79 protein-coding genes, 5 pseudogenes, 1 riboswitch and 1 other annotated feature are annotated in these 97,270 nt (G+C 41.7%); of the genes and pseudogenes, 70 read left to right on the top strand and 14 right to left on the bottom strand.

Translation table 11 applies throughout. The features are described 5' to 3' along the window. Nucleotides 1–341 precede the first annotated feature (341 nt). Genes DWY31_RS09620 through DWY31_RS09610 form a run of 3 tightly spaced genes read left to right on the top strand, consistent with a single transcriptional unit; the run spans nucleotide 342 to nucleotide 5,012 of the window. Nucleotides 342–824 (top strand): MarR family winged helix-turn-helix transcriptional regulator, encoded by a 483-nt coding sequence (locus DWY31_RS09620; protein WP_021859876.1) that lies wholly within the window; start codon nucleotides 342–344, stop codon nucleotides 822–824. Further along, complete coding sequence (locus DWY31_RS09615; RefSeq protein WP_118520275.1) at nucleotides 821–3,193, top strand: ABC transporter ATP-binding protein; 2,373 nt, start codon at nucleotides 821–823, stop codon at nucleotides 3,191–3,193. Before DWY31_RS09620 ends, DWY31_RS09615 begins: the two co-directional genes overlap by 4 nt. A 1-nt stretch (nucleotide 3,194) precedes the next feature. Next, nucleotides 3,195–5,012 (top strand): ABC transporter ATP-binding protein, encoded by a 1,818-nt coding sequence (locus DWY31_RS09610; RefSeq protein ID WP_118520273.1) that lies wholly within the window; start codon nucleotides 3,195–3,197, stop codon nucleotides 5,010–5,012. Here DWY31_RS09610 and DWY31_RS09605 read toward each other — a convergent pair. Together DWY31_RS09605 and DWY31_RS09600 are read right to left on the bottom strand one after the other, a co-directional pair. Next, entirely contained in the window at nucleotides 4,989–5,744 is a 756-nt protein-coding gene (locus DWY31_RS09605; RefSeq protein ID WP_118520271.1) for a gamma-glutamyl-gamma-aminobutyrate hydrolase family protein, read from the bottom strand. The two genes, DWY31_RS09610 and DWY31_RS09605, sit on opposite strands and share 24 nt — an antisense overlap. A 179-nt stretch (nucleotides 5,745–5,923) precedes the next feature. Further along, nucleotides 5,924–6,862 carry a D-2-hydroxyacid dehydrogenase gene (locus DWY31_RS09600; RefSeq protein ID WP_118520269.1) on the bottom strand — a complete coding sequence of 313 codons (939 nt, stop codon included), beginning with the start codon at nucleotides 6,860–6,862 and terminating at the stop codon, nucleotides 5,924–5,926. A gap of 178 nt (nucleotides 6,863–7,040) precedes the next feature. Here DWY31_RS09600 and DWY31_RS09595 point away from each other — a divergent pair, with 178 nt between their 5' ends. From DWY31_RS09595 to rsmH, 9 genes are all read left to right on the top strand, one after another. Continuing rightward, entirely contained in the window at nucleotides 7,041–7,910 is an 870-nt protein-coding gene (locus DWY31_RS09595; protein WP_118520267.1) for a C39 family peptidase, read from the top strand. 71 nt (nucleotides 7,911–7,981) lie between these two features. Next, a complete protein-coding gene (thrH, locus tag DWY31_RS09590) occupies nucleotides 7,982–8,584 on the top strand; it encodes a bifunctional phosphoserine phosphatase/homoserine phosphotransferase ThrH (RefSeq protein WP_021859882.1) in 603 nt (200 codons plus the stop codon). A gap of 117 nt (nucleotides 8,585–8,701) precedes the next feature. After that, nucleotides 8,702–8,939: a binding site (T-box leader), on the top strand. Nucleotides 8,940–9,111: 172 nt separating this feature from the next. Continuing rightward, nucleotides 9,112–10,137, top strand: a complete 1,026-nt coding sequence (locus DWY31_RS09585) for a bile acid:sodium symporter family protein (protein ID WP_118520281.1) — start codon at nucleotides 9,112–9,114, stop codon at nucleotides 10,135–10,137. A gap of 224 nt (nucleotides 10,138–10,361) precedes the next feature. Next, nucleotides 10,362–11,192: an energy-coupling factor ABC transporter permease gene (locus DWY31_RS09580; RefSeq protein ID WP_118520265.1), complete on the top strand. Its 831-nt coding sequence runs from the start codon at nucleotides 10,362–10,364 to the stop codon at nucleotides 11,190–11,192. Then, on the top strand, nucleotides 11,189–11,938 hold the full coding sequence (gene larE / locus DWY31_RS09575; protein WP_118288757.1) for an ATP-dependent sacrificial sulfur transferase LarE: 750 nt from the start codon (nucleotides 11,189–11,191) through the stop codon (nucleotides 11,936–11,938). Before DWY31_RS09580 ends, larE begins: the two co-directional genes overlap by 4 nt. Further along, nucleotides 11,938–12,696, top strand: a complete 759-nt coding sequence (larB, locus tag DWY31_RS09570) for a nickel pincer cofactor biosynthesis protein LarB (RefSeq protein ID WP_117538199.1) — start codon at nucleotides 11,938–11,940, stop codon at nucleotides 12,694–12,696. Before larE ends, larB begins: the two co-directional genes overlap by 1 nt. Next, nucleotides 12,693–13,913, top strand: a complete 1,221-nt coding sequence (gene larC / locus DWY31_RS09565; RefSeq protein ID WP_118520263.1) for a nickel pincer cofactor biosynthesis protein LarC — start codon at nucleotides 12,693–12,695, stop codon at nucleotides 13,911–13,913. Before larB ends, larC begins: the two co-directional genes overlap by 4 nt. A gap of 21 nt (nucleotides 13,914–13,934) precedes the next feature. After that, nucleotides 13,935–14,129 carry an aldo/keto reductase gene (locus DWY31_RS14195; protein ID WP_279220075.1) on the top strand — a complete coding sequence of 65 codons (195 nt, stop codon included), beginning with the start codon at nucleotides 13,935–13,937 and terminating at the stop codon, nucleotides 14,127–14,129. A gap of 62 nt (nucleotides 14,130–14,191) precedes the next feature. After that, a complete protein-coding gene (gene rsmH, locus DWY31_RS09555; RefSeq protein WP_118520261.1) occupies nucleotides 14,192–15,247 on the top strand; it encodes a 16S rRNA (cytosine(1402)-N(4))-methyltransferase RsmH in 1,056 nt (351 codons plus the stop codon). Between the two features lie 14 nt (nucleotides 15,248–15,261). Here rsmH and DWY31_RS09550 read toward each other — a convergent pair whose 3' ends face one another. Continuing rightward, nucleotides 15,262–15,849: an HD domain-containing protein gene (locus DWY31_RS09550; protein ID WP_118520259.1), complete on the bottom strand. Its 588-nt coding sequence runs from the start codon at nucleotides 15,847–15,849 to the stop codon at nucleotides 15,262–15,264. A 196-nt stretch (nucleotides 15,850–16,045) separates the two neighbouring features. Here DWY31_RS09550 and DWY31_RS09545 point away from each other — a divergent pair, with 196 nt between their 5' ends. After that, the gene (locus tag DWY31_RS09545) at nucleotides 16,046–17,413 is read left to right on the top strand and encodes an MATE family efflux transporter (protein WP_118520257.1); all 1,368 of its coding nucleotides are present in this window, start codon (nucleotides 16,046–16,048) and stop codon (nucleotides 17,411–17,413) included. A 78-nt stretch (nucleotides 17,414–17,491) separates the two neighbouring features. Here DWY31_RS09545 and malQ (DWY31_RS09540) read toward each other — a convergent pair. Both malQ (DWY31_RS09540) and DWY31_RS09535 read right to left on the bottom strand, forming a co-directional pair. Further along, nucleotides 17,492–18,837, bottom strand: a pseudogene (malQ, locus tag DWY31_RS09540) (4-alpha-glucanotransferase). Between the two features lie 12 nt (nucleotides 18,838–18,849). Next, nucleotides 18,850–21,102, bottom strand: coding sequence for a glycogen/starch/alpha-glucan phosphorylase (locus DWY31_RS09535; RefSeq protein WP_199671972.1), 2,253 nt, complete (start codon nucleotides 21,100–21,102; stop codon nucleotides 18,850–18,852). Between the two features lie 183 nt (nucleotides 21,103–21,285). Here DWY31_RS09535 and DWY31_RS09530 point away from each other — a divergent pair, with 183 nt between their 5' ends. Together DWY31_RS09530 and DWY31_RS09525 are read left to right on the top strand one after the other, a co-directional pair. Further along, a complete protein-coding gene (locus DWY31_RS09530) occupies nucleotides 21,286–22,161 on the top strand; it encodes an AraC family transcriptional regulator (RefSeq protein ID WP_021859894.1) in 876 nt (291 codons plus the stop codon). 335 nt (nucleotides 22,162–22,496) lie between these two features. Then, nucleotides 22,497–23,210: a TraX family protein gene (locus tag DWY31_RS09525; protein WP_117538208.1), complete on the top strand. Its 714-nt coding sequence runs from the start codon at nucleotides 22,497–22,499 to the stop codon at nucleotides 23,208–23,210. A gap of 45 nt (nucleotides 23,211–23,255) precedes the next feature. Here DWY31_RS09525 and malQ (DWY31_RS09520) read toward each other — a convergent pair whose 3' ends face one another. The 5 genes from malQ (DWY31_RS09520) to DWY31_RS09500 form a co-directional block, all read right to left on the bottom strand. Further along, nucleotides 23,256–24,746, bottom strand: coding sequence for a 4-alpha-glucanotransferase (gene malQ / locus DWY31_RS09520; protein ID WP_199671969.1), 1,491 nt, complete (start codon nucleotides 24,744–24,746; stop codon nucleotides 23,256–23,258). Nucleotides 24,747–24,763: 17 nt separating this feature from the next. Further along, nucleotides 24,764–25,771: a LacI family DNA-binding transcriptional regulator gene (locus DWY31_RS09515; protein WP_021859898.1), complete on the bottom strand. Its 1,008-nt coding sequence runs from the start codon at nucleotides 25,769–25,771 to the stop codon at nucleotides 24,764–24,766. 53 nt (nucleotides 25,772–25,824) lie between these two features. Continuing rightward, complete coding sequence (locus tag DWY31_RS09510; protein ID WP_021859899.1) at nucleotides 25,825–26,658, bottom strand: carbohydrate ABC transporter permease; 834 nt, start codon at nucleotides 26,656–26,658, stop codon at nucleotides 25,825–25,827. Next, a complete protein-coding gene (locus DWY31_RS09505; RefSeq protein ID WP_021859900.1) occupies nucleotides 26,658–27,500 on the bottom strand; it encodes a carbohydrate ABC transporter permease in 843 nt (280 codons plus the stop codon). The genes DWY31_RS09510 and DWY31_RS09505 overlap by 1 nt, the downstream gene beginning before the upstream one ends. A gap of 70 nt (nucleotides 27,501–27,570) precedes the next feature. After that, nucleotides 27,571–28,899 (bottom strand): ABC transporter substrate-binding protein, encoded by a 1,329-nt coding sequence (locus DWY31_RS09500; RefSeq protein ID WP_021859901.1) that lies wholly within the window; start codon nucleotides 28,897–28,899, stop codon nucleotides 27,571–27,573. Between the two features lie 455 nt (nucleotides 28,900–29,354). On the opposite strand from DWY31_RS09500, the gene DWY31_RS09495 reads away from it, so the two are divergent. From DWY31_RS09495 to DWY31_RS09455, 9 genes are all read left to right on the top strand, one after another. Further along, nucleotides 29,355–30,533, top strand: coding sequence for an ABC transporter ATP-binding protein (locus DWY31_RS09495; protein WP_021859902.1), 1,179 nt, complete (start codon nucleotides 29,355–29,357; stop codon nucleotides 30,531–30,533). 96 nt (nucleotides 30,534–30,629) lie between these two features. After that, nucleotides 30,630–32,522: a BMP family ABC transporter substrate-binding protein gene (locus tag DWY31_RS09490; protein ID WP_118520253.1), complete on the top strand. Its 1,893-nt coding sequence runs from the start codon at nucleotides 30,630–30,632 to the stop codon at nucleotides 32,520–32,522. A gap of 8 nt (nucleotides 32,523–32,530) precedes the next feature. Beyond that, entirely contained in the window at nucleotides 32,531–33,124 is a 594-nt protein-coding gene (locus DWY31_RS09485; RefSeq protein ID WP_118520251.1) for a metallophosphoesterase family protein, read from the top strand. 167 nt (nucleotides 33,125–33,291) lie between these two features. Further along, nucleotides 33,292–35,907 carry an ATP-dependent chaperone ClpB gene (gene clpB, locus DWY31_RS09480; RefSeq protein ID WP_118520249.1) on the top strand — a complete coding sequence of 872 codons (2,616 nt, stop codon included), beginning with the start codon at nucleotides 33,292–33,294 and terminating at the stop codon, nucleotides 35,905–35,907. A gap of 11 nt (nucleotides 35,908–35,918) precedes the next feature. Further along, the gene (locus DWY31_RS09475; RefSeq protein WP_118520247.1) at nucleotides 35,919–37,148 is read left to right on the top strand and encodes a DNA polymerase Y family protein; all 1,230 of its coding nucleotides are present in this window, start codon (nucleotides 35,919–35,921) and stop codon (nucleotides 37,146–37,148) included. Then, nucleotides 37,145–38,125 carry an N-acetylmuramoyl-L-alanine amidase family protein gene (locus DWY31_RS09470; RefSeq protein WP_118520245.1) on the top strand — a complete coding sequence of 327 codons (981 nt, stop codon included), beginning with the start codon at nucleotides 37,145–37,147 and terminating at the stop codon, nucleotides 38,123–38,125. Before DWY31_RS09475 ends, DWY31_RS09470 begins: the two co-directional genes overlap by 4 nt. A 2-nt stretch (nucleotides 38,126–38,127) precedes the next feature. Beyond that, the gene (locus DWY31_RS09465) at nucleotides 38,128–39,960 is read left to right on the top strand and encodes a VWA domain-containing protein (RefSeq protein ID WP_158575507.1); all 1,833 of its coding nucleotides are present in this window, start codon (nucleotides 38,128–38,130) and stop codon (nucleotides 39,958–39,960) included. A 33-nt stretch (nucleotides 39,961–39,993) separates the two neighbouring features. Continuing rightward, nucleotides 39,994–40,200 (top strand): hypothetical protein, encoded by a 207-nt coding sequence (locus DWY31_RS09460; protein WP_118520241.1) that lies wholly within the window; start codon nucleotides 39,994–39,996, stop codon nucleotides 40,198–40,200. 208 nt (nucleotides 40,201–40,408) lie between these two features. Next, the gene (locus DWY31_RS09455; RefSeq protein ID WP_118520239.1) at nucleotides 40,409–41,284 is read left to right on the top strand and encodes a YitT family protein; all 876 of its coding nucleotides are present in this window, start codon (nucleotides 40,409–40,411) and stop codon (nucleotides 41,282–41,284) included. 175 nt (nucleotides 41,285–41,459) lie between these two features. On the opposite strand, the gene pepT is transcribed toward DWY31_RS09455, so the two are convergent. Continuing rightward, a complete protein-coding gene (gene pepT, locus DWY31_RS09450; RefSeq protein ID WP_021859611.1) occupies nucleotides 41,460–42,677 on the bottom strand; it encodes a peptidase T in 1,218 nt (405 codons plus the stop codon). A 167-nt stretch (nucleotides 42,678–42,844) separates the two neighbouring features. On the opposite strand from pepT, the gene DWY31_RS09445 reads away from it, so the two are divergent. The 13 genes and pseudogenes from DWY31_RS09445 to DWY31_RS14525 form a co-directional block, all read left to right on the top strand. After that, a complete protein-coding gene (locus DWY31_RS09445; RefSeq protein ID WP_021859612.1) occupies nucleotides 42,845–44,305 on the top strand; it encodes a UDP-N-acetylmuramoyl-L-alanyl-D-glutamate--2,6-diaminopimelate ligase in 1,461 nt (486 codons plus the stop codon). A 9-nt stretch (nucleotides 44,306–44,314) separates the two neighbouring features. Continuing rightward, complete coding sequence (priA, locus tag DWY31_RS09440; RefSeq protein WP_118520237.1) at nucleotides 44,315–46,543, top strand: replication restart helicase PriA; 2,229 nt, start codon at nucleotides 44,315–44,317, stop codon at nucleotides 46,541–46,543. 16 nt (nucleotides 46,544–46,559) lie between these two features. After that, on the top strand, nucleotides 46,560–47,036 hold the full coding sequence (def, locus tag DWY31_RS09435) for a peptide deformylase (RefSeq protein ID WP_021859614.1): 477 nt from the start codon (nucleotides 46,560–46,562) through the stop codon (nucleotides 47,034–47,036). Further along, entirely contained in the window at nucleotides 47,036–47,968 is a 933-nt protein-coding gene (gene fmt, locus DWY31_RS09430; RefSeq protein ID WP_021859615.1) for a methionyl-tRNA formyltransferase, read from the top strand. Before def ends, fmt begins: the two co-directional genes overlap by 1 nt. An 18-nt stretch (nucleotides 47,969–47,986) precedes the next feature. Continuing rightward, the gene (locus DWY31_RS09425) at nucleotides 47,987–48,688 is read left to right on the top strand and encodes a zinc metallopeptidase (RefSeq protein WP_117538223.1); all 702 of its coding nucleotides are present in this window, start codon (nucleotides 47,987–47,989) and stop codon (nucleotides 48,686–48,688) included. Between the two features lie 33 nt (nucleotides 48,689–48,721). Beyond that, entirely contained in the window at nucleotides 48,722–50,032 is a 1,311-nt protein-coding gene (gene rsmB / locus DWY31_RS09420) for a 16S rRNA (cytosine(967)-C(5))-methyltransferase RsmB (protein WP_118520235.1), read from the top strand. Continuing rightward, the gene (rlmN, locus tag DWY31_RS09415; protein WP_021859618.1) at nucleotides 50,025–51,071 is read left to right on the top strand and encodes a 23S rRNA (adenine(2503)-C(2))-methyltransferase RlmN; all 1,047 of its coding nucleotides are present in this window, start codon (nucleotides 50,025–50,027) and stop codon (nucleotides 51,069–51,071) included. The genes rsmB and rlmN overlap by 8 nt, the downstream gene beginning before the upstream one ends. Beyond that, the gene (locus DWY31_RS09410; protein ID WP_021859619.1) at nucleotides 51,072–51,815 is read left to right on the top strand and encodes a Stp1/IreP family PP2C-type Ser/Thr phosphatase; all 744 of its coding nucleotides are present in this window, start codon (nucleotides 51,072–51,074) and stop codon (nucleotides 51,813–51,815) included. It begins immediately after the preceding gene. Continuing rightward, complete coding sequence (gene pknB, locus DWY31_RS09405; RefSeq protein WP_118520233.1) at nucleotides 51,809–53,932, top strand: Stk1 family PASTA domain-containing Ser/Thr kinase; 2,124 nt, start codon at nucleotides 51,809–51,811, stop codon at nucleotides 53,930–53,932. Before DWY31_RS09410 ends, pknB begins: the two co-directional genes overlap by 7 nt. Nucleotides 53,933–53,957: 25 nt before the next feature. Beyond that, a complete protein-coding gene (rsgA, locus tag DWY31_RS09400; RefSeq protein WP_118520231.1) occupies nucleotides 53,958–54,836 on the top strand; it encodes a ribosome small subunit-dependent GTPase A in 879 nt (292 codons plus the stop codon). A 2-nt stretch (nucleotides 54,837–54,838) separates the two neighbouring features. Further along, nucleotides 54,839–55,501: a ribulose-phosphate 3-epimerase gene (rpe, locus tag DWY31_RS09395; protein ID WP_021859622.1), complete on the top strand. Its 663-nt coding sequence runs from the start codon at nucleotides 54,839–54,841 to the stop codon at nucleotides 55,499–55,501. Beyond that, nucleotides 55,494–56,156, top strand: coding sequence for a thiamine diphosphokinase (locus DWY31_RS09390; RefSeq protein ID WP_118520229.1), 663 nt, complete (start codon nucleotides 55,494–55,496; stop codon nucleotides 56,154–56,156). The genes rpe and DWY31_RS09390 overlap by 8 nt, the downstream gene beginning before the upstream one ends. A 1,272-nt stretch (nucleotides 56,157–57,428) precedes the next feature. Then, nucleotides 57,429–57,821 (top strand): annotated as a pseudogene (locus DWY31_RS14525) (cell filamentation protein Fic); the annotation flags it as partial. 135 nt (nucleotides 57,822–57,956) lie between these two features. On the opposite strand, the pseudogene DWY31_RS14520 reads toward DWY31_RS14525, so the two are convergent. Then, nucleotides 57,957–58,259 (bottom strand): annotated as a pseudogene (locus DWY31_RS14520) (helix-turn-helix domain-containing protein); the annotation flags it as partial. A 212-nt stretch (nucleotides 58,260–58,471) separates the two neighbouring features. On the opposite strand from DWY31_RS14520, the gene DWY31_RS09375 reads away from it, so the two are divergent. The 24 genes from DWY31_RS09375 to recO all read left to right on the top strand — a co-directional run bounded on the left by DWY31_RS09375 (nucleotide 58,472) and on the right by recO (nucleotide 83,989). Beyond that, the gene (locus DWY31_RS09375) at nucleotides 58,472–59,362 is read left to right on the top strand and encodes a LysR family transcriptional regulator (protein ID WP_118520227.1); all 891 of its coding nucleotides are present in this window, start codon (nucleotides 58,472–58,474) and stop codon (nucleotides 59,360–59,362) included. Between the two features lie 113 nt (nucleotides 59,363–59,475). Further along, nucleotides 59,476–59,670: a hypothetical protein gene (locus DWY31_RS09370; protein ID WP_118520225.1), complete on the top strand. Its 195-nt coding sequence runs from the start codon at nucleotides 59,476–59,478 to the stop codon at nucleotides 59,668–59,670. 24 nt (nucleotides 59,671–59,694) lie between these two features. Next, entirely contained in the window at nucleotides 59,695–60,444 is a 750-nt protein-coding gene (locus DWY31_RS09365) for an NADPH-dependent oxidoreductase (RefSeq protein WP_118520223.1), read from the top strand. A gap of 31 nt (nucleotides 60,445–60,475) precedes the next feature. Beyond that, nucleotides 60,476–61,150: a flavodoxin gene (locus DWY31_RS09360; RefSeq protein ID WP_118520221.1), complete on the top strand. Its 675-nt coding sequence runs from the start codon at nucleotides 60,476–60,478 to the stop codon at nucleotides 61,148–61,150. A 41-nt stretch (nucleotides 61,151–61,191) separates the two neighbouring features. After that, on the top strand, nucleotides 61,192–61,884 hold the full coding sequence (locus tag DWY31_RS09355; protein WP_243060514.1) for a DUF4405 domain-containing protein: 693 nt from the start codon (nucleotides 61,192–61,194) through the stop codon (nucleotides 61,882–61,884). A gap of 28 nt (nucleotides 61,885–61,912) precedes the next feature. Then, a complete protein-coding gene (locus tag DWY31_RS09350; protein ID WP_118520217.1) occupies nucleotides 61,913–63,256 on the top strand; it encodes an MATE family efflux transporter in 1,344 nt (447 codons plus the stop codon). A 47-nt stretch (nucleotides 63,257–63,303) separates the two neighbouring features. Beyond that, entirely contained in the window at nucleotides 63,304–63,780 is a 477-nt protein-coding gene (locus tag DWY31_RS09345; protein ID WP_118520215.1) for a flavodoxin, read from the top strand. 104 nt (nucleotides 63,781–63,884) lie between these two features. Continuing rightward, entirely contained in the window at nucleotides 63,885–64,289 is a 405-nt protein-coding gene (locus DWY31_RS09340; protein WP_015561019.1) for a cupin domain-containing protein, read from the top strand. Between the two features lie 11 nt (nucleotides 64,290–64,300). Continuing rightward, entirely contained in the window at nucleotides 64,301–64,621 is a 321-nt protein-coding gene (locus tag DWY31_RS09335) for a carboxymuconolactone decarboxylase family protein (protein WP_015561020.1), read from the top strand. A 14-nt stretch (nucleotides 64,622–64,635) separates the two neighbouring features. Further along, a complete protein-coding gene (locus DWY31_RS09330; RefSeq protein ID WP_118520213.1) occupies nucleotides 64,636–65,802 on the top strand; it encodes an iron-containing alcohol dehydrogenase in 1,167 nt (388 codons plus the stop codon). A 211-nt stretch (nucleotides 65,803–66,013) separates the two neighbouring features. Continuing rightward, nucleotides 66,014–66,256 (top strand): hypothetical protein, encoded by a 243-nt coding sequence (locus DWY31_RS09325; RefSeq protein ID WP_147364901.1) that lies wholly within the window; start codon nucleotides 66,014–66,016, stop codon nucleotides 66,254–66,256. 180 nt (nucleotides 66,257–66,436) lie between these two features. Next, nucleotides 66,437–66,892, top strand: coding sequence for a DUF4145 domain-containing protein (locus DWY31_RS14180; protein ID WP_243060512.1), 456 nt, complete (start codon nucleotides 66,437–66,439; stop codon nucleotides 66,890–66,892). 301 nt (nucleotides 66,893–67,193) lie between these two features. Further along, entirely contained in the window at nucleotides 67,194–67,595 is a 402-nt protein-coding gene (locus DWY31_RS14175) for a hypothetical protein (RefSeq protein ID WP_243060510.1), read from the top strand. A gap of 788 nt (nucleotides 67,596–68,383) precedes the next feature. Beyond that, entirely contained in the window at nucleotides 68,384–68,911 is a 528-nt protein-coding gene (locus DWY31_RS09310) for a replication initiator protein A (protein WP_118520209.1), read from the top strand. Next, on the top strand, nucleotides 68,911–69,726 hold the full coding sequence (locus DWY31_RS09305; protein ID WP_118520208.1) for an ATP-binding protein: 816 nt from the start codon (nucleotides 68,911–68,913) through the stop codon (nucleotides 69,724–69,726). Before DWY31_RS09310 ends, DWY31_RS09305 begins: the two co-directional genes overlap by 1 nt. A gap of 41 nt (nucleotides 69,727–69,767) precedes the next feature. Beyond that, on the top strand, nucleotides 69,768–69,968 hold the full coding sequence (locus DWY31_RS09300) for an excisionase (RefSeq protein WP_117538234.1): 201 nt from the start codon (nucleotides 69,768–69,770) through the stop codon (nucleotides 69,966–69,968). Between the two features lie 113 nt (nucleotides 69,969–70,081). Then, entirely contained in the window at nucleotides 70,082–71,212 is a 1,131-nt protein-coding gene (locus DWY31_RS09295) for a tyrosine-type recombinase/integrase (RefSeq protein ID WP_118520207.1), read from the top strand. 83 nt (nucleotides 71,213–71,295) lie between these two features. Further along, nucleotides 71,296–72,396 (top strand): redox-regulated ATPase YchF, encoded by a 1,101-nt coding sequence (gene ychF / locus DWY31_RS09290; RefSeq protein WP_021859910.1) that lies wholly within the window; start codon nucleotides 71,296–71,298, stop codon nucleotides 72,394–72,396. 44 nt (nucleotides 72,397–72,440) lie between these two features. After that, entirely contained in the window at nucleotides 72,441–73,349 is a 909-nt protein-coding gene (lgt, locus tag DWY31_RS09285; protein WP_118520206.1) for a prolipoprotein diacylglyceryl transferase, read from the top strand. A gap of 82 nt (nucleotides 73,350–73,431) precedes the next feature. Continuing rightward, the gene (gene nifJ, locus DWY31_RS09280; RefSeq protein WP_118520205.1) at nucleotides 73,432–76,968 is read left to right on the top strand and encodes a pyruvate:ferredoxin (flavodoxin) oxidoreductase; all 3,537 of its coding nucleotides are present in this window, start codon (nucleotides 73,432–73,434) and stop codon (nucleotides 76,966–76,968) included. 203 nt (nucleotides 76,969–77,171) lie between these two features. After that, a riboswitch (Lysine riboswitch) is annotated at nucleotides 77,172–77,341 on the top strand. Between the two features lie 121 nt (nucleotides 77,342–77,462). Continuing rightward, complete coding sequence (locus tag DWY31_RS09270) at nucleotides 77,463–79,097, top strand: Na+/H+ antiporter NhaC family protein (protein WP_118520204.1); 1,635 nt, start codon at nucleotides 77,463–77,465, stop codon at nucleotides 79,095–79,097. 133 nt (nucleotides 79,098–79,230) lie between these two features. Continuing rightward, a complete protein-coding gene (locus DWY31_RS09265) occupies nucleotides 79,231–82,179 on the top strand; it encodes an insulinase family protein (protein ID WP_118520203.1) in 2,949 nt (982 codons plus the stop codon). Continuing rightward, complete coding sequence (gene era / locus DWY31_RS09260) at nucleotides 82,172–83,068, top strand: GTPase Era (protein ID WP_118288743.1); 897 nt, start codon at nucleotides 82,172–82,174, stop codon at nucleotides 83,066–83,068. The genes DWY31_RS09265 and era overlap by 8 nt, the downstream gene beginning before the upstream one ends. Before the next feature lie 177 nt (nucleotides 83,069–83,245). Beyond that, on the top strand, nucleotides 83,246–83,989 hold the full coding sequence (gene recO / locus DWY31_RS09250; protein ID WP_118520202.1) for a DNA repair protein RecO: 744 nt from the start codon (nucleotides 83,246–83,248) through the stop codon (nucleotides 83,987–83,989). A 181-nt stretch (nucleotides 83,990–84,170) separates the two neighbouring features. Here the strand turns inward: recO and DWY31_RS14515 are convergent. Then, a pseudogene (locus tag DWY31_RS14515) lies at nucleotides 84,171–84,655 on the bottom strand (penicillin-binding Tp47 domain C-containing protein). Between the two features lie 273 nt (nucleotides 84,656–84,928). On the opposite strand from DWY31_RS14515, the gene DWY31_RS09240 reads away from it, so the two are divergent. The 4 genes and pseudogenes from DWY31_RS09240 (at nucleotide 84,929) to DWY31_RS09225 (ending at nucleotide 88,161) form a co-directional block, all read left to right on the top strand. Further along, nucleotides 84,929–86,017: an FAD:protein FMN transferase gene (locus tag DWY31_RS09240; protein WP_243059941.1), complete on the top strand. Its 1,089-nt coding sequence runs from the start codon at nucleotides 84,929–84,931 to the stop codon at nucleotides 86,015–86,017. Nucleotides 86,018–86,037: 20 nt separating this feature from the next. Beyond that, entirely contained in the window at nucleotides 86,038–86,250 is a 213-nt protein-coding gene (locus DWY31_RS09235; RefSeq protein ID WP_118520200.1) for a hypothetical protein, read from the top strand. A gap of 41 nt (nucleotides 86,251–86,291) precedes the next feature. Then, nucleotides 86,292–86,705 (top strand): annotated as a pseudogene (locus tag DWY31_RS09230) (FMN-binding protein); the annotation flags it as partial. A 55-nt stretch (nucleotides 86,706–86,760) separates the two neighbouring features. Continuing rightward, nucleotides 86,761–88,161: a glycine--tRNA ligase gene (locus tag DWY31_RS09225; RefSeq protein WP_021859921.1), complete on the top strand. Its 1,401-nt coding sequence runs from the start codon at nucleotides 86,761–86,763 to the stop codon at nucleotides 88,159–88,161. Nucleotides 88,162–88,320: 159 nt separating this feature from the next. Here DWY31_RS09225 and sstT read toward each other — a convergent pair whose 3' ends face one another. Beyond that, nucleotides 88,321–89,559 carry a serine/threonine transporter SstT gene (sstT, locus tag DWY31_RS09220; RefSeq protein WP_118520198.1) on the bottom strand — a complete coding sequence of 413 codons (1,239 nt, stop codon included), beginning with the start codon at nucleotides 89,557–89,559 and terminating at the stop codon, nucleotides 88,321–88,323. A 368-nt stretch (nucleotides 89,560–89,927) separates the two neighbouring features. Between sstT and tdh the strand changes: the two genes are divergently transcribed. The 5 genes from tdh to DWY31_RS13940 all read left to right on the top strand — a co-directional run. Beyond that, nucleotides 89,928–90,968 carry an L-threonine 3-dehydrogenase gene (gene tdh, locus DWY31_RS09215; RefSeq protein ID WP_117538279.1) on the top strand — a complete coding sequence of 347 codons (1,041 nt, stop codon included), beginning with the start codon at nucleotides 89,928–89,930 and terminating at the stop codon, nucleotides 90,966–90,968. A 21-nt stretch (nucleotides 90,969–90,989) separates the two neighbouring features. Beyond that, on the top strand, nucleotides 90,990–92,192 hold the full coding sequence (locus DWY31_RS09210) for a glycine C-acetyltransferase (RefSeq protein ID WP_021859923.1): 1,203 nt from the start codon (nucleotides 90,990–90,992) through the stop codon (nucleotides 92,190–92,192). Between the two features lie 289 nt (nucleotides 92,193–92,481). Then, complete coding sequence (locus DWY31_RS09205) at nucleotides 92,482–93,879, top strand: aminopeptidase (protein ID WP_118520196.1); 1,398 nt, start codon at nucleotides 92,482–92,484, stop codon at nucleotides 93,877–93,879. Between the two features lie 103 nt (nucleotides 93,880–93,982). Then, nucleotides 93,983–96,613, top strand: a complete 2,631-nt coding sequence (ppdK, locus tag DWY31_RS09200) for a pyruvate, phosphate dikinase (protein WP_117538247.1) — start codon at nucleotides 93,983–93,985, stop codon at nucleotides 96,611–96,613. 303 nt (nucleotides 96,614–96,916) lie between these two features. Continuing rightward, a partial coding sequence (locus DWY31_RS13940) for a hypothetical protein (protein WP_158575506.1) occupies nucleotides 96,917–97,270 on the top strand: 354 nt, incomplete at its 3' end.

The following is a 97,270-nucleotide window of genomic DNA, read 5'->3' as shown; positions in this document are numbered from 1 at the left end:
TGCAGTTTTGAAGGTATATAACTTACAGAAGTGATTGGTATAAAGCCAGTCGCTTTTTTTGTTATAACGACGAGAAAAACGCATGTATCCGTGCAAATACAAACAAATCTTCTATAAAAAATATATAAACTCTCTTGACATTTATATAAGAAGTGAGTATCCTAAACGTTAGACTTTTAATGATTAGTCATCTAATTATTAAAAGTCTAACGTTTTTGCTATAGAGACAAGTTTTATCACTGTTTCCATAGATTACAGAGGAAGCTGCCAGTGGCAGGTTTCGCAGGTTAAATAAAGGAAAATAAAAAGAGAGCGCGGTGATTATGGGAGGGGAATACAACATGAAGAGAAAATGGATGGAATCAGGTTTTATGCTGATCCAACAGGTCGCTCATTTAGTAAAATATCAGGCAATGAGAGAGATGGAATCTTTTCATCTTAAACCGAATCAGGTAGGTATTATGTTTATTTTACGTTCAGAAGGCGAATTATCGCAGCGTGAACTGGCAAAGCTGATAGGAATTACACCACCATCGATGACGGTAGCACTTCGAAAATTGGAAAAACAGGGATATGTGCAGAGAAAAGTAGATGAAAAAGATCAAAGAATTCAGAGAATTACGATAACAGATCAGGGAGCAGATTGTCTGAATGAATTAAGAGAGACGATGCACATGTTGGAAGCAGGTCTTTATGAAGGTATTTCCGGAGAAGAACGGAAAGAACTGCAAAGAATTATGCTTCGCATGCGGACAAATATGTTGAATTATAAAGAAATCCAGGGCATGGATATGTGTTCAATTATGGAGGAGAGACATCTATGAGTAAACTTTTTAAATTTATGAAGCCATATGCAGGCGTTGTAGCGGCGATTTTGTGCGTACTGGTTGTGCAGGCATACTGTGATCTGTCATTACCGACATATACTTCGGATATTGTAAATGTCGGAATTCAGCAAAACGGAATTGATGAAAAGATTCCGGAGCAGATTGGTGAGGAAGATCTGGAGCATTTGTTACTTCTGGTTCCGGAGAAGGATCAAAGTACTGTGAAAAATGCTTATACGAAAAGCAGCAAAAAATATGATACAAAGCAAAAAGTATGGCAGTTGAAATCCTCTGTTAAAACAGATGAGAATAAAATGAATAAACTGTCGAATCTGTTAGCAAAACCAATGCTTCTGGCAGCGGGATTTAATTCTGGAAGTGACATGTCGAAAAAGATAGAAATCCAGATGAAAGATCAGATGAAGCAGCAGATGAAAGCGCAGATGAAGAGCCAGATGCAAGATGCGAGCCAGGCAGCACTTTCGTCACAGGTGCAGCCAGAGGAAGCCAAGCAGACTGTTAATGCAAGCCAAGCAGCCTCACAGTTAAAGAAATCAGAAAAAGAGATTGATAAGAAGATTGACAAAATGTCCATTTATGACATATTTGGTCAGATGAAAGGCGCACAGCGTGAGGAGCTTGTGAAAAAGATAGAAAAGAAGATGGATAAATTCCCGGACTCTATGCTGGATCAGGCAGCCTCAACTTATATTAAAGGTGCATATAAACATATCGGAATAGATATGGATAAATATGAGTCACATTATATTTTAAATACAGGTGCGAAGATGCTTGCACTGGCAGCGTTGGGAATGATCGCAAGTATTATAGTCGGTCTTATGGCATCACGAGTAGGTGCGGCAATCGGACGTGGACTCAGAAGGGACGTATTCCGTAAGGTAGTAGGATTTTCCAATGGAGAATTTGATAAATTTTCAACTGCGTCTCTGATTACTAGAAGTACGAATGATATTCAGCAGATTCAGCTTTTAACGGTTATGATTCTGCGTATGGTATTATATGCACCGATTATGGCAATCGGAGGAATTACGAAAGTGTTCCATACAAATGTGGATATGTCCTGGATCATTGCACTTGCTGTTGGATTGATCGTATTGGTTGTAGCGGTATTATTTTTCGTTGTTATGCCAAAATTCAAGATCGTACAGGATCTGGTTGACCGGTTGAACCTTGTCAGCCGTGAGATTTTAACAGGACTTCCGGTTATCCGTGCGTTCAGTACAGAAAAACATGAAGAAAAAAGATTTGATGAAGCAAATAAAAATCTGACAAAAACAAATTTATTTGTCAACCGTGCCATGACATTTATGATGCCGACCATGATGCTGATTATGAACTGTATTACCGTTCTGATTGTATGGATCGGTGGGTACAGTGTCAATGATGGAGCAATGCAGGTTGGCGATATGATGGCATTTATCCAGTATACAATGCAGATTATTATGGCATTCCTGATGATTTGTATGATCTCAGTCATGCTTCCGAGAGCAGCAGTATCAGCAACCCGTGTAGACGAAGTATTGAAGAGCGAGACAAAAATCAATGATCCGGAAACACCGCGGACATTTGCGAAAAATGAGAAGGGTGAAGTTGCATTTGAACATGTTTCGTTCCGCTATCCGGGAGCTGAAGAAGATGTACTGCATGATCTGTCATTTACAGCAAAACCGGGAGAGACAACCGCATTTATCGGAAGTACCGGAAGCGGTAAATCTACGCTGGTAAATCTGATTCCAAGATTTTACGATGTGACAGAAGGAAAGATTACAATTGACGGAACGGACATCCGGGAAGTTTCGCAGCATGATCTGCGTGCCCGTCTTGGATATGTGCCTCAGAAAGGAATTCTGTTCTCCGGTGATATTGCTTCCAATATTATGTATGGTAATCCAGACGGAAGCGAAGAAGAAATGATCGAGGCGGCCGGAATTGCACAGGCACAGGAATTTATTGATACAAAGAAAAAGAAATATCGCAGTCCGATTTCACAGGGCGGTTCCAATGTATCAGGAGGACAGAAACAGAGACTTTCAATTGCGAGAGCAATTGCCAAACATCCGGATGTATATATTTTCGATGACAGTTTTTCCGCGCTGGATTACAAAACGGATGCGGTGCTTCGAAAAGAGTTAAAAGCGAAGACAAAAGACAGTACTGTCATGATTGTTGCCCAACGAATCAGCACGATTCTTCATGCTGAGCAGATCATTGTTCTGGATGATGGACAGATTGTCGGAAAAGGTACACACAAAGAATTGTTGAAATCCTGTGAAGCATATTATCAGATCGCATCTTCCCAGTTATCTGAGAAGGAGCTGGAAGCAGATATGAAGGAGGTGGACTAATATGGCAAGAGGACGTATGCGCAGAGGTCCGGGAGCCCCTGTAGAAAAAGCAAAAGATTTCGAGGGTACGATGAAGAAGCTGTTACAGTATCTTGGAGCTTATAAAATCTCCATTGTGGCAGTAATTATATTTGCAATTGGGAGTACAGTATTTAACATTGTCGGACCGAAAATACTCGGAAGAGCAACAACCGAGATTTTCAAAGGACTTGTTCGGAAAGTTTCCGGTGGTTCAGGAATTGATTTCACGAAAATTGGGAAAATACTTGGAATGTTATTAGTATTGTACCTGTGCAGTGCATTATTTTCCTTTATTCAAGGATATATCATGACAGGTGTATCGCAAAAACTGACTTATCGTATGAGAAAAGAGATTTCGGAGAAGATCAATCGTCTGCCGATGAATTATTTTGATAAAATGACACATGGAGAAGTGCTTTCGAGAATTACGAATGATGTCGATACACTTAGCCAGAGTCTGAACCAGAGTGCGACACAGGTTATTACATCGGTAGCAACAATCATCGGTGTACTTATTATGATGCTCAGTATCAGTCCGCTTATGACATTGACGGCACTTTTACTGCTTCCGATTTCTATGGGATTTATTTCCGTAATTGTAAAACGCTCGCAGAAATATTTCATGAGTCAGCAGGAATATCTGGGACATGTCAACGGACAGGTAGAAGAGGTGTATGGCGGGCATAATATTGTAAAAGCATTTAATAAAGAGCAAGATGTAATTGCAACATTTGATAAAGATAACGATATGTTGTATCAGTCCGCATGGAAATCGCAGTTTTTATCCGGAATGATGATGCCGATCATGCAGTTTGTCGGCAACTTAGGCTATGTGGCAGAAGTTATTCTGGGCGGTTATCTGGCAATGAAAAGCGTAATCGAAGTTGGAGATATCCAGTCCTTCATTCAGTATGTAAGGAATTTTACGCAGCCGATCCAGCAGGTAGCGCAGGTGGCAAATATGCTGCAGTCTACAGCAGCCGCATCTGAGCGTGTATTTGAATTTCTGGAAGAAGAGGAAGAAGAACAGACAGTTACGGATTCCGAGCCGGTCGATGATCTGGAAGGCCGCGTAGAGTTTGACCATGTACATTTCGGATATAACCCAGATCATATAATCATCAATGATTTCAGTGTGAAAGTGGAGCCGGGACAGAAGATTGCGATCGTAGGTCCAACCGGAGCCGGTAAAACAACGATGGTAAAACTTCTGATGCGTTTCTACGATGTGAATGAAGGCGCGATCAAAGTAGATGGACATGATATCCGTGATTTTAATCGTTCCGAGCTTCGAAAAATGTTTGGCATGGTACTGCAGGATACGTGGCTGTTCAAGGGAAGTATTGAAGAAAATATCCGTTATGGTAAATTAGATGCCACACATGAGGAAGTGGTAGAGGCTGCGAAAGCGGCACATGTACACCGGTTTGTACAGACACTTCCGGGGGGCTATAACATGGAACTGAATGAGGAGGCAAGCAACGTGTCACAGGGGCAGAAACAGCTCCTGACCATTGCGAGAGCAATCTTGGAGGATCCGAAGATCCTCATTCTCGATGAAGCAACAAGTTCCGTAGATACACGTACAGAGATCCAAATCCAGAAAGCGATGGATAACCTGATGCGTGGAAGAACAAGTTTCATCATTGCACACCGTCTGTCTACGATCAGAGATGCAGACCTGATCCTTGTTATGAAAGACGGAGATATTGTGGAGCAGGGAAATCATGAGGAACTGCTCGCTAAAAATGGATTTTATGCGGATCTCTATAATTCACAGTTTGAGAGAAGCGCTTAAAGGAAGTGACAGGTGTTTCGCACTGGCAGCCTTTCGGACAAATTGATCAAATAAACGGCGCATTGCTTCGCAGTTTGTGTACATGCACTCGGGATGCCACTGTACACCGATTGCGAAAGTGTGACCGGTAGATTCAATGGATTCGATGACGCCGTCGGAAGTGATACCTGTCATTTTTATATGTTTTCCTAATGTTTTGACACACTGATGGTGATAGCTGTTGACAGCACAGGAATTCCCACAAATTTCATATAGCAGGCTATGAGATGCGAAAGCAACCGTATGGCAGGGATCGCTGCGGTCGAGAGAACGTTGGATATGATTGAAGGAGTTCCGGTTACGGAGAGACAGATCCTGATAGATTGTTCCGCCGAGCGCAAGGTTTAACACCTGCATACCGCGGCAGATGCCTAGTACAGGAAGATGAAAATCCAGTACTTTCTGCATCAGCGTAAGATGAAACTGATCGGTTTTTCTGTCGGTAGTACCGTGATCAGTCTGCAATTCTTCACCAAAAAGTTCCGGTGTGATATCATCACCGCCGCAGAACAGGAAACCATCGCAGATGCTCAAGTAGCTGGAGAGTGAGTCCGCGTCAGAAAGATAAGGAATAATGACAGGAATTCCATCACTTTTTTCAATTGCCTGAATATAGGAAAATGGCACAAATAGGCGGTCATCTGAAAAGCCGCAAAATACAATGCCGATTACTGGTTTTGTTATAGATTCCATAAAAAGCCTCCCCTGTACATATATTTATTAAAAAATATATGCGTCAGGGAAGGCTTTTATGTAATAGGAAACTTCGCTCCTATTACATAAACCCTCCGGGGGATGCGTACTCGCACGAAGAGGTAATATGTTGCAGGCAATCGTGCTCGGCGCGAGAATATGCCAAGGCACATTCTATCTTATTCTACATGAAAGAATTCTTTCACCTGTCCGAGAATGATCTGCATGAGTCTGGTTCTGGCTTCAATACTTGCCCATGCTACATGCGGTGTGATGAGGAGGTTCGGATAATCCTTTAATTCGCGCAACGGACAGTCTGGGCTCATCGGTTCTACAGCAAGTACATCCAGGCCGGCTGCCTGGATGAGACCGGTTTTCAGAGCCGTTGCAAGGTCTTTTTCTACAACGATCGGACCACGTCCGAGATTCAGGAAAATGCAGCTTTTCTTCATCTTACAGAAAGCGTCGAGATCAAGTAGTCCGTCGGTATATTCATTTAGTGGTGCGTGAACAGAAATAATATCCGAAGTACGGTACAGCGTATCCAAATCGACCTGATGGTAACCGTCCTGCGGGGCACTGCCGGATGGAGAAGCGTAGATAACATCAGCACCGAAAGCGGAAGCGATAGAAGCAACGCGGCGGCCGATGTTGCCAAGTCCGATGATTCCCCATGTTTTTCCCTTTAATTCGTAGAATACTTTTTCAAAATGTGTAAATATTGTGTCATTGGTATAACGGTCAGATTTGACATATTCATCATAGTATCGCAGATGTTCCAGCAGATAGAAGAACATGGCAAATGTATGCTGCGCAACAGATTCCGTAGAATAGCCGGCAACATTTCTCCATGCAATTCCTCGTTTGTCGAGATAATCCTTGTCCAGGTTGTTCGTGCCTGTAGCAGTGACGCACACCAGTTTCAGATCCTCGGCAGTACCGATGGTAGATTCATTTATCTGTATTTTATTAACGATAATGACATCGGCATCTTTCACGCGTTCCGGTACTTCTTCGGATGTAGAAAATGCGTAGCGTGTGACATCGCCGATTGCATCAAAACCGGACAGATCGATATCATCGCCGATAGTTTTTGCATCTAAAAAAACGATTTTCATATGTAGTTGGTCCTCCTTGTGAGTATTGGATGTGTATGTGGTTAGGATAACTGTATTTTGAGAACATGTCAAATTTTTCTTTTTTAAGAATTGTTAAGAAAATTATAAGATGACTCACCTTGTAATTATTTTGTAACATATTGTATAATGTCTCTCAGATAAGGAGAGTCATATACAGATGAAAGAAATCAAAAAACAGAAAAATAAAAAACGAAAACAGATTCTCAGAAGAAGGATTTACATGATGACTGCAGGATTTTTTGTGCTGCTTGCAGTCGCGTTTGCCATAGGACATCCCTCGGCGGGAAAGGAAGATGATCTGTCGTCGAAGACGAAGGAAGTAATACAGAATAAGACACAGGAAGAGATGTACACAAGCCGTCTCGAACGGGTGAAAGCAATGGCAAAGAACCAGGGCTATCCGAAAGGTGTCATTGAGCTACTGGACAAGAACGAAGATACGATTGACTTCGTGGAGGACTATGGAGAGAAGAAAGATCAGGCAGTAGCAAAAGATATTGGCGTGAAGATACAAAAGGGCACGATACCGGAGCTGATCCAGTGGGATGAACGCTGGGGATATACAAAGTATGGAACCAGCATTGTTGCGGTCAGCGGCTGCGGACCGACCTGTATGTCCATGGTTGTGTCAGGGCTTACCGGTAATACGAAGATCACGCCGGCAAGAACAGCAGCATACAGCGTACGTCACAATTTGATCGATGAAGAAAATAACACGTACTGGGAATTTATGGAGAAAGCAGCAAAGCATTGGGGACTGAACTGCTATGCAGGAATGTTGAATAAGAAGCAGTTGAAAGCAGAGCTTTGCAAAGGACATCCGGTTATTTGCAGTGTAGGACCGGGAGATTTTACAAAGAATGGACATTTTATTGTGTTGTCAGGATGGAAGGACGGAAAGATTCAGGTAAATGATCCATTCAGCCGTCAGAACAGTCAGAAACTGTGGACTTACAGCAGAATAAAGAAACAGGCAAAGTCTATGTGGGTATATAGTTATTCTAAAAAACAAGTGCAAGAGCGGTAAAAGTGTGTTACTATGAATGTACTATGTTAAAGTAGTAACGTAAAAGAGAACGGCAGCAGGAGGAAGAAGCGATGTATATTACTTGTTTAGATGTAGAAGGTGTATTAGTACCAGAGATATGGGTAGCATTTGCTGAAGAAAGCGGAATCCCGGAATTAAAGAGAACAACCAGAGACGAACCGGATTATGATAAATTGATGAACTGGCGTTTGAGTATTTTAAAGGAGCATGGACTTGGACTGAAGGAAATTCAGGAGACAATTTCCAGAATTAATCCACTTCCTGGCGCAAGAGAATTTCTGGATAAATTAAGAAGCTTTACACAGGTTATACTGATTAGTGATACATTTACAGAATTTGCGGCTCCACTTATGGAGAAACTGGGGTATCCGACCTTGTTCTGCAACAGTCTTGAAGTAGCAGAAGATGGTGAGATTACCGGATTCAAGATGCGTATTGAGCAGTCTAAGTTGAGCACAGTAAAAGCATTGCAGTCTATCGGTTTTGATACGATCGCCAGCGGAGATTCTTATAATGACCTTGGCATGATTAAGGCAAGTAAAGCTGGCTTTTTATTCCGGAGCACAGAGCAAATCAAAACAGACAATCCACAGATTCCGGCATATGAGACATATGATGAGCTGATGCAGGCAATTAAAGATACAATGGTATAGCAAGATATTAAAATAACAGACATCATAAAATATCAAAAAAACAGAGTGCGTTCTAATTTTTGCTTGACTTTTGAAAATTCAGGTATATAATAAATAACGTAAGTACATAAAGTTCACCGAAATTCGTTGATGAGAACAAAGCCGGATTTATATTTATTTACAGAGAGCCTGTGGCTGGTGTGAACAGGCAATAAGTGAATCGGGATATCCTCTCTGAGAAGCAGGTTGAAAGAAAGATTAGTAAACCTCGCCGGTATCCCCCGTTACAGGGATGGCATATGTCAGTATGCGACAGAGTGTTGCAGAGATTTTCTGCAGAATCAGGGTGGTAACGCGGATAGAATTCGTCCCTCTTCAGATGAGAAGTCTGAGGAGGGATTTTTTATATAATCAGGAGATGTAATTTCCTGTTATATAGAAAGCTTCCGGCAGGATATGCATTGGGGCGTACAATGATGATGTCACAGGCAACCGCCGTAGGCGTTGAAAAAATCGGTGAGCAGTATGATGAAGGAGGAATAAACAATATGAAAGCATTACAAAAAGCAAGCAAATTTTTATCAGACTACACATCGATTGTTGTAATTGCAATCGCAGTTGTGACCTTTTTTGTACCGTCTATGATGGGATGGGTGAATCAGGCATTATTTACAGACATGGTGGCAAATAAATTTACCAGTCAGTCCGTGATCATCGGAATTATCATGTTCAGTATGGGACTGACGTTGACAACAGAAGACTTTAAGATCCTTGCACAGAGACCATTTGATATCTGTGTGGGTGCGATCGCACAATATTTAATTATGCCATTTCTGGCATTTGCACTGACAAAAACATTGCATCTACCGGATGGAATTGCACTTGGACTGATTCTGGTTGGCTGTTGTCCTGGTGGTGTATCATCCAATATCATGTCTTATCTGTGCGGTGGAGATGTAGCATTTTCTGTAGGAATGACAACAGTTTCCACGTTGATTTCGCCGGTTATGACACCGCTGATGGTATCTTTCCTGGCAAGTGGAACAAAAATTACAATTCACGGACTTCCGATGTTTGTATCTATTATTGAAACAGTTATCTTACCGGTTGCAGTTGGATTTTTATTTAACTATTTATATGGAAAGAAGAGAATGTTCCACGAGATCCAGCAGATGATGCCTGGTGTTGCCGTGCTTGGACTCGCCTGCGTAGTCGGTGGAGTTGTATCTTCACAGGGAGATAAGTTCTTCCAGTCAGGAGCAGTTATTTTCATAGCAGTGCTTCTTCATAACGGACTTGGTTATCTGCTTGGATATGGAGCCGGAAAGCTGGTTGGCATGAATACATCAAAGAAGAGAACGATTTCTATCGAAGTCGGAATGCAGAATGCCGGACTTGCAACGAACCTTGCAACAACAACAGCTCAGTTTGCTTCCACACCGGAATCTGCAATTATCTGTGCGGTATCTTGTACATGGCACTCCATTTCCGGAACGTTACTGGCAGGAATGTTTGCAATGTATGATAAACATAAAGAAAAAGCAGCAGATGCAGTAAAAGTTAAGACAGCATAATAGCGAAAGCAGAAATAGATTCCATGGATGTGATCAATGCGATTGAATCTTCGATGACTGCAAAACGGAGAGAAACAGTAAATATAGAAGCTGTTTCGTCTCCGTTTTTTTATTATGCATGTGTTTTTATGTAGAAAAGAAAAATTTTTTCTGGTTGAAAAAAGGATTGTTTATCTTGTACAATAAAGGTATTGTAGAATTATCTTGGGGGAGGGAAATTATTTATGCACATGTCAGATGCATTACTTTCACCGGCAGTTGGCGGTGCGATGTATGCAGTCAGTGCGGTATCAATCGCATATGCAGTACAGAAGGTTAAAAAGGATGATTTGGGAGAGAAGAATCTGCCGATGATGGCAGTTGCAGGGGCATTTACTTTCGCAGCACAGATGATTAATTTTACGATTCCGGGGACGGGTTCCAGCGGACATATCGGAGGTGGAATCCTGCTGGCGGGACTGCTTGGCGGAACTCCGGCTGTAGTGACGCTGACCGCAGTTTTACTGATCCAGTGTCTGTTCTTTGCAGATGGAGGACTTCTGGCATTAGGAGCGAATATTTTTAATATGGGAGTCATTCCCTGCCTGTTCGTATGTCCGCTTATTTTCAGACCAATCTTAAGAAAAGGCGTGACACATAAGAGGATTATGATTGCTTCCGTTGTATCCTGTGTAGTGGGATTGCAACTGGGGGCTTTTTGTGTTGTTCTACAGACACTGGCATCAGGCGTGACAGAGCTACCATTTCATACATTTGTACTGCTGATGCAGCCAATTCATCTGGCGATTGGCTTTGTGGAAGGCATTATTACAGCAGGTATTCTGAATTTTGTATACCAGATGCGTCCGGAGATTCTGACAGATGTATTGGAAAGATTGGAGAAACCAGCAGAGAGAATAAGATACATAGAAGAATCTGATAAGGGCAGGTCTGACAGTGTGTCTGCGAAAAAAGTGATTTTGCTATTTGCAGATGGCCAGGCGGAAGATTTATTATATAATAAGGAACTGATGGAATCGGCAGATGTTGAAGCAATAGGAGGACCAAACTCATGAATCTGACAGGATTTTTTAAAGAGAATCCTAAAATTGCACTGGGTTTTTCCGGTGGCGTAGATTCTTCATATCTGCTTTATGCTGCAGCGCAGTGTGGCGTAGATATCAAACCGTATTTTATAAAAACAGCATTTCAGCCGGAATTTGAGCTGGAGGATGCAAGACGTTTTGCAAAACAGGTGGGTGTAGAGCTGACAGTGATTTCGCATGAGATTTTAAGCCATGAAGAAGTGGTAAAGAATCCGGCAAACCGTTGTTATTATTGCAAGACAGTGTTGTTCGGACTGTTGAAAGAAAGAGCAGTCTCGGATGGATATACTGTGTTGATCGATGGCACGAATGCATCTGATGATGTCGGAGACCGTCCGGGAATGAGAGCATTGAAGGAAATGCAGGTTCGTTCTCCGCTCAGAGAATGTGGACTGACAAAGATGGAAATCCGCTGCCTCTCAAAAGAAGCCGGATTGTTTACCTGGAACAAACCTGCATATGCCTGTCTCGCGACAAGAATTCAGACAGGGACAGGGATTGAAGCAGAGATGTTAAAGAAAGTTGAGCATGCAGAAGAAGAGCTCTTTCAGATGGGATATACTGATTTCCGCGTGCGCGTATTTCATGGCGCAGCTCGTCTGCAGTTTCAGCCGGAAGATATGATGCATGCGATTGAGAAACGAAAAGAGATCAGAGAACGGCTGGCACCGTGGTTTGACACGGTGTTACTGGATATGAAAGGCAGGGAACCGTAGTGGAACAGAAAGAAGTACGCGCTTTGCTGGAACAGGTTTCCAGTGGGGAACTGGATATAGATGAAGCCATGTTAAAGCTTAAGGAAGCGCCGTTTGAGGATCTGGGATTTGCGAAGCCGGATTATCACCGGGCTCTCCGGCAGGGAATTGGAGAGGTGATCTATGGTGCAGGAAAGACGCCGGAGCAGATTCATGATATTGTTGCATCCATGGTACAGCAGGGACAGAAAAGTATTCTGATCACCCGCATGAGCAGCGAAGCGGCGGAGGCGGTTGAACAGGATTTTCTAATAAAATATGATAAATACAGTAGAATCGGGCTGGTAGGAGAGATACCGGAGCCGGATGGAATCGGTAAGGTCGTTGTGGCGGCTGCCGGAACGAGTGATCTGCCGGTGGCAGAGGAAGCTGCACAGACAGCAGAGTGTTTCGGAAATGAAGTCATACGTCTGTATGATGTAGGTGTTGCGGGACTTCACCGTCTGCTGGCACATCGGGAAGAGATTATGACAGCACGGGTGATTGTTGCAGTTGCCGGGATGGAAGGTGCACTTGCATCGGTAATCGGCGGACTTGCAGACTGTCCAGTGATCGCAGTGCCGACCAGTGTCGGTTATGGCGCAAGTTTTGGCGGCGTGTCGGCACTGCTGGCAATGTTAAATTCCTGCGCCAGCGGAGTTAGCGTTGTGAATATTGATAATGGATTTGGCGCCGGTTATCTGGCGAGCATGATCAATCATATGGAGGGGAAGAGATGAAAACATTATATTTAGACTGTGGAATGGGCGCGGCAGGTGATATGTTAAGTGCCGCACTTCTGGAGCTGCATCCGGAACCGGAACAGTTTGTAAAGCGTCTAAACCGCCTTGGGATACCGAAAGTGGAATTTCAGGCAGAACCGGCAGTGAAATGTGGCATTACAGGAACGCACATGACAGTGAAAGTAGATGGCATGGAAGAGGTAAGCACAGATTACCATGAGGAAGCACACCATTATGAGCATCATTACGGCGAACACATCCACCATCATGACCATCATAATATGCAGAGTATTACTGCAATCGTAGGAAATCTGGATATACCGGAAGAAGTAAAAAAAGACATACTTGCTGTGTATGATCTGATCGCACAGGCTGAAAGCCATGTGCACGGTCGCCCGGTAGACGAAATTCATTTTCACGAAGTCGGTTCCATGGATGCAATTGCTGATGTGACAGCAGTCTGTCTTCTGATGCATGAACTGAAACCGGAGCGTGTAGTTGCTTCTCCGGTACACGTAGGAAGCGGACATGTCCACTGCGCACACGGAATCCTTCCGGTTCCGGCACCTGCGACAGCATGGATTCTGCAAGATATTCCAACTTACGGCGGAAAGGTGAGAGGAGAGCTGTGTACACCAACAGGAGCTGCGCTTTTAAAATATTTCGTTCAAGAATTTGGAAGCCAGCCGCCGATGCGTGTGGAAGGAATCGGTTACGGCTGTGGGCAGAAAGAATTTGAAGTAGCAAACTGTGTCCGTGCAATGTGCGGAGAAACGGCAGATAATCAGGATTATATCGTGGAACTTCGCTGTAACCTGGATGACATGACACCGGAAGCAGTTGGATTTGCAATGGAAGAGTTATTTGCAGCAGGAGTATTGGATGTATATACGACAGCAGTCGGAATGAAAAAGAACCGACCGGGAATCTTACTGACCTGTATGTGTAAGGAAAAACAGAGAGAAGAAATGATTCGGTTACTGTTTTTACATACGACAACTTTAGGAGTACGGGAATCTGTCTGCAACCGTTATACATTGAAGCGTACAATGAAGACTGAAACGACGGTATATGGCAATGTGCGGATAAAAGAAGTATCCGGCTGGGGGATAAAACGTCAGAAAGCAGAGTATGAAGATCTGGCTCGGATCGCCAGAGAACAGGAGATGCCAATCGCACAGGTGAGAGAGTGTGTGATGAAAGGAGAGGTCTGATAGGAATTAATAGAGCTTGCAGTGAAAGAATGTCTTACAAGCAGACATAAGAGAAAAGAATACATCTTGACAGATAAACTTACGATGGCATATTTTAAGAAGCAGGAAGATATCCGTCCGTTTTTTGAAAGCCAGTTAAAGGCATGCGGTGTAGATTATTTTGATTTTTATCTGATGCATGCACAGACTAAAGACATTTTTGAATATTTCAAGTAATGCAATGCATATGAGACTGCACTGGAATTAAAAGAAGAAAAAACGAAAGAATAGGAGCTATCATGGAACAGAATACAGAGAAAGTCCACAAAAGACGTGTACGATATAAAGGAAAATATCCACGGAAATATGAAGAAAAATACAAAGAATTAAATCCGGAGAAATACAAAGAAACGATTGCACATGTGATCAGCAAGGGAAATACACCTGCCGGTATGCATATATCTATCATGGTGAAAGAGATCCTGGATTTCTTTCAGATAAAGCCGGGAGAAACAGGATTTGATGCAACGCTTGGATATGGTGGGCATACAAAGGCAATGATGGAATGTCTGAAAGGCGAAGGTCATATGTATGCGACAGATGTCGATCCGGAAGAATCAGCAAAGACAAAGAAACGTCTTGCAGAACAGGGTTTCGGAGAAGATATCCTGACAGTAAAACTTCAGAACTTCTGTACGATTGATGAGATTGCAGAAGAAATAGGTGGTTTTGATTTTATCCTTGCGGATCTGGGTGTTTCATCTATGCAGATCGATAATCCGAAACGAGGATTTTCTTTCCGTGCTGACGGTCCGCTGGATCTGCGGCTGAATCAGGAGAAAGGAATCAGCGCTGCAGAGCGTTTGGATAAGATCAGCAGGGAAGAGCTTGCCGGAATGTTATATGAAAATTCTGACGAGCCATACTGTGAAGAGATTGCAAAAGCAATTACAGATGAGATTCGCAAGGGAAACCGTGTAGATACGACTACAAAACTGCGGGAGCTTATTACAGATACACTGGATTTTCTTCCGGAGAAGGAGAAGAAAGACACGATCCGCAAGACTTGCCAGAGGGTGTTCCAGGCACTTCGTATTGATGTAAACCGTGAATTTGAAGTACTGTATGAATTTATGGAAAAGCTTCCGGATGCGTTAAAACCGGGAGGACGTGTGGCGATTCTTACTTTCCATTCAGGAGAAGACAAGTTGGTGAAAAAGGCTTTAAAAGCTGGATATAAAGCGGGAATTTATTCCGATTACGCGAAAGATGTGATCCGCCCATCTGCGCAGGAGTGCGCACAGAACGGACGTGCAAGATCTACGAAGATGCGTTGGGCTATTAAAGCGCGGTAGCTTTAAAAGGGGAACTATTCTTTGATGTTCCCCTTTTTGATGTTTTCTTTCAGAATCTGGTCTGTAATTTCATATAACTGCTTAGAGCCATATCTGGTTTTCTGCTGTCTGCCATAAACCTGTGAGGCGTATACTTCATGTTCCCGCCAGTCAGCACCGCCATTGCTGTTGTTGAGAAGAAGAGGCTGTAGGTTATCCATTACGTGGGCGAATCTGGATTCAGCGGTTCTGGTTTCTTCAAATTCGTCAAAAAGAGCAGTCAGCTCTTCTTTCTGTGCATTCGGAAGTAAGGAAAAAATTCGTTCTTTTGCGGCATCTTCTCGTGCTTTCTGTGTTTTCAGCCCTTCTGTGTCATAAGCGTAAGTATCCCCGGCATCAATTTCTACAATGTCATGGATCAGACACATGATCATGACTTTGGTAATATCAACCGGTTCGTTAGAATATTCTTTTAAAAGATATGCCATGATCGCCATATGCCAGGCATGTTCTGCATCATTTTCACGTCTGCCGTGGCCGGACAGATGTGTCTGTCTTAAAATGTTTTTCTCTTTATCAATTTCCAGAATAAAGTCAAGCTGTTGTTTTAATTTATCGTTCATGTTAATGTCCTCCTGTACATATATCGCGGGACAAAGTCCCATTTTTTGACTCATAATAGGGCTGATTTCAAAATCATACAATTACACATGAGCAGGTTCAGACGGAAGTATGATCTTGTTATCCGGATATCATATTTTACATATAGAATAGTGCGTGTTATACTAAAAAGCAAGATATAAAAAGGATTAAATATAAATGAAACGAATTGATTTTGAAAATGGAACGGTTACAGGAAATATACTGGGAGCTGCGCTTCCGATGCTGGTGGCGCAGATTTTAAATCTGTTATATAACATTGTGGATCGAATATATATTGCGCGTATTCCAGAGGTAGGAACAGCAGCGCTTGGAGGAGTGGGACTTTGTTTTCCTGTTATCGTGATCATTACAGCATTTGCAAATCTGTTTGGTGGAGGTGGTGCGCCCTTATTTTCCATAGACAGAGGAAGAAAGAAAGAGCAAGAGGCAACACGTATTATGAATACGTCGTTTTCGCTTGTATGTTCCAGTGCTTTGTTGTTAATGATGATCGGACTTTTATTCTCCCATCCGATTCTGACACTGTTTGGAGCATCCAGAAGTGTAATGGTTTATGCACGTCCGTATCTGATGGTCTATCTGATTGGTACGCTTCCATCTATGGTTGCAGTTAGCATGAATCCATTTATCAACGCACAGGGTTATTCGCTGGTTGGTATGCTTTCGGTTGCGATCGGTGCAGTTGTGAATCTGATTTTAGATCCTCTGTTTATCTTTGTATTTGGAATGGGAGTACGTGGTGCGGCGTGTGCAACTGTAATTTCACAGTGTTTGTCTGCATTGTTTGTATTTTATTTTTTGACAAGAAAAGCAGAGTTAAAGGTGCGGCTACTAAAGAAAAATGAAATAGCAGAAAATATCGGATATGCGAAAAATATTATAAGTCTTGGAATGGCAGGATTTATTATGCAACTTACAAACGGCCTGGTAACAATCTGCTGTAACAATGTACTTGCAGTGACCGGAGGCGATATTTATATTTCGGTGATGACGATTATTTCCAGCGTGCGTCAGCTTGTAGAGACGCCGATCCATGCGATGAATGAGGGGGCATCTCCAATCTTGAGTTATAACTATGGTGCAAGACGCCCGGCAAGAGTCCGCAAGGCGGGCGTTGTACTGGCAATGATGATGATTTTGTATACCGGAGTTATGTGGAGTGTGATTATTCTGGAACCAGGTGCGCTTATACGTATTTTCAGTACAGATGCAAAATTGATGCAGGATGCAATGACTGCGCTTAATCAGTATTTCGCAGCATTTATTTTTATGGATTTCCAATATATGGGACAGACAGTATTCAAATCCCTGAACAAAAAGAAGCAGGCGATTTTCTTCTCCCTGCTTCGTAAAGTGTTTATAGTTGTGCCGCTGACATATTTTATGCCATACGTTTTAAATATGGGAACTTCCGGTGTGTTCCTTGCAGAACCGGTGTCCAATGTAATCGGTGGCAGTCTGTGTTTTATTACAATGCTGTGTATGATTTTGCCGGAACTGAAACGGATGGAAGTACCTGCTTAGAATGCCTTTTTGAATCTCCGTGATGGGTGGTAACACATGAGTGCAATGATGCCTTCAATTAATTCAGGCCAACCGAAATTAGAACGATTTATTTTGTTTTTCAGGAAGACGCTCGTACAACCATGTCATACGCTTCAAGCGCTTCATTGTCTGTGCATCAAATTGATTCTTTTCCATACGCCAGGTCCAGTTTTCGCCGAGTGTGGATGGTGTATTAATTCTCGCCCTGCCATCCAGATTCAGCAGATCCTGCATCGGTGTGATGCAAAGGTTCGCGTTGCTGCTCATCGTAAGGCGGATAAAATCCCATGCCAGATCGTCTTCGTCGAGACGTGATGTATGCATATATTCTTTTGCAAAATCTCGCGTTGCTTTATCTGTACTGTGATACCATCCTCTTGTCGTATCGTTGTCATGCGTGCCGGTATACACAACGCTGTTCTTTGGATAATTGTGCGGAAGAGTTCCATTCCAGGCCCAGGCATCCATGTGCCATCTACTGCGGTTTTATTTCCATAAGGAATGGAATAATATTCATCGAATCCACGGAAATGATCAATTCGGACTACGTCATATAATTTGAAACAATGACGGATCCGCTTGATCCACCAGTCGTACCCGGTCTTTTTATGATAGTCCCAATTGTACAATGGGTTGCCCCACAGCTGTCCGGTTGCAGAAAAATCATCCGGAGGACATCCTGCTACTGCTACCGGGTTATTCGCTTCATCAAACTGGAATAACTCTGGAGATGCCCATGTATCCGCACCATCAAACGCTACATAGATTGGAATATCACCGATGATCTGAATGCCTTGTGCATTTGCATAGGCATGAAGCTTTGTCCATTGTTTATCGAATTCATATTGCTGGAATTTATAAAATGCAATCTCTTCTGCCAGTTCATTTCTTGCATTTTCAAGTGCATCCTCTTCACGGTTTTTTAGAGGAGCTTCCCATTCATTCCAGCTGCTTCCATTTTTACTGTCTTTGATTGCCATGTAAAGACTGTAATCATCCAGCCAGTATGCATTTTCATTTATAAAGTGATCATATGCTTCGTCATTTTTAAAACGCGCAAATGCTTTTTTCAGCATTTTGAATCTAGAATTGTAAATTTTTTCGTAATCAATACAGTCTGCCTTGTCTCCAAAGTCATACGCTTTACATTCTTTTTTTGTCAGAAGTCCTTCTTTGATCAATGTCTTGGGATCAATAAAATATGGATTTCCTGCGTATGTGGAGAAGGACTGGTACGGGGAGTCCCCGTATCCAGTCGGTCCAAGAGGCAGGATCTGCCAATAACTCTGTACGGCCTCTTTTAATCGATCTATAAACTTATATGCCTCTTTTGAGAAACAGCCAATCCCGTATTTGGACGGCAATGAAAATACCGGTAATAATACTCCGCTTGCTCTTTCCATGTGCTCCTCCTCTTACAGATGCCAGATGTCGTTGTTGTACTCTTCAATTGTTCGATCAGATGAGAAATATCCTGCTCTCGCAATATTTACAAGTGCTTTTTTAGCCCATGTTTTCTGATCTGTATAAGCTTTCAGTGCTTCTTCTTTCTTTTCTTTGTAGCTGTCAAAGTCAAGAAGTGTCATGAACCAGTCTTTGCTGATGATTTCATGCTGCAATCTTTCAAGGTTTTCCTTCTGCCCAACTTTCAAAATTTCATCGCTTGTGATAAAGTCAATTGCTGCTTTGATGGACGGATTCTTTTCATAGAAGTCTTTTGCGACGTAATCTGCTTTTACGTAATGTTCGATTACGTCGTCGCTGGAAGCACCGAATACAAAAATGTTATCGTTGCCGACAAGCTCGTGGATCTCCACATTTGCGCCGTCTTCTGTTCCAAGTGTTATAGCTCCGTTCAGCATGAATTTCATATTACCGGTTCCGCTTGCCTCTTTAGATGCAAGTGAGATTTGTTCAGAAATGTCGCATGCCGGAATTAATTTTTCCGCTTTTGTTACATTGTAGTTTTCAACCATAACAACTTTCAGATATGGGCTTACTTCAGGATCATTGTTAATGATCTCCTGCAGACAGAGAATCAGATGAATGATATCTTTTGCAATTACATAAGCCGGTGCGGCTTTTGCTCCAAAGATCGCTGTCACAGGTGCTGCAGGAATCTTTCCTGCTTTAATTTCAAGATATTTATCAATAATATATAATGCATTCAGCTGCTGACGTTTGTACTCATGGAGACGTTTGATCTGAATGTCGAAGATCGTGTCTGCACTCACTTTTACGCCCTGTGTCTCTTCCAGATATTTGCACAATGCTTTTTTGTTTGCGTGTTTGATTGCAACTAATCGGTCAAGTACCTTTTCATCATCCTTAAACGCAAGCAGTTTTTCAAGTTCCGCTGCATCTTTTTTATATCCTTCTCCAATGAGTTCATCAAGAAGTGCTGTCAGAGCCGGGTTACAGTGCAGCAGCCAACGACGGAATGTAATACCATTTGTCTTATTATTAAACTTCTCAGGGTAAATCTTGTAGAAGTTATTTAATTCAGTCTCTTTCAGAATGTCTGTATGAAGAGAAGCAACACCATTTACGCTGAAACCATAATGGATATCAATATGTGCCATATGAACAGTATCATTTCTGTCGATAATAGAAACGCTTTCATCATCATATTTTCTTCTTACTTTGTCATCTAATACTTCAATGATCGGCATTAACTGTGGAACGACCTTCTTCAAATAGTATACCGGCCATTTTTCCAGTGCCTCTGCAAGGATGGTATGGTTTGTATAGGCGCATGTTTTAGAAACAACTTCGATCGCCTCGTCCATGTCTAAGCCCTTCTCTACAAGAAGACGGATCAATTCCGGAATTACCATTGTCGGGTGGGTATCATTGATCTGGATCACTGCATAATCAGCAAGATTATGAAGGTTGCACCCCTTTGCTATACATTCATCGAGAATCAGCTGTGCACCTGCACTTACCATGAAATACTGCTGATAAATGCGAAGCAGTCTTCCATTCTCATCGCTGTCATCCGGGTATAAGAAAAGTGTCAGGTTTTTCTCAATGTCTTCTTTATCAAAAGCAATTCCATCCTCCACGATCGTCTCATCTACAGAGTCGATGTCAAAGAGATGTAATTTATTTGTCTTATTGTTGTATCCTGTCACTTCGATGTCATACATTCTTGCATTTACATTAAGCCCTTTGAATGACACCGGGTAAATAACATCTGTTTTTTTCAGCCATGATTTTGATTCGATCCATGGATTCGGAGTTTCTCGCTGAAGATTGTTTTTAAACTCCTGTTTGAAAAGTCCGAGATGATAGTTCAGACCGACACCGTCTCCGGCAAGTCCGAGTGTTGCGATTGAGTCAAGGAAACAAGCTGCCAGACGTCCAAGTCCGCCATTGCCGAGTGACGGCTCTGGTTCTACTTCTTCAATCTCCGCAATGTTCTTTCCGTTTTGTGCGAGCACATCTTTTACTTCATTGAAAATACCAAGATTGATCATATTGTTAGAAAGCAGTTTTCCAATAAGGAATTCTGCGGAAATGTAGTACAGCTTCTTTTTGCTGTCTGTGCGTTCCTTTTCGCCTGCCATTTCCTGCACCATGCTAAGAAGTGCGTCATAGATTTCTTCATTGGAAGCCTGCGCGATCTCTTTTCCAAGTTTTTCCTGTAATGTTGTCTGAATGTTCATTTGAATAATCTCCTTTCAAATCGAATTCGGGTTTATGTAACATTTTTGCTGTTTTGTCATTGGTTTATAATTGTATTTTAATATGATTCCATGCCAATATCTTGCAATATACTTGTAATTTATTGTACAATACTATCATTCTAATAGATTTTTATGGACTCGTTGAAAGGACTTTGTTTTCTTATGAATATTAATGAATATCAGAACTATCACGAAACAAAAGCACATACATCCGCAGAATTTCCTTATAATACGTATCTATGCTCTATTCCGCTTGATTTTCCGGGAGTGCCGTTGCACTGGCACGATGAGATGGAACTTGTCGTTATTAAAAAAGGGCAGGGTTATGTTTCTGTGGATTTTGATAAGCATCTGGTGCACAGCGGAGATATTATTATGATATGTCCGGGCTGTCTTCATGCCATTGAGCAGGATGCTTCTTATAAAATGGAGTATGAAAATATTATTTTTAAACCGGAGTTACTTTCTTCCGGAGCAAATGATTTGTGTATGCTTCAATACATGAAGCCGCTTCTTGACGGGACTTTGCCGGTGGAACATTTTCTTACTCCTGCTCATGAAGTTTTTGAGTCTCTAAGCAATTGCATCCGACAGATTGACCTTGTCTGTGCAGACCAGACAACCGGGTGGCAGCTTGCAGTAAAAAGTGCACTGTTTTACTTTTTCTTTCTTCTGATTTCTGAAAGACAGAAAAAAACAGTTTCCATTTCTCACAATCCAAAATCCTTGGAGAAAATGAAAACTGTTTTGAAATATGTAGAAGAGCATTATACAGAAAAACTTACAATTGATGACATGGCGAAACTTACCTTTTACAGTAAATCTCATTTTATGAAGTTTTTCAAAGTTCATATGGGAACTGGATTTACCGAATATTTAAACGATTATCGTCTTGCTATGGCTGCAAGGCTTCTTAAATCATCCGATGAATCTATTCTGATGATCGCAGAAGAAAGCGGTTTCGATAATCTGTCTTATTTTAATCGTATTTTCAAAAGAAAATATGGTGTTTCCCCCGGAAGCTACAGAAAATCGTAAGCATCTGTACGTTGCTTACAGCGAAGCAAACAACAATTAACCGGAGAATCCCTGAAAGGGCTTTAGCATCCTTCAAGGTTCGAGCTATCTATGAGCAATCTATGTTGGCACGGGTTCGCCAGATAAAATTTAATAAACTTGTAGTGATTTTTTTCAATTTACCTCTTGACAAAAGTCATTATATATAAGATTGTATAAATGCATTTATTCCGCTATAATCGACAGAATATGAGCTTGTGTTGGGCAGAAAAGGTGTGGCAGCCATCGAGAGAGCACACGAGCTTCACACAGAAAATTACTAGAATATAAATAAGAAAGGTGTCTGAAAAAAATCTATGAACAATATAAAAGAAAGAATCAAGATATTCTCAGGAGCGCAGCTAAAATATATCGCTTTTTTATCAATGCTTATTGACCATACAAATAAAGCACTGATCTATCCGAATCTGGATGGCGGAGCATTGAATCGATTGAGTGATTTTTTTGATATTTTAGGAAGAATCGCTTTCCCGATATTCATCTTCCTTCTTGTGGAAGGATATTTCCACACAAGGAATAAGTGGAGATATTTAACTACACTTCTTGTATTTGGAGTAATATCAGAGGTTCCGTTTGATATGTGCACATCGGCCAGATTTGTTGAAGTCAACTGGAACAATATTATGTTCACGCTGGCACTTGTGCTTGCTATGATCTGGGTGATCGACGTATTGAAAGAGAAGATGGCATCATTACCGAAGGCGTTATGGTATTTCGTATCATTTCTCATTGTAGCGGTATTGTGCTTTGTAGCAATGAATACAAGTCTGGACTATGAACATCATGCGGTGCTGATCGGTTATTTCTGTTATATTTTTCATGAGAGATGGGCACTTGGAATTCCGTTTTGTTACCTCTCTATGTTTAAAGAGCCGTGGGCTCTGCTTGGATTTGGATTGACACTTACTTATAATGGAGAGCGTGGAAAACAGAATAAGTTAGTAAATTATCTTTTCTATCCGGTGCATTTGCTGATTTTAGGAATCATAAGAATGTGTCTTGGAATTTAAAGAAAAAGAGGGCGTAAATGTGAATGCATTTACGCCCTTTCGCTTCTATATTTGAGGAAGTCTTTCGTATATTTTCATTTCTTCATATAACTGCTTTGCGAGTTCATCTGAGATGTCTTCAGGCTTGCATCGCCAGGTCCAGTTATCACTCAGCGTTGATGGGGTGTTGATCCGGGCTTCATGTCCGAGACCAAGAAGATCCTGCATCTGCATGATCGCTGTATCAGATACGCTTGCCCATGCACTGCGCATCATACCCCAGTGGTACCCTTCCTCTTTTGTCAGACGAAGATAACGGATCGCATTGGCTGTGTCTTCTTCCGGAGCGGTTTCAAACCAGCCGTTGATCGTCTCATTGTCGTGAGTACCGGTATATACGATACAGTTTCTTGTATAACAGTGAGGCAGATAGCCATAACCGGTGTCACGGGTGTCGAAAGCAAACTCTAACACTTTCATTCCAGGGAATCCGGTTTCTTTCAGTAACTGATGTACGGAGTCTGTTAAAAAACCAAGATCCTCGGCAATGATTGGAAGATCCCCAAGTTTTTCTTTTACAGTCTGGAAGAAGTCAATTCCCGGACCTTTCCTCCAAACTCCGTTTTTCGCAGTTTTATCTCCGTAAGGAATTGCAAAGTAGGAATCAAATCCACGGAAATGATCAATTCGCAACACATCATAGATTTTCATTTGATGTGCAATTCTTGTTATCCACCAGGAAAACTCATTTTCTTTCATATAATCCCAATTAAATAGTGGATTTCCCCAGAGCTGTCCATCTTCCGAAAATCCATCTGGAGGACATCCGGAGATTTCTGTTGGACGTAACTCTTCATTTAACTGGAACTGTTCCGGGTGTGCCCATACATCGGCACTGTCTTCGGAAACATAAATTGGAAGATCGCCGATAATCTGAATGTGATGTTGACTGGCATAAGCTTTTAACTTGTTCCATTGGTGGAAGAAGAGAAACTGGATTGTTTTCCAGAATAAAATGTCTTCTGCAAGAGTTGTTTTTAGTTCCTCTAATTTATTCGTGTCACGAAGTCTTACCGGTTCTGGCCATTGGGACCATGCGGTTCCACCGAAATGATTCTTAACAGCCATATATAAGGCATAATCATCTAACCAGTAAGCTTCTGTCTGCAAAAATGCAGCCAGACTGTCAGCCATGTTCGTAGAAACGTTTCCGACAGATTTTTTTAGAACAGCAAAACGCTGTTCATATTGTAGCTTATAATCTATTTTTTCAGGTTCGTCTCCCCAGGAGAAATTTTCAAAGTCAGCGCGTTGCAGTAATCCTTCCAAAACAAGATCATTAAGATCGATCATATAAGGATTGCCTGCAAAGGTAGAAGATGACTGATAGGGAGAATCTCCATATCCGGTTGGGCAAATAGGAAGAATCTGCCAGTATGTCTGACCAGATTTCTCAAGAAACTGGATGAAATCACGTGCGGTCTGACCTAAGGTTCCTATTCCATATGGGGAAGGAAGAGAAGTAATGGGCATTAAAATACCTGCAGCTCTCACCATAAACCCTCCTTTCCGTTCTAATTTATTTTTTTTACACTTTCTGATTTGATCAGTTCATAAGGAATGACCTTGTGAACTGCTTTATAAGGATAATGGATCCGCTGTAACATCAAATCAACGCCTTGCTTGGCCATCTGAGCGGTATCCTGACGGACGGTTGTAAGTCTTGGGACAAAAAAACGGGAGAGGTCAATGCCATCATATCCCACAAGAGAAATATCTTCCGGAATTCTTTTGCCAAGATCGAAACTGGCCCGCATTGCACCAAATGCAATGATATCACCAAAAGCAAAGATTGCAGTCAATGACGAGTTTCGCTTTAACAGTCGGAGAGCAGCTTCATAACTTTCTTCGACAGAATAATGGCAAGGTTCATATTGCAGATCCTGCTGGAAATCAAGATGGTGCTTTTTGAATCCGGCAATACAGCCTGTCAGACGTTTATAGCTGACTTGTGTGTCGGAAAGATTACCACCAAGGATTCCAATATGTGTATGGCCCTGATCTACCAGATAGTCGATTACTGCCTCAGAAGCTGCAGCATCGTCTGTTGTCAGAGAGGATAAATTCGTAAATTTCAGATCCTTTCCGCTGTTTGTCAGCAGAACACAAGGGACAGGGATGTATTTGAAATCTTTTTCAAAATATTCCAGATCTCCACCGAGAAAAAATATTCCTTTTGGATTTTTTTCCCGGCAAAGACTCATAGCATAACTGACTTCATTCGCATCTTCATCCAGATAGCTGACAACTGCCTCTTCATCATTTGCCAAAAGGCGTTGCTGGATCTGTTCAAGAATTGCGTTAAACAGAATATTCTGATTTCCTTTAATAATAATGGCGATAGAAGAAACAGCTCTCATTTTCAAGTGCTTTGCATTGGAATTGGGCTGGAAATTTGTCTCTTCGATAACCTCCATGATCCGTTGCCGTGCTTTGTCACTGACATCCGGATGATTATTTATAACCCGTGATACAGTACCGATACCATATCCGGATAACCTTGCAATGTCCTTAATCGTCATAATTAAAAATCCTTTCTGTTAACAGCAGTTAAAAAATATGTACGGAGTATATTTTATCCCTTTACAGCACCTGCCGCAACTCCTTTGATGATATATTTCTGACAGCTTAAGTAGAATACGATAACAGGGATGATCGCCATGATCAGGCAAGCCATAATTGCTCCCATATCTACACGTCCATAACTTCCTTTCATATACTGTACAACGATAGAAATTGTTTTAAATTTCTTGATATCCAGTACAAGGTAAGGAAGAAGGAAGTCATTCCAGATCCACATCGCTTCCAGAATACCGACAGAGATATAAGTTGGCTTCATAATAGGAAGTACGACTGAGAAAAATGTTTTGATCGGATTGCATCCATCGATCATGGCAGCTTCTTCAATTTCAATCGGAATTGATTTTACAAAACCGCAGAACATAAAGACTGCAAGTCCGGCACCAAAACCGAGATATACGATTACGATTCCCCAAGGTGTATTCAGGTGAAGAGAATCAGCTGTTCCGGAGAGGGTAAACATAACCATCTGGAATGGGATAACCATAGAAAATACACATAAAAGATAAATCAGTTTTGTCAGTTTATTCTTTACTCGTGTAATGTACCAGGCACACATAGAGCAACATACTAAAATTACAATTACAGAGAGGACGGTGATAAATAATGTCCAGCCAACTGCTTTTACAAATTCATATTTTGTAATACTTGTAACATAGTTTTCAAGACCTGCATAACTCTTTTCGTCCGGCATTGAAAATGGGGAAAGACTGATAAAAGCTTTTCTCTTAAATGAATTCATCAAAACAACAAAAATCGGTGCCACGAAAAGAATAGAGATTACAGTGAAAAAGAGAGTGGCGAAAATACCGCTTTTTTTATTTTTCATTATTGCTGAACCTCCTTATCTCTGGTTGCGCGAAGCTGAATCAAACCAATTGCTACTACAATTATGAAGAAGATCACGGCTTTTGCCTGACCGACTCCCTCAAATCCTACATGACCGTAGAACGTATCATAAATGTTCAATGCCATCATTTCTGTCTGATGCATTGGTTCACCGGATGTCAGTGAAAGGTTCTGGTCAAACAGTTTGAATGAGTTTGTGATCGTTAAGAATGTACAGATGGTGATGGAAGGCATCATCATCGGGATGGTGATCTTGAAAAGACGCTGTCTTGCGTTGGCACCGTCGATCATCGCTGCTTCATTCAAGGAACCTGGGATTGCCTGAAGACCTGCGATATAGACGATCATCATATAACCAATCTGCTGCCAGCAGATCAGAATGACCAGACCCCAGAAACCAAATTTTGCATTCAGTTTCAGTGCAAGATCAAACTTTCCAAGAATACCGTCAAAAATCAGCTGCCATACGTAACCAAGTACGATACCACCGATCAGGTTCGGCATAAAAAATACGGTACGGAAAATATTCGTTCCTTTGATCTTCTGGGTAAGTGCAAGTGCAACCGCAAATGCCAGCACGTTGATCAATACTAAAGTAACAATTGCAAAAACAGTTGTGAAAGAGAAGGCATGTGTAAATGTCTTATCAGAAATAGCTTTTGCATAATTTTCAAGTCCTACAAAAGAGGCATCTTTGATGGTCGTGAAATCACAAAAGGAAAGATAGATACCTTCCAGAAATGGAACGACAAATCCGATCATGAAAGCTGCCATGGTAGGAAGTATAAAAACTGGCCAATAACGTTTAATAGATTTTTCCATATTATCCCTCTTTGTATGAAAACAGGGGAGCAGTGTGCTCCCCTGCAATAATAAGTTGTTTTGTTATAAATTACTTGCTTGCTTTTGCTTCTTTTGCCCATCCATCTACGAATGCAGATTTAACTTTTGCCCAGTTCGCATCTGTCTGTTTTGATGCGTAAGTTGTAAGTGCAGAACCAAGATCGTTCTTCCACTGTTCAGAAGGCATTGTAGAGAAGTTCCAAGAAACAGGAGTCTTTCCTTCTTTTACATAATCATTAGCAACGTTAACAAGTGGATTCTCTGATTTAAGGTTCCCTTTGAATGGAATTACAAATCCCATACCGTCAGCACCAGAAGGCATAGCGTTTGCAGCTCCGCACATTGCCTTTGTACCTGTCTTAGAAGTTACACACCAGTTCATGAAATCAAGAGTAGCCTGAATGTCATCTTTAGAAGCATTCTTGTTTACACACCAGTAGTTTTCTGTACCTGTACACAGTCCCTGATTTTCTTCGCCTTTTACACCAACATAGATTGGCAGCATTCCGAGATTCTCATCTCCAACATCAGCGATATCTGCGTATGCCCATGTACCATTCTGATAGAAGACTGCCTGCTCTGTTACGAATTCAGAAGTTGCATCATCAGCTGTTTTTGTACTTAACTGTTTCGGGCTGCATGTTGCGTTGTTGATATACAGATTCCAGATGTTGCGGTAGTTATCAAGGTAAGTTCCTTTGATCTTATCTGTGTTGTCAATTTTGTCTTTCTGGTATTCATAATAAATAGGAAGGTTTGCAAGATGTGTCTTAAATCTCCAGTCAGAAGAACCATCCATACCAGCAGATGTAAATGCGGAGAATCCTAATTTATCTTTTCTGCTTGTAATATCTTCAGCAACTCTTTTCAGATCATCAAATCCTTTGATATCATCCTGTGAATATCCGGCTTTTTTTAGTAATTTCTTGTTATAGATGATTCCGTAAGATTCAATTGCATATCCGATACCATATACTGCATCGTTTTCTTTTAATGCGAAATCATCAGAAGTAAGCTGCTTGTAAACATCAGAACCGGAAAGGTCATAACAATATTTCTTCCATGAAGCAAGACCAACCGGTCCGTTTACCTGAAATAATGTAGGGGCTTTTGATTTACCCATCTCACTCTTCAATGTAGTTTCATACTGGTTGGAAGCTGCGGTAACAACTTCTACTTTTACTCCAGTCTCATCTGTGTACTCTTTGGCAAGCTCCTGCCACTGGTCATCTGCTTCTGGTTTGAAGTTCAGATAGTATACAGATCCTTTCGCATCAGTTTTTGATTCTTTCTTGCTGTCAGAACTGCCACATCCAGTTACCATAGATGCTGTCATTATAACTGCAAGTCCGGCTGCCATCAAACGTTTCTTGTTCATAATATGGTCCTCCTTAAATAAAATAATAATTTGTAAAATGGGTGTTTTTGTGAAAAGCCCAATAGTTCGGAACTGTTTCCGAAAACGTTTCCATTTGTTGGCTTCATCATAGCATTATGGATAAGAAAAAACAATAAAAAACGGTTGAAAATGAAAAGTTTGTAAAAAAATACTTAAGACTAGGTTACAAAATTGTGCAAAATCAATAAGAATGGTCAAATTTTTGAAAATAGATTGCGAAAATAAAAGTTCTGGTTTATACTTCGAAAAAATAAATATTTAAATCCGCCCGGATGCAACACTCCACTCATTGTTGCATTTTCAGGGAAAGAAAAGGAGGAAATCCGTCAGGCTTGCGGTGCGACAGTGTGGAGACCTGTCGTAATGTGGCGCGGAAGAAATCGCCGGTCACGAGATGATACATTGCGGAGGCAGTATCATTAAAGTCTTAATTTATGTCAGAGGTAATTTTAAAGCACATTAAAAAAGTTTACCCGAACACAGAGAAAAAAAGAAAGAAAGGTTCATCTGAAAAGAAGAGCAATCTTCTAGTAACTGATGAAGGCGTAGTAGCTGTTCAGGATTTCAATCTGGATATTAAGGATAAAGAGTTCATTGTTCTTGTTGGCCCTTCCGGATGTGGTAAATCAACAACACTGCGTATGGTGGCAGGACTGGAGGAAATCTCAGATGGAGAACTCTTAATTGATGGCAAGAAAATGAATGATGTGGAACCAAGAGACAGAGATATCGCAATGGTATTTCAAAGTTATGCTTTGTATCCACATATGACAGTTCGTGAGAATCTGGAATTTCCATTAAAGCTTAGAAAGATGCCGAAGAATGAAATTAACCAGAAAGTGGATCAGGCAGCCGAAATTCTTGGAATCACACCGTATTTGGATCGTAAACCGAAAGCTTTATCCGGTGGACAGCGCCAGCGTGTTGCAATCGGACGTGCCATCGTGCGTGAACCGAAAGTTCTTTTAATGGATGAGCCATTATCCAACCTGGATGCAAAATTACGTAATCAGATGCGTGCAGAGCTTATCAAATTACGTCAGGGAATCGATACTACATTTATGTATGTAACACACGATCAGACAGAGGCTATGACACTTGGAGATCGTATTGTTATCATGAAAGATGGTGTCGTTCAGCAGATCGGAACACCGCAGGAAGTATTTGATCATCCGGTGAACATTTTTGTAGCAGGATTTATCGGCATGCCACAGATGAATTTCTTTGATGCAGAACTGATCGAGAATGCAGGAAAATATCAGGTAGAAGTAGATGGAGTCAGAGTGGAACTGTCAGAAGAAAAAGAGAAAAATCTGGCAGCAAAAGGTGTAAAATCTCAGAAGGTTACACTTGGTATTCGTCCGGAGCACATTTCACTGTCAGAGCCTGGAGCACAGGCAGTTACCGGTAAGATTGATGTAGCCGAGATGATGGGAAGTGCGATTCATCTGCATGTTACAGCAGCTGGAAAAGATACAATCATTATTGTGCAGACAATGGATCTCAATGGAAGAACACTTTCTGATCTTGCAATCGGAGAGGAAGTATCTTTTAAATTCCGTGGAAGTGAAGTACATGTATTTGACGAGGATGGAATCAATCTGGAAGCATAGCATTAAAAAAAGGGGCGGGAATTCCTGCCCCTTTTTTCGTGGAAATTCACAAAAGTTAAAGTAGCGTGCTATATAAAAACAGGAGGGCTGAGAAAAATGCCGTTGGATGATTATAAACAGGCAAGAAAACTCGCACAGCGTCAGTCCAGACGGGCGAGCGCAAAGGGAGAATCACCATATCCGATCGTACTGGATGAAATTCTAGAAGGGGAGAAAACTGCAGGAAATCAATATCTTGGAATGATGGAAATTCCATTATCTTTGGTTGTAGGAACAAAAGAAGCCGCAAGGAGCAATGCGTTCAGTCCGGATTTTCTTCCCCTATTAGATGAGACATCGGAATTTGCAGCAAAGTGGACCAATCTTTTCCAGTCTCAGATGGAAGAAGGATTGAGAGATCCGGTGACCGTATATGAATACAGAAACAGATTCTACGTACAGGAAGGTAATAAAAGAGTCAGCATTATGAAATATTTGAAAATGCCGACTATATTGGCAAATGTTACAAGAATTCTTCCGGTACAAGATAATAAAAAAGAGAATGTAGTATATTATGAATTCGTAGAGTTTTATAAAAGAACCGGTCTGAATATGATCATATTTCCGGAACCGGGAGATTATGAAAGTCTGCTGCAGGCAATGGGAAAAGACTGGGACAGCAAGTGGAAAGAGAAAGAAATCCGAAGACTGTCAAGTGTATATATCCATTTTCAAATCATGTATGAATCTATGGCCGGAGATTTTGTGCCGGAACATATAGGGACTGCTTTTTTGCGGTGCCTTGATATTTTTCCATATGAAGAATTGAAAGAAAAAACGTCTGTGGAAATCCGTGAAAAACTGGAAACAATCCGTGAAGAAATTGAACCGGAAGCGCTGAAAACAGAGGTGGAACGCGTGATGGAGCCGGAGGCGGAAAAGATCCCGATTTTGACAAGGTTTCTGACACCGGCGAAAAGAGTGATGAAAGTTGCTTTTATTTATGAAGGAAGTGCAAATTCCTGTGAATGGAACTATGCGCATGAACTAGGGAGACAACAGCTGGAGGATTCATTTTGTGGAAGAGTAATTACCAGTGTGTATGAGAATATCCAGTCGCAGACAGCAAGAAGTGAAGTGCTTGAGGCGGCGATCGAGGATGGAAATACGGTGATTTTTACTACAGCCGCAACGTTGATGCAGGCATCGGTGCAGGTCGCTTTGCAACATCCGGACATTTATATTTTTAATTGTTCTTTGAATTTCCCATACAAATCTGTAAGAACATATCTGACAAGAAATTATGAAATTAAATTTTTACTGGGACTTATAGCGGGAGCAGCGGCAGATAGAGACAGCGTGATCGGCTATGAAGAGGATTATCCGATGTATGGAACTATTGCGAATGTCAATGCATTTTCAATCGGTGTTCAGATGATGCAGCCGGGAGCCCAGGTAAAACTAATCTGGACAGGAGTAAAAAACTCCAGATCTGAAGAAGAAAAGAAGGATTTGAAGATTATTTCAGCAAAAGAAATGATTAGTAAAAAAGGAACGGAAAGTCCATACGGATTATATTTTCAAGATAAAGGAGAAATCACAAGAATCGCGACCAGTATTGTAAACTGGGGGAATTTTTATGAACGGATCATGCAGTATATTCTGGAGGGATCATGGAAACCGCTTGCATATGGTGATAAAAAGACATTGAACTACTGGTGGGGATTGTCTGCAGGAGTGATAGAATTAATCTGTTCTGAAAGAGTTCCGGGCGGAGTAAAACGTATGGCAGAGAGCTTTGCCCAGTTTATTGCAGACGGAAGCTTTCATCCATTTGAAGGAGAATTATGTGATCAAAATAGGGAAATTCATGGAACTGCCGGAGAAATATTAGATGTTGAAGAATTGGTTACGATGGATTGGCTCTATGAGAACGTAATAGGAAGCATACCGGAACGGTCAGAATTAGAGGAAGGAGTAGGAGAACCTCTGAAATTGCAGGGGTTGTAGAAAAACGTATGAAAATACTCGTAATAGCAGATGAAGAATCCAGAAGTCTCTGGGATTATTATACGCCGGATAAATTAAAGGATATTGATCTTATACTGTCCTGCGGGGACTTGAAACCAGAATATCTTAGCTTTTTAGTGACAATGGCCCATTGCCCATTATTATATATTCATGGAAATCATGATGGGATATATGAAAGAAAAGAACCAGAAGGCTGTATTTGTATTGAAAACCAGATTTATGAATATAAAGGGATAAGGATTCTGGGACTTGGCGGATCTTGTTGGTACAATGGCGGATCCCATCAATACACACAGAAAGCAATGAAGCGCAGAGTGCAGAAAATGTGGTTGAAAATGAGACAGAAAAAAGGATTCGATATTCTGTTGACTCACGCACCGACGAAAGGGATCAATGATGAAGAATCAGCCGCACATCAGGGATTTGAAGTATTTAAGGAGCTTTTGGAAAAATATTCGCCGAAATACCATCTTCACGGCCATGTGCATCTAAATTATGGAAGAAAACCAAGAGTTACGAAATATAAGAATACGGTTATTATTAACGGATATGAGTCCTATATATTTACTTACGAAGAATAATTTGGCTGAAAAAAAGTAATATCTGGCAGATTTTCTGTTGAATGATCAGTGGTAAGTGAGAACGAAAATGAAAATATTCAAAATTAGCACTCACCTCTTGACAGTGCTAATAAAGTGTTGTATTGTTATATTGCAAGTAGAACAAGAGCAAAAAGGAGGTTGTCTTTATGAATATAAATAAATTTACACAGAAATCATTGCAGGCTGTGCAAGACTGTGAACGCATTGCATCTGACTATGGCAACCAGGAGATTGCACAGGAGCATTTGCTTTATGCATTATTAGCACAGGATGACAGCCTGATCGCGAAATTGATGGAAAAGATGGGGCTCGATAAAAACCTTATTATTAATCGCGTGGAAGAGGCGATTACAAAACGCCCGAAAGTACAGGGTGGAAGACAGTATGTAGGACAGGATCTGAATAATGTTCTGATCCATGCAGAGGATGAGGCAAAACCGATGGGAGACGAATATGTTTCTGTTGAGCATCTCTTCCTCGCTATTATTAAATATGCAAGTAAAGATATGAAGGCACTGCTTCGTGAGATGGGTATTAGCCGGGAAGGATTCCTGCAAGCATTATCTACTGTGAGAGGCAATCAGAGGGTAACAAGTGATAACCCGGAAGATACTTATGATACGTTGAATAAATATGGTTCTGATCTGGTAGAACGGGCAAGAGAGCAGAAACTGGATCCGGTGATCGGACGTGACTCTGAGATCCGTAATGTAGTCCGTATCCTTTCACGTAAGACGAAGAACAATCCGGTCCTAATCGGTGAACCAGGTGTTGGTAAGACAGCAGTTGTGGAAGGACTTGCACAGAGAATTGTCCGTGGTGATGTACCGGAAGGACTGAAAGACAAGACAATTTTCTCACTAGATATGGGAGCACTTGTAGCAGGTGCTAAATATCGTGGAGAATTTGAGGAACGTCTGAAAGCAGTTCTGGAAGAAGTGAAAAACAGCGATGGACGAATTATCCTGTTTATTGATGAGTTGCATACGATTGTCGGCGCCGGTAAGACGGACGGTGCAATGGATGCAGGAAATATGTTAAAACCAATGCTTGCCAGAGGTGAACTGCATTGTATCGGTGCAACAACACTGGATGAGTATCGTCAGTATATTGAAAAAGATGCGGCACTGGAACGTCGTTTCCAGCCGGTTATGGTAGAAGAGCCGACAGTAGAAGATGCAATTTCCATTCTGCGTGGACTGAAAGAACGATATGAAGTATTCCATGGAGTGAAGATCACAGATGGAGCACTTGTTGCAGCAGCAACACTCTCAGATCGTTATATTTCCGACCGTTTTCTGCCGGACAAAGCGATCGACCTTGTAGATGAAGCATGTGCCATGATCAAGACAGAACTAGATTCCATGCCTGCAGAACTGGACGAATTACAGCGTAAGATCATGCAGCTTGAGATAGAAGAAGCAGCTCTTAAGAAGGAAGACGATCGGTTGAGCCAGGACAGACTTGTACATCTGCAGGAAGAACTGGCAGAGCGCAGAGAAGAATTTGCAAGTCGTAAAGCACAGTGGGACAATGAGAAAGTCGGCGTTGAACGTGTGCAGAAGATCCGTGAGGAGATTGAGCAGATCAACAAAGAGATTGAGAAAGCACAGCATTCTTATGACTTGGAGAAGGCTGCAGAACTGCAGTATGGTAAGCTGCCACAACTGAAGAAACAGTTGGAAGATGAAGAAGCTAAAGTAAAAGATGAAGACCGCGATCTGGTACATGAAAGTGTTACCGATGATGAGATTGCGAAGATCGTATCCCGGTGGACAGGTATTCCGGTTGCCAAATTAAATGAGAGCGAGAGAAGCAAGACACTGCATCTGGCAGATGAGCTGCATAAACGTGTCATCGGTCAGGATGAAGGTGTGGAACTTGTAACCGAAGCAATCATCCGATCCAAAGCCGGAATTAAAGATCCAACCAGACCGATTGGTTCGTTCCTGTTCCTTGGACCTACCGGAGTCGGTAAGACAGAACTTGCAAAGACACTTGCAGAGAGCCTGTTTGATGATGAGAATAACATGGTGCGTATCGACATGAGTGAGTATATGGAGAAATATTCCGTATCCAGACTGATCGGAGCGCCTCCGGGATATGTCGGATATGATGAAGGTGGCCAGCTTACCGAAGCTGTCAGAAGAAAACCTTACTCAGTTGTACTGTTTGATGAGATTGAAAAAGCACACCCGGATGTATTTAATGTATTATTGCAGGTGTTGGATGATGGACGTATTACGGATTCCCAGGGACGTACTGTAGATTTTAAGAATACAATCCTGATCATGACATCCAATATTGGTTCCCAGTATCTGCTGGATGGAATTAATGAAGATGGAACGATCAAACCAGAAGCACAGGAAATGGTTATGAATGACCTGCGTGCACATTTCAGACCGGAATTTTTGAACCGTCTGGACGAGACGATTTTATTCAAACCATTGAACAAAGATAACATTTATCATATAATTGACTTACTTGTAAAAGATGTAAACAGACGTCTGGCAGACAAAGAGATTTCCCTTTCCCTGACAGAAGCTGCAAAGAATTATGTAGTGGAAGGTGGCTACGATCCGACCTACGGAGCACGTCCGCTGAAGAGATATTTGCAGAAGCATGTTGAGACACTGGCAGCAAAACTGATGCTGGAAGGTGAGATCCGGGCAGGTGAGACTATTGTGATTGATGTTGAGAATGAAAAACTTGCTGCGCATATTCAGGAATATATGCAGGTGGTACCAGAGTCTGACTTATAAGGAGCGATAAGATGCCACGGATAATCTTCCATATAGATGTGAACTCTGCGTATTTAAGCTGGAGTGCAGTGGAACAATTGAAGAATGGAGCGGAGACGGATCTGCGTAAGATACCGGCTATCATCGGAGGCGACAGAGCTTCCAGACATGGAGTCGTGCTTGCCAAATCTATTTCCGCTAAGAAGTATGGCATCCGCACAGGGGAACCCGTTGTGGATGCCATTCGTAAGTGTCCGAATCTTGTGATTGCACCGCCGGATCACAGACTCTATTCGGATTACAGCAGAAAATTGATGACATTTCTGCGCGGTTATACGGATCAGATCGAACAGGTCAGCGTAGATGAGTGTTATATGGATTTTACAGAAATCGCGCCGCGTTTTTCATCACCGATGGAAGGCGCTTTAGAGATTAAAAATGAAGTCCGCAGACAGTTTGGATTTACTGTGAATGTTGGAATATCGGAAAATAAACTGCTGGCAAAGATGGCATCGGATTTTGAAAAACCGGATAAAGTACATACGTTATTTCCGGATGAGATTAAGGAGAAAATGTGGCCGCTTCCAATCAGAGAACTTTTTATGGCGGGCAGATCGAGTGTGGAATATTTACAGAAGCTGGAGATCCGCACGATCGGAGATCTGGCACAGATGAATCCGGAACTACTGGAGATACATCTGAAAAGCCACGGGCGAAAACTATGGGAATTTGCCAATGGTATGGACAATTCGCCGGTAGAACCGGTACGTCAGGAGGCAAAAGGAATCGGCAACTCTATTACACTGCCGCAGGATGCAAAGACAGAAGAAGAGGCGTGTGAAGTGTTGGGAAAACTGGCAGGAAGCGTAGGAAGGAGACTCAGGAAAGCTGGGCAGAAAGCCGGAATGATCAGTGTGGAGATTAAGTATTATAATTTTGAAAATAGTTCCCACCAGACACAGCTGGAGAGAGCAACCAATGAGGATGCCAGAATTTACGAGACAGCAGCAGAATTATTCCGGGAAATGTGGAAAAAACACCCCATTCGTCTGCTGGGAATCCGAAGTTCCAAGTTGACGGATGCGTCTGCACCAGAACAGCTTACCATATTTGAAGTACAGCCGGAGATGGAGAAAAGGAAGAAAGCCAGTGAAAAGAAAGCAAAGCTGGAGCAGGCTTTAAAGGAAATACGTGGAAGATATGGAGAAGAAGCCGTGATCCGCGGCAGTAATATGGAAGAAAAGCGGGAAAAAGAAAAATGATGAGAAAAAAGATTTTTGCAGCAGTGGGAATGTTATTGCTTGTGATCGGACTATGTGGAGCAAAAAGCTATATGAGACAGATGAAAATAAGAGAGAATGAAGAAGTACAGAAAATAGAAAAGCAAAAAGAAGCGGCACAGGAAAGAAAAGAAGCAATGGAGCAACGAAAAAAGCAGGAAGAAGAAAAAAAACAGAAAGCAAAAGAACAGCAGAAAATAATAAAAAGACAGAAAAAGATACAGATCTGTATTGATCCGGGGCATTATTCAAAAAAGAATGAAGTCTATGAAAACGGAAAAGTTGTTTACTGTGAAGGCAATTTTACATTGCAGGTGGCAAAAGAACTGAAAAAGATACTGGAAGAACGATATGGGGTGATTGTACATTTGACACGTACCAGCGGCAATATCTGTATCAACGGATACGAGAATCTGGCACTGGATTCCGGAAAGATCAGCCTGCGCGGTGAGGCGGCAAAAGGCATGGATCTCTTTATTTCACTCCATACGAATGCTAATCTGGAACATGCCAACGGTGTGGATACGAACAGACAGCCAATTGGCATTACAAAGCCAATTGTGATTGTTAATACTGTTGCAATGGAAAGTAAACAGGCACTTAGTGTGGCAAATGCAATCGGAACCAGTCTGGCAGTTTCCAATGCAAAATTAGGAATCAGCACACAGGAAAAGTTTCACACAGTAAGTGGAAAAGATGATATACTGAACTGGACAGATGCCTATAATGACAGTGTGGATAAAGAAGGAACGGTCTGTGCCCGTCGTGGAAATAATGGTGATTATTACGGCGTATTAAGGGGCGCATCGAATGTTGCGGTACCGGGAATGATCGTGGAGCATGGTTTCCATACCGTACCGAAGATGCGTAAGCTGGCAGCAGATGGAACGCTGGCAAAGGAATGGGCAGAAGCAGATGCGAAAGGAATCGCAGAAGGAATGAGATTGGAGGAGGAATAACAATGTTTTGTGCAAATTGTGGCTCGGAGCTGGAAAAGGGCGCCAGATTTTGTCCGGAATGTGGGGCACCGGTAGAACCGGTACAGCCGGAGAAAACCGTACAGAATCCGGGAAATACACAGGCATCCGGACAGATACCACCAGCAGGTGGAAGAACAACATCCGGACAGACACCGGCATCACCGAAGAAGAATCAGACAGTTATTATTGCAGCGGTTATCGCAGCAGTTGTATTTATTATCGGTGGCGGCTTATTATATGGAACGGTTGGTCTTGCATGGCAGAAGAACAGTGCAGTGTCAAAGATTGAGAAAGCCGGTCTTAAAGATTATCAGTCGGAAGAAGCAAGGCTGGCAGCAGAATGGGAGAATCTTGGTGTACTGGATTTTGGCGGTAAAAGAGCTGTTGTTAAAGAACTGAAAGAACTTAAAAAAGGTGTGGATGCATTTCAGGACTGTGCGTCAGAACTGTCAGAGATGGAGAAAGAGAAAAAACAGTATGATCTGGATTCTGAAAGTTACAGCGCATATGAAAGTGCATTAAAAGAATGTCGCAGTGCAATTAAGAAAAAAGAAGGCAAAAAGACACAGACAACTTATAAGAATGCTGTGAAAGCATTGGAAGCATTAAAAAGCGCAGATGACCAATATATTTCTGATCAGGTATCTATGTATGAAAATGTAGATCTTTCCGAGGCATCGTCCAAAGAAGTAAGCAGTTATAAGACGATTTTAAAAGAGATTCAGAGCCTGACAAAAGAAAAGACGAGAAATTACAAATCTATCCAGAAAACATTTGCAAAGATGGATCAGGCAATCTATCTGTATATCGATCCGAAGAATCCGCTGGATGTTACAGTTCAGCAGGTGGATGCATCTGCATTTCCGAAGATTCGTCTGTATCTGAGTGTGAAAGATGGCAATACCGGAGAAGTACCGAAGAAGCTCAGTAATTCGCTTTTCTATATTAAGAAAAAAGATGCAAATGCAAAATATGTGAAGCAGATAATTACTTCTGCCGGACAGTTAAATGAAAAAGAAGCGCTGAAGGTAGATATGGTTGCAGATGTCAGCGGAAGTATGGATGGTGGACCGCTGGATGAAGCAAAACAGATCATGTCAGATTTTGTAAACAGTGTGCAGTTTGACGCCGGAGACAAAGTGGAACTTACATCATTCTCTACAGGAGTCCGCTTGGAACGGAAATTTACCGATGATGCCAGCGATCTTGTGAACTGTATTAACCAGTTGCAGACAGAAGAAGAGACCAGTTTGTACGATGCTTTATATACTTCCGTAGAACGTGTTGCGGCACAGAATGGAGCCAGATGCGTGATCGCATTTACTGACGGACAGGATAATCACAGTAATTGCAGCCCGGATACCGTGATCCGGACAGCAAACCGTTATCATGTACCGATTTTTATTATCGGAATCGGAGGTTATGATTACAATGATGCAAGATATATTGCGGAACAGACTGGTGGAGCTTATTATAGTGTTACAGATGTAAATGGCATGAAGAGTATTTACGATCAGGTTTATGAAATGGAAAAACAACTTTACATGGTTGAGTTTGAAGACAAATCTGACATGAAGCTGGAAAGTAAAGCAGATATCGAAGCAGGATATAAGAGTGTGGAATATGGCGGCTCCTGCAAATACAGCTATACACCGAATGTATTGTTAAGCGCCAAGAGTGCAGATATTTATAAGGATGGACCAGAGGCGGTTGTGGAAGGTTATCTGAAGAATTTTGCAGAAGCAATGAATGCAAATGATTTTTCAAAGATTTCCGGATATCTGAAGAATGGAAGCCCGATTTACAAAGAATAGGAGAAATATGTTCAGCGTAAAATTTCTGAACAATTGGATTCTTATGAACTGACAGATGTAAAATACAGCGGTAAGAATAAGTGCAAGATTTCTACAAGAGAGACTTATTATGTACAGGTGGCAGGTAAACCGCTGCAGCTTATGACACAGGAGTGCACCTATGTGCTTGAGAAAAATGGAAATGACTGGGAGATGACATCTTTCGCAGATATTAAAGTTACAGACCGGATCAATCAGTAATTGCCTGTCTGGCACGAAGATTGCAGAGGATGGAAGAGGAAACTCTGAAATGAAAATATTCAAAACAGGGTGTTGACAAAGTTAAAATCCAGGGATATAATATGGAACATAAGAGCAGTTGCGAATTATATTTTTATAGTTTGCAGCTGTTTTTTTGTCGTTTTGACGTATGGAAGAAAGGTATAAATTCAGATGGGAGGTTATCAAAATGAAAAAAATGAACTGGAAAGAATTGATAATTGATGTTTTGGTGGATATTGTAGCGGGTATGATCATTGCAATCGGTATTTACAATTTTGCTTTAAATGCGAATTTTCCGGTAGCAGGATTTTCTGGTATCGCGATTATCTTATATCACCTGTTTGGTATTCCGGTTGGAGCCGGTACAATTTTGTTAAATATCCCGGTTTCAATTTTATGTTATAAATTCCTTGGAAAGAAGTTTTTCTTTGTTTCAGTAAAAACAACGATCATTTCATCTCTTTTAATGGACTATGTAGCACCGCTGCTTCCGGTATATAACGGCAGCAGACTGTTGGCAGCATTATGTATGGGTGTGCTTTGTGGAATCGGTTATGCGATGATTTTCATGCGCGGTTCTTCCACAGGCGGACAGGATTTCATCAGCGTTTCTATTAAACAGGTAAAACCGCACATGACACTGGGCGTGATCACATTTGCACTTGATATTACAACAATCATCCTCGGAACAGTCATCGTATTCAAAGACGTAGACGGACTGATCTATGGTGTGATCGTTACTTATCTGATGGCAACTGTAATGGACCGCATTATGTATGGTATTGACGAAGGAAAGATGACACTGATCGTAACAGAACGTGGCGAAGAGCTTGCAAAAGAGATTGATGCATATTCAGGAAGAGGTTCCACAATCTTAAAAGGTATGGGAAGTTATTCCAAAGCAAATAAAGATGTTGTTATGTGTGCATGCAACAACAAGCAGATGTATTCAATTAAGAAACTTGTACATGAGTTAGATCCGAAAGCATTTACCATTATTATGGAATCCAATGAAGTCGTAGGAGAAGGCTTCAAGGAAGAATTGCCGGATATTGATCTGTAGAAAATATTATATAAATTAAAAAAAAGAACTGTCGTAACAGATGGTTCTTTTTGTTTATACGAAGTCGAGCAGAAGTTAATCTGCTCGATTTATGGCGACAAAGCAATTACAATGAATAAGAGAAAAGGACCATCGCACGTTAGTGCAATAGCCCTTAATATAAATACAGATAGATTTATTTCGCGTATAATTTTACAACTTCAACAGCTACGTCAACTGTCTGATCCATACCTTCGACTGTGATGTGCTCGTACGGTCCATGGTATGCATGTCCACCGGTACCAAGGTTCGGGCAAGGAAGTCCTTTGAAGCTTAACTGGCATCCGTCTGTACCACCACGAATTGGCATTACAAGCGGTGTCACATCCGCATTCTCACATGCCTGTTTTGCATTGTCGATCAGGTGCATGCATGTCTCAATAATCTCAGCCATGTTGCGGTACTGCTCTGTGATCGTGAGAGTAACAGTTCCTTCGCCCCATTTTTCATTCAGATCTTTTTCAATCAGGCGGAGTGTTTTCTTCTTAGCTTCAAAAAGTAATTTGTCATGATCTCTGACAATATAATGAAGCTCTGCTTCTCCGACTTCACCTTTCATACTTACGAGGTGATAGAAGCCTTCGTAGTCTTCAGTTCCTCTTGGTGTCTCCATAGAAGGAAGTGCATTGTTGATCTCCATAGCTACCAGACTCGCATTGATCATTGTATCTTTGGAAGATCCCGGATGTACGTTGAATCCTTTGATTACGAAATCAGCTTTGCATGCGTTAAAGTTTTCATACTGGATTTCACCTTCTGTGTCTCCGTCCAGTGTGTAACCGTAGTCTGCATCAAAACGTTCTACATCGAAATGAGAAGCGCCGGTTCCAATCTCTTCATCCGGAGTAAATGCAACACGGATCGGCCCGTGAGGAATATTCTCTTCATTCAGATGTTCGATCATTGTAAGAATCTCGGCGATTCCGGCTTTATCGTCGGCACCGAGAACGGTTGTACCGTCTGTTGTAATCAGTGTACGTCCTTTCAGGCTTGTAAGATGTGGAAAGTTCTGCACACTTAAGACAAGACCGCTATCCCCAAGTTTAAGATCCTGTCCGTCATAGTTCTCTGTGATAACTGGTGTGATATCGTGGTCACAGAAATCAGATACGGTATCCATATGAGCGATGAAACCGATCTTCGGTTTGTCTTCATATCCAGCTGTTGCCGGAAGTTTTCCATACAGATAACATTGGTCGTCCAGATAAACATCTACAAGACCAAGTTCTTTCATCTCTGTCTCCAGGATTCTTGCAAGGTCAAACTGACATGTGGAAGACGGAACAGTGTCACTGTTCTCATCACTAGGTGTACGGACAACAACGTACTTTAATAGTCTTTCATAAGCTTTCATAAGTTGATTCCCCTTTTCTTGTATATAGTTTCTGCAAAAGATTATAACACATTTGCAGGAAGATGGACAGGAAAATTATCCCGGAGCAGTTCTTGTACTGTAGTGGAAAATGTTTTATAATAAGGATTACGAAAAAAATGAATGAAATGATGCAGGAGGCACGACGCATGAAATTAACCAGTTTATTGGAACGTTTGGAATATGAAGTCCGTCAGGGAAGTGATGAGATCGAAGTGACAGAACTTGTCAACGATTCGCGCAAAGTGACGGAAGGCAGTGTATTTGTATGTATTAGCGGAGCTGTATCGGATGGACATACTTATGTAGAAGAAGTCGCCGGTAAAGGTGCAAAAGCAGTGATCGTAGAAAAGCCGGTAGAAGCACCGGAAGGAGTGACTGTTATCCATGTAGATGATACCAGATATGCGCTGGCACTGATGTCAGCAGCTTATTTTGGATATCCGGCAGAAAAACTGCATGTGATCGGAATTACCGGTACAAAAGGAAAGACAACGACAACATATATGGTGAAGTCTATTCTTGAAGCAGCCGGACATAATGTCGGACTGATCGGAACGATTGAGGCAGTTATTGGAGACAAGACAATTCCGGCGAATAATACAACACCGGAGTCCTTTACGATCCACAAATATTTTGCAGAGATGGTAGAGGCAGGTTGTGACAGTGTTGTAATGGAAGTTTCTTCACAGGGATTGATGCTTCACCGTACCGCAGGAATCCAGTTTGAGATTGGTATATTCACTAACCTTGGAGAAGACCACATCGGACCGAATGAGCACAAAGATTTTGAAGATTACAAACGTTGTAAAGGTATTTTATTTACCCAGTGTAATCTTGGAATTGCAAATGTAGATGACAAGTGGTACAAGGATGTATTTAAAAATGCAACATGCCGCGTGGAGACATTCGGATTTTCAGAGGAAGCAGATTTAAGAGCAGTAGATGTGAAACACGTTTCAAGACCAGGATACCTTGGCATGCATTATCATGTAACCGGACTTCTGGACATGGATGTGGAAGTAGACATTCCGGGAGAATTCAGCGTATACAATTCTCTTACGGCAATTGCAGTATGCAGACATTTCAGAGTACCGGAGGAAGATATTAAGAAGGCATTAAAGGCTGCAAAAGTCAAAGGACGTGTAGAAATGATCAAAGTTGCGGATGATTTTACACTGATGATTGACTATGCGCACAATGCAATGAGTCTGGAAAGTTTGTTAAATACGATGCGCGATTACAATCCGGGACGTCTTGTAACCGTATTTGGCTGCGGTGGAAACCGTTCCAAGACAAGACGCTACGAGATGGGAGAAGTTTCCGGTAAATTATCTGATTTCACAATCATTACATCGGATAATCCACGTTTTGAAGAGCCACAGGATATTATCGATGACATTATTACAGGTATGAAGAAAACAGACGGCAAATATATAGCAATCTGTGACAGAAAAGAAGCAATCCGTTATGCAATCGAACATGGTCAGCCGGGAGATGTCATCATCATTGCCGGAAAGGGACATGAGACATATCAGGAGATCAAAGGCGTAAAATATGATATGGATGATCGTGTGCTGATCCGTGAAGTATTAGAAGAACAAAAATAAAGGAGCAAGATGTACGCTGATATTATCATAGACATCACGCATGAAAAATTAGATAAAGTATTTCAATATAGCATCCCTTCCCGGTTAGAAGGGATGCTTGAGGTTGGAACAGAAGTTGTTGTTCCGTTTGGAAGAGGCAACAAAGAAACACATGGCTATGTTATCGCATTTTCGGAAAAGACAGATTATGATCCGGCAAAGATCAAGGAGATTACAGGAAAAGCGGAAGAAAGTATGGCAATTGAGGGAAAACTGGTTGCATTGGCGGCATGGATGAAGGAGCATTACGGCGGAACGATGATCCAGTCGCTGAAGACGGTTCTTCCTGTAAAGAAGAAAGAGAAGATTCGACAGAAGCGCACGGTGCACCTGCTTTTAGACGAAGAAGCCGGAAAGCGCCAGCTGGATGTTTATCTGCATAAGAACCAGAAAGCAAGAGCCAGACTGCTGGCAGGACTTCTGGATCAGCCGGTACAGGAATACGAACTGCTGACGAAGAAACTGAATGTGACAGGTACCGTGATCCGCACGCTGGAAGAACAGAAGATTCTTACTGTTGAATATGAAGATATGCTGCGTAATCCGGTCGATTATCGGAAAAAGACTGGAAAGCAGATCGTTTACACCGAAGAGCAGGAGAGAGCGATCCGTACTTTCGTGCAGGATTATCAGGCAGGAAAACGAAAAACATATCTCCTTTATGGAATTACCGGAAGTGGTAAGACAGAAGTCTATATGGAAATGATCGAACAGATCGTAAAAATGGGAAAACAGGCGATTGTGCTGATTCCGGAGATTGCACTTACTTATCAGACGGTAATGCGATTTTATGGAAGATTTGGCGACAGGGTATCTATTCTCAATTCCAGATTGTCACCGGGAGAACGTTTTGATCAGTTAGAGAGGATCAGACGTGGAGAAGTCGATGTGATGATCGGACCAAGGTCGGCACTGTTTACACCATTTTCTGATCTGGGACTGATCGTGATTGATGAAGAACAGGAATCGGCTTACAAAAGTGAGCAGGTGCCAAGGTACCATGCCAGAGAGACAGCAGTTGCAAGAGCGACGATGGAAGGAGCGAGTGTCGTGCTCGGTTCAGCAACTCCTTCCGTGGATGCTTATTTTAAGGCGAAGCAGGGAGAATACACATTGCTGGAACTTACCAGAAGAGCGAAGGGACAGAATCTGGCAAGCGTATATACCGTGGATATGCGGGAAGAATTAAAAAAAGGAAACCGTTCCATTATCAGCGACCGTTTAAAAGAACTGATCGAAGACCGTTTACAGAAGCATCAGCAGATCATGTTGTTTTTGAACCGGCGCGGTTATGCGGGATTCGTTTCTTGCAGGTCCTGCGGATATGTAGTAAAATGTCCTCATTGCGATGTGTCGCTGTCGGCACACCGCGGAGGAAAACTGGTCTGTCATTACTGTGGCTATGAGACGAAACAGATGAACCGGTGTCCCGAATGTGGTTCCGGTTATATCGGAGGCTTCAAAGCAGGCACACAGCAGATCGAGGAACTGATAAAAAGGATGTTTCCGCAGGCTGGTGTGCTTCGGATGGATCTGGACACAACAAAATCAAAGGACGGACATGAGAAGATCCTGGCTGCATTTGCAAACCATGAAGCAGATATTCTGATAGGTACACAGATGATCGTCAAAGGACATGATTTCCCGGAGGTGACGCTGGTAGGTGTGCTGGCAGCGGATCTGTCACTGTATTCAAATGACTATCAGTCGGCAGAACGTACGTTCCAGCTGTTGACGCAGGCAGCCGGCAGAGCAGGCAGGGGATCCGCTGGGGGTGAAGTTGTCATACAGACGTATAGCCCGGAACATTACAGTATCCAGAGAGCGGCAGCTCAGGATTATGATGGTTTTTATGAAGAAGAGATCAACTACAGGAGTCTGATGGGGTATCCACCGGTGCATCAGCTTCTTGCAGTCTGGATGAGTGGAAGTGAAGAAGAGCATCTGAAGAAAGCGGCAGGATATTTAAAAGAATTTACAGAGCGGCTCAACCGGCAGAAGAAACTGGCGATCATCGGACCGACTGCTCCGTTTATTGAAAAAGTAAATGACAGATACCGGCAGCTTATCTATATTAAAAGTGAAGAATACAAATTCCTGATCGAAGCAAAAGATCTTATGGAACAGTATATAGAGATGAATTCAGGCTTTCGAAGCCTTCGGATTCAATTTGATTTTAACCCAATGAGTACAATGTAAACAGGAGAGAAGAGAGATGGCAATTAGAAAAATCCGTGAGTTAGGCGATGAGGTCCTGACAAAACCATGTAAAGAAGTAACGAAGATGACACTTCGTACAAAGATTCTGATCAACGATATGTTAGATACGATGTATGAGGCGATGGGAGTTGGCCTTGCAGCACCGCAGGTCGGTATTTTAAAGAGAATCGTAACAATTGATATCGGTGAAGGACCGATCGTCCTTATTAATCCGGAGATTCTGGAGACTTCCGGTGAGCAGACCGGAGAAGAAGGATGCTTAAGTGTTCCGGGAAAAGCAGGACTTGTGACAAGACCGAATTATGTCAAAGTAAAAGCACTGAACGAAGACATGGAAGAGATTGTACTGGAAGGAGAAGAACTTCTTGCCAGAGCTTTCTGCCATGAGATCGATCATCTGGATGGTAAGATGTATGTTGACCTTGTGGAAGGCGGACTTCACGATGTGGAGCCATATGAGGAGGAAGTTTAATGAAAGTCATTTTTATGGGGACTCCGGATTTTTCCGTAGGAACATTAGAGGCACTCATTGAAGCGGGACACGAAGTGGCACTTGTCGTAACGCAGCCGGATAAACCAAAGGGACGCGGCGGCAAGATGCAGTATACACCGGTGAAAGAAGTGGCAGTTGCCCACAATATTCCGGTCTATCAGCCGAAGAGAATCCGCGAGCCGGAATGTATAGAAGAATTAAGAAAATACAATGCAGATATTATGGTGGTTATTGCATTTGGTCAGATTTTACCAAAAGAGATACTGGAAATGACACCGTACGGATGCGTGAATGTGCACGCTTCGCTGCTTCCGAGTTATCGCGGCGCTGCACCGATCCAGTGGGCAGTGATCAATGGAGAGAAAGTATCCGGTGTAACGACCATGCAGATGAATGAAGGGCTGGATACCGGAGATATGTTATTGAAAGTAGAGATTCCGCTGGATGAGAAAGAGACGGGTGGAAGTCTGCATGATAAACTGGCAGAAGCCGGAGCACGGTTATGCGTAGAGACATTAGATGCATTAAAAGCCGGAACGGTAACGCCTGAAAAACAGGGTGATAGCCCGACCGCTTATGCGAAAATGCTCGATAAGCACATGGGGAAGATTGACTGGAAGATGTCTGCAAAAGAAATTGAGAGACTGATCCGTGGACTGAATCCATGGCCGAGTGCGTATACGAGATGGAATGAGAATGATAAAGGAATGAAGATCTGGGAAGCAGAAGTAGCAGAAGGGCAGACAGATAAGGCTGCCGGTACAGTAGTAGAAGTCGCAAAAGACGGATTCTTTGTACAGACAGGAGACGGACTTCTGAAGATCACTGCACTGCAGATCCCAGGGAAAAAGAGAATGGATGCAGCAGCATTTCTGAGGGGATATCAGATGGAAACAGGAACGGTTCTTTAATTTTAAGGAGGAATTACTATGTATTATCCAATGTTTTATGATCCAACATATATCCTTGTAATGATCGGAGTTGTTATTTGTCTTCTTGCTTCGGCAAAGATGAATTCGACTTTTTCAAAATATTCCCGCGTGCGCAGTCACTCGGGAATGACAGGAAAAGAAGCGGCAGAAGCGCTTCTTCACAGAGAAGGTATTTATGATGTAAGAGTGGAATATGTCGCAGGTAATCTGACGGATCATTATGATCCGAGATCAAAAGTACTTCGTTTATCCGATGCAACTTACCAGCAGACATCGGTTGCAGCAATCGGAGTTGCAGCTCATGAATGTGGTCATGCGATCCAGCATGCAAGAGGATATGCACCGCTGTCTATCCGTAGTGCGCTTGTACCGGTTGCTAATTTTGGAAGTTCGATCGCCTGGCCGCTTATCATCATTGGACTGATCATGAACAGCCAGACATCCCAGCTGTTTCTGAATCTTGGTGTGATTGCATTTTCAATGGCAGTATTGTTTCAGATTGTAACACTGCCGGTAGAGTTTAATGCGTCAAGAAGAGCACTTAAGATTCTTGGCAATACCGGAATGTTATATCCGGATGAAGTAAGAGAAACAAGAAAAGTATTGACGGCAGCAGCCCTGACTTATGTCGCAGGAGCAGCTTCCGCAATTTTACAGTTATTAAGACTGATCATGATCTCCAATTCTAGAAGAGACTGATCGGTATAGGACAAGATATGTAGGAGGACAGGTATGGCATCATCAGTAAGCAGCCGTGAACTCATACTTGAGACACTGCTTATGATCACAAGAGACGGGCAGTACAGTCACATTGCCTTAAAAAATGTACTGGATCAGTACCAGTATCTGGATAAAAAAGAAAGGGCTTTTATTACAAGAGTCGTCAACGGAACACTGGAGCATATGGTTGAGATTGATGCAATACTGAACCGGTTTTCCAAAGTAAAAGTAAATAAAATGAAACCGGTGATCCGTACGATCCTACGAAGTAGTGTTTACCAGATGCGATATATGGATAGTGTACCGGATCGTGCAGTCTGCAATGAAGCAGTGAAAGTTGCAGCGAAAAGAGGATTTGTGAATCTGAAAGGTTTCGTCAATGGCGTCTTAAGGACGATAAGCCGGAACAGGGAAGACATACAGCTACCGGATAAGACAGATATGGTAACTTATCTGTCGATTGTATATTCGCTGCCGGAGTGGCTTGTAAAACAGTGGCTTGCAGTATACGATGCAGATACAGTAGAGACGATGGGAAAGGCGTTTCTGGAAAATAAAAAGACAACTATCCGCAAGAGCCCGAAAGCTGGTGACACAACAGAGTTTGTGAAGCGTCTGGAGACAGAAGGCGTTATCGTAGAACCGGAAACACAGATGAAGGATGTATTTTATATTTCCGGATATGATTACCTGGAGAAATTACAGGCTTTCCGGAATGGCGAATTCTATGTGCAGGATATAAGCTCCATGCAGGTAGCAGAATGGGCAGATCCAAAAGCCGGAGACGTGATCATCGACGTGTGTGCCGCGCCCGGTGGCAAATCCATTCATCTTGCAGAAAAACTGGATGGAACGGGCATGGTGGAAGCAAGAGATCTGACGGAATACAAAGTAGAACTGTTGCAGGAGAATATAGAGCGGAGCGGTCTTACGAACATTTGCGCCAGAGTGCAGGATGCGACGGTAAAGGATTCGGAATCCGTGGAAAATGCGGATATTGTAATTGCGGATCTTCCTTGCTCCGGACTTGGTGTTCTTGGCCGTAAACCGGATCTTCGTTATAAGATGACACCAAAGATGCAGGAAGAGCTGGTTAAATTACAAAGAGAGATTTTAAAAGTAGTATGTGAATATGTGAAACCGGGTGGAAAGCTTCTTTACAGTACGTGTACCATTCATAAAGCTGAAAATGAAGATAATACAGCCTGGTTTCAAAAAGAACATCCGGAATTTCATTTGCAAAAAGAGAAGCAGATACTTCCGGGAATTGACATTGGAGACGGCTTTTATATAGCTATGTTCCAGAGGGAGAACCATGAGTAAAAAAGATATAGCATCTTATAATTATGAAGAATTAACAGAGGAAATGAACCGGATCGGTACAAAGTCTTTCCGCGGGAAACAGATTTATTCCTGGCTGCACGAAAAACTGGTGGATTCTTTTGAAGAGATGACCAATCTTCCAAAGAATCTCAGAGAAAAGTTGGATGAAGAATATGAAATCCGTCAGGTTTCGGTTGTAAAAAGACAAATTTCCAAAATGGATCCGACAGAGAAATTTCTGTTTGAACTGGATGACGGAAATATGATCGAAAGTGTTCTGATGAAATACAACTATGGCAATTCAGTCTGTATTTCATCGCAGGCAGGCTGCCGTATGGGCTGTCGTTTCTGTGCATCGACAATAGATGGACTGGAACGGAATCTTACAGCATCAGAGATGTTACGACAGATTTATGCGATACAGAAGATCACCGGGGAGCGGGTATCGAATATCGTAGTCATGGGAAGTGGCGAACCGTTAGATAACTATGATAATTTTGTACGGTTTGTACATATGATCAGTGATGAACACGGGCTTCATATCAGTCAGAGAAATATTACGGCATCAACTTGCGGAATCATCCCGAATATGTTGCGGCTTGCCGAAGAAGGACTGCAGATCACACTTGCACTTTCTTTGCATGGTTCTAATCAGGAGAAGCGTAAGAAACTGATGCCGGTTGCGAATAAATATGAACTGACGGACGTGCTGAAAGCCTGTGACGTTTATTTTGAAAAAACAGGACGAAGAGTTACATTTGAATACAGTCTTGTAAAGGATGTCAACGATCAGGACGAGGATGTGAAGGAGCTGGCAGCGATGTTAAAAAACCGGAACTGTCATCTGAATTTGATTCCGGTTAATCCAATCCGGGAACGTGATTTTAAGAAACCGGATGGCAAAAATGCCCGTGATTTCAAAAATAAACTTGAAAAAAACGGAATAAATGTTACTATTAGAAGAGAAAGAGGCTCAGATATTGACGGAGCCTGCGGACAGTTAAGACGACGTTATAAAACCGCGAAAAAGGAGAACTAGATGAAAATATATGCAATGACCGATGTGGGTAGAAAAAGAGAAGTCAATCAGGACTTTGTATATGTAACAGATAAACCGGTGGGACCGTTCCCGAATCTTCTGGTAGTCGCAGATGGAATGGGAGGCCATAAAGCCGGTGATTTTGCGTCTAAATATACAGTAAAAGTACTCCATGAAGAACTGGAGAAGACAGTGCTTAAGAAGCCGGAAGAGATCCTTAAGGAGATAGTAATAACTGCCAATCATGAGCTTATTAAAGCAGCGCAGTCGGATGTGAAATTGGAAGGAATGGGTACAACACTGGTTGTTGCTACTGTTATCGGTAATACATTATATTTTTCAAATGTAGGAGACAGTCGTCTGTATCTGATCAATGATAAGATCAAACAGATTTCCAAAGACCACTCTCTTGTAGAAGAGATGGTAAGACTTGGAGGAATCAAAGCAGAAGAAGCCAAGAATCACCCGGATAAGAATATTATCACAAGGGCGATCGGTGTGAAAGAAGATGTAGAAGCAGATATTTATGAATATCGTCTGAGAAAGGGAGACATCATTCTGATGTGTACAGACGGACTCAGCAACATGGTAGAAGATGAGGACATGTTTGACATCGTTAAGGGAGCCAGAGATATTGTTGAGGCAGTTCATATGCTGATAGAGAAAGCGAACAGTAATGGCGGGAGAGATAATATAGGGGTGGTTATGGCAGAGCCACTTGCAGATGAGGTGAGCGTATGGTAAAAGACGGAATATTTCTGGGTAACCGTTATGAGGTGCTGAGCAAGATTGGCGCCGGTGGAATGGCGGATGTATATAAGGGAAAAGATACGATGCTGAATCGCTATGTTGCGATCAAAGTATTGAAGAAAGAATATCGGGAAGATGAGAATTTCGTCCGTAAATTCCGGACAGAAGCGCAGTCCGCAGCGGGACTTCTGAACCCGAACGTTGTAAATGTCTATGATGTAGGCGAGGACCGGGGACTGTATTATATGGTTATGGAACTGGTCGAAGGAATCACGCTGAAAGAGTATATTGAAAGAAAGGGCAGATTATCTCACAAAGAGATTATCAGCATCGCAATACAGATGTGCACCGGTATCGGTGCAGCACATGCGGCAAATATCATTCACCGCGATATCAAACCGCAGAATGTAATTATTTCCAGAGACGGCAAAGTTAAAGTAACAGATTTCGGAATTGCAAAAGCTACTACATCGAATACGATCAGTACGAACGCAATGGGCTCAGTACATTATACATCACCGGAGCAGGCAAGAGGCGGATTCAGTGATGCGAAGAGTGATATTTATTCGATTGGTATTACGCTGTATGAGATGGCAACCGGTCAGGTACCGTTTGACGGAGATTCGACCGTATCTGTTGCAATGAAACACCTGCAGCAGGAAATCACACCGCCGTCAGAACTGGTTCCGGATATTCCGTACAGTCTGGAACAGATTATTTTAAAATGTACACAGAAAAACGGAGAACGCCGTTATCCGAATACAACACAGCTGATTCAGGATCTGAAACGTTCACTGGTAGATCCGGATGGAGATTTCGTAGTGATCCCGCCGCTTGGCAATGCCGATACCGTGATCATCACGGATGAAGAACTGGACGATATCCGTAGTGGTTATGATGATGATTATGACGACGAGGATTACGATGACAATTACGATGACAACAAAGGCTATGGCGATGATTATGATGATGAAGACTACGATGATGATTATGACGACAAAGGCTATGGCAGCAAAGGTTACGGAGACGATGATTATGACGATGATGTATATGACCGGAAAAAGTCCCGCAAGAAAAAAGGCGGCGAAGATGTAAATCCAGGTATGCGTAAGCTTATGAAGATTCTTATGGTTGTTGTCGTGATCATTATTCTGTTCGTTGTTGTCTTTGCAATCGGCAAAGCTACCGGTATCTTCAAAGGATTTAATTCCGGAGTTACAGCAGAAGAGACAGACAGCAAAGTAAAAGTTCCGAATGTTGTTGGAATGACAGAAGAAGATGCAAAAGCAGCGCTGAACAAAAAAGGACTTGGATGTCATGTCACATATGAAGAATCTGATAAATATGAAAAAGGTAAAGTCTGCGAGCAGAAGACAGAAGCCGGAACAAAAGTAGCGAAGAATACAAGAATTAATATTGTTGTATCTTCAAAGAAGATAGAAGATACGATCCAGATACCGAATGTATCCGGTATGGATGAATCCGAAGCGCAGCGCACACTGGAAGAAAAAGGTCTTACGGTTGGAACTTCCCAGTTTGTATATAGCAGCCAGTATGATGAGGGCGAAGTTATTGGAACGGATCCGGCAGCAGGAACAAGTGTAACTGCAGATCAGGAAGTGGTAATGAAAGTCAGCAAAGGCTCTGAGAAGATTTCTGTGCCAAGTCTTGTAGGCAAGACAGATTCGGAAGCACAGTCTGCGATCAAGTCAGCAGGACTGAAAGTTGGGACGGTTACTTACCAGTACAGTGATGAGACGGAAAAAGGCTACGTTGTGTCTCAGTCTCCGTACAGCGGTAACAAAGTAAATGCCGGATCAACAGTAAATATTGTTGTCAGCAAAGGAAAGAAACCGGAGGATAAGATCACTGTCCAGAATTTCAGTGGCAGTGATGAAGAAGAACTGTTAAGCTGGGCTTCTGAGAATGGACTGAATGCAAGCAAACAGCGGAGCGAGTACAGTAGTAATTATGAAGAAGGAACGATTATTTCCATGACTCCTTCTTACGGAAAAGTATCCAAAGGATCAACCATCCGCTATGTCTTAAGCCTTGGACCAAAACCGGAAAGCAACAGTGGAAACAATGACGGAAAACAGGGCGATAACTAGCAGATAAGGACAGATTGCAGAAAATATGAATGGAAAGATTGTAAAAGGAATTGCCGGATTCTACTACGTTCACGTAGTAGAATCCGGTGTTTATGAATGTAAAGCGAAAGGAATTTTCAGAAAAGACAAGATTAAACCGCTGGTTGGTGATAATGTTGAACTGGAAGTTCTGGATAAAGAAGAAAAACTGGGAAATATCATTCGGATCCTGCCACGTCAGAATGAACTGATACGTCCGGCAGTTGCCAATATCGACCAGGCACTGGTCGTATTTGCAGTGTGTAAACCGAGTCCGCACTATAATCTGCTGGACCGTTTTCTCGTAATGATGGAAAGCAAAGGTGTACCGGTTGTTCTGTGCTTTAACAAAGAAGATATTGCCTGCGAAGAACAGATTGCCGAGATTGAGAGCATTTATCGTGACTGCGGTTATCCGTGTGTTTTTACAAGTGCAAAAGAAGAGAAGAATATCAAAGAGATCCGTAAACTGCTACAGGGAAAGACAACAGTGATTGCCGGACCATCAGGAGTCGGTAAATCTTCGATCATTAATATTTTACAGCCGGAAGCGAATATGGAGACCGGAGGCATCAGCCGAAAGATCGAACGTGGAAAACATACAACAAGACATTCTGAGTTGTTCCCGATAGATGAGGAATCCTATATTATGGATACCCCCGGATTTAGTTCTCTGTATGTGAATGATTTTGAAAAAGAAGAACTGAAATATTATTTTCCGGAATTTGAACCTTATGAAGGTGGATGCAAATATAATGGATGCGATCATATACACGAACCGGGCTGTGCAATAAAAGAAGCGGTAGAATCCGGGAAGATCCACGAAGTCCGTTATGAAGATTATAAAGAAATGTATGAGGAACTGAAGAATAAGAGGAGGTATTAGACATGGAGTACATTTTAGCACCGTCCATTTTGGCGGCAGATTTTAAGAACCTGGGGGAACAGATGAAACTGACAGAAGACAATGGGGCAAAATATATTCATTTTGATGTAATGGATGGAATGTTTGTGCCAAGTATCTCTTTTGGAATGCCGGTTTTAAAATCCATTCATGATGTGACAGGACAGGTGATGGATGCGCATTTGATGGTGAAAGAACCAATCCGCTATATCGAAGAATTTGAAAAATCAGGAGCAGATATCGTAACGATTCATCTGGAAGCATGTGAGGATGTGGAAGCAACGATTCAGAAGATTCGTGACTGCAACATGAAAGTCGGCTTATCCATCTGCCCGGAAACACCGGCAGAAGCAATCGAACATCTTCTTCCGAAAGTGGATATGTTACTGGTAATGAGTGTGCATCCGGGATTCGGAGGTCAGAAGTTCATTCCGGAATCGCTGGATAAGATCCGCAAGATCCGTGCCATGATCAATGAACAGGGACTTCAGGTGGATATTCAAGTAGATGGCGGTATTTATCTTACAAATGTCCGTGAAGTGCTGGATGCCGGAGCAAATATTATCGTAGCGGGTTCAGCTGTATTTGGCGGAGATCCGGGTGAAAATACAAAGAAATTTATGGAGATTTTAAAGGATTATGAATAAGAAAATCGTTATCGTCAGCGGGGGAGAGCTGAACGAGGAGTTTACACTTTCTGTTTTGAGGGAGGAAGCAGGATGTGTGATCGGTGTGGATCGGGGAATGGAATTTTTATACCATCATCAGATTATGCCGAGCTATATCGTAGGGGATTTTGACAGTGTGGATCAGACGATTGCCACATATTACCGTGACGAGACAGATGTTCCAATCCGTGAATTTAATCCGGTGAAGGATGCTTCAGATACAGAAATCGCAATTCGTCTCGCAATGACACTGGGGTGCAAAGAGATGATTATTCTTGGTGCAACTGGCGGCAGGATCGATCATCTCTGGGCAAATATACAGTCGCTTGCAATTCCATTTCAGGCAGGTGTGGAGGCACAGATCCTAGATCCGCAGAATCGTATCCGGCTGATCGACGGAGATACTGTGATTAAAAAAGATGAGGCGTATGGTCCGTTCTTTTCAGTATTTCCACTTGGCGCGGAAGTATATCATTTCAATATCGAGGGCGCCAAGTATCCGCTCACCGATCATATACTGAGTCCATATGACAGTCTGTGTGTGAGCAATCAGTGGATCGAAGATGAAGTGAAGATTAGCTTTATGAACGGAATCGTGATCTTGATGGAGACCAAGGATAAAGGACAAGATTAAGATTAAGATGTTAAGTAAATCTTGGGTGCTGTATCTATTATGGCAGGAATTACCGAGTAGGGATATTGTAAGATGTGTTTTTATATCCCTATGGCAGGAACTGTCGGGAAAGGTATATGGCAAGATGAGCTTTTGTATCCCCTTGTGGTATAATTGCCGGGAAGGGATACCAGAAATTAAGTTGAAGTATCTTTTTTAATATATAATTGCGGAAAGAGATACAACATCATATCTCAATTATAATAAATAGTTAGAGAAGGGATATCAGAACGCAGAGTATGATATCCCTTAAATAATAAATTGTGGAAAAGGGATATAAAATCGTATCCTAAATATAGAAAAGTGTCAGAGAAGGGATACTAGGATACAAAGCATGATATCCCTTAAATGCTAAAATTGCAAAAAGAGATATCGAAAATGTCTGCTACCCAGTTGGACGATGAAGCCAGAAAGGTTATGGAACAAATAAAGAGTATGCCCAGAGATATTCGCAGTAAGAAAAAGGCTGCTAAAGGGAGAAAGGAAATAAAATTTTATGCGTGATTTCATTAACAATTACTGGGAAAATAGCGGATTTACATTGAATTTGAAACCCTGGTGTGATAATCTATAAATTGCTATATTAGGGTTTCTTTTTATTTTGAAAGAACATGAGATAGCAGAAAAAGATTAATAAAAATCCTGAAACCAAAGGATAAAAAAGGAGAATATAAAATTATGAAACTAGGAATCGTTATTGCGAGACCGATTTCATAAATATCCTTATAAGTTGTTAGATGCCTTTAAATGCTGATAGCTAGAGCATTTAGCGGATTTCCGACTTGGATAAAACTCTATATAAATTCATGTAAGTTTTTGAAAAATGGCCCACTTTGTGGCCCACTGACTTTTGATCGAAGTCCTAATATGGTAAGGAGAAGCGCTCATCTAGGCGCTTCTTTTTTTGACAAGTATTACAAAGAAAAATAGATGACGTTTAGAATGCAATATGATTATGCAACTGGAATTTGAAAGGCATAGTATGTTGTATCATCTAATAAATTTTGCTTTCATTTTCGCTCATGATCATGAGCCTTTTTCTGTTCAAAGCGTGTGCTGATATTGTATTTCTAGTATAGAATTGGAAGAAGGGAACAAAAAACAGAACGTTGCTGTATTATAATTTGCTTTTGCTTGTCACGGCAGTGTTTAAGGGACGGGGCAAAATCCTTGATTTTATTGGAGTTCTTTGATGAAAACGTAGAATTTACACCTTATTTACACCTTTGGAAGATTGGATCGGTATTTAAGACATATGGAAACTACAAGGGATGGAACATTCCAGAAAATGCAGAGAAACCAGAGCGCACTAACAAAAGAAAAGAAGAACAGATTACTCTGTTGGATATTCTGAAAGAGCAGAAGGCAAGTAACTACTCCGGTGGGATTTATCATAAGACACAGATTGATTTGACCTATAACTCTAACCATATGGAGAGAAGCAGCCTGACACATGATCAAACCAGATATACCTTTGAAACTAATAGTATTGGCGTAGAAAAAGAAGTGCTGAATGTGGATGATGTGATCGAAACGGCAAATCACTTCCGGTGCATTGACATGATTATTGATCATGCAAAAGCAGCTTTGACGGAGAAATTCATCAAAGAACTGTTCTGCTGTTTGGGCAGAATTACGATCATGTGCGATACAATACTGTACTATTTCAACCCGTTCTTCAAAAGTGGTTTTTCTTCCTTTGGTCATGACAATGCTTCCTCCTGTTCCAGAAGATTTTAATTCTTCATGACCATTATACTTCTTTATCCAAGTTTGTAACTTACCTTTTGAACGGATCCCGTATTTTTTGCAAATATCATTTTGAGAACCATAGCATGCTAAATAATCTAAGACTGCTTGTTGTTTCAATTCTTTAGAATATTTTTTATTCCCTTTCAATGTGAATGCATTTGCTCCCATAGATTCATAGTTTCGAATCCATTGTTGGACAGATGCAAGACTTACATCAAACATATCGGCAATTCGCCGTTGGCTTTCTTTTCCATCCAGATATAGATTTACAGCATATATCTTATCCTCAACAGATACTTTTCTTTTAGACATAAAATATGCTCCCTCCTAAGTGACAAGTTTTTATTATTTCACTTGTCTACCTAGAAGGGAGCATATCATTTAGTGCAACAGCCCCTTATCAAGCTTTACATAAAGTTACATTACCGGTAAGCATACAATGAGCAGATGTTTTTTATTGCCTTTCAAGTATAGATACGTTAAAATATACTTATTAAGCATGGAAGATATAGGAGGTATTACTGATGGAAATTAGAGTTCTTCGATATTTTCTGACCGTAGTAAGGGAAGAAAGCATTACAAAAGCCTCAGAAGTTTTACATATCACGCAGCCGACACTTTCCCGTCAGCTTGCACAGATGGAGAAAGATATTGGTGTAAAGCTGTTTGATAGAGGGACGCGGAAAATCAAATTGACAAATGAAGGAATACTTCTTCGCCGTCGTGCGGAAGAAATTTTGCAGCTTGTAGATAAGACAGAAAAGGAACTGGTGGAGCAAGAGGAACAGGTGGAAGGTAAAATTTCCATTGGGTGTGGAGAAATTGCGGCTGTACAACTTCTTCCTAAAATAATTGAGTCCTTTCGTCAGAAATATCCCCGTGTTACTTTTGACATTTTTACAGCCACAGCAGATTTGGTGAAGGAACAAATGGATAAAGGACTACTGGATATTGGTTTGCTTCTTGAGCCGATTGATATGGAAAAATATGAGTTTATTCGCTTGAATATAAGGGAAAAATGGGTGGTTTTAATGAGATCGGATGATCCACTCTCCAAGAAAGAAACGGTAACCGCAAAAGATTTGTCTGTACTGCCTTTGATTCTTCCAAGGCGTATGAATGTGCAGAGTGAGTTGGCAAGTTGGTTTGGCAACTGCTATGAGAAACTGAATATTGTTTTTACCAGCAATTTAAGTACGAACAGCGCAATTATGGTGAATGGAGGCTTGGCATATTCAGTGGTGATTGAAGGGGCTGTACCCTTCTGGGATCAATCAAAGGTTACATTCAGACCGCTTGATCCGCCACTTACAGCAACAAGTGTATTAGCATGGAAACGTGGTCAGCCGTTTAGCTTAGCAACCACAAAATTCATCAAACATATTCAATGCTTTTTAGGCATTGATAAGCCATAAAAACTAGGTATTTGATATAATATAAGCAAAAAATTATAATGTAGGTGTAGAGATGAAGCAGGTAGTTTCAATTTCGACACCTACATTTTTTATTTAGGAGGGAGAGCCATTTCATGAAACCGGATTATAATTCCCTTATAAACGCGGGATTAAGCAAAGAAGAAATCGCAAAAATTTCAGGATGTGAAGATCAAGAAATACAGATGAGGATGTTGCGAAAATATCGGTACAAATTGCTTGATGAGGTACATGAAAAGCAGCAGTCACTTGATGCAATCGATTATATGATCTGTAAAATAAAAAAATAACAATAAAAGGAAGTGAAAAATTAAATGGGAGTAATAATGAAAACTTTATTATCGCATCGGTCTATCCGAAAGTATCAGAACAGACCAATAGAGAAGGAAATACTAGATGAAATCTTAAAGGCAGTGCAGGCAGCTCCGAACTGGGTAAATCTCCAACACATATCCGTTATTGTCGTGCAGGAGCAGCAACGACGGAAAAAATTTGCGGAGTTGTGCGGCGGTCAGAAACATATTGCGCAGGCTCCTGTTTTTCTGGTGTTTTGCGCAGACTTTTACCGCACTTGGCAGGCTTGTAAGGAAAACGGTCAGGAGTTTGATTCCGTTGTAAGCCAGATCGACAACCTGATTGTTGGGGCAAACGAGGTAGGAATCGCTCTGGAAACTGCGGTGGTTGCCGCCGAATCCTTTGGTCTGGGCACCGTACCGATTGGAGACATCCGGCTTCATGCTTTCGAGGCGATACGGGAACTGAACCTGCCCAAATATGTTGTGCCCATGCTTGGCTTGTGCGTGGGGTATCCGGCGGAAGAACCTGGACAGAAACCCCGCCTGCCGAAGGAAGCGGTCTGCTTTGAGGAAAAATATAATTCCGACCTAACTGGACTGCTGAAGCAGTATGACGAGCAATACGCCGTATATCTGAGGGAACGCCCCTGGAATAGCCGGGTTGGAGACTGGACAGGAATGAACGCAGACTTTTACCGGCCTCCCTACTGCCACTACCCGGAGGTACCGGAAATGATGGCACAGCAAGGATTTTTGTCACAAAGATAAAAAGGCTGCGATTTAGATGGAGGTATTTATAATGAAAAAAGCAATCACTATCTTACTTTCTTTGACTATGATTTTGGGACTTGCAGCTTGTGGAAACTCTGCAAGCCAGACAGAGCAGCCGTCTACAGAAGATACTTCTGTGGAAAGCAAAGCTGATACTGAATCTGCGGAAAACGGTACAGATATGGAGAATACGGACAATCAGGATGTACAGAATCATAAAGCTTTGGTTGCTTACTTTTCTGCAACGGGGACTACTAAAGGCGTGGCAGAGCATATCGCAAACGGTCTGAATGCGGATATTTATGAGATTGTTCCGGAAGAACCTTACACCGATGCAGATCTTGACTACAATGATAATAACAGCCGCACTACCATTGAGATGAATGATCCGGATGCCCGTCCTGCTATCTCCGGCAGTGTGGAGAATATGGAACAATATGATATTGTATTCATCGGATACCCTATCTGGTGGGGAGAAGCGCCGAGAATTGTCAGCACTTTCGTGGAGAGCTATGACTTTTCCGGTAAAACCATTGTACCATTCTGTACATCCGGAGGAAGTGGTATGGGCTCCAGTGCAGTCAACCTGGAACAGCTTACAACCGGAGCACAGTGGCTTTCTGGTGAACGCCTAAGCGGAAGTGATTCCCAAGATGAAGTGATGGAATGGGTAAACGGTCTTGGCTTGAATTTTGAAGAATAACCAGAATATCAGATATGGACACAGGAAGGAGGAGATGCTATTTGAAGGCAAAAATGAAAATTAAAATGGGAATTGACTTCCTGATGACAGTGCTGCTGTTTCTTCTAATGTCCTATCAAATTATCGGACAGAAGCTTCATGAGTGGTTTGGAACAGGGATGCTTGTACTGTTTTTGCTACATAACATTCTGAATATCCGGTGGTATGGTAGCCTGTTCAAAGGGAAATATACCCTGCTGCGGGCAATGCAGACGCTCATCAATATCAGTGTCCTTATTTCTATGCTGTGTTTGGGGTTCAGTGGAATTGTATTGTCCCGTCACATTTTTGCGGGATTACCCATTCAAGGACCGATGGCAACAGCGAGAACCATGCACCTGGCGGCATCTTATTGGGGATTTGTGCTGATGAGTATTCATTTAGGATTTCATTGGAGCATGGTTCTTGGACTGTTCCGCAGACTTTGTAACAGAAAGAAAACCTCTGCTACATTTGTATGGCTGATGCGTTTTATAGCAATTTTTATTGCGGGATACGGAGCGTACTGTTTCCATAAGCAAAATATTGTCTCCTATATGTTCCTTAAGCAGGAGTTTGTGTTTTTTGATTTTGAACAGAGTGCAGTTTTTGTATTTGCAGAGTATACCGCAATGATGGGATTATGGGTTTTTATCAGCTTTTATGCTGTGAAAGGAATCAGAAAGATAACCTCACAGAGCAGAAGAAAGGAATAAATTGTAAAATCTTAGTGGAGGAAAAGACATGGATCAGCAAACGGTTCTGTTTTCAAATAAGAGTTTGAAGGCTATGATTATTCCCCTGTTTTTAGAGCAGCTGCTGATAATGCTTGTAGGGATGGCGGACACACTGGTGGTCAGCTACGCCGGAGAAGCAGCGGTATCCGGTGTTTCATTGGTAAATCAGTTCAATACTATTTTTATTTATCTGTTTACAGCATTGGCATCCGGAGGGGCGGTTGTGATCAGCCAATATATCGGTAGAAAGAAAAATGATGACGCTGGAGAATCCGCCAGTCAACTTCTATCATTCTCTACGATTTTTACCATATTGATCGCAGTGATAGTTCTGCTTGGAAATGAAAGAATGCTCCGTCTGATGTTTGGCAAGGTGGAAGATTCTGTGATGCGCTCCTGTATTACATACCTTAGGATTTCTGCATATTCCTATCCGGCATTGGCGGTTTACAATGCCGGGGCCGCCCTTTTTCGCAGTATTGGAAAAACCAGTGTGACCATGTATTTGTCGGTAATTTCCAATATCATCAATGTTATTGGAAATCTCATTGGTGTATTTGTTTTGCGTGCAGGTGTTGCAGGTGTTGCATACCCTTCACTGATTGCTCGGACATTTTCAGCCGTGATGATTACAGTACTTTGTTTTCAGAGAAAAAATGAAGTGTTCTATCGCTGCAAGTGGATTTTTCGGTGGAATGTGGATTTCATGAAACAAATTCTAAAAATCGCAATTCCAAATGGGATGGAAAACGGTGTGTTCCAGTTAGTCAAAGTAGCATTAAGCGGTATCGTTGCACTTTTTGGAACATATCAGATTGCTGCAAATGGTGTTGCACAAAGTATCTGGTCGTTGGCTGCGCTGGCGGGAGTCGCTATGGGTCCTGTATTTATAACGGTCATTGGACAGTGTATGGGAAATGGGGATACAAAGGCGGCGGATGATTATTTTAAGAAACTGGCAAGGATTACAATTTTGCTTTCATCGGCATGGAATCTTTTGATTTTTCTTCTGACTCCATTCTTTATGAAATTTTATGCTTTGCAGCCGGAGACCAAACGGCTTGTAATCTGGCTGGTTTTAATCCATAACGTGTTTAATGCAGCAGCATATCCCTTTTCCGGTGCGCTTAGTAATGGGCTGCGTGCAGCGGGTGATGTGAAATTTACCATGTATGTTTCGGTTATATCTACAATAGCAGTGCGTCTGCTTTTATCATGGCTCTTGGGAATTGTTTTGAAAATGGGCGTGATCGGGATTGCTATTGCAATGGTTTGTGACTGGAGCATTCGGGCGGTCATTTTCTTCTGGAGGCAGAAGTCCGGAAAATGGAAAACATTTCAGGTGATATAGATTCATTTATAATAAGTTCAATAACATAATTTACGGAGGAAATTACTATGAGTAAGAAAATTTTGGTAGCCTATTTTTCAGCAAGCGGTGTGACTGCAAAGGCAGCGTGGAAACTTTCGGAAGCGGCAGGAGCAGACCTGTATGAGATTAAGCCAAAGGTACCGTATAGCAGTGCCGATCTGGACTGGACAAATAAAAAAAGCCGCAGCAGTGTGGAGATGAGTGATCCGATATTCCGTCCTGAAATTGCCGGGAAGCTGGAATGTATGGATCAGTATGATCTGGTGTTTGTTGGATTCCCTATCTGGTGGTATGTTGCACCAACGATTATTAATACTTTTTTGGAGAGTTATGATTTCTCAGGCAAAACCATCGTTCCTTTTGCTACTTCTGGCGGCAGCGGCATGGGAAGCACAAATGAAAAACTTGCACCGAGCTGTCCTGGCGCTATCCTGATGAAAGGAAAAATGCTGAATGGCTTGTTGTCTCAGGAAGAATTGAAAGCATGGGTAAAAAGTCTGTGAGTTGGATGTGGGCATTGTAACAAACGCTGCCCGTTCCATGTGGATCAGGTTGCAAGGATGCAAGAGATTTTAGACTATTTTAATTCTTGAAGGGAGAGTAATTCATGACAGAAAAAGGATTTAAACAGATATTCCCATTGGGTGAGAAAAATGATGCGTATGCACAATATTTTGTTGGACAGAGTTACCTGTCCATGCTGACAACGGAAAGAGTTGGAATTGCAAATGTAACCTTTGAGCCAGGATGCAGGAATAACTGGCATATTCATCACAAAGGCGGACAGATTTTGCTCTGCACTGCCGGACGTGGATATTATCAGGAGTGGGGAAAAACGGCTCAGGAGATGAAACCCGGTGATGTCATCAATATTGCACCAGAAGTGAAGCATTGGCATGGCGCTGCTCCTGATAGCTGGTTTTCTCATTTGGCGGTAGAAGTTCCGGCAGAAGGAAGTTCCAATGAATGGATGGAACCGGTGAAGGAAGAAGAATACAGTAAGCTAAAATAAGGAGACAGATCATGAAAAAGGTAACAGCGGGCAGAGATGCCCTGGGTGATTTTGCACCAAAATTTGCGGAACTGAATGATGACGTGCTGTTTGGAGAAGTGTGGTCACGAGAAGATAAGCTTCCTGCAAGAGATAGAAGCATTGTCACAGTAACAGCACTTATGGCAAGCGGTGTTCTGGACAGTTCTCTTGCCTTTCATATAGGAGAAGCAAAAAAGAACGGTGTTACAAAAGAAGAAATGGCAGAAATTTTGACACACGCTGCCTTTTATGCTGGCTGGCCGAAAGCATGGGCAGCATTCCGCATGGCGAAAGAAATCTATCAGGATTAAGGAGGAAAAACATTATGTTAGGAAATTTTTCGTATTCAAATCCAACAAAACTTTACTTTGGAGAGGATTCTCTTTGTTTTTTGAACGAGGAGCTTCCCAAATATGGAAAAACCGTTCAGTTGATTTATGGTGGCGGTTCTATCAAGAAAAATGGTATTTACAGTCAGGTTATGAGATTACTGAAAGATAACGGAAAGGTAGTCGTTGAGGATGGAGGCGTGATGCCAAATCCCACAATAGAAAAATTAAGGGAGGGTGTTCGGATTGCCAGAGAGAATCAGGTGGACTTTCTGCTGGCTGTAGGCGGCGGCTCTTGCTGCGACTATGCAAAAGCGGTTTCCGTGTCTGTTCACTGTGATGAAGATCCGTGGGAGAAATATTATATCCGCTTTGAGGAGCCGGATTGTGAGATTGTCCCTGTTGGCTGTGTATTGACTATGGTGGGAACCGGAAGCGAAATGAATGGAGGTGCGGTAATTACGAATCATGATCAAAAGATGAAAATTGGTCATGTGTTTGGAGATGCTGTGATGCCGAAGTTTGCAATTCTGAATCCGAAATTCACTTTCACATTGCCGAAAGAGCAGATGGTAGCCGGCATTTATGATATCTTCAATCATATCTGTGAGCAGTATTTCTCTGGGGAGGACGACAATACCAGCGATTATATCAGCGAGGCACTGATGAAATCGGTAATTCACAGTTCGAGAATTGCCATTCAGAATCCAGAGGACTATGAGGCAAGGTCGAATATCATGTGGGCTGCAACCTGGGCGCTGAATACGCTTGTCTCCAGAGGAAAAAGTACCGACTGGATGGTTCATATGCTTGGTCAGGCAGTAGGAGCATATACAGATGCAACTCACGGAATGACGCTTTCTGCGGTGTCACTTCCTTACTATCAGTATATTATGCCTTATGGTCTTAGCAAGTTTTGCCGTTTTGCTGTGAATGTGTGGGAGGTCGATCCTGTCGGAAAATCTGATGAACAGATTGCAAGAGAAGGACTTTCCTGTATGGAAGGTTGGATGAAAGAACTGGGACTTGCAATGAATCTCCATGAGCTGGGAGTGACAGAAGAAATGTTGCAGGGTATCGCAAACGGAACATTTATCATGGAGGGAGGATATAAGGTGCTGAAACATGATGAGGTGTTGGAGATTTTGAAGAACAGTTTGTAAGCATTCAAGTAGGAGTTTTTATAACGATAATATAATAGAGAAAGACAAGTGCTGTGAAAGAAATTTTTCTTTGATGGTGCTTGTCTTTTTTTTATTCATCACTTGACATTGTGGCAAAGATTTACGTTCTGTTGACGAATTTGATGGACAGAAAAGAGTGCGTGAATTCTACGCAATGAAGCCAGAAGAAGCATACGCAATTTTGGAGGCTATGGCAGAAATTCATGATTGCAAGGAGAATCTAAAGTTAGTTGTTCCAAGTGATATAGAAGCACAGGAGGAACAGTTGGAACAGGAAATTGACACCGAGAGCCATGAAAAGCGGAGAATTTTTCTTTTACGAAATGTCAGATTTCTGTTGGAGAAGAAATTGAATATTATGAGGATTCAAGTATTACGTGCAAGGTTGTTGGGGACAGAAAAGTGGAGTATCAAGGGAAAGAAATGTCGTTGACGGCTGCTGCAAAACTCATATCAGGAAAGAAATATTCAATTGCAGGTCCGGGATTCTTTAAACATAAAGGCGAGTGGTTAAATGATATTAGGGCTCGTATAGGATTTTAATTTTTACCAATGATGTTCTGATAATATTTTATTATCAAAACATACGATAAACAAAAGGGGGACGTATTAAATGGCTTTCAATTTTAAATTCTTAGAAACAGAATTTCCGGTTTTAGCGAATTTTGGAAATTTGGCTGAACAGTATTGTTACACAGATCCGAACTCGTGCTTGATGAAATTGGGAATGATTGGAGAAAAAATCGTAAACTTGATGTTTACATATGATAAAATTCCTATTCCTTATGATAATTCTGCAGTGAATCGAATCAATGTATTATCTTCAGAAGGTCTCTTAACGAGAGATTTAACTGATATTTTACATGCACTTCGTAAAGCAAGAAATAAAGCTGTTCATGAAAATTATTCTGAAAGTCCAGATTGTCCCATTTTTTTACAGACGGTATACAGTTTGTCCGAATGGTTTATGCAGACTTATGGTGACTGGAATTACCAGCATCAGAATTTTGTTATGCCTGTAAAGGAAGAAGATAAAACAAAAAAGATTGTTGTTTTGAATAAAGCCTAGGAAGAAGAAAAAGAAGAAGAGCTTACAAGGCGGCTATTGCATGTGCTAAACAGGCTGAACAGGTAGATAAGAAAGTTCGTTTGAAACAGGCTAGTAAAATGACAAGTCAGCGACAGAAGTCCGAGGCGGAAACTCGATATATGATTGATGAGCAGCTTCGTCAGGTTGGCTGGGAACAAATACGCAGGAAATCCGTTACTCAAAAGGTGCAAGACTTGCGAAAGGTTGTAACATGGCGATTGCTGAATGGCCAACAGATTCCACTGTCAGCAAAAAAGGCTAAGCAGATTATGCGCTGTTTGTGGGAACAAAACTTGTCGGTATTATTGAGGCGAAAGCTGAACATAAGGATATTCCATCTGTAATTGATTATCAAGGGAAAGATTATCCGAGAAATATCCGTAAAGAAGATGCCGAATATCAGATTGGTACATGGGGAGAATTTAAGTTTCCGTTTACTTTTGCAACAAACGGCAGACCATATCTGGAGCAGTTGCCTTGCAATATGGACATCAATAATATCACAAAAAGCCATCTTTCCCACGCCAGATCCTTTAACCGTCAGAAGAAGATCGCATATTGTTGCGTGCGTTGTAGGTGTAATAGTCCAACGATTGATAATAACCTTTCCATGTTCAAGATTACTTGCTCCTGTGATATACGGAATACCTTCGCCAGTGTCATTGTATCGATCAGGAGTTAAGCCCTGTTCTGAACATAGTTCAATCACATCCGAGTAATGGCACCACGCCCAACCCTCCGGTATCTCAAACGGAATCTCATCCTCAATACATTTTACAGTTCCATCCTGAAACTTCTCATAATGCAAATTATCAGAGAATAGATATTAAAACAAATCTGCAATGAAAGCTAACAAATTGACAGCGTTTTCCATAAAATCAATTCTACGATAAAAACATACCGTCTAGACAGCTACTTTTTAAGCTATTATCCAAAAGACATATAATATATAGGCTCAAATGGTGAAAGTACCCATTTGGGCCTATTATTGTATGAATTCATGCGTTACAATCAGAGCAAGATCCACCCGTGTAATACAGTATTGTCATTTTGACAATTTTGTATTACTTACGAGTAGCAGACTTGATGGGGATTACGTCCCCATACCCACGTGAAAATATAATTGCAAGCAATTACATTTTAGCAGATACGCAAGCGTTTCTGAATAAGCGTCACAGACAACAAAATAAGAAAATTTTGATAAGACATTCACCTGGAATAGGTGAGTGTTTTTTGTTTTTAAATATTCAATTAACCGAAAAAATAAAAAAATTTTCATCAGGGGGCTGTAAAAATGCCTCTCAGCGTTTCGTTTTATGTAAGGGTATTTTGGACAGGAAAAAATAAAAAAATTTTTATCAAGAACCTGTATTTATGCCCTTCATCTTTTGAATATGTGTAAGGACATTTTTGAGCCGGCATAAAAATGATTTTTACAACAGTTAGAAACAGAAATGAGGCGAGAAAAGAATGAAATATGAATACATGAAGGAGTCAGAGCAGATGCTTCAGTACTTCCAGTTTCCGAAGTTTTTATTAAAGCTGCGAATTTCTCAAACTGCAAAATTTCTTTATATGATTTTGTATGACCGGGCGCGGATATCGAGAAAGAATAGCTGGATAGACAAGTATGGAAATGTTTATTTGATATTTCCAATAGAAGAATTGTCTGTTCAAATCGATAAATGCAAATCTTCTGTAAAAACAGCGTTGAAGGAATTAGATGATGTGGGACTATTGGTTCGCAGATCCGGTGGATTTTCAAAACCTAATCATTTATATGTGAAAATTCCATCTGATGAGATCGGTTTACAGCCGGTTGACGATAAGGCGGTTGAAAAGATGACCACAACAGAGTCGGAAAAGCAACCATCATCTAGTTGTAAAAATGGCTGTGCAGGAGTCGGAAATGTGGCACCTAGTAAAGTAACTGAGAAATATAAAAGTAATAAATATCATGAAGTAAATTATTGCTATGGGGAAGGAGAGAGTTTGTGATGAGAGAAGAAGATACCGTATGTGTAGGCAGTGATGGTTTGCAATACTGCAAAGTTTGTGGGGAAGCGAAAGAAGCATTTTTTCCTGAGGGTGGATTTATGGGAATGAAGAAACATTCCAGGCAATGTGCCTGTGACAGAAAAGCGTATGAAGAAGAACAAAAATATTTTAAAGAGAAAGAACACCGGGAATTAGTCAACAGAAATACAAGCATCTGTTTTGACGAGAGCAGAATGGAAGAGTGGACATTTGAGAATGCAGATATGTCAGATGCGGTCATGCATAAGGCAAAAAATTATGTTGATAACTGGGAGAAAATGAAAAGAAACCATATAGGCTGTTTATTCTGGGGTCCGGTTGGCACTGGAAAAAGTTTTATTGCCGGGTGTATTGCCAATGAACTTCTTAAACGAGAAGTAACGGTAAAGATGACAAATTTTAATACCATTATCGATGATATATTTCCACTGGCAGACAAAACGGAATATATCAATGCATTGGCTTCGTATCAGCTTTTGATTATTGATGATCTTGGAGTGGAACGAAATTCAGAATATGCGTTAGGAATTATTTTTAGCGTCATAGACCGCAGAATCCGTTCGGGGCGACCTTTGATCATCACGACCAATCTTCCGCTGAAAGAAATAAAAAGCGAGACCATGTTAGAAAAAAGACGTATCTATGACCGTATTTTAGAAATGTGTACACCAATGTATGTTGGAGGCACAAGTAAACGAGAAGCGATTGCAAGTATGAAAATGGAGAAAGCGAAAACGTTGTTGAATACAAAGAATGATCGTGCGTATTGCGGATAGAAGTGAATGCTACGCACGTTAAACAATAAGGAAAGGATTTTATGAGCAAACAACATGTTGCGATATGTGAAAAAGTGGCTCTTACAATTGAAGAGGCAGCAGAATACAGTAATATCGGACAAAACAGAATAAGTAGTCTTTTGAAAGAACCGAGATGTCCGTTTGTGCTTTACGTAGGCACGAAAAAACTTGTAAAGAGAAAAGAATTTGAAAAATTCATTTCGGAAAGTGTGGAAATATAAATATAAATGAATGACAGGAATGACAGGAGATGAAAATGAATATTCACAAAAATAAGATGCTATGGTATAATACAAGGTACTGTATTAGGGCTTCTTATGAGAGGAGCTGAAATATGGGAAAAGATTTAAAAGGCAAAGAACTTGGCAAGGGAATATCCCAGGAAAGTACGGGATTATACTCAGCCAGATTTGTAGATCGGTTTGGAAAGAGAAAACATAAACGATTCAAAAAGCTGCAAGAGTGCAGAGCATGGATTGCAGATGCGACTTATGTGGATGAACACAGTGATATTTCAATGCCATCAAATATGCTGGTCGATCAATGGTTTGATTATTGGATTGGGATAAAAAAGAAAACAGTCCGTTCCAATACTGTTCGCAATTATACGGAGAGATATATTAAAAATATTAAACCGGTAATTGGGGAGATGCCACTATCAGACGTGAAACCACTTCACTGTCAGAAAATATTTTATGATATGGCAGATCAGGAGTATCGCACATCTACAATTTATCAGGCAAGAATTGCATTATACAACATGTTTGAGTATGCAAAAGAAAATGAAGTCTTGTGTAGCAATCCCTGTAAAAAATCTGTGAAAAGTGATATGGGAAAGCCATCTGAGAAGAAAGTTGCTTTAACAAGAGACATACAAAAAACATTTTTACAATATGCAGAAAATCAAAGCTATGAAAATCAGTATCGTTTTATACTACAAACCGGATTGCGAACAGGCGAATTGGTAGGATTGAAATGGGAAGATGTCGATTTTAAATCCAAAACAATTCAGATTCGCAGAAGTATGGAATATCGTTACAGTGCAAAGGAGTGGCGTATCGGAGAACCAAAGAGTAAATCAGGTTACCGGACGATACCTTTAACAGAAGAAGCGGTTGCTATACTAAAAAAACAAAAAGAAAAGAATAAGAGGATTTCAGAAATTTCAACAGAATGGGAAGAATTTGTGTTTCTGTGTCGAAAAGGAACACCTGTCAAGAACAGTACATATGATACAGCACTGTTTAAAATCTGTGATAAAGCAAAAATTCCAAAATTTTCGATGCATATCTTGAGACATACGTTTGCTACCAGATGTATTGAAGCAGGAATGAAACCGAAAACACTTCAGATGTTACTGGGCCATTCGAATATTGGAATTACGATGAACTTATATGTTCATACTACTGAGGAAGAAAAGAAAAAAGAAATGGACTTGGTAGCAGAAGCGCTTATGGCAATGTAATGGCCCACTAAATGGCCCACTTGCAAAAATAAGTATGCTGAAATCCCTTGAAATCAAAGGATTTATAGGAGGAAATAGAGAAAATGAAATTAGGAATCGTAGGACTTCCAAATGTAGGAAAAAGTACATTATTTAACTCATTAACAAAAGCAGGAGCAGAGTCCGCAAACTATCCGTTCTGCACGATTGATCCGAACGTCGGCGTCGTTACCGTGCCGGATGAGAGACTGAATGTTCTGGGAGAGATGTATCATACAAAGAAGATCATTCCGGCGGCAATCGAATTTGTTGATATTGCGGGTCTTGTTAAGGGAGCATCCAAAGGAGAGGGACTTGGCAACCAGTTCCTCGCAAATATCCGTGAAGTAGATGCAATTGTACATGTTGTCAGATGTTTTGAGGATAGCAATATTGTACATGTAGACGGAAGTGTAGATCCACTGCGGGATATCGAGACGATCAATTTGGAACTGATTTTTTCTGATCTGGAGATCCTGGAGCGTAGAATTGCAAAGACTACAAAAGTTGCAAGAAATGACAAGACAGCAGCGAAAGAACTTGCACTGTTAGAGAAGATCAAAGCACATCTGGAAGATAACCGTCTTGCGAAGACATTTGACGGAGCAGAAGATGAAGAAGAGGAAGAGTGGTTAAAGAGCTACAATCTTCTGACATACAAACCGGTTATTTATGCAGCAAATGTTGCAGAAGATGATCTGGCAGATGACGGAGCAAATAACAAGGGCGTGCAGGAAGTAAGAGAATACGCAGCAAAAGAGCAAAGTGAAGTATTTGTTGTATGTGCACAGATTGAACAGGAGATTGCAGAGCTGGATGATGATGAGAAGAAGATGTTCTTAGAGGATCTCGGATTAACAGAATCCGGACTGGAAAAACTGATCAAAGCCAGCTACAAGCTGCTCGGACTGATCAGCTATCTGACAGCCGGCGAGCCGGAAGTCCGTGCATGGACGATTACAAAAGGAACAAAAGCACCGCAGGCAGCAGGTAAAATCCACACAGACTTTGAACGAGGATTTATCCGTGCAGAGGTTGTATCTTACGATGATCTGATGGAATGCGGAAGCCATACAGCAGCAAAAGAAAAAGGACTGATCCGCCTGGAAGGAAAAGATTACGTTGTCCAGGATGGAGACATCATGCTGTTCAGATTTAACGTTTAAGAGAAATAATAAAAGGAAAAGTTAAGAAGGGAAGAAAACAGAACATGCATAAAACCATTGATTTTCCCAATCTTGGTATCCACTTGAAAAATGTGGGCAATCACATTTCTATAGGTGGTTTTGATATTGCTTTTTATGGAATAATTATTGGCCTGGGTATTCTGGTAGGAATCTTGATCGCAGCAGCCGAAGCGAAACGGACGAAACAGAATTCGGAGACCTATTTTGATCTGGCACTTTATGCAGTCGTATTTGCGATTATTGGTGCACGCGCATATTATGTGGTATTTTCCTGGAATATGTACAAAAATGATCTGAAAAGTATCCTGAATATCCGGGAGGGTGGCCTGGCGATTTACGGTGGTGTGATCGCAGCTGTGATTACAGTTGTTGTATTTGCAAAAGTTAAGAAATTATCGGCGGCGGTGCTGTTCGATACTGCCAGCCTGGGACTGGTGGCAGGACAGATGATCGGACGCTGGGGTAATTTCTTCAACCGGGAAGCATTCGGAGAATATACGAATGGCTTATTCGCAATGAAACTTCCGACGGATGCAGTACGCCCGTCGGATATTACTGATTTAATGCGCAGACATATGCAGTACAAAAATGGAACGTCATACATTCAGGTGCACCCGACATTTCTGTATGAATCACTCTGGTGTCTGATGGTGCTGTTCATCATGCTGTTATACCGCAGACACAAAAAGTTTAATGGAGAGGTATTCTTAGTATATCTGTTCGGATATGGGCTGGGACGCGTCTGGATTGAGGGACTCAGAACAGATCAGTTACTGTTTTCGGGCACATCGATCCCGGTATCGCAGGTACTTGCAGGAACGCTTGTAATTGTTTCGGCATCACTGATTATATTCTGGCATATCCGGCAAAAAAGAATGGAAAATGAACAGGTTGTACAGGAAAAGGAACAAAATAACAGAGAGAATTACTAGACTTTTAAATATAATCGGACTATAATAAATATACACGTCAAAATACAGTGATATGTACAAAATTTAAGGAGGAACAACAAAAATGGCAAGAAAAATGAAGACCATGGATGGTAACCAGGCTGCAGCTCATGCATCATATGCATATACAGAAGTTGCTGCAATTTACCCTATCACACCATCATCTGTTATGCCAGAACATGTAGATGAATGGGCAACAGAAGGAAGAAAGAACATATTTGGACAGACTGTTCAGGTAACAGAGATGCAGTCAGAGGCAGGTGCTGCAGGAGCTGTACACGGATCTCTTTCCGCTGGAGCTTTAACAACAACATTTACAGCATCTCAGGGATTATTGTTGATGATTCCTAACTTATATAAAGTAGCTGGAGAACAGCTTCCGGGTGTATTTAACGTATCTGCTCGTGCACTTGCTAGTCATGCACTGAACATTTTCGGAGATCACTCAGATGTTTACGCCTGTCGTCAGACTGGTGCTGCAATGCTTTGCGAATCCAGTGTACAGGAAGTAATGGACTTAACACCAGTTGCACACTGTGCAGCATTAAAAGGAAAACTTCCATTCATCAACTTCTTTGATGGATTCCGTACTTCTCACGAGATCCAGAAAATTGAGACATGGGATTACGAAGATCTGAAAGATCTGGTAGATATGGATGCAATCGATGAGTTCAGAAATCATGCACTGAATCCAAATCATCCATGCCAGAGAGGTTCTGCTCAGAACCCGGATATTTTCTTCCAGGCAAGAGAAGCATGTAACCCATATTATGATGCTATGCCGGCAATCGTTCAGGAGTACATGGACAAAGTTAATGCTAAGATCGGAACAGATTACAAACTGTTTAACTACTACGGAGCTGCTGATGCTGAGAAAGTTATCATCGCTATGGGTTCTGTATGTGATACAATTGAAGAGACAATCGATTACTTAACAGCAGCAGGCGAGAAAGTCGGAGTTGTTAAAGTACGTCTGTACAGACCATTCTGCGCACAGGCACTCATCGATGCAATTCCGGATACTGTTAAATACATCAATGTACTTGACAGAACAAAAGAGCCAGGAGCACAGGGAGAGCCATTATACCTCGATGTTGTTTCTGCATTAAAAGGATCTAAATTCGATGCAATTCCGGTTAACGGAGGACGTTACGGATTAGGATCTAAAGATACAACACCTGCACAGATCGTTGCAGTATTTGAGAACGCAGACAAAGACAGATTTACAATCGGTATCAACGATGATGTTACAAATCTTTCTCTTGAAGTTGGTGCACCACTGGTTACAACACCGGAAGGAACAATCAACTGTAAGTTCTGGGGACTTGGAGCTGACGGTACCGTAGGAGCTAACAAGAACTCTATTAAGATTATCGGTGACAATACAGATATGTATGCACAGGCTTACTTCGATTATGACTCTAAAAAGTCTGGCGGTGTTACAATGTCTCACTTGCGTTTCGGTAAGAAGCCAATCAAATCTACTTACCTGATCCACAAGGCAAACTTTGTAGCATGTCACAACCCATCTTATGTTAATAAATACAACATGGTTCAGGAATTAGTTGACGGAGGAACATTCCTTCTGAACTGTTCATGGGATATGGAAGGTCTTGAGAAACATTTACCGGGACAGGTAAAAGCATTCATTGCTGACCATAATATCAAATTCTACACAATTGATGGTATTAAGATTGGTAAAGAGATCGGACTTGGCGGACGTATCAATACAGTCCTTCAGTCAGCGTTCTTCAAACTGGCATCTATCATTCCGGAAGAAGAAGCAATCGAGCTGATGAAGAAAGCAGCAAAAGCTACGTACGGAAGAAAAGGTGACAAGATTGTACAGATGAATTACGATGCAATCGATGCCGGTGCAAAACAGGTTGTTGAGATTGAAGTTCCGGAATCTTGGAAATCTTGTGAAGACGAAGGATTATTCACACCGGAAGTTAAAGGTGGAAAAGACGACGTTGTAGCATTTGTTAAGAATGTTCAGTCTAAAGTAAATGCACAGGAGGGTAATAACCTGCCGGTATCTACATTTACAGATTATGCAGATGGTTCTACACCGTCAGGTAGTGCAGCATATGAGAAACGTGGTATCGCAGTAGATATCCCGGTATGGCAGTCAGAGAACTGTATCCAGTGTAACCGTTGTGCATACGTTTGTCCGCATGCAGTTATCCGTCCGGTAGCTCTTACAGAGGATGAACTTGCAAAGGCTCCGGAAGGAACAAAAGCAATTGATATGATTGGTATGCCTGGAATGAAATTCACAATGACTGTATCAGCTTATGACTGTACAGGATGTGGATCTTGTGTAAACGTTTGCCCAGGTAAGAAGGGTGAGAAAGCTCTTGTTATGGCAAACATGGAAGAGAATGCTAAAGAACAGGATGTATTTGACTTCGGACGTGAGATCGAAGTAAAACCAGAAGTTGTAGCTAAATTCAAAGCTAACACTGTTAAGGGAAGCCAGTTCAAACAGCCACTGCTTGAGTTCTCAGGAGCTTGTGCAGGATGTGGAGAAACTCCTTATGCAAAATTGATCACTCAGTTATTCGGTGACAGAATGTACATCGCTAACGCAACAGGATGTTCTTCTATCTGGGGTAACTCTTCACCGTCTACACCATATACAATAAACGAGAAAGGACAGGGACCGGCTTGGTCTAACTCACTGTTCGAAGACAACGCAGAGTTTGGATATGGTATGTTGCTTGCTCAGAAAGCAATCAGAAAGAGACTGAAAGAAGAAGTAGAAGCTGTAGCTGCAAGCGACAAGGCTTCAGAGGCAGCAAAAGCTGCTTGCCAGGAATACCTGGATACATTTAACTGCGGAGTTACAAACGGAGATGCTACAGACAAATTAGTTGCAGCATTAGACGGATGTGACTGTGACACATGCAAAGATATTGTTAAAAACAAAGACTTCCTTGCTAAGAAATCCCAGTGGATTTTCGGTGGTGACGGATGGGCTTACGATATCGGATTCGGTGGAGTTGACCACGTGTTAGCAAGTGGTGAAGACATCAACGTCATGGTATTTGATACAGAAGTTTACTCTAATACAGGTGGACAGTCTTCTAAAGCTACTAAGACTGGTGCTACAGCTCAGTTCGCAGCAGGCGGAAAAGAAACTAAGAAGAAAGACCTTGCAAGCATGGCAATGAGCTACGGATATGTATACGTTGCACAGATTGCTATGGGTGGAGACTTCAACCAGACTGTTAAAGCAATTTCAGAGGCTGAGGCTTATCCGGGACCATCACTGATCATTGCATACGCTCCATGTATCAACCATGGTATCAAGAAAGGTATGAGCAAAGCTCAGACAGAGGAGCAGTTAGCAGTAGAATGTGGATACTGGAACAACTTCAGATTCAATCCTGCAGCAGAAGGCAACAAGTTCACTCTGGACAGCAAAGAGCCTAAGGAAGAAGATTATCAGGCATTCCTTGACGGAGAAGTTCGTTACAATGCCTTGAAGAGAGCTAATCCGGAGAAGGCTGCAAGACTGTTCGCTAAGAACGAGGCTGAGGCTATGGAAAGATATGATTATCTGAAGAAACTGATCACTCTGTACGGAGAAGAATAAGATTTGACAAGAAGATCATAAAGCATATAAGAATGTGGCAGTCATTTATGGCTGCCACATTTTTGCATGTTATAGCGACGAGGAAAATCTGCCATTCTTGCATGGCAGATTTTGACGATCACTGATAAAAAGATCACTGATAAAAAAATAATAGTTGTTGACATCAGCGAAGAAAAATGTAAAAATAGAGAATGTGAATAACAGAACTTGATAGAGGTGCGGATTTCATCAGTAAGGAAGAACGATAGTTTGGAAGACTGTTCTTTCAGAAAGGGGGATTTGCCGAAGGAGTCAGATATTCCGGATCTGATTTCTGGGACGCAGACAGAAGATGTTGCGTACTGTCACAGGAATGTGGAGCGCTATCACAGTATGAGAGTCGAAGAAGAGAATTTATATTTGAGAATTGACGATTATGCCATGAACGCGCAGAAAAGATGTGTTGTTCATGGCATTTTTTTAGCAAATAAAAGGAAGAAAAGAGAGGAAAAAAGATGAGAGGAAGAAAAAAAGTCTGGATGACAACCATGCTGTTGACTTTATCTGTTTTAGGAAGTTCACTGACAGTATTTGCTTCAGATGGAAAAGCAAAATATGTACCGGATATGTATGCGTCGATATATTCGTTAATTCCACCGGTGGTGGCAATCGTGCTTGCATTAATTACAAAGGAAGTGTACAGTTCCCTATTTGTTGGTATTTTAATCGGAGGTGTTTTTTGGTCAGGGTTCCGCTTTGAGAAGACAATCACCCATGTATTCCAGGATGGTATCGTAGGAGTGCTGTCTGACAGCTATAACGTTGGTATTTTAGTATTTTTAGTTGTACTTGGAATTATGGTATGTATGATGAACAAAGCCGGAGGATCAGCAGCGTTCGGACGTTGGGCAAGTAAACACATTAAAACAAGAGTAGGTGCACAGCTTACAACAATTTTACTTGGAGTACTGATCTTCATTGATGATTATTTTAACTGTCTGACAGTCGGAAGTGTTATGAGACCGGTAACGGATCAGCATAATGTATCCAGAGCAAAGCTGTCTTATCTGATCGATGCAACTGCAGCGCCGGTTTGTATCATTGCACCGATTTCTTCATGGGCAGCGGCAGTAACCGGATTTGTAAAAGGAGAAGACGGATTTTCAATCTTTATCCGTGCAATTCCTTATAATTTCTATGCGATCCTGACAGTTGTAATGATGGTAGCAATCGTAGTCCTGAAGTTTGATTACGGCCCGATGAAACTGCATGAGAAAAATGCAGTAAAAGGCGATCTGTATACGACAGAAGACAGACCATATGCAACAGCAGAAAATGAGATGGAAGAAGGAAAGGGAAACGTAATCGACCTTGTTCTTCCGATTCTTGTATTGATCGTATGTTGTATTATCGGAATGATCTATACCGGTGGGTTTTTCAGTGGAACCGGGTTTGTGAAAGCATTTTCGGGAAGTGATGCATCGGTTGGACTGATGCTTGGAAGTTTCTTCGCATTTATTATTACAGTTATTTTTTATGCAGTGCGAAGAGTATTATCTTTCAGCGATTCCATGTCCTGTGTACCGGAAGGATTTAAGGCGATGGTTCCGGCTATCCTGATCCTGACATTTGCATGGACTTTAAAGGCAATGACAGACAGCCTTGGGGCAGCTGAATTTGTTGCAAATGGAATGCAAAAAGCAGCCGGAGGACTGGTAAGTCTACTGCCTGCAATTATCTTCCTGGTAGGATGTTTCCTTGCATTTGCAACCGGAACTTCATGGGGAACTTTCGGAATCCTGATTCCGATTGTTGTAGCTGTATTTTCGGGAACGAATGAGCAGATGATGATCATCTCTATTTCAGCATGTATGGCTGGAGCTGTATGCGGAGATCACTGCTCACCGATTTCCGATACGACGATCATGGCGTCGGCGGGTGGCCAGTGTAATCATGTCAATCATGTAACGACACAGCTTCCGTATGCGATTACAGCAGCGATTGTTTCATGCGTATCTTATGTAATCGCCGGATTTGTGAGAAATCCATTTATCTGTCTGCCGGTTTCTATCGTGCTGATGATCGGCACACTGCTGGTGATTCGCCAGGTTACACGAGAGCCGGATTATGGTGATCTGAGCAAATATTAAACGAAAACCAGATAAGGGATATAGAAAAGTGAGGTGATATCGCCTCACTTTTGTTATTTCTTTGTATAGAAAGAAAAAAGATGGTATAATAATCAGATAGAGTGTGCAATGAAAGGAGTCGAAGAGAGCTTATATGAATAAAAATGATGTGAAGGCTTATGAATTACTGCAGACAAAGGAATTAAAAGGAATCCATTCTGTGGGATATTTACTCAGACATAAAAAAAGTGGGGCGAGAGTCCTTTTAATAGAGAATGATGATGACAACAAAGTGTTTCAGATCGGATTTCGTACACCACCGTCGGACAGCACCGGTGTACCACATATTATGGAACATTCTGTATTGTGCGGATCAAAGAATTTCCCGGCAAAAGATCCATTTGTAGAACTGGTAAAAGGATCATTGAATACATTTCTGAATGCGATGACATATCCGGACAAGACCGTATATCCAGTCGCAAGTTGCAACGACAAAGACTTTCAGAACCTGATGCATATTTATATGGATGCTGTGCTTTATCCGAATATTTATAAGCATGAGGAGATATTCTGTCAGGAAGGCTGGAGCTACCGGATGCCTTCAAAAGATGAGCCGCTGACGTATAATGGTGTCGTATACAATGAGATGAAAGGTGCATTTTCCTCTCCGGAAGGTGTGCTGGATCGAGTAGTACTGAATACATTGTTTCCGGATACATCCTATGCAAATGAATCCGGTGGAGATCCGGACGTGATTCCGAAACTGACTTATGAACAGTTCCTTGATTTCCACAGAACTTATTATCATCCATCCAACAGCTATATTTATCTGTATGGAAATATGGATATGGCAGAGAAGCTGAACTGGCTGGATGAGATGTATCTGAGCAAATTTGAAGCGAAAGAGATCGATTCAGCAATCCGCCTGCAGAAGCCGTTTGCGGAGATGGCTGAAAAGGAGCTAACGTACTCTGTCGGCAGTGAGGAGTCGGAAGAAGAGAATACCTTCCTGTCTTATAATAAAGTTATTGGAACAAGTCTTGATCCGAAGCTATATCTTGCTTTTGAGATTCTGGATTATGCATTGTTATCAGCGCCGGGTGCACCGCTGAAACAGGCATTGACGGACGCAGGAATCGGAAAAGATATTATGGGATCTTATGACAATGGTATTTATCAGCCGATCTTTTCTGTAATTTCTAAAAATGCAAATGCAGACCAGAAGGAAGCATTTGTTGCGAAGATTGAAGAGGTGTTTACAGATCTTGTTAAGAACGGAATTGATAAGAAAGCGCTGGAGGCGGGGATTAATTATCAGGAATTTCGTTATCGTGAAGCGGATTTTGGAAACTATCCGAAAGGACTTATGTATGGCTTACAGATGATGGACAGCTGGCTGTATGATGACAATGAACCGTTCATGCATATTGAAGCGCTGGATACATTTGAATTTCTGAAAGAACAGATCGGGACCGGGTATTATGAAGAACTGATCCAAAAATACATCCTTGATAATACGCATGGTGCGGTCGTAGTTGTAAAACCGGAGAAGGGACGCACAGCAAAACTGGAGAAAGAATTAGAAGATAAACTGGAATCATATAAGCAGAGTTTAAGTGAAGAGGAGCAGGAACAGCTGGTTGTAAATACGAAGGCACTGGAAACTTACCAGTCAGAAGAAGATTCACCGGAAGATCTGGAGAAGATACCGGTTTTAAAAAGAGAAGATATTTCCAGAAAAATCCAGCCGATTATTAATGAAGAGATGAGGCTTGCGGATGTGCCGGTTATTTTCCATGAAATTGAAACGAACGGAATTGGATATGCAGATATTCTCTTTGATATGTCGGATGTGCAGGAGGAAGACCTTCCGTATGTTGGTATTTTACAGTCAGCGCTTGGCGTGATCGATACGAAGAAGCATGGATATGGAGAACTTTTTAATGAGATTAACATGCATACTGGTGGTATTGCAACATCATTGGAATTATACAATGATGTTACAAAAGTAAAGGAAAAGGAATTTAAAGCTACATTTGAGATCAAAACGAAAGCCCTATATGACAAGCTCCCGTTTGCATTTGATATGATGGGTGAGATCCTGACAGAGTCCTGCCTGGATGATACAAAGCGTATGAAAGAAATCCTTGCCATGTTAAAATCCAGACTTCTGATGAAGTTCCAGTCTTCCGGGCATACAACGGCAGCACTTCGTGCATTGTCTTATGCATCTCCGTCAGCGAAACTTAAAGATATGACAAATGGCGTAGATTTCTTCCGCAAGGTAGACTGGCTGGATACACATTTTGAAGAAGAGAAAGAACATTTATCGGAAAAATTAAAAGAACTGTCAGTGAAGCTGTTCCGGGCAGATCGTATGATGCTTAGTTACACAGCCGCAGGCGAAGGTTTGAAGGGCTTTGAAAAAATGGTGCAGTCTCTGAAAGACAGATTGTATACAGAGCCGGTGGAAGAGACACCGTGCATTATTCACTGTGAGAAGAAGAACGAAGGATTCCGTACTGCTTCCAAAGTACAGTATGTGGCAAAAACCGGTAATTTTATTGAACGGGGAGAAGAATATACAGGAGCATTACAGATATTAAAAGTAATCTTAAGTTATGAATATCTGTGGCAGAATATCCGTGTAAAAGGTGGTGCATATGGCTGTATGAGCAACTTTAACCGTATCGGTGAAGGTTATTTTGTCTCTTACCGTGATCCGAATCTGAAACGGACACTGGATGTGTATGAAGGTGTTGTAGATTATGTGAAGAATTTTACAGTTTCTGACCGTGATATGACGAAATACATTATCGGAACGATGAGCAATCTGGATCAGCCGATGACGCCTTCTGCAAAAGGTGAACGTTCCATGAATCTTTATATGAATAAAGTAAACGAAGACATGGTTCGGAAAACAAGAGAAGAAGTACTGGATGCAACGCAGGAGGATATCCGCAGGCTGGCACCGGTACTGGAAGCAATCCTTTCGGCAGACCAGATCTGTGTTATTGGAAGTGAAGAAAAGATTGAAGAAGCAAAAGACCTGTTCCAGACAGTGACAAGTTTCCAGAATGAAGGGGAAAAGGAAGATGAATAATAAATATAAATCAGGATTTGTAACTCTGATCGGACGTCCGAATGTTGGAAAGTCCACACTAATGAATTATCTGATCGGTCAGAAGATCGCGATCACATCCAAGAAACCGCAGACGACAAGAAACCGGATTCAGACTGTACTTACAAGAGAAGATGGACAGATTATTTTCGTCGATACACCAGGAATCCACAAAGCAAAAAATAAACTTGGAGAATATATGGTAAATGTTGCAGAACGGACGTTAAATGAAGTAGACGTTGTTCTCTGGCTTGTAGAACCGACAACATTTATCGGAGCAGGAGAGCAGCATATTGCCAGCCAGCTTAAGAAGGTAAAGACGCCGGTTGTACTTGTTATCAATAAAACAGACAGTGTAAAGAAAGAAGATATCTTACCTGCAATTGCAGCATATAAAGATGTGTATGATTTCGCTGACATCGTGCCGGTGTCAGCAAGGAGCGGAGATAACACGGAAGAGTTGTTGAAAGTAGTGATGAAATATCTTCCTTACGGACCACAGTTCTATGATGAAGATACGATTACAGACCAGCCGGAGCGTCAGATCGTAGCAGAACTGATCCGTGAGAAAGCACTGCACAGTCTGAATGAAGAGATTCCACATGGAATCGCAGTTGCGATCGATCAGATGAAAAAACGCGGAAAAGTTATGCACATTGACGCAACGATTATCTGTGAGAGAGATTCGCACAAGGGGATAATTATTGGAAAACAAGGAAATATGTTGAAAAAAATCGGAAGTACTGCCCGTTATGAGATTGAAAAAATGCTGGATTGCCAGGTAAATCTCAAGCTTTGGGTAAAAGTAAAGAAGGACTGGAGAGACAGTGAGTTTCTGATGAAAAATTTTGGATACCGGGAAGAAGAATAGGAAAGGGTATCTTCTGGAGAACCTAATCTGTAAATACCAGATGAGGTGAGAAGATGGAAGAAATGTACTGGGACCGTTTCCGGAAGACGGGGAAGATAACCGATTATTTATATTACCGGGGCATGCAAATCTGTGCATGTGCAGAGAAAGAACAGAACCGGAAAGGTGAGAAAGAATATGAATCAGATTACGGTGACAGGCATGGTGCTTGCTCAGACGTCGATAGGAGAATATGACAGACGTGTAGTAATTCTGAGTAAAGAAAGGGGCAAGATCGCAGCATTTGCCAGAGGCGCGAGAAGACCAAACAGCGCACTGGTCGGTGTGACAAGCCCTTTCTCTTTTGGACAGTTTACTGTATATGAAGGGCGTACATCGTATACGCTGGTGTCGGCGTCCATTTCCAATTATTTTGAAGAACTGCGCACGGATGTAGAGGGCGCTTATTATGGCTTTTATTTTATGGATTTAGCAAATTATTATGCAAGAGAAGCCAATGATGAGACTTTGTTACTGAAGCTTTTATATCAGACATTTCGTGCACTTGTGAATACCAGAATCCCGAATCAGCTGATCCGTTATATTTATGAATTAAAGGTCATCAGTATCAATGGAGAAGGACCGCAGGTGTTTGAATGTATCGGTTGTGGGGACAGAGAACAGGAGAAAGTATTCAGTATCCGCCGTGGTGGTCTTTTATGCCGACAGTGTGCCGCTCATGTGACGGACGGAAGAAAACTGAGTGCTTCTACGCTGTATGCAATGCAGTATATCATAGCCTCACCTGTGGAGAAGCTTTATACGTTTCTTGTGAAGGAAGATGTGCTGAAAGAGCTGGGAGACGTTGTGACAGCGTATATGGCAGAGTATCTTGGAAAATCATTTAAGTCACTGGAGATTCTGGAGACGTTGATTATGTAAATTGAAAATCGCCTGGATCTGAAAAGGATCCGGGCGATTTTGGCGACAGGGGAAATATTCATTCCCTGCCTTTTTTATTTTGAATGGAGGTTGATCGCTTATTTTGTAATTTTAATTTTTTTGGAAAGTCCCTTTTTCACAAGTACAGATTTGTAAGATTTTAATTTAGAAGCAGGAACTTTCACTTTTGTTTTCTTGTAGTTAGAAGCACCAAGTTTTGTAAATCAACGAGTGCTTTTAACTGCGTGTCATCACCTTTTGTGTTATCGTCTACAACGATGTTATCAGCAGTAGCCTGGATATTTACAGAGTAGTCTGCATAACCAAGTGCATAGATAGTAACTGTCCAGTATCCTGTTCCGTCATATCCCTGTGGGAACTGGCAGCAAATTTAGTACCATATGTCTGTACCGGTTTGCTGTATGTAGAATCATTTCCATAGTAAGTCCATTTTACAGCCTGCATTCTGGAACCAAGAGCTCCATAACCATTTCCGTTAAAGTCAACTCTTAAGAATTCACCGTAAGCACCATCTGCCGGTTTTACAGTCATTTCAATATCAGATGCTGTCAACTGTGCAGTATCTGCGATTCCGGAATCTGTTCCAGTCTGGCGTGCACTAAAGGTAAAAGAATCGGTAGAAGCATTGTAAGCAGCTGTTTTCAGACCGTTTGTGTTCTCTGTTACATTGGCTTTCAGATTATCATAAGCACTTAAATCCTTCTTGAAAAAATAGTAGTTAGCTTACGCTAACAAAAAGAATAACAGCTATTGAGAAAAGTCGCAATAAAATACAGAGAAAATGAGAGATGTTATCAAAATACAACTTAGCCTTGGCAGATAGGAAAAAAAAATATACAATAAGAGAGTTGAACAGATAAGACCGCGGATAACAGAAGGAATTCGTTGAATGATAAAAATAAAGAGGATTATATAAATATGAAAAAACAGGAATATATATACAGATGTATGCAAAAATATGTGAAACGGGCAGCGGCGGTATTCGTAATCGGATGTATGGTGACGGGACTTGCGACCGGCTGTAGTACAAATGGCAAATCAAAAGGCAGTCAGGCATCTCTTTTAAAAGAACAGACAAGAGAAGTATTTGCGATGGACACTTATATGACACTCAAAGCATATGGCAAAAATGCCGGAAAAGCGCTGGATGCTTCTGTGAAAGAGATTGAACGGATTGAAAATCTGGTATCTACCGGGAAGAAGACGAGTGAGATTGCCAGGATCAATCAGAATGGTTCAGGAAAAGTTTCTGAAGATACGATGAAATTGATCTTAAGATCAAGAGAGTTATATGAAGATACAGACGGCGCATTTGATATCACTGTGTATCCGGTGATGGAAGCATGGGGATTTACGACAGAAAAATACCGGATACCGGGCAAAACAGAACTTCAGAAACTTCTTGCCAATATGGATGCAGATAAAATTATCTGTGATGAGAAGAAAGGTACTGTAAAACTGGATCAAAAAGGAATGAAGATTGATCTTGGAGGAATTGCCAAAGGATATACTTCCGGCCGCGTTATGGAGATCATGAAAAAATATGGCGTGAAAAATGCCGTAATCAGCCTTGGCGGCAATGTACAGACGCTGAACAGCAAGCCGGATGGTTCCGCATGGCAGATTGCCGTGGAAGATCCACAAGACAAATCCAGTTATATTGGAGTATTGTCTCTTCGAAATCAGGCGGCGATTACATCGGGTGGCTATGAACGTTATTTTGAAAAGAATGGAAAGAAATATCATCATATCATTGATCCGAAGACCGGATATCCGTCAGAAAATGGATTGTCTTCGGTTACGATCGTTTCAAAAGATGGAACGCTTGCAGATGGACTGTCAACCTCGCTCTTTATTATGGGCAGAAAGAAAGCAACAACTTACTGGAAGAAACATACACAGGCATTTGATACTGTTATGGTAGAAGATGACGGAACAATCTGGGTGACGGAAGGAATTGCAGATGTGTTTTCCGGTGACAGTGGATTTAAAGTTATTCACAAATAAAGAAAAGGATAGGGTAGAGTATGAAAACTCTGAAAAAATTACAGATGATAAAACCGGTACTTCCGGCAATGTTACTTGGAATTTTCGTTATAGTGGCTGTCACCGGATACAGACCGGATGCAGGAACAGATTCCGATGGAGGAAGTTGGGTGCATAAGATTCTGGCAGCAGGAAAGCAAACGACAGAGTCCCAGACAGTGAAAGCCGGGAAAAAGGTAAAGGTTTTGATCTAAAAGATGGAAAATACACAGGCTCTGCAAATGGATATGGTGGAAAGATCACGGTGACCGTAACGATCAAGAATAAAAAGATTGTGAAGATACACATTGACAGCTCGCCGGGAGAAACGACTTCTTTCTTCAATCGTGCAAAAACGCTGACAGATCTGATGCTCCGGCAGCAGAGTACTGATGTAGATGCAGTATCAGGAGCAACCTACAGTTCCAAAGGAATTATCGGTGCAGTGAAAAATGCGTTGTATGGAACAAAATCGACAACGAAACAGGCGCCTGCATCTTTCGGGGGAAAAGGCAAGGCGAAAAAGGTCGCAAAGGTTACAGAAACCGGCAACTGTTTTCAGCATGTTCTGCTGTCCGGCGAATGTTTTGCATGTGGAAAATGTGCAGAACGGTGTCCGAGAAGAAATGCAGAACGACCGTTTCCGGGAAAATACTTGAAAAGCAAATAGTAAAAATGTATAATAAGGTACAATTACTATATTATAGAAGGCGAGGATAAGGGATATGGTAGAGAAAACTATGGACAAAATCGTAGCACTGGCAAAATCAAGAGGATTTGTATATCCGGGATCAGAGATTTACGGCGGGCTTGCGAATACATGGGACTATGGTAATCTTGGAGTAGAACTTAAGAACAATGTAAAGAAAGCATGGTGGCAGAAGTTTGTACAGGAGTCTCCATACAATGTTGGTGTGGACTGTGCAATTCTGATGAACCCACAGACATGGGTAGCAAGTGGACATCTTGGAGGATTCAGTGATCCTCTTATGGATTGTAAAGAGTGTCATGAGCGTTTCCGTGCAGATAAGATTATTGAGGACTATGCACATAAGAACGGGCTGGATATTCCGGACAGCATTGACGGATGGAGTCATGAGCAGATGGAAGGCTACATTGCAGACCATAACATTCCATGTCCGACCTGTGGAAAGCATAATTTTACAGAGATCCGTGAGTTCAACCTGATGTTTAAGACATTCCAGGGCGTAACAGAAGATGCAAAAAATGTTGTTTATTTAAGACCTGAGACAGCACAGGGAATTTTTGTAAACTTTAAGAATGTACAGCGTACATCCAGAAAGAAACTTCCATTTGGTATCTGCCAGATTGGTAAGTCATTCCGTAATGAAATTACACCTGGTAACTTTACTTTCCGTACAAGGGAGTTTGAGCAGATGGAGATGGAATTCTTCTGTGAGCCGGATACAGACCTTGAATGGCATGCATATTGGAAGAAGTTCTGTCTTGACTGGTTAGAGCAGCTTGGCTTAAAAGAAGAAGAAGTCCGTTATCGTGATCACGATCCGGAAGAGCTGAGCCATTACAGTAAAGCGACAACAGATATTGAATTCCTGTTCCCGTTCGGATGGGGAGAGTTATGGGGTATCGCAGACCGTACAGATTTCGACCTGACACAGCATCAGAATGTATCTAAACAGGATATGACTTATTTTGATGATGAGAAAAAAATCAAATATATTCCATATGTTATCGAACCGTCACTTGGAGCAGACCGTATGGTACTTGCATTCCTTTGCAGTGCTTATGATGAGGAGAATATCGGAACAGAAGAGAAGCCGGATGTCCGTACAGTACTTCATTTCCATCCGGCACTTGCACCGATTAAGATTGGTATCCTTCCGTTGTCCAAGAAACTGAATGAAGGCGCAGAAAAAGTATATGAGATTTTAAGAAAGAAATATAACTGCGAATATGATGACCGTGGAAATATCGGTAAACGCTACCGTCGTCAGGATGAGATTGGAACACCATTCTGTGTAACTTACGATTTTGATTCTGAGGAAGACGGAGCAGTTACTGTTCGTGATCGTGATACGATGGAACAGGAGAGAATTAAGATCGAAGATCTGGAAGCTTATTTCGCAGAGAAGTTTGAGTGGTAAGATTTAATAAGAGAATGCGTGGTTTCATAGAAAATCGTTAATAGAAAGGCTGCGGCATCTGATAAGATGCCACAGCCTTTCTGGCACTGTTAATGATAAAGGGAAGGCACTTGCTTGTGCAAGTCCTTCCCGACTGATAATCAAACCTAAGTAATTGTTTTAGATGTTTGCTTCTTTACTATAACGTTCTGGATGAAGTCTTCTGTCACGGAGCTCAGCAGCGGCTGTAAACAGAACGTCTGTAGAGGAGTTCAGACCTGTCTCACAAGAATCCTGGATTACACCAACAATGAAGCCGACACCAACAACCTGCATTGCAATATCAGAAGAGATACCAAACAGGCTGCATGCCATAGGAATCAGAAGCAGAGAACCACCGGCAACTCCGGAAGCTCCGGCAGCGCTGAGTGCGGCAAGAACACACATGATCAGTGCAGTTCCAAAGTCTACAGATACACCAACTGTATTGGCTGCGGATAATGCCATAACAGAGATTGTAATAGCAGCTCCAGCCATGTTGATTGTTGCACCAAGAGGAATGGATACGGAGTATGTATTCTCATCCAGTTCCATCTCTTCACAAAGCTCCATGTTAACTGGAATATTGGCTGCAGAACTTCTGGTGAAGAATGCAGTGATAAAGCTTCTTACCAGACATTTGAATACAAGCGGATATGGATTCTTGCGTGAGCAGAAGAATACGATCAGTGGATTCATAATCAGTGCTACAAATGCCATACTTCCAACAAGTACAAGAATCAGTCTTCCGTAAGATAATAATGCCTTGAGTCCGGATTCGGAAATAACATTGAAAATCAGTCCCATGATTCCGAACGGAGCGAAGCTGATTACCCATTTTACTGCGGTTGACAGAGCATTGGAAAAATCATCTAACAGATTCTTTGTTGCAGGAGATGCAGCTTTGAGTGCGATACCAAAGATACATGCCCATGCAAGAATACCGATATAATTCGCATTTACGATAGAAGCAATCGGATTGGACACAACATTGAGCAAAAGATTCTTTAATACTTCGCCTACTCCGCTCGGAGGAGTAACATCTTCTGTGGCTGCTTTTCCAAGAGTTAAAGTAACTGGGAAAAGACGGCAGGCTATAACTGCAACAAGTGCTGAGAAAAGGTTACCAAGCATATAAAGAGCTACGATAAAGCCCATGTTTGTCTTCTGCCCCTCACCCATGTGAGCAAGTGCACTCATAACAAGAAAGAAGACAAGAAGCGGAGCAATCGCCTTTAAAGCTCCGACAAATAAATCTCCAAGAATTGCAATAACAGTTACTTTTGGAATGCAAAGCCCAAGAATGATACCAACGATCAGACCGCACAGGATTCTTAATACAAGGCTTATGCTGTTCCATTTCTGAATTAAGTTTTTCATAGATCCCTTCCTTTTGCAGGTAAAAACCTGCATCCTCTCTTTCTTTTGTAATATGTTCCCCGATAGATACATCGAGCATGGAGAAGTAGGCGGTTCTTCCGTAGTGCTTTTCCATGCTCAACCTGTTGTAACGGGTTTTATTATAAAGAATAGACTATGGTTTGTAAATAGATTTCACGGAAAAAACTGTTGAAAAAGACAAAAAAATACACACAAAATGTGAAAAAAATGTCAAAGTGCACAAAAAAAGCAAGAAAAAAGTTGTATATAGAGAGAAGAGGTGTTATAATGAGACAGCAAAAATAAAAATTGTCGGGGGGACAATAGAAAACGGGAGGTTTAATACTGTGAGCGTACAAAATGATGGAATGATGTGGGCACTTGTAAAAGAAAAACCAGAAGTTGGATTATGGATGAAGAGAGTTCCGATTCCGGAAGTGGGACCGAATGATGTGAAGATTAAGATCCACAAGACAGCAATCTGTGGAACAGACGTACATATTTATCAGTGGAATGACTGGGCACAGCATACAATTCCGGTCGGACTTACTGCAGGTCATGAATATGTAGGTGAAGTTGTAGAAGTAGGACCGGGTGTGAAAGGATTCAAGATCGGTGACCTGGTATCCGGAGAAGGACATATTACATGTGGTAAATGTCGTAACTGTCTGGAAGGACACAAAGAGAACTGCAAGGATGCCAAAGGTGTCGGCGTGAATAGAAACGGAGCATTTGCAGAATATCTCGTAATCCCTGCATCTAATGTATGGCCGTGCAATCCGAATATACCGGAAGAGATGTATGCAATTTTTGATCCGTTTGGTAATGCAACACATACAGCGCTGTCTTATGATATGCTTGGTGAAGATGTACTGGTTGCAGGTGCAGGACCAATTGGTATCATGGCAGCAGCAATTGCCAAATTTGCAGGTGCAAGACATGTTGTTGTAACAGATATGAACCAGTATCGTCTGGATCTGGCTAAGAAACTGGGTGCTACCAGAACAGTAAACTTAAAAGAAGAAAAATTATCCGATGTTTTAAAAGAAATTGGCATGACAGAAGGATTTGATGTGGGACTTGAGATGTCCGGATCACAGGCAGGTCTTCATGACATGATCCATAATATGAAGCACGGTGGTAACATAGCACTGCTTGGATTACAGAGAACAGATGCAACAGTAGACCTTGAGACAGTAATCTTCAACGGACTGAATATCCGTGGAATCTACGGAAGAAAAGTATGGGATACATGGTATAAGATGTCTACGATGTTACAGGCAGGTCTGGACATTTCCGAAATTATCACACATCGTTTCGATATCAAAGACTACGAAAAAGGTTTTGAGGCAATGATTTCAGGACAGTCTGGTAAAGTAGTTCTTGACTGGGCACATGTGAATGACTAAGAAGAGAGGTAGAGAAGAAAGATGGCACGTAAAGATGATATTTTAAATATTTATACAAAAGAAGTAGAAGGCATCAAAGAGGCAGGACTGTTTAAAGGAGAAGCTCCGTTTGTTTCTCCGCAGGGTGCACGTGTGACGATGGAAGATGGAAGAGAACTTCTGTGTATGTGTGCGAACAACTATCTGGGACTTGGAGACAATCCAAGACTGATCGAAGCTGCAAAGCGTACTTATGATGAGAAAGGATACGGAGTTGCATCTGTTCGTTTCATCTGTGGTACACAGGATATCCATAAAAAGCTGGAGAAGAAGATTTCTGATTTTTTGGGAACAGATGATACAATTTTATATTCTTCATGTTTCGATGCAAATGGTGGATTATTTGAGACAATCCTGACAGCAGACGATGCAGTTATCAGTGATGAGCTGAACCATGCATCTATCATTGACGGTGTACGTCTTTGCAAAGCAAAACGTTTCCGCTATAAGAATAATAACATGGAAGATCTGGAATCTAAGTTAAAAGAGGCAGATGAAGCCGGAGCAAGAATCAAACTGATCGCAACAGACGGTGTATTCTCAATGGACGGAATTATCTGTAACCTGAAAGGTGTATGTGATCTGGCTGACAAGTACAATGCACTTGTTATGGTAGATGACAGCCATGCTGTAGGATTTGTAGGAAAGACAGGACGTGGAACTGCTGAACATTGTGGAGTGGAAGGACGTGTAGATATTATCACAGGTACTCTTGGAAAAGCACTTGGTGGAGCATCCGGCGGATATACATCAGGACGTAAAGAGATCATTGACCTGCTTCGTCAGAGAAGCCGTCCGTACCTGTTCTCCAACTCTCTTGCACCGGCTATCGCAGGCGCAAGTATTGAACTTTTTGATATGTTAGATGAGAGTACAGAGCTTAGAGATCACCTGGAAGAAGTTACAGCTTACTACAGAAAAGAACTTGTAGATAATGGCTTTGATATTATTCCGGGAACTCATCCATGTGTACCGGTTATGTTATACGACGAGAAGACTGCAGCAGAATTTGCACAGCATATGATGGAAAAAGGTGTTTATGTTGTTGCATTCTCTTATCCGGTTGTTCCGAAGGGAAAAGCAAGAATCCGTACACAGGTATGCGCAAGCCATACAAAAGAAGATATTGATTTCATCGTAAAATGCTTCAAAGAAGTAAGAGAAGAGATGGGATTGAACAAATAATATGGTATAATCCGATATATCAGACCGGGCAGAGCAAAATTAACGTTTGCTCTGCCCGGTTTTTGTGTATAATAGACAGGGAAGGATTCCCTGTCTATTATACACTCCGTGAAGGTGTGCAGAAATTCGAAGAGGAAAATGTCTGCAAGACAGACTCGAATTTCGCACCAGGACTCGAGAGCGAGCCCTGAACAGAACAGGGAAGGATTCCCTGTCTATTATACACTCCGTGAGGGTGTGCAGAAATTCGAAGAGGAAGAATAACAACTTGTGGAAGGAGCTTAAAATTATGATACGAAAAAATGCATGGAAATCTTATACAGATAGCCAAAAACAAGAATTAAACACGATCAATGAAAAATATAAAGCATGTCTGAATGCCGGAAAAACAGAGCGCGAATGTGTGAAACTTGCAGTAAAAATGCTTGAAGAAAAAGGCTATCAGTCGCTGGAAACATATAAGACAGCAAATAATAAACTGAAAACCGGTGATAAGATTTATGCAGTATGTATGGGAAAAAGTATTGCAGCATTCCAGATTGGAAAAGAGCCGCTGGAAAACGGAATGAACATTCTCGGTGCACATATAGATTCACCGCGTATTGACGTAAAACAGAATCCGCTGTATGAAAATGAAGAGCTGGCTTATTTGGATACCCATTATTATGGCGGAATTAAGAAATATCAGTGGGTAACCCTTCCGCTGGCATTACACGGTGTTGTAGCAAAAAAAGATGGAACAGTTGTAGAAATCAGCCTTGGTGAAAAGGAAGACGATCCCGTATTTGTAGTGACAGATCTTCTGATCCATCTGGCGGGAAAACAGATGGAGAAAAAAGCGAGCGCTGTTGTAGAAGGTGAAAAACTGGATTTGCTGTTCGGAAGCTGTCCGGTAGAAGAAACCCCGGATCTGGACACAGAAGAAAAAGAAGCAGTAAAAGAAAATGTACTTCAGCTTTTAAAAGAATATTATGACGTAGAGGAAGAGGATTTTGTATCCGCAGAGCTGGAAATCGTACCGGCTGGGAAAGCAAGAGACTGTGGAATTGACAGAAGTATGATCCTTTCTTATGGGCAGGATGACCGTGTGTGTGCATTTACTTCATTATTTGCAATGCTGGATGTAGAAGAGACAGAGCGTACGGCATGCTGTATCCTGGTAGATAAAGAAGAAATCGGAAGTGTGGGTGCAACAGGTATGCATTCCAGATTTTTTGAAAATGTAATTGCTGAGCTAGTTACACTGGAAAGTAGCGAATCCGACCTGAAAGTGAGAAGAGCGCTGCAGAATTCCTGCATGTTATCTTCTGATGTAAGTGCGGCATATGATCCGATGCATGCAGAAGCCTTTGAAAAAAGAAGTTCGGCATTTTTCGCAAAAGGGCTTGTATTTAATAAATTTACCGGTGCAAGAGGAAAGAGTGGATCCAATGATGCCAATGCAGAATATCTTGCAAAGATCCGTCAGGTAATGGATGCGGGAGAAGTTGCATACCAGTTTGCTGAACTTGGAAAAGTAGATGAAGGTGGCGGCGGAACAATCGCATACATTATGGCAAACTACGGAATGCAGGTTATCGACAGTGGTGTTGCGGTACTCAGTATGCATGCGCCATGGGAAGTGACAAGCAAGGCAGATGTGTACGAAGCATACAGAGGATATAAAAGCTTTCTTATAAAAATGTAGTTTTGTGTCGTGAAAGTTAATGCTGACACTTGACGAATAATAGCAAAACCAGTAAAATAGATGTGCGACTTAGAAAAAATTAGTTTTAGGAGGTCATGACAAAATGGCAAAATGGGTTTATATGTTTACAGAAGGTAACGCAACCATGAGAAACCTTCTTGGTGGAAAAGGTGCGAACCTTGCTGAAATGACAAACTTAGGTCTTCCGGTACCACAGGGCTTCACAGTAACAACAGAAGCTTGTACACAGTACTACGAAGATGGCAGACAGATCAACGATGAGATCATGGGCCAGATTATGGAAGCAATCGACAAGATGGAAGGAATCACAGGTAAGAAATTCGGAGACAAAGAGAATCCGTTACTTGTATCTGTTCGTTCCGGAGCAAGAGCTTCTATGCCTGGTATGATGGACACAATCCTGAACCTTGGATTGAACGAAGAAGTTGTAGAGACACTTTCAAAAGCTTCTGGAAATCCGCGTTGGGCTTGGGACTGCTACAGAAGATTCATTCAGATGTTCTCTGACGTAGTTATGGAAGTTGGTAAGAAATACTTCGAAGAGCTGATCGACAAGATGAAAGCTGACAGAGGTGTTAAACAGGACGTTGAACTGACAGCAGAAGATTTAAAAGAACTTGCTAACCAGTTCAAAGCAGAATATAAAGAGAAGATCGGTGCAGACTTCCCGTCTGATCCGAAGGAACAGTTAATGGAAGCAGTGAAAGCTGTATTCCGTTCATGGGATAACCCAAGAGCTAACGTATACCGTCGTGACAATGATATCCCGTATTCATGGGGAACAGCTGTTAACGTACAGATGATGGCATTTGGTAACATGGGAGATGACTGTGGAACAGGTGTTGCATTTACTCGTGACCCTGCTACAGGTGAGAACGGTCTGTTCGGTGAGTTCCTGACAAACGCTCAGGGCGAGGACGTTGTTGCCGGAGTTCGTACACCAATGCACATTTCTGAGATGGAAGAGAAATTCCCAGAAGCATTCGTACAGTTCAAACAGGTATGTGAGACACTGGAAAAACACTATAGAGATATGCAGGACATGGAGTTTACTGTAGAGCACGGTAAATTATACATGCTGCAGACACGTAATGGTAAGAGAACAGCGAAAGCTGCTCTGAAAATTGCTTGTGATCTTGTTGATGAAGGAATGAGAACAGAGGAAGAGGCTGTTGCAATGATCGATCCTCGTAACCTTGACTCTCTGCTTCACCCACAGTTCGATGCTGCTGCACTGAAAGCTGCAACACCGATGGCTAAAGCACTTGGAGCATCTCCGGGAGCTGCTTGTGGTAAGATCGTATTCACAGCTGATGATGCTGTAGAATGGGCTGCAAGAGGAGAGAAAGTTGTTCTTGTACGTCTTGAGACTTCACCGGAAGATATTACAGGTATGAAATCTGCTCAGGGTATCCTGACAGTTCGTGGTGGTATGACATCTCACGCAGCCGTAGTTGCTCGTGGAATGGGTACTTGCTGTGTATCTGGTTGTGGAGACATCACAATGGACGAAGCAAACAAGAAATTTACACTTGCCGGTAAAGAATATCATGAAGGAGATTGCATCTCTCTTGATGGTTCTACTGGTAACATTTATGACGGAATCATCCCGACTGTAGACGCTACAATCGCAGGTGAGTTCGGAAGAATCATGGGATGGGCTGATAAGTACAGAACTATGAAAGTTCGTACTAATGCTGATACACCGGCTGATGCTAAGAAAGCTCGTGAGCTTGGTGCAGAAGGTATCGGACTTTGCCGTACAGAGCATATGTTCTTCGAAGGCAACAGAATCGATGCATTCCGTGAGATGATCTGTTCTGAGACAGTAGAAGAAAGAGAAGCAGCACTTGCTAAGATCCTTCCGGAACAGCAGGGAGACTTCGAAAAATTATATGAGGCACTGGAAGGTAACCCGGTTACTATCCGTTTCCTTGATCCACCGCTTCATGAGTTCGTTCCTACAGAGGAAGAGGACATTAAGAAATTAGCTGATGCTCAGGGCAAGACTGTTGAGCAGATCAAAGCTATCATCGATGGACTTCACGAGTTCAACCCAATGATGGGACATCGTGGATGCCGTCTTGCAGTTACATATCCAGAGATTGCTAAGATGCAGACAAGCGCTGTTATCCGTGCAGCAATCAATGTTAAGAAAGCTCATCCGGATTGGAATGTTAAACCGGAGATCATGATCCCGCTTGTTGGAGATATCAAAGAGCTGAAATACGTTAAGAAATTCGTAGTTGAGACAGCTGACGCTGAGATCGCAGCAGCAGGAAGCGACCTTGAGTACGAAGTTGGTACAATGATCGAGATCCCAAGAGCTGCTCTTACAGCTGATGATATCGCTAAAGAAGCTGACTTCTTCTGCTTCGGTACTAACGACTTAACACAGATGACATACGGATTCTCTCGTGATGACGCTGGTAAGTTCTTAGATGCTTACTATGATGCTAAGATCTTCGAGAACGATCCATTTGCTAAGCTTGACCAGACAGGTGTTGGTAAACTGATGAACATGGCTATCGAATTAGGTAAGCCGGTTAATCCGAACCTTCATGTTGGTATCTGTGGAGAGCACGGTGGAGATCCATCTTCAGTTGAATTCTGCAACAAGATTGGTCTTGACTATGTATCTTGTTCACCATTCCGTGTACCGATCGCTCGTCTTGCAGCAGCACAGGCAGCAATCGCTCAGAAGAATGCGTAATTAAAGTTGAGCATTAGATAAGCATTAGATGACGAAAAGATAGAACTTGTTCTATTGATATGTTTATAATTCTTTATATGCCTGGCCTTTTTGGCCAGGCATATATTCTATATTTTATTATTCAGTAAGTGCCGGTTCCGGCACATTTTTCCAATTTTGTATTTGTTTATAAGAAAATTGAGATTTATTGATATCTATTCGCATTGAAAAAGGCTTGGTTGGGGCTTGCTGTGATGCAATGAGGTCTTGCTGTAGCTTGGTTGGGGCTTGTTGTGATGCGATGAGGTCTTGCTGTAGCTTGTTATGGTGCAATGGGGTTTTGCTGTAGCTTGGTTGGGGCTTGAGACACGCAGTGGTATCCCGGAGGTGAGAAAAGGAAGAAAAGGGATACGCAGTGGTATCCCGAAGGTGAGAAAAAGAAGAAAAGGGATACGCAGTGATATCCCGGAGGTGAGAAAAAGAAGAAAAGGGATACGCAGTGGTATCCCGAAGGTGAGAAAAGGAAGAAAAGGGATACGCAGTGGTATCCCGAAGGTGAGAAAAGGAAGAAAAGGGATACGCAGTGGTATCCCGGAGGTGAGAAAAAGAAGAAAAGGGATACGCAGTGGCATCCCGAAGGTGAGAAAAGGAAGAAAAGGGATACGCAGTGGTATCCCG

The organism is Dorea sp. AF24-7LB, from assembly GCF_003478575.1.
GTDB classification, from domain to species: domain Bacteria; phylum Bacillota; class Clostridia; order Lachnospirales; family Lachnospiraceae; genus Dorea_D; species Dorea_D hominis.
This window is presented reverse-complemented; position numbering and strand designations above follow the sequence as displayed.

Coding starts and splice junctions, on each gene's coding strand:
- DWY31_RS09325 (WP_147364901.1), top strand. CDS start 66,014: ATGGCAGAAATTCATGATTGCAAGGAGAATCTAAAGTTAGTTGTTCCA.
- recO (WP_118520202.1), top strand. CDS start 83,246: ATGAATCAGATTACGGTGACAGGCATGGTGCTTGCTCAGACGTCGATA.
- clpB (WP_118520249.1), top strand. CDS start 33,292: ATGAATATAAATAAATTTACACAGAAATCATTGCAGGCTGTGCAAGAC.
- DWY31_RS09240 (WP_243059941.1), top strand. CDS start 84,929: ATGAAAAAACAGGAATATATATACAGATGTATGCAAAAATATGTGAAA.
- DWY31_RS09445 (WP_021859612.1), top strand. CDS start 42,845: ATGAAATTAACCAGTTTATTGGAACGTTTGGAATATGAAGTCCGTCAG.
- DWY31_RS09270 (WP_118520204.1), top strand. CDS start 77,463: ATGAGAGGAAGAAAAAAAGTCTGGATGACAACCATGCTGTTGACTTTA.
- def (WP_021859614.1), top strand. CDS start 46,560: ATGGCAATTAGAAAAATCCGTGAGTTAGGCGATGAGGTCCTGACAAAA.
- DWY31_RS09465 (WP_158575507.1), top strand. CDS start 38,128: ATGTTTTGTGCAAATTGTGGCTCGGAGCTGGAAAAGGGCGCCAGATTT.
- DWY31_RS09620 (WP_021859876.1), top strand. CDS start 342: ATGAAGAGAAAATGGATGGAATCAGGTTTTATGCTGATCCAACAGGTC.
- lgt (WP_118520206.1), top strand. CDS start 72,441: ATGCATAAAACCATTGATTTTCCCAATCTTGGTATCCACTTGAAAAAT.
- DWY31_RS09335 (WP_015561020.1), top strand. CDS start 64,301: ATGAAAAAGGTAACAGCGGGCAGAGATGCCCTGGGTGATTTTGCACCA.
- DWY31_RS09585 (WP_118520281.1), top strand. CDS start 9,112: ATGAAAGCATTACAAAAAGCAAGCAAATTTTTATCAGACTACACATCG.
- ppdK (WP_117538247.1), top strand. CDS start 93,983: ATGGCAAAATGGGTTTATATGTTTACAGAAGGTAACGCAACCATGAGA.
- DWY31_RS09295 (WP_118520207.1), top strand. CDS start 70,082: ATGGGAAAAGATTTAAAAGGCAAAGAACTTGGCAAGGGAATATCCCAG.
- DWY31_RS09600 (WP_118520269.1), bottom strand. CDS start 6,862: ATGAAAATCGTTTTTTTAGATGCAAAAACTATCGGCGATGATATCGAT.
- DWY31_RS09510 (WP_021859899.1), bottom strand. CDS start 26,658: ATGAAAAATAAAAAAAGCGGTATTTTCGCCACTCTCTTTTTCACTGTA.
- DWY31_RS09305 (WP_118520208.1), top strand. CDS start 68,911: ATGAGAGAAGAAGATACCGTATGTGTAGGCAGTGATGGTTTGCAATAC.
- priA (WP_118520237.1), top strand. CDS start 44,315: ATGTACGCTGATATTATCATAGACATCACGCATGAAAAATTAGATAAA.
- DWY31_RS09205 (WP_118520196.1), top strand. CDS start 92,482: ATGATACGAAAAAATGCATGGAAATCTTATACAGATAGCCAAAAACAA.
- fmt (WP_021859615.1), top strand. CDS start 47,036: ATGAAAGTCATTTTTATGGGGACTCCGGATTTTTCCGTAGGAACATTA.
- DWY31_RS09410 (WP_021859619.1), top strand. CDS start 51,072: ATGAAAATATATGCAATGACCGATGTGGGTAGAAAAAGAGAAGTCAAT.
- DWY31_RS09455 (WP_118520239.1), top strand. CDS start 40,409: ATGAAAAAAATGAACTGGAAAGAATTGATAATTGATGTTTTGGTGGAT.
- DWY31_RS09500 (WP_021859901.1), bottom strand. CDS start 28,899: ATGAACAAGAAACGTTTGATGGCAGCCGGACTTGCAGTTATAATGACA.
- DWY31_RS09550 (WP_118520259.1), bottom strand. CDS start 15,849: ATGAACGATAAATTAAAACAACAGCTTGACTTTATTCTGGAAATTGAT.
- ychF (WP_021859910.1), top strand. CDS start 71,296: ATGAAATTAGGAATCGTAGGACTTCCAAATGTAGGAAAAAGTACATTA.
- malQ (WP_199671969.1), bottom strand. CDS start 24,746: ATGGTGAGAGCTGCAGGTATTTTAATGCCCATTACTTCTCTTCCTTCC.
- era (WP_118288743.1), top strand. CDS start 82,172: ATGAATAATAAATATAAATCAGGATTTGTAACTCTGATCGGACGTCCG.
- DWY31_RS14180 (WP_243060512.1), top strand. CDS start 66,437: ATGGCTTTCAATTTTAAATTCTTAGAAACAGAATTTCCGGTTTTAGCG.
- DWY31_RS09530 (WP_021859894.1), top strand. CDS start 21,286: ATGAATATTAATGAATATCAGAACTATCACGAAACAAAAGCACATACA.
- DWY31_RS09485 (WP_118520251.1), top strand. CDS start 32,531: ATGAAAATACTCGTAATAGCAGATGAAGAATCCAGAAGTCTCTGGGAT.
- DWY31_RS09505 (WP_021859900.1), bottom strand. CDS start 27,500: ATGGAAAAATCTATTAAACGTTATTGGCCAGTTTTTATACTTCCTACC.
- nifJ (WP_118520205.1), top strand. CDS start 73,432: ATGGCAAGAAAAATGAAGACCATGGATGGTAACCAGGCTGCAGCTCAT.
- larC (WP_118520263.1), top strand. CDS start 12,693: ATGAAAACATTATATTTAGACTGTGGAATGGGCGCGGCAGGTGATATG.
- DWY31_RS09235 (WP_118520200.1), top strand. CDS start 86,038: ATGAAAACTCTGAAAAAATTACAGATGATAAAACCGGTACTTCCGGCA.
- DWY31_RS09610 (WP_118520273.1), top strand. CDS start 3,195: ATGGCAAGAGGACGTATGCGCAGAGGTCCGGGAGCCCCTGTAGAAAAA.
- pknB (WP_118520233.1), top strand. CDS start 51,809: ATGGTAAAAGACGGAATATTTCTGGGTAACCGTTATGAGGTGCTGAGC.
- DWY31_RS09350 (WP_118520217.1), top strand. CDS start 61,913: ATGGATCAGCAAACGGTTCTGTTTTCAAATAAGAGTTTGAAGGCTATG.
- DWY31_RS09375 (WP_118520227.1), top strand. CDS start 58,472: ATGGAAATTAGAGTTCTTCGATATTTTCTGACCGTAGTAAGGGAAGAA.
- DWY31_RS09310 (WP_118520209.1), top strand. CDS start 68,384: ATGAAATATGAATACATGAAGGAGTCAGAGCAGATGCTTCAGTACTTC.
- DWY31_RS09515 (WP_021859898.1), bottom strand. CDS start 25,771: ATGACGATTAAGGACATTGCAAGGTTATCCGGATATGGTATCGGTACT.
- tdh (WP_117538279.1), top strand. CDS start 89,928: ATGATGTGGGCACTTGTAAAAGAAAAACCAGAAGTTGGATTATGGATG.
- DWY31_RS09300 (WP_117538234.1), top strand. CDS start 69,768: ATGAGCAAACAACATGTTGCGATATGTGAAAAAGTGGCTCTTACAATT.
- DWY31_RS09580 (WP_118520265.1), top strand. CDS start 10,362: ATGCACATGTCAGATGCATTACTTTCACCGGCAGTTGGCGGTGCGATG.
- DWY31_RS09535 (WP_199671972.1), bottom strand. CDS start 21,102: ATGAACATTCAGACAACATTACAGGAAAAACTTGGAAAAGAGATCGCG.
- rsmH (WP_118520261.1), top strand. CDS start 14,192: ATGGAACAGAATACAGAGAAAGTCCACAAAAGACGTGTACGATATAAA.
- sstT (WP_118520198.1), bottom strand. CDS start 89,559: ATGAAAAACTTAATTCAGAAATGGAACAGCATAAGCCTTGTATTAAGA.
- DWY31_RS09525 (WP_117538208.1), top strand. CDS start 22,497: ATGAACAATATAAAAGAAAGAATCAAGATATTCTCAGGAGCGCAGCTA.
- larE (WP_118288757.1), top strand. CDS start 11,189: ATGAATCTGACAGGATTTTTTAAAGAGAATCCTAAAATTGCACTGGGT.
- rsmB (WP_118520235.1), top strand. CDS start 48,722: ATGGCATCATCAGTAAGCAGCCGTGAACTCATACTTGAGACACTGCTT.
- DWY31_RS09475 (WP_118520247.1), top strand. CDS start 35,919: ATGCCACGGATAATCTTCCATATAGATGTGAACTCTGCGTATTTAAGC.
- rlmN (WP_021859618.1), top strand. CDS start 50,025: ATGAGTAAAAAAGATATAGCATCTTATAATTATGAAGAATTAACAGAG.
- DWY31_RS09615 (WP_118520275.1), top strand. CDS start 821: ATGAGTAAACTTTTTAAATTTATGAAGCCATATGCAGGCGTTGTAGCG.
- DWY31_RS09545 (WP_118520257.1), top strand. CDS start 16,046: ATGAAACGAATTGATTTTGAAAATGGAACGGTTACAGGAAATATACTG.
- DWY31_RS09595 (WP_118520267.1), top strand. CDS start 7,041: ATGAAAGAAATCAAAAAACAGAAAAATAAAAAACGAAAACAGATTCTC.
- DWY31_RS09425 (WP_117538223.1), top strand. CDS start 47,987: ATGTATTATCCAATGTTTTATGATCCAACATATATCCTTGTAATGATC.
- DWY31_RS09365 (WP_118520223.1), top strand. CDS start 59,695: ATGGGAGTAATAATGAAAACTTTATTATCGCATCGGTCTATCCGAAAG.
- rpe (WP_021859622.1), top strand. CDS start 54,839: ATGGAGTACATTTTAGCACCGTCCATTTTGGCGGCAGATTTTAAGAAC.
- DWY31_RS09340 (WP_015561019.1), top strand. CDS start 63,885: ATGACAGAAAAAGGATTTAAACAGATATTCCCATTGGGTGAGAAAAAT.
- DWY31_RS09330 (WP_118520213.1), top strand. CDS start 64,636: ATGTTAGGAAATTTTTCGTATTCAAATCCAACAAAACTTTACTTTGGA.
- DWY31_RS09370 (WP_118520225.1), top strand. CDS start 59,476: ATGAAACCGGATTATAATTCCCTTATAAACGCGGGATTAAGCAAAGAA.
- DWY31_RS09225 (WP_021859921.1), top strand. CDS start 86,761: ATGGTAGAGAAAACTATGGACAAAATCGTAGCACTGGCAAAATCAAGA.
- DWY31_RS09470 (WP_118520245.1), top strand. CDS start 37,145: ATGATGAGAAAAAAGATTTTTGCAGCAGTGGGAATGTTATTGCTTGTG.
- DWY31_RS09210 (WP_021859923.1), top strand. CDS start 90,990: ATGGCACGTAAAGATGATATTTTAAATATTTATACAAAAGAAGTAGAA.
- pepT (WP_021859611.1), bottom strand. CDS start 42,677: ATGAAAGCTTATGAAAGACTATTAAAGTACGTTGTTGTCCGTACACCT.
- DWY31_RS09345 (WP_118520215.1), top strand. CDS start 63,304: ATGAGTAAGAAAATTTTGGTAGCCTATTTTTCAGCAAGCGGTGTGACT.
- DWY31_RS09490 (WP_118520253.1), top strand. CDS start 30,630: ATGCCGTTGGATGATTATAAACAGGCAAGAAAACTCGCACAGCGTCAG.
- DWY31_RS09605 (WP_118520271.1), bottom strand. CDS start 5,744: ATGGAATCTATAACAAAACCAGTAATCGGCATTGTATTTTGCGGCTTT.
- DWY31_RS09265 (WP_118520203.1), top strand. CDS start 79,231: ATGAATAAAAATGATGTGAAGGCTTATGAATTACTGCAGACAAAGGAA.
- DWY31_RS09495 (WP_021859902.1), top strand. CDS start 29,355: ATGTCAGAGGTAATTTTAAAGCACATTAAAAAAGTTTACCCGAACACA.
- DWY31_RS09360 (WP_118520221.1), top strand. CDS start 60,476: ATGAAAAAAGCAATCACTATCTTACTTTCTTTGACTATGATTTTGGGA.
- thrH (WP_021859882.1), top strand. CDS start 7,982: ATGTATATTACTTGTTTAGATGTAGAAGGTGTATTAGTACCAGAGATA.
- rsgA (WP_118520231.1), top strand. CDS start 53,958: ATGAATGGAAAGATTGTAAAAGGAATTGCCGGATTCTACTACGTTCAC.
- DWY31_RS09390 (WP_118520229.1), top strand. CDS start 55,494: ATGAATAAGAAAATCGTTATCGTCAGCGGGGGAGAGCTGAACGAGGAG.